This is a genomic window from Actinokineospora sp. NPDC004072, from assembly GCF_053604195.1.
In genome coordinates, this window is the sequence record NZ_JBSGHB010000006.1 from 257,333 (window position 1) to 357,460 (window position 100,128).

General features: G+C 73.9%; 84 protein-coding genes and 1 tRNA gene. 38 read left to right on the forward strand and 47 right to left on the reverse strand.

Annotation, left to right across the window (positions count from 1 at the left end):
* The first annotated feature begins 288 nt into the window (after positions 1-288).
* From ACWEPX_RS11955 to ACWEPX_RS11965, 3 genes are read left to right on the forward strand one after another with little or no spacing between them, the layout of a single operon-like run.
* Entirely contained in the window at positions 289-1,890 is a 1,602-nt protein-coding gene (locus tag ACWEPX_RS11955; RefSeq protein ID WP_451897118.1) for a hypothetical protein, read from the forward strand.
* Positions 1,887-2,420, forward strand: coding sequence for a hypothetical protein (locus tag ACWEPX_RS11960; RefSeq protein ID WP_451897119.1), 534 nt, complete (start codon positions 1,887-1,889; stop codon positions 2,418-2,420). The genes ACWEPX_RS11955 and ACWEPX_RS11960 overlap by 4 nt, the downstream gene beginning before the upstream one ends.
* A complete protein-coding gene (locus tag ACWEPX_RS11965) occupies positions 2,417-3,724 on the forward strand; it encodes an AMP-binding protein (protein WP_451897120.1) in 1,308 nt (435 codons plus the stop codon). The genes ACWEPX_RS11960 and ACWEPX_RS11965 overlap by 4 nt, the downstream gene beginning before the upstream one ends.
* Here ACWEPX_RS11965 and ACWEPX_RS11970 read toward each other — a convergent pair.
* The 5 genes from ACWEPX_RS11970 to ACWEPX_RS11990 all read right to left on the reverse strand — a co-directional run bounded on the left by ACWEPX_RS11970 (position 3,717) and on the right by ACWEPX_RS11990 (position 9,307).
* Complete coding sequence (locus ACWEPX_RS11970; protein WP_451897121.1) at positions 3,717-4,079, reverse strand: ribonuclease domain-containing protein; 363 nt, start codon at positions 4,077-4,079, stop codon at positions 3,717-3,719. The genes ACWEPX_RS11965 and ACWEPX_RS11970 overlap by 8 nt on opposite strands.
* Before the next feature lie 106 nt (positions 4,080-4,185).
* Positions 4,186-4,335 carry a hypothetical protein gene (locus ACWEPX_RS11975; RefSeq protein WP_451897122.1) on the reverse strand — a complete coding sequence of 50 codons (150 nt, stop codon included), beginning with the start codon at positions 4,333-4,335 and terminating at the stop codon, positions 4,186-4,188.
* Between the two features lie 25 nt (positions 4,336-4,360).
* Complete coding sequence (locus ACWEPX_RS11980) at positions 4,361-5,350, reverse strand: helix-turn-helix domain-containing protein (RefSeq protein ID WP_451897123.1); 990 nt, start codon at positions 5,348-5,350, stop codon at positions 4,361-4,363.
* Between the two features lie 560 nt (positions 5,351-5,910).
* Positions 5,911-8,067 (reverse strand): excinuclease ABC subunit UvrB, encoded by a 2,157-nt coding sequence (gene uvrB / locus ACWEPX_RS11985; RefSeq protein WP_451897124.1) that lies wholly within the window; start codon positions 8,065-8,067, stop codon positions 5,911-5,913.
* Between the two features lie 31 nt (positions 8,068-8,098).
* Positions 8,099-9,307 (reverse strand): DUF5685 family protein, encoded by a 1,209-nt coding sequence (locus ACWEPX_RS11990; protein WP_451897125.1) that lies wholly within the window; start codon positions 9,305-9,307, stop codon positions 8,099-8,101.
* 120 nt (positions 9,308-9,427) lie between these two features.
* Here ACWEPX_RS11990 and ACWEPX_RS11995 point away from each other — a divergent pair, with 120 nt between their 5' ends.
* Positions 9,428-9,997 carry a DUF402 domain-containing protein gene (locus tag ACWEPX_RS11995; RefSeq protein WP_451897126.1) on the forward strand — a complete coding sequence of 190 codons (570 nt, stop codon included), beginning with the start codon at positions 9,428-9,430 and terminating at the stop codon, positions 9,995-9,997.
* Positions 9,998-10,133: 136 nt separating this feature from the next.
* Complete coding sequence (locus ACWEPX_RS12000) at positions 10,134-10,652, forward strand: DUF402 domain-containing protein (protein WP_451897127.1); 519 nt, start codon at positions 10,134-10,136, stop codon at positions 10,650-10,652.
* On the opposite strand, the gene coaE is transcribed toward ACWEPX_RS12000, so the two are convergent.
* The 3 genes from coaE to rpsA all read right to left on the reverse strand — a co-directional run bounded on the left by coaE (position 10,649) and on the right by rpsA (position 14,020).
* Positions 10,649-11,812: a dephospho-CoA kinase gene (gene coaE, locus ACWEPX_RS12005; protein WP_451897128.1), complete on the reverse strand. Its 1,164-nt coding sequence runs from the start codon at positions 11,810-11,812 to the stop codon at positions 10,649-10,651. The genes ACWEPX_RS12000 and coaE overlap by 4 nt on opposite strands.
* A 5-nt stretch (positions 11,813-11,817) precedes the next feature.
* The gene (locus tag ACWEPX_RS12010; protein ID WP_451897129.1) at positions 11,818-12,396 is read right to left on the reverse strand and encodes a hypothetical protein; all 579 of its coding nucleotides are present in this window, start codon (positions 12,394-12,396) and stop codon (positions 11,818-11,820) included.
* Between the two features lie 121 nt (positions 12,397-12,517).
* Positions 12,518-14,020: a 30S ribosomal protein S1 gene (gene rpsA, locus ACWEPX_RS12015; RefSeq protein WP_451897130.1), complete on the reverse strand. Its 1,503-nt coding sequence runs from the start codon at positions 14,018-14,020 to the stop codon at positions 12,518-12,520.
* A gap of 190 nt (positions 14,021-14,210) precedes the next feature.
* Here rpsA and ACWEPX_RS12020 point away from each other — a divergent pair, with 190 nt between their 5' ends.
* The 5 genes from ACWEPX_RS12020 (at position 14,211) to ACWEPX_RS12040 (ending at position 19,125) form a co-directional block, all read left to right on the forward strand.
* Complete coding sequence (locus tag ACWEPX_RS12020; RefSeq protein ID WP_451897131.1) at positions 14,211-15,041, forward strand: class I SAM-dependent methyltransferase; 831 nt, start codon at positions 14,211-14,213, stop codon at positions 15,039-15,041.
* Positions 15,029-15,949, forward strand: coding sequence for an N-acetyltransferase family protein (locus ACWEPX_RS12025; RefSeq protein ID WP_451897132.1), 921 nt, complete (start codon positions 15,029-15,031; stop codon positions 15,947-15,949). The genes ACWEPX_RS12020 and ACWEPX_RS12025 overlap by 13 nt, the downstream gene beginning before the upstream one ends.
* Positions 15,950-16,034: 85 nt before the next feature.
* On the forward strand, positions 16,035-16,616 hold the full coding sequence (locus ACWEPX_RS12030) for an ABC transporter ATP-binding protein (protein WP_451897133.1): 582 nt from the start codon (positions 16,035-16,037) through the stop codon (positions 16,614-16,616).
* Positions 16,613-18,541 (forward strand): YhgE/Pip family protein, encoded by a 1,929-nt coding sequence (locus ACWEPX_RS12035; RefSeq protein ID WP_451897134.1) that lies wholly within the window; start codon positions 16,613-16,615, stop codon positions 18,539-18,541. Before ACWEPX_RS12030 ends, ACWEPX_RS12035 begins: the two co-directional genes overlap by 4 nt.
* Complete coding sequence (locus ACWEPX_RS12040) at positions 18,538-19,125, forward strand: TetR/AcrR family transcriptional regulator (RefSeq protein WP_451897135.1); 588 nt, start codon at positions 18,538-18,540, stop codon at positions 19,123-19,125. The genes ACWEPX_RS12035 and ACWEPX_RS12040 overlap by 4 nt, the downstream gene beginning before the upstream one ends.
* A 2-nt stretch (positions 19,126-19,127) precedes the next feature.
* Here ACWEPX_RS12040 and ACWEPX_RS12045 read toward each other — a convergent pair whose 3' ends face one another.
* Positions 19,128-19,457 carry a hypothetical protein gene (locus tag ACWEPX_RS12045; protein ID WP_451897136.1) on the reverse strand — a complete coding sequence of 110 codons (330 nt, stop codon included), beginning with the start codon at positions 19,455-19,457 and terminating at the stop codon, positions 19,128-19,130.
* Positions 19,457-19,882, reverse strand: a complete 426-nt coding sequence (locus ACWEPX_RS12050) for a hotdog fold thioesterase (protein ID WP_451897137.1) — start codon at positions 19,880-19,882, stop codon at positions 19,457-19,459. Before ACWEPX_RS12050 ends, ACWEPX_RS12045 begins: the two co-directional genes overlap by 1 nt.
* 56 nt (positions 19,883-19,938) lie before the next feature.
* Here ACWEPX_RS12050 and polA point away from each other — a divergent pair, with 56 nt between their 5' ends.
* The 3 genes from polA (at position 19,939) to ACWEPX_RS12065 (ending at position 23,884) form a co-directional block, all read left to right on the forward strand.
* Positions 19,939-22,674: a DNA polymerase I gene (gene polA / locus ACWEPX_RS12055; protein WP_451897138.1), complete on the forward strand. Its 2,736-nt coding sequence runs from the start codon at positions 19,939-19,941 to the stop codon at positions 22,672-22,674.
* Positions 22,675-23,313, forward strand: coding sequence for a 5,6-dimethylbenzimidazole synthase (bluB, locus tag ACWEPX_RS12060; protein ID WP_451897139.1), 639 nt, complete (start codon positions 22,675-22,677; stop codon positions 23,311-23,313).
* Positions 23,314-23,380: 67 nt separating this feature from the next.
* Positions 23,381-23,884, forward strand: coding sequence for a hypothetical protein (locus tag ACWEPX_RS12065; protein WP_451897140.1), 504 nt, complete (start codon positions 23,381-23,383; stop codon positions 23,882-23,884).
* A gap of 189 nt (positions 23,885-24,073) precedes the next feature.
* On the opposite strand, the gene ACWEPX_RS12070 is transcribed toward ACWEPX_RS12065, so the two are convergent.
* The 5 genes from ACWEPX_RS12070 to ACWEPX_RS12090 form a co-directional block, all read right to left on the reverse strand.
* Complete coding sequence (locus ACWEPX_RS12070; RefSeq protein ID WP_451897141.1) at positions 24,074-24,790, reverse strand: ABC transporter ATP-binding protein; 717 nt, start codon at positions 24,788-24,790, stop codon at positions 24,074-24,076.
* The gene (locus ACWEPX_RS12075; RefSeq protein ID WP_451897142.1) at positions 24,787-25,638 is read right to left on the reverse strand and encodes an ABC transporter ATP-binding protein; all 852 of its coding nucleotides are present in this window, start codon (positions 25,636-25,638) and stop codon (positions 24,787-24,789) included. Before ACWEPX_RS12075 ends, ACWEPX_RS12070 begins: the two co-directional genes overlap by 4 nt.
* Positions 25,635-27,332, reverse strand: a complete 1,698-nt coding sequence (locus ACWEPX_RS12080) for a branched-chain amino acid ABC transporter permease (protein ID WP_451897143.1) — start codon at positions 27,330-27,332, stop codon at positions 25,635-25,637. The genes ACWEPX_RS12075 and ACWEPX_RS12080 overlap by 4 nt, the downstream gene beginning before the upstream one ends.
* Positions 27,329-28,273, reverse strand: coding sequence for a branched-chain amino acid ABC transporter permease (locus ACWEPX_RS12085; RefSeq protein ID WP_451897144.1), 945 nt, complete (start codon positions 28,271-28,273; stop codon positions 27,329-27,331). The genes ACWEPX_RS12080 and ACWEPX_RS12085 overlap by 4 nt, the downstream gene beginning before the upstream one ends.
* Before the next feature lie 83 nt (positions 28,274-28,356).
* Positions 28,357-29,589 carry a branched-chain amino acid ABC transporter substrate-binding protein gene (locus ACWEPX_RS12090; RefSeq protein WP_451897145.1) on the reverse strand — a complete coding sequence of 411 codons (1,233 nt, stop codon included), beginning with the start codon at positions 29,587-29,589 and terminating at the stop codon, positions 28,357-28,359.
* Positions 29,590-29,851: 262 nt separating this feature from the next.
* Between ACWEPX_RS12090 and ACWEPX_RS12095 the strand changes: the two genes are divergently transcribed.
* Positions 29,852-31,639, forward strand: coding sequence for a hypothetical protein (locus tag ACWEPX_RS12095; protein ID WP_451897146.1), 1,788 nt, complete (start codon positions 29,852-29,854; stop codon positions 31,637-31,639).
* 4 nt (positions 31,640-31,643) lie between these two features.
* Here ACWEPX_RS12095 and ACWEPX_RS12100 read toward each other — a convergent pair whose 3' ends face one another.
* The 7 genes from ACWEPX_RS12100 to ACWEPX_RS12130 form a co-directional block, all read right to left on the reverse strand.
* A complete protein-coding gene (locus ACWEPX_RS12100; protein ID WP_451897147.1) occupies positions 31,644-32,246 on the reverse strand; it encodes an ANTAR domain-containing response regulator in 603 nt (200 codons plus the stop codon).
* 109 nt (positions 32,247-32,355) lie between these two features.
* Positions 32,356-32,844, reverse strand: coding sequence for an ATP-binding protein (locus tag ACWEPX_RS12105; RefSeq protein ID WP_451897148.1), 489 nt, complete (start codon positions 32,842-32,844; stop codon positions 32,356-32,358).
* 6 nt (positions 32,845-32,850) lie between these two features.
* Complete coding sequence (locus tag ACWEPX_RS12110) at positions 32,851-33,273, reverse strand: anti-sigma factor antagonist (RefSeq protein WP_451897149.1); 423 nt, start codon at positions 33,271-33,273, stop codon at positions 32,851-32,853.
* A gap of 21 nt (positions 33,274-33,294) precedes the next feature.
* Entirely contained in the window at positions 33,295-35,061 is a 1,767-nt protein-coding gene (gene ctaD, locus ACWEPX_RS12115) for an aa3-type cytochrome oxidase subunit I (RefSeq protein WP_451897150.1), read from the reverse strand.
* Between the two features lie 656 nt (positions 35,062-35,717).
* Positions 35,718-36,632, reverse strand: a complete 915-nt coding sequence (locus tag ACWEPX_RS12120; protein WP_451897151.1) for a glycosyltransferase family 9 protein — start codon at positions 36,630-36,632, stop codon at positions 35,718-35,720.
* Complete coding sequence (locus tag ACWEPX_RS12125; protein ID WP_451897152.1) at positions 36,629-37,765, reverse strand: glycosyltransferase family 9 protein; 1,137 nt, start codon at positions 37,763-37,765, stop codon at positions 36,629-36,631. The genes ACWEPX_RS12120 and ACWEPX_RS12125 overlap by 4 nt, the downstream gene beginning before the upstream one ends.
* Positions 37,766-37,822: 57 nt before the next feature.
* Complete coding sequence (locus ACWEPX_RS12130; protein ID WP_451897153.1) at positions 37,823-39,169, reverse strand: NAD(P)/FAD-dependent oxidoreductase; 1,347 nt, start codon at positions 39,167-39,169, stop codon at positions 37,823-37,825.
* 129 nt (positions 39,170-39,298) lie between these two features.
* On the opposite strand from ACWEPX_RS12130, the gene ACWEPX_RS12135 reads away from it, so the two are divergent.
* Positions 39,299-39,880: a Rho termination factor N-terminal domain-containing protein gene (locus ACWEPX_RS12135; protein ID WP_451897154.1), complete on the forward strand. Its 582-nt coding sequence runs from the start codon at positions 39,299-39,301 to the stop codon at positions 39,878-39,880.
* Entirely contained in the window at positions 39,877-40,077 is a 201-nt protein-coding gene (locus tag ACWEPX_RS12140; RefSeq protein WP_451897155.1) for a hypothetical protein, read from the forward strand. Before ACWEPX_RS12135 ends, ACWEPX_RS12140 begins: the two co-directional genes overlap by 4 nt.
* 150 nt (positions 40,078-40,227) lie before the next feature.
* Here ACWEPX_RS12140 and ACWEPX_RS12145 read toward each other — a convergent pair whose 3' ends face one another.
* Positions 40,228-41,145, reverse strand: coding sequence for a ribonuclease Z (locus ACWEPX_RS12145; RefSeq protein ID WP_451897156.1), 918 nt, complete (start codon positions 41,143-41,145; stop codon positions 40,228-40,230).
* A gap of 189 nt (positions 41,146-41,334) precedes the next feature.
* Positions 41,335-43,131 (reverse strand): S8 family peptidase, encoded by a 1,797-nt coding sequence (locus tag ACWEPX_RS12150; RefSeq protein ID WP_451897157.1) that lies wholly within the window; start codon positions 43,129-43,131, stop codon positions 41,335-41,337.
* Positions 43,132-43,258: 127 nt separating this feature from the next.
* Here ACWEPX_RS12150 and ACWEPX_RS12155 point away from each other — a divergent pair, with 127 nt between their 5' ends.
* The gene (locus ACWEPX_RS12155; RefSeq protein ID WP_451897158.1) at positions 43,259-44,230 is read left to right on the forward strand and encodes a helix-turn-helix domain-containing protein; all 972 of its coding nucleotides are present in this window, start codon (positions 43,259-43,261) and stop codon (positions 44,228-44,230) included.
* A gap of 7 nt (positions 44,231-44,237) precedes the next feature.
* Here the strand turns inward: ACWEPX_RS12155 and lexA are convergent, their stop codons facing one another.
* Positions 44,238-44,882, reverse strand: a complete 645-nt coding sequence (lexA, locus tag ACWEPX_RS12160; RefSeq protein ID WP_451897159.1) for a transcriptional repressor LexA — start codon at positions 44,880-44,882, stop codon at positions 44,238-44,240.
* A gap of 163 nt (positions 44,883-45,045) precedes the next feature.
* On the opposite strand from lexA, the gene ACWEPX_RS12165 reads away from it, so the two are divergent.
* From ACWEPX_RS12165 to ACWEPX_RS12175, 3 genes are read left to right on the forward strand one after another with little or no spacing between them, the layout of a single operon-like run.
* Positions 45,046-46,329, forward strand: coding sequence for an extracellular solute-binding protein (locus ACWEPX_RS12165; protein WP_451897160.1), 1,284 nt, complete (start codon positions 45,046-45,048; stop codon positions 46,327-46,329).
* Positions 46,323-47,207 carry a carbohydrate ABC transporter permease gene (locus ACWEPX_RS12170; protein WP_451897213.1) on the forward strand — a complete coding sequence of 295 codons (885 nt, stop codon included), beginning with the start codon at positions 46,323-46,325 and terminating at the stop codon, positions 47,205-47,207. The genes ACWEPX_RS12165 and ACWEPX_RS12170 overlap by 7 nt, the downstream gene beginning before the upstream one ends.
* A complete protein-coding gene (locus ACWEPX_RS12175) occupies positions 47,204-48,037 on the forward strand; it encodes a carbohydrate ABC transporter permease (RefSeq protein ID WP_451897161.1) in 834 nt (277 codons plus the stop codon). Before ACWEPX_RS12170 ends, ACWEPX_RS12175 begins: the two co-directional genes overlap by 4 nt.
* 25 nt (positions 48,038-48,062) lie before the next feature.
* Here the strand turns inward: ACWEPX_RS12175 and ACWEPX_RS12180 are convergent, their stop codons facing one another.
* The 3 genes from ACWEPX_RS12180 to ACWEPX_RS12190 all read right to left on the reverse strand — a co-directional run bounded on the left by ACWEPX_RS12180 (position 48,063) and on the right by ACWEPX_RS12190 (position 51,177).
* Positions 48,063-48,947, reverse strand: a complete 885-nt coding sequence (locus tag ACWEPX_RS12180) for a glutaminase (RefSeq protein ID WP_451897162.1) — start codon at positions 48,945-48,947, stop codon at positions 48,063-48,065.
* Positions 48,948-48,993: 46 nt separating this feature from the next.
* Positions 48,994-49,899, reverse strand: a complete 906-nt coding sequence (locus ACWEPX_RS12185) for a helix-turn-helix domain-containing protein (RefSeq protein ID WP_451897163.1) — start codon at positions 49,897-49,899, stop codon at positions 48,994-48,996.
* A 216-nt stretch (positions 49,900-50,115) separates the two neighbouring features.
* A complete protein-coding gene (locus ACWEPX_RS12190) occupies positions 50,116-51,177 on the reverse strand; it encodes an FAD-dependent monooxygenase (protein ID WP_451897164.1) in 1,062 nt (353 codons plus the stop codon).
* Positions 51,178-51,536: 359 nt separating this feature from the next.
* Here ACWEPX_RS12190 and ACWEPX_RS12195 point away from each other — a divergent pair, with 359 nt between their 5' ends.
* Complete coding sequence (locus tag ACWEPX_RS12195; RefSeq protein ID WP_451897165.1) at positions 51,537-57,011, forward strand: ATP-binding protein; 5,475 nt, start codon at positions 51,537-51,539, stop codon at positions 57,009-57,011.
* Positions 57,012-57,040: 29 nt separating this feature from the next.
* Entirely contained in the window at positions 57,041-59,110 is a 2,070-nt protein-coding gene (locus ACWEPX_RS12200; RefSeq protein WP_451897166.1) for an ATP-binding protein, read from the forward strand.
* Positions 59,111-59,171: 61 nt separating this feature from the next.
* Here the strand turns inward: ACWEPX_RS12200 and ACWEPX_RS12205 are convergent, their stop codons facing one another.
* Both ACWEPX_RS12205 and ACWEPX_RS12210 read right to left on the reverse strand, forming a co-directional pair.
* Positions 59,172-60,542 (reverse strand): aspartate aminotransferase family protein, encoded by a 1,371-nt coding sequence (locus ACWEPX_RS12205; RefSeq protein ID WP_451897167.1) that lies wholly within the window; start codon positions 60,540-60,542, stop codon positions 59,172-59,174.
* An 11-nt stretch (positions 60,543-60,553) separates the two neighbouring features.
* Entirely contained in the window at positions 60,554-62,050 is a 1,497-nt protein-coding gene (locus ACWEPX_RS12210) for a CoA-acylating methylmalonate-semialdehyde dehydrogenase (RefSeq protein ID WP_451897168.1), read from the reverse strand.
* Positions 62,051-62,177: 127 nt separating this feature from the next.
* Between ACWEPX_RS12210 and ACWEPX_RS12215 the strand changes: the two genes are divergently transcribed.
* The 3 genes from ACWEPX_RS12215 to ACWEPX_RS12225 all read left to right on the forward strand — a co-directional run bounded on the left by ACWEPX_RS12215 (position 62,178) and on the right by ACWEPX_RS12225 (position 66,161).
* On the forward strand, positions 62,178-63,785 hold the full coding sequence (locus ACWEPX_RS12215; protein WP_451897169.1) for a PucR family transcriptional regulator: 1,608 nt from the start codon (positions 62,178-62,180) through the stop codon (positions 63,783-63,785).
* Between the two features lie 121 nt (positions 63,786-63,906).
* On the forward strand, positions 63,907-64,719 hold the full coding sequence (locus ACWEPX_RS12220; RefSeq protein WP_451897170.1) for a carbon-nitrogen hydrolase family protein: 813 nt from the start codon (positions 63,907-63,909) through the stop codon (positions 64,717-64,719).
* Positions 64,716-66,161 (forward strand): APC family permease, encoded by a 1,446-nt coding sequence (locus ACWEPX_RS12225; RefSeq protein WP_451897171.1) that lies wholly within the window; start codon positions 64,716-64,718, stop codon positions 66,159-66,161. The genes ACWEPX_RS12220 and ACWEPX_RS12225 overlap by 4 nt, the downstream gene beginning before the upstream one ends.
* Here ACWEPX_RS12225 and ACWEPX_RS12230 read toward each other — a convergent pair.
* Positions 66,142-66,993, reverse strand: a complete 852-nt coding sequence (locus ACWEPX_RS12230; RefSeq protein WP_451897214.1) for an SDR family oxidoreductase — start codon at positions 66,991-66,993, stop codon at positions 66,142-66,144. The two genes, ACWEPX_RS12225 and ACWEPX_RS12230, sit on opposite strands and share 20 nt — an antisense overlap.
* A 108-nt stretch (positions 66,994-67,101) precedes the next feature.
* Here ACWEPX_RS12230 and ACWEPX_RS12235 point away from each other — a divergent pair, with 108 nt between their 5' ends.
* The gene (locus ACWEPX_RS12235; protein WP_451897172.1) at positions 67,102-69,075 is read left to right on the forward strand and encodes a cellulose binding domain-containing protein; all 1,974 of its coding nucleotides are present in this window, start codon (positions 67,102-67,104) and stop codon (positions 69,073-69,075) included.
* Here ACWEPX_RS12235 and ACWEPX_RS12240 read toward each other — a convergent pair.
* Both ACWEPX_RS12240 and ACWEPX_RS12245 read right to left on the reverse strand, forming a co-directional pair.
* Entirely contained in the window at positions 69,072-70,553 is a 1,482-nt protein-coding gene (locus tag ACWEPX_RS12240) for a carboxylesterase/lipase family protein (protein ID WP_451897173.1), read from the reverse strand. The genes ACWEPX_RS12235 and ACWEPX_RS12240 overlap by 4 nt on opposite strands.
* A gap of 4 nt (positions 70,554-70,557) precedes the next feature.
* Positions 70,558-71,133 carry a TetR/AcrR family transcriptional regulator gene (locus ACWEPX_RS12245; RefSeq protein WP_451897174.1) on the reverse strand — a complete coding sequence of 192 codons (576 nt, stop codon included), beginning with the start codon at positions 71,131-71,133 and terminating at the stop codon, positions 70,558-70,560.
* Between the two features lie 101 nt (positions 71,134-71,234).
* On the opposite strand from ACWEPX_RS12245, the gene ACWEPX_RS12250 reads away from it, so the two are divergent.
* Genes ACWEPX_RS12250 through ACWEPX_RS12265 form a run of 4 tightly spaced genes read left to right on the forward strand, consistent with a single transcriptional unit; the run spans position 71,235 to position 76,744 of the window.
* Positions 71,235-72,695, forward strand: coding sequence for a S1 family peptidase (locus ACWEPX_RS12250; protein ID WP_451897175.1), 1,461 nt, complete (start codon positions 71,235-71,237; stop codon positions 72,693-72,695).
* A 46-nt stretch (positions 72,696-72,741) separates the two neighbouring features.
* Positions 72,742-74,940 (forward strand): tetratricopeptide repeat protein, encoded by a 2,199-nt coding sequence (locus ACWEPX_RS12255; protein WP_451897176.1) that lies wholly within the window; start codon positions 72,742-72,744, stop codon positions 74,938-74,940.
* An 18-nt stretch (positions 74,941-74,958) separates the two neighbouring features.
* Positions 74,959-76,371, forward strand: coding sequence for a VWA domain-containing protein (locus tag ACWEPX_RS12260; RefSeq protein WP_451897177.1), 1,413 nt, complete (start codon positions 74,959-74,961; stop codon positions 76,369-76,371).
* 16 nt (positions 76,372-76,387) lie between these two features.
* On the forward strand, positions 76,388-76,744 hold the full coding sequence (locus ACWEPX_RS12265) for a CU044_2847 family protein (protein ID WP_451897178.1): 357 nt from the start codon (positions 76,388-76,390) through the stop codon (positions 76,742-76,744).
* 4 nt (positions 76,745-76,748) lie between these two features.
* Here ACWEPX_RS12265 and ACWEPX_RS12270 read toward each other — a convergent pair whose 3' ends face one another.
* Both ACWEPX_RS12270 and ACWEPX_RS12275 read right to left on the reverse strand, forming a co-directional pair.
* Complete coding sequence (locus tag ACWEPX_RS12270; RefSeq protein ID WP_451897179.1) at positions 76,749-77,828, reverse strand: transporter substrate-binding domain-containing protein; 1,080 nt, start codon at positions 77,826-77,828, stop codon at positions 76,749-76,751.
* Positions 77,825-79,096: a hypothetical protein gene (locus ACWEPX_RS12275; protein ID WP_451897180.1), complete on the reverse strand. Its 1,272-nt coding sequence runs from the start codon at positions 79,094-79,096 to the stop codon at positions 77,825-77,827. Before ACWEPX_RS12275 ends, ACWEPX_RS12270 begins: the two co-directional genes overlap by 4 nt.
* A 159-nt stretch (positions 79,097-79,255) precedes the next feature.
* Between ACWEPX_RS12275 and ACWEPX_RS12280 the strand changes: the two genes are divergently transcribed.
* Positions 79,256-79,339: transfer RNA gene (locus tag ACWEPX_RS12280), tRNA-OTHER, on the forward strand.
* Between the two features lie 6 nt (positions 79,340-79,345).
* Here the strand turns inward: ACWEPX_RS12280 and ACWEPX_RS12285 are convergent.
* The 5 genes from ACWEPX_RS12285 to ACWEPX_RS12305 form a co-directional block, all read right to left on the reverse strand.
* The gene (locus tag ACWEPX_RS12285; RefSeq protein ID WP_451897181.1) at positions 79,346-80,272 is read right to left on the reverse strand and encodes an ATP-dependent DNA ligase; all 927 of its coding nucleotides are present in this window, start codon (positions 80,270-80,272) and stop codon (positions 79,346-79,348) included.
* An 84-nt stretch (positions 80,273-80,356) separates the two neighbouring features.
* The gene (locus ACWEPX_RS12290; protein ID WP_451897182.1) at positions 80,357-80,971 is read right to left on the reverse strand and encodes a cation transporter; all 615 of its coding nucleotides are present in this window, start codon (positions 80,969-80,971) and stop codon (positions 80,357-80,359) included.
* Positions 80,968-81,288, reverse strand: coding sequence for a Cd(II)/Pb(II)-sensing metalloregulatory transcriptional regulator CmtR (cmtR, locus tag ACWEPX_RS12295; protein WP_451897183.1), 321 nt, complete (start codon positions 81,286-81,288; stop codon positions 80,968-80,970). Before cmtR ends, ACWEPX_RS12290 begins: the two co-directional genes overlap by 4 nt.
* 239 nt (positions 81,289-81,527) lie before the next feature.
* A complete protein-coding gene (locus ACWEPX_RS12300; RefSeq protein WP_451897184.1) occupies positions 81,528-82,559 on the reverse strand; it encodes a family 2 encapsulin nanocompartment cargo protein polyprenyl transferase in 1,032 nt (343 codons plus the stop codon).
* A 627-nt stretch (positions 82,560-83,186) separates the two neighbouring features.
* Positions 83,187-84,023 (reverse strand): PhzF family phenazine biosynthesis protein, encoded by an 837-nt coding sequence (locus ACWEPX_RS12305; protein ID WP_451897185.1) that lies wholly within the window; start codon positions 84,021-84,023, stop codon positions 83,187-83,189.
* A 117-nt stretch (positions 84,024-84,140) separates the two neighbouring features.
* Here ACWEPX_RS12305 and ACWEPX_RS12310 point away from each other — a divergent pair, with 117 nt between their 5' ends.
* The 3 genes from ACWEPX_RS12310 (at position 84,141) to ACWEPX_RS12320 (ending at position 86,832) form a co-directional block, all read left to right on the forward strand.
* On the forward strand, positions 84,141-85,511 hold the full coding sequence (locus ACWEPX_RS12310) for an MFS transporter (RefSeq protein ID WP_451897186.1): 1,371 nt from the start codon (positions 84,141-84,143) through the stop codon (positions 85,509-85,511).
* A 61-nt stretch (positions 85,512-85,572) separates the two neighbouring features.
* On the forward strand, positions 85,573-86,082 hold the full coding sequence (locus ACWEPX_RS12315; RefSeq protein WP_451897187.1) for a carboxymuconolactone decarboxylase family protein: 510 nt from the start codon (positions 85,573-85,575) through the stop codon (positions 86,080-86,082).
* Between the two features lie 327 nt (positions 86,083-86,409).
* The gene (locus tag ACWEPX_RS12320; protein WP_451897215.1) at positions 86,410-86,832 is read left to right on the forward strand and encodes a DUF4396 domain-containing protein; all 423 of its coding nucleotides are present in this window, start codon (positions 86,410-86,412) and stop codon (positions 86,830-86,832) included.
* Between the two features lie 3 nt (positions 86,833-86,835).
* Here ACWEPX_RS12320 and ACWEPX_RS12325 read toward each other — a convergent pair whose 3' ends face one another.
* The 6 genes from ACWEPX_RS12325 to ACWEPX_RS12350 form a co-directional block, all read right to left on the reverse strand.
* Positions 86,836-87,972 (reverse strand): helix-turn-helix domain-containing protein, encoded by a 1,137-nt coding sequence (locus ACWEPX_RS12325; RefSeq protein WP_451897188.1) that lies wholly within the window; start codon positions 87,970-87,972, stop codon positions 86,836-86,838.
* Positions 87,965-88,684, reverse strand: coding sequence for a hypothetical protein (locus ACWEPX_RS12330; RefSeq protein ID WP_451897189.1), 720 nt, complete (start codon positions 88,682-88,684; stop codon positions 87,965-87,967). The genes ACWEPX_RS12325 and ACWEPX_RS12330 overlap by 8 nt, the downstream gene beginning before the upstream one ends.
* Positions 88,685-88,762: 78 nt before the next feature.
* Positions 88,763-90,052: a hypothetical protein gene (locus ACWEPX_RS12335; protein WP_451897190.1), complete on the reverse strand. Its 1,290-nt coding sequence runs from the start codon at positions 90,050-90,052 to the stop codon at positions 88,763-88,765.
* On the reverse strand, positions 90,049-91,371 hold the full coding sequence (locus tag ACWEPX_RS12340) for a hypothetical protein (protein WP_451897191.1): 1,323 nt from the start codon (positions 91,369-91,371) through the stop codon (positions 90,049-90,051). The genes ACWEPX_RS12335 and ACWEPX_RS12340 overlap by 4 nt, the downstream gene beginning before the upstream one ends.
* Before the next feature lie 148 nt (positions 91,372-91,519).
* Entirely contained in the window at positions 91,520-92,494 is a 975-nt protein-coding gene (locus ACWEPX_RS12345; protein WP_451897192.1) for a LysR family transcriptional regulator, read from the reverse strand.
* Positions 92,495-92,685: 191 nt separating this feature from the next.
* A complete protein-coding gene (locus tag ACWEPX_RS12350) occupies positions 92,686-94,125 on the reverse strand; it encodes a S1 family peptidase (protein ID WP_451897193.1) in 1,440 nt (479 codons plus the stop codon).
* Positions 94,126-94,353: 228 nt separating this feature from the next.
* Here ACWEPX_RS12350 and ACWEPX_RS12355 point away from each other — a divergent pair, with 228 nt between their 5' ends.
* Positions 94,354-96,279, forward strand: a complete 1,926-nt coding sequence (locus ACWEPX_RS12355; RefSeq protein ID WP_451897194.1) for an FAD-dependent oxidoreductase — start codon at positions 94,354-94,356, stop codon at positions 96,277-96,279.
* Positions 96,280-96,282: 3 nt separating this feature from the next.
* Here the strand turns inward: ACWEPX_RS12355 and ACWEPX_RS12360 are convergent, their stop codons facing one another.
* Complete coding sequence (locus tag ACWEPX_RS12360; protein ID WP_451897195.1) at positions 96,283-97,968, reverse strand: GAF domain-containing protein; 1,686 nt, start codon at positions 97,966-97,968, stop codon at positions 96,283-96,285.
* 137 nt (positions 97,969-98,105) lie between these two features.
* Between ACWEPX_RS12360 and ACWEPX_RS12365 the strand changes: the two genes are divergently transcribed.
* The 3 genes from ACWEPX_RS12365 to ACWEPX_RS12375 form a co-directional block, all read left to right on the forward strand.
* Positions 98,106-99,134 carry an Acg family FMN-binding oxidoreductase gene (locus ACWEPX_RS12365; RefSeq protein WP_451897196.1) on the forward strand — a complete coding sequence of 343 codons (1,029 nt, stop codon included), beginning with the start codon at positions 98,106-98,108 and terminating at the stop codon, positions 99,132-99,134.
* Positions 99,116-99,709 (forward strand): CBS domain-containing protein, encoded by a 594-nt coding sequence (locus tag ACWEPX_RS12370; protein ID WP_451897197.1) that lies wholly within the window; start codon positions 99,116-99,118, stop codon positions 99,707-99,709. The genes ACWEPX_RS12365 and ACWEPX_RS12370 overlap by 19 nt, the downstream gene beginning before the upstream one ends.
* A gap of 30 nt (positions 99,710-99,739) precedes the next feature.
* Positions 99,740-100,128, forward strand: a 389-nt coding sequence (locus ACWEPX_RS12375) for a response regulator (RefSeq protein ID WP_451897198.1), incomplete at its 3' end; no start/stop codon positions are given.

A 100,128-nucleotide genomic window follows, 5' to 3' on the forward strand; every position in this document is an offset into this window, starting at 1 on the left:
CCCACACCCCCCGCGACGAACGAACGAGGCCAAGCCGACCTGACCACGGAAGCGGACCAGGACCGGCCCGACACACCACCCACACCCCCCGCGACGAACGAACGAGGCCAAGCCGACCTGACCACGGAAGCGGACCAGGATCGACCCGACACACCACCCACACCCCCCGCGACGAGCGAGCGGGGCCAAGCCGACCTGGCCGCGGGGCCAGGTGCGGGAGGCGGGGCGGCCGAGACGGCTGACTGGGCCGCCTTGTGGCCGGAGGCGCTGCGGGTGTGGGGGCGGTTCGTGTCGGTGCATCCGCCGCTGCTGTGCGGGACGGCCGAGGAGGCGCGGGCGGCCGGGTTGAGCGGGAGCTTCGCCATGTTCCGGCTCGATGACCGCACGGTCGTGCTCGACCTGGCCGCGATCGCCGAGCTGGGGCTGGCGGACCTGGGCCTGGAGGTGCTGGCGCACGAGGTGGGCCACCACGTGCTGTGCCCGGCCGACCTGGCGGACAACGCCCGGCTGCTGGCGCGGGTGCGGCGCGGGCTGCCCGAGCTGGAGCGGCACGCGCCGCTGGTGGCCAACCTCTACGCCGACCTGCTGGTCAACGACCGCCTGCAGCGCGGCCGGGGGCTGCGGATGGCCGAGGTGTACCGGCGGATGCGCGGGCCGAGCAGCCCGCTGTGGGCGTTCTACCTGCGCGTCTACGAGATCCTGTGGGCCCTGCCGACCGGCTCGCTGACCCCCGCGGTGCCCACCGACATCGACGCGGACGCCCAGCTCGGCGCGCGGCTGGTGCGGGTGTACGCCGCGGACTGGCTGGCGGGGGCGGGCGGGTTCGCCATGCTCTGCTACCGGTACCTGGCCGACGCCGACGCGGTGGTCGGGTTCGCGTGCCGCAGCGTCGTCGGCGGGGACGCGCAGGTGCCCGGGCTGACGCTGGACGACGACGGCCCGCTGCGGCACCCCGCGTTCGACCCGCTGGTCAACGACTTCACCGAGCCGCCGACCGAGGAGCCGGAGCCGCCGTCGGGCGGGCAGTACCGCGAGCCGTTCGAGTACGGGCAGATCCTGCGGCAGCTCGGCGTCGAGGTCTCCGACGAGGACGCGGCGACGCGGTACTACCGGGAGCGGGCCGCGCCGCACCTGGTGCCGTTCCCGGTGCGGGAGCGGCCGGTGGTGCGCGAGCCGCTGCCGGAGGGGACGACCGGGTGGGACGTCGGCGAGCCGCTGGACCGGGTGGACTGGCTGGCGACCGCGCTGCGGTCCCCGGTCGTGGTGCCCGGGGTGACCACCGAGCAGCGGATGCACGGCTGGATGGAGGGGCAGGCCGCCGACCCCGAGCCGGTGGACCTCGACCTCTACGTCGACTCGTCGGGCTCCATGCCCGACCCGCGCCGCACGGTGTCCTACCTGACGCTGGCGGGCGCGATCCTGGCACTGTCCGCGCTGCGGGTGGGCGCGCGGGTGCAGGCGACACTGTGGAGCGGGACTCGGCAGGTGCTGCGCACCGACGGGTTCGTCCGCGACGAGCAGGCGGTGCTGCGCGTGCTGACCGGCTTCTTCGGCGGCGGCACGGCCTTCCCGCTGCCCGTGCTGCGCGACACCTACCTCGAACCGCGCGGGCGGCCGACCCACATCGTGGTGATCTCCGACAACGGGGTGGACACGATGGTCAAGGCCGTCGACGAGCGCGGCAGGCCGGGCGGGGACATCGCCGCGTCGGCGCTGGCCGCGGCGGGCGCGGGCGGCACGCTGCTGCTCAACCTGTGGTCGGACGCCGAGGAGGCCCGCATCGCCGCGCTGACCCCCGGCTGGGACCTGCACCGGGTGACCGACTGGGCCGAGCTGGTCGACTTCGCCGCCGCCTTCGGCAGGCGCGCCTACGAGAGGAGCCCGCGGTGATCGCGGTGTCCACCCTGACCCGGCGGCTGGCCGACACGCCGCCGGACTTCCTGGCCGACCCGGCGACCCTGGCGCCCGCGGCGATCGTCTCCGACACGCTGGTGCGCCTGGGCGGCGCGCCGCTGACCGGGCGGCAGGCGGCGCGGTTCGCCGGTGGCGAGCCGAACTGGACCCGGCTGGTGCTGCTGACCTGCTGGCTGGCCGCCGACTCCGGCGCGGCCCCCGACCGCCTGCACGACCTGCTGGCCACCGGGCTGGACGAGCTGGCCGCGCTGGTGCCCGCCGAGCGCTTCGCCACCGACCCCGACCGCCGCGAGGAGCTGGCCAGGGTGCTGCTGCGCGGGCTGGGCGCGGTGCCGCTGGGCGAGACGGCCGAGGCCGCCGCCGACCGGCTGGCCACCGTGGACAGCGTCCGCCGCCACCGCCTGCTGGCCGACGCCAAGGCCGCCGAGGAGCGCGCCGAGGCGATCCGGCGGGCGATGGCCGAGAAGCGGGCCCGCGAGGCGGCGGCGCGGTACAGCCAGGTATGAGCGACTACCCGATCCCGGCCTACGAGCCGATGGCCGACGCCGTGCTGACCGACGCGCAGCGCTGGCCCGCGCTGACCCCGGCGGGGGCCGAGCGGCTGGCCTGGCTGCGGTCGCACCCGCGGGCGCCGCTCTACAACCACGCCTGCGGGGACCGGTTGACGGCGGCGGCGGTGGAGCGGCTGCGGAGCTATCCCCTGGCTTATGGGCCACCGGATTGGGTGCCTGCGCTGATGGAGCACGCGCGGACGCGGGTGCCGCGGTACCGGGGGTGCGAGTGGGCGTCGCTGGCCGATGTGCCGCCGATCGACCGGCACGGGCTGCTGTCGCAGGTCGAGCTGTCGGTGCCCGACGACGCCGACCTCGACGACCTCATCGTGCACACCACCTCGGGGTCGCGGGGGCCTGCGGCGACGGTGCCGATGACGCCGGAGTTCTGCGCGCTGGACCTGCCGCTGATCGAGCACGTGCTCGGGCGGGCGGGGATCCGGGTGCGCCCGGCCGGGGTGGCGCTGGTGACGGTGTACCTGATGCCGGTGACCTACCAGTTCGCCGCGGTGTCGTCCTACTGGGACGGTGCCGGGGTGGTGAAGGTGAACCTGCACCCGTCGGCGTGGCGGTCGCCTTCGGACGCGGTCGCGTTCCTGGAGGACTGCGACCCGCAGCTGTACTCGGGGAACCCGGTGTCGCTTGCGGCCCTGGCCGACCTGGGGCTGCGCACCCGCCCGTCGGCGGTGATCTCCGGCGCGATGGCGCTGGACGACCCCGCCGCGCTCTCGGCCCGGCTGGGCGCGCCGGTGTTCGACGTGTACGGCACGACCGAGACCGGCTTGATCGCCTACCGCGACGGCGACGGGCACGCGGTGCTGCCGCGGCGGATGCACGTGGAGATCCTCGACCCCGACGGCAGGCCGTGCCCGGAGGGGGTGCGCGGCGAGATCGCGGTGACCTGCGGGGAGAACCCGATGCTGCCCCTACTCCGCTACCGCACCGGCGACCACGCCGCCCTGGTCGTGCGCGACGGCGTGCCCGTGCTGCTGGGGCTGGAGGGGCGTGCGCCGGTGCGGTTCCGGGTCGCCGGGCGGTGGGTGGAGTCGATCGAGGTGACCCAGGTGCTGTCGCCGCTGGGGCTGGTGGCGTACTCGGTCCACCAGAACGGGGACGGCTCGATCGTGGTCACCGTCCCCGTCGGCACGCCGAGCGAGGTGGTGTCCGCAGCGGCGGAATCGCTGCTGGGGCCGGTGACGGTGGTGCGGGCGGACATCGCCGGGAAGGCCGCGCGCTACAGCAGCGACCTAATCAGGTGAGCAGGTAGAAGTCGCTGTAGTGGTTCGGCGAGTACCAGACGTCCCCGGTGGTCACATCCCGCACGATCCGCCGGGCGTCGCGCTGGGCGCCTTCGGGGCGGGGGTGGGTGTCGTACTCGTAGAAGGTGTGGTCGGTGGGGAGCTGGCCCTCCCGGTTGTAGAACCGCCCGCCCGCGAAGTTGTACTGCCCCTGCGGCCACGGATACCACCCGCGGGCGGTGGGGAAGCCGAGCTGCCGCCAGGTGACGTAGGCGATCCTGGCGGCGTCGCACCCCGCGACGGCGCAGGTGGGGTAGACGGTCGCGGCCGCGGGGGCGACCAGGGTGGACAGCAGGGCGCCCAACAGCGCCAACACGGCACCAGCACGACGAAACACGGCCGACCTCCCCGATCGTTTGGTCTTCCCATCCTCACCAGGGGTGCGGTGAACGAGCAACACAGAACAGATGAACCCCAACCAATCAGGGAACCCCCTCCACCCCAATCGGACCCACCTCAACCCGCGCAGGCCCCATCAACCGCACACCGACGACGATGATGCCGACCACGATCCCGAGGGCGATCACTGCGCCGAGCAGGACCCGCCACCGGCTGCAGATGCGGTAGATCAACCCGGCGACGTTGACGGGATCGGGTTCAGACCGCCGCATCGACGCGCCCCTGCAGGTACCGCCCGACGAGCGCCGCGGCCAGCAGGCGCTTCGCCTGGTCGACCTCGCGGCGCAGCAGCCGGAGGTCCCGCTTCATGTCGTGGGTGACGAACATCAGGTCGGTCGCGTTGGCCCAGTGGGCGGGCCGGGGACCGGGCGGGTCGATGCCGAGCGCGTCCATCACCAGGTGCGCCGCCTGCCCCGGCAACTCCTCCGCCGCCTGGGCGAGCGCGAGGGTGACCAGGTCGAGCCGAAGGCGGGCGGAGAAGGTCGGGTTGATGCCGCAGACCATGCTCATCGTCGGCGTGATGACGACGTCGGACCGCCGCAACCCGCGTCCTCGGCCGAGGCGCTGGAGATCGCGGTGCACCGCGGTGGTCAGGGCGTCGGCATCGGACAGCAACGCCCGACTGCCGACGACGGGCTCGTCGGGCACCGGCGCTTCCACCAGCCGAGCCCGGGCCGCCACCCACCGCCGCCGCTCCGCGGCGCTGATGCCGCAGGGCCGCAGCATGGCCTCCAGCAGCGGCGACGCGGGCGGGCTGTCCCCCTTCAGCGCTCGACCGACGGCCGAGCGGGAGAGCCCGGTCGCCTCGGCGATGCCCCGCACGCCGGTCAGCCCAGCGGTGTGCAGGAGGAGGGCGCGCAACTCGCACCCGAACTCGGCCGCGGTACCGGCCGCATCCGGATCCGCAGGATGCGCATGCCCCTCCCGCTCCGCCCTCGCCGCCCGCCACAACCGCGCCGTCGTCTCACCATCGAGGCGACAGGTCAGGGCGATGGCCTCGGCAACCTTCCAGGTCGGCACGCAGTTCCCCGAGACCGCGGCTGCGATGGTGCTGGCGGACAGCCGAGTCCGGCCGAGCACCCACCGCCGGTTGTACCGGCGGGGAACGGAGTCCAACCCGCTGCGCAACCACGCAGCCAGCTCAGCCCGCCGCGGCGCACCGCGCTGCTCGGTGGCCACCGCGCTCACCGCGCCAGGTGCTGTGCGACGGCGGTGGGGTACAGGTCAGGCATCTGCGTCACATCCCTCGTGGTCCAGGGCTTCCAGGAGCGCGTCCGCACGGTCGATCACCCCGGCGTTGCCGCGCACGGGGAGGGTCGGACGCCAACTTGGCCGCAATTCTCGCGGAGGGAAGATCAGCACCACAACAGCGCGCACAATGGCGTCGGCAGCAATTCCGTCCCACGAGGGCGGGGCCAGCCGGAATCGGTCCCGGCCGGTCCGAATTCCGTCCCAGACGGTCCAGAATCCGTCCCGTCGGGGTGTCGAGGTTCTGTCGCCGATATGGCATCGCATGGCCGACCACGATCACCGATGATGGTTGGGCGAATGATGCCTCACGCGACCTGTGGTCCAGGCGGCACTGAGGTGGGCGGAAGCCGGGGGTTGGCCGTTGCCGCGGCGGCCTTCGGGTCCAAACGCGAGCGGACCGGCGACCTGGGGTCGCCGGTCCGCCGGTCAACGCTCTGCCAACCTTGCGACGCGCTACCCGAATGCCGGAGCTCGTCACCCGTTCGGCGGTTTGCTCCCTACTTGACGCCTGCTGCGTCCATTCCGCGGAGTTCTCGTTTGAGGTCGTGGATTTCGTCGCGGAGGCGGGCGGCTAGTTCGAATTGGAGGTCGCGGGCGGCGTTCATCATCTGGTCGGTCATGGATTGGATGAGGTCGGCTAGTTCGGCGCGGGGCATCTTCGACGGGTCCTTGCCTGCGATGCCCGCGGACTTGGCTGCGCCTGGTTCGCCTGCGGCGCGCTTGCCTCGGGAGGTGTTGCGGCCGGAGCCGCCGACGGGGACGGTGTCGTCGGATTCGGCTTCGGTGTAGACGCGGTCGAGGATGTCGGCGATCTTCTTGCGCAGCGGCTGGGGGTCGATGCCGTTGGCCTCGTTGTAGGCGCGCTGCTTCTCGCGGCGGCGGTTGGTCTCGTCGATCGCGTGCCGCATCGAGTCGGTGATCTTGTCGGCGTACATGTGGACTTCGCCGGAGACGTTGCGGGCGGCGCGGCCGATGGTCTGGATGAGGGAGGTGCCGCTGCGCAGGAAGCCCTCCTTGTCCGCGTCGAGGATCGCCACCAGGGAGACCTCCGGCAGGTCGAGGCCCTCGCGCAGCAGGTTGATGCCGACCAGGACGTCGTAGTCGCCCAGGCGGAGCTGGCGCAGCAGCTCGACGCGGCGCAGGGTGTCGACCTCCGAGTGCAGGTAGCGCACCCGGATGCCCAGCTCCAGCAGGTAGTCGGTGAGGTCCTCGGCCATCTTCTTGGTCAGCGTGGTGACCAGCACGCGCTCGTCGCGGTCGGCGCGGAGGCGGATCTCGTGGACCAGGTCGTCGATCTGGCCCTCGGTGGGCTTGACCACGACCTCCGGGTCGACCAGGCCGGTCGGGCGGATGACCTGCTCGACGAACTCCCCGCCGGTCTGGCCCAGCTCGTACGGCCCGGGCGTGGCCGACAGGTACACCGTCTGCCCGATGCGGTCGGCGAACTCCTCCCAGGTCAGCGGCCGGTTGTCGACCGCGCTGGGCAGCCGGAAGCCGTGCTCGACCAGGTTGCGCTTGCGGGACATGTCGCCTTCGTACATGCCGCCGATCTGCGGCACCGTCACGTGCGACTCGTCGATGACCAGCAGGAAGTCCTCGGGGAAGTAGTCCAGCAGCGTCGCCGGGGCCGAGCCGGCCGGGCGGCCGTCGATGTGCCGGGAGTAGTTCTCGATGCCCGAGCAGAACCCGACCTGGCGCATCATCTCGATGTCGTAGGTGGTGCGCATGCGCAGCCGCTGGGCCTCCAGCAGCTTGCCCTTGCGCTCCAGCTCGGCCAGCCGCGTCTCCAGCTCGCTCTCGATGCCCTTGATGGCCCGCTCCAGCCGGTCCGGCCCCGCCACGTAGTGCGTCGCCGGGAAGATGCGCAGCTCCTGCTCCTGGCGCACCACGTCGCCGGTCAGCGGGTGCAGGTAGTACAGCGAGTCGATCTCGTCGCCGAAGAACTCGACCCGCACGGCCAGCTCCTCGTACGCCGGGATGATCTCCACGGTGTCGCCGCGGACGCGGAAGGTGCCGCGGGCGAAGGCGATGTCGTTGCGGTTGTACTGCACGTCGACCAGCGCACGCAGGAACACGTCGCGCTCGACGGTGTCGCCGACGCGCAGCGGGATGGACCGGTCCAGGTACGACTGGGGCGTGCCCAGGCCGTAGATGCAGGACACCGAGGCGACCACCACCACGTCGCGGCGGGAGAGCAGGCTCATCGTCGCCGAGTGGCGCAGCCGCTCCACGTCGTCGTTGATCGAGGAGTCCTTCTCGATGTAGGTGTCCGTCTGCGGGATGTACGCCTCGGGCTGGTAGTAGTCGTAGTAGCTGACGAAGTACTCCACCGCGTTCTCGGGGAAGAACTCGCGCAGCTCGTTGGCCAGCTGGGCGGCCAGCGTCTTGTTCGGCGCCATCAGCAGCGTGGGCCGCTGGAGGCGCTCGATCAGCCAGGCCGTGGTGGCCGACTTGCCCGTGCCGGTCGCGCCCAGCAGCACCACGTCCTGCTCGCCCGCCCGGATGCGCCGCTCCAGCTCGTCGATGGCCGCGGGCTGGTCGCCTGCGGGCTGGTAGGGGCTGCGCATGCGGAAGCGCCCGCCCGTGCGGGGGATGTCGCCGACGGGACGGTACTCGGAGTGGGCCAGGACGGGGTGCTCGGTCGCGAAAGCCACGCTGCCGAGGCTACGCCCGTCCACCGACAGTTCAGCAGTCGCAGCAGCAGCCGTCACACCCGCCGCAGTTGCAGCTGTCGCACCCGGCGGTGGTCGGCTTGCCCGACCACGGGCCCGGGAACGGGTCGCGGCAGCACATCTGGCAGCTCCCGCACTCGTAGAGGCAGGCCAGGCAGCCCAGGACGACCCCGCGCGAGGTCGGCGGGTGGGTGAGCTTGGGCCAGCGCCAGCACACGCAGCGCGACTGCGGGTGGTACTTGCCGCGGCGGCCCTTCGGCGGCGGGTTCGGGCCGTCCGGGCCGTAGGCGGCGGGCGGGCGGGCCTCCGGCGGGAGCCAGCCCGCGTGCAGCCCCTCCGGCCTGCGCCCGCCGGGCTGGTGGCCCGGCGGCTGGTGGGCGGCGAAGGCGCGGTGCACCGCCATGCCCAGCTCGTGCACCAGCAGGGCGTGGACGAGCTTCTGGTCGCGGAACTCGGCCTCGGCGAGGGCCAGGCGCACGCCGAGCACGGCGTCCTCGCAGAGCCTGCGGACCTCGGCCAGGTCGGCCCCGGTCGCGGTGATCGGGTTCCACTGGCCGCCCGCGCGGTCGGCGTCGAGGTCTTCCACGGCGTCGACGAGGTGGGCGATGCGGCCGAAGAGCCGCCCGGCCTCGGCCAGCGGCTCGGCGTTGCCGGGCCTGCCCGCCAGGACCGCGGTGTGGGCGAAGGCCGCGGCCGTCGCCGTCTCGGTGGGCTCGGTCGCGGCCAGGACGGACGAACCGGGCCCCACCGCCGCCTCGACCTCGCCCTGGCGGCCGACGGCCTCCAGCAGCACCCCGGTGCCGAAGCCGAGGTCGGCGCCGGTCTGGGCGGCCTGGCGGGCCCAGCGCCGGGCCACCGAGCGCGCCGCGCCCGCGACCGGCCTGCGGCCGAGCACGCCGTCGCGGTCGTCGATGTGGTCGCGCACCTTGGCCGCGGCCAGCACCAGGGAGACCGCGGCGGCCAGCCGGGCCCCCGCCCCCTCGGCGACCGGCGCGCGGCGCATGGCGCGCAGCGGGCACGGCCCGGCCACCCGCCGGTCGTCGCGCTCGGCCTGGGCCTCGACCAGCGCGGAGATGGCCAGGCCGTCGTAGTTGGTGACGGTGCGCGCGAGCTGGCCGTGGTCGTCGCGCAGGGCGAGGCAGAGGCCGCAGAGGTGGGCCAACCACGAGGTGGCGAGCTCGCCGGGCAGGCGGTGGCGGCAGGGCCGCAGGATTCCGAACATCGACGTTGCCCTTTCCGGCGCGGTGATCGCGCCGGAGCCTAGCCGCATTCACCCGTTCGGGTGGCGCGTTCCGGGCAGGAGGACTGTTGTGCGGCGGGTCGTTCTGGGCACGATGGCGGCATGACCGCCGAAACCTCGGTCCCGCTCGCCCGCCGGGACCACCAGGTCCACGCCCCCAAGGTCGAGGTGTTCGACCCGGCGGCGCGGACCAACATCGACCCGAAGGGCTACGTCCGCCTGGTCGACGAGTACCGGCACGTCGGCCCCGGGCTCTACATGGCCCGGCCGGTGGACGCCCACCCCCGCATCGCCTACTTCGAATCGATGCTGCTGCCGGAGATGGGCCTGCGCGTGTCGCGCTGGCGCGGCAGGCCCGGCGTCGACCTCGGCCACGACTTCTACATCGACGTCGTGGACATCTCCGTGCGCGGCTCCGCGGCCACCCACGACGAGATCTGGCAGACCGTGGACCTCTACCTGGACATCCTCGTCCGCACCGGGCGGTCGGTCTGGGTCGAGGACAACGACGAGCTGCTGGCCGCCGTGCGCGCCGGGGTCGTCGACCTGGCCGCCGCCGAGCGCGCGCTGACCAACGCCCAGCGCGCGCTCGCCGGGATCGCGCACGCCAGCCACGACGTCGACCGCTGGCTGGCGAGTCACGCGATCGTGGTGCCCTGGCACCCCTGCTAGGGACGAAGAGGTCGACAGCGCGTATCTGCTCGGGCGAAATGTTCGCTCGACCGATACCGCGCGGCGCATGACTCGTGACATAACGAATTGGACGGAGTGGTCACAGCCCGCACGCTTGCGGCTACCCTCGGGCGGCGTGGGGACGGCCATCACGCCGCAGCTGGTCGACGTTGTCGACACGGTGACCGCGGTACGCAGCTACTCGTCGGGAACCTCGCGCAGCCTGCGGGTCTGCCAGGTCGAGCGGTGGGGGCTGCGCCTGGAGTGCCCCACGCCCGAGGACCCGTTCGCCGATTCCGAGGTCACCTGGCTGCTGCCGGAGCTGAACCTGCGGCTCACCCAGCAGAAGCCCCGGTCGCGCCACGCCCGGCCCGGGCCGAGCGTGCTGTCGGCCGTGCGGGTGCGCACCGACGGCAGGCTCTGGCGCACCACGGACCTGCTGCTCGGCCTGGCCGCGCCGGGCGGGACGACGGCGCGGATCGTGCGCTCGGAGGAGTTCGCCGCCGCGGTCGCCGGGGGTGTGCTGCTGGCCGGGGACGCCGACCTGGCGCTGTGCACGGTCCACAAGGCGCTGGAGGAGCTGAGCCGCTTCCGCCACGACCTGTCGGCGTGGCTGGCCTACAAGCACATCTTCGAGGTGTGGCCGCCCTTCTAGGGCGTCCAGCCGGTCTCCTGCGCCCACGCCTCGGCCCGGTGGTGGGCCTGCTCGAACCAGGGCACCTTGGACTCGCCGTACTCCATGATGGTCGCCGCGCTGGCGGCCAGGCGGCGCTTGACGTCCTCGTACTCCTGCCGGGCCGCGGCGTCGGCGCGCAGCCAGGCGGGGAACAGCAGGCCGTAGCGCCAGTTCGGGTTGCCCTCCTGGCGGAGGTGGACGTTGACCCAGCGGCCGGGGTCGGCACCCACGTGCGTGCGCTTCCACCACCGCGCGGGGTCGTCGTCGGCCGGGTAGGGGGTGTCCGCCAACCCCGGGTAGTGCGGGAAGCCCGCGTCGCCCAGCGGCTCGGTCAGCGCCTCGGCGGTGGCGGGGTCGGCGGTGACCTGGAAGTCGAGGATGTCCTTGGCGGCCAGGCCGGGCACGGCGGTGGAGCCGATGTGGTCGACCCGGCAGCCGGTCACCGCGGCCAGCCGGGCCCGGACCCGCTCGGCCTGGGCGGGCCAGGTGGGATCGGGGTCGACCAGCCGGGGCGCGCCGCGCGGGGTGTGCCTGCGCAGCCGGACGTTGGCCTCGTACGGCGCGATGCGGTCGGCCCACAGGGCGTCGACCTGGGCGAGCACGGCCTCGGGCGCGCCGGAGTTGTCCAGCCAGACGTCGGCCAGCGCGCGGCGGGCGGCCTCGCCCGCCTGGGCGGCGATGCGGGCGCGCGCGTCGGCCTCGGCCAGGCCGCGGCCGACGAGCCGGGCCACCCGGGTCTCCACGGGGGCGTCCACCATCAGCACGAGGTGGTAGAGCGGGGCCAGGCCGTTCTCGACCAGCAGGGGCACGTCGTGCACGACGACGGCGTCGGCGGGCGCGGCGGCGATCAGCTCGGCGGTGCGGGCGGCGACGCGCGGGTGCACGATCGCATTGAGCCGCGCGCGGGCCTCGCCGTCGGAGAACACCCGGGCGGCGAGGGCGGGCCGGTCGAGCGCGCCGTCGGCGATGACCTCGGGCCCGAAGGCCGCCGCGATCTCGGCCAGGGCGTCGGTGCCGGGCTCGACCACCTCGCGGGCGACCACGTCGGCGTCGATGACCACCGCGCCGCGCTCGGCGAGCCTGCCCGCCACCGTCGACTTGCCTGATCCGATCCCGCCGGAGAGCCCGATGCGCAGCACGCGGCCTATTCTGTCAGCGCCCGGTCGGCGACCTGCGGCAGGACGCGCCGGGCTTGATCATCGGCGACCAGCCCGGCCACGGCGTCGACGACCACCGTCACCCGCCCGTACCGGGCGATCACCATCCGGCTCGCGCCCTGCACGTAGTGCCCGGTGCCAGCGCCGACCGGGACCTCGGTGACGGCCGCGCCCCGGTTCCGCTGGTCGGCGACGGTGCTGTCGATGCGCTCCTGGGCGGCCTCCGGGGTGGTGTAGGCGGCGAGGGAGACGATCACGGCGGCCTTGGAGCGCTCGCCGCGGGGGATGCCGAAGTAGCAGTCGACCCGGGCGGTGCGCCCGATGTCGGGCACCGGCACCCCGGCGATGTCGGCCGTGCCCCCGCTGAGCTTGACCTTGAGCAGGTCCGCGAGGTCCTCGCGGGTCATGACCAGCCCGCAGTCCCGCGGCACCTTGCGCTCGGTGCGCGGCGGCGGCGTGGTCACCTCGGCGGTGAAGACCGGGATCGGCGGGTACCGGGGCGCGACCGGCTCCTGCCCCGACGCGCAGCCCGCGACCACCAGAACCAGCAGCCATACCGGACGCATGGGCCCACGGTAGGCCCGCGTGCGCGGGCAGGCGAGCGGACGGCACCCACAGGTGTCCCTTGAAATGCGGGTGGCCCCGCACCGAAGTGCGGGGCCACCTGTCGAACTGGCGCTCAGGCGATCAGACGCCGCCGGAGAGCTTCTCGCGGAGGGCGGCGAGCTGCTCGTCGCTGGCCAGGGTGCCGCCGCTCTGCGCGGCCTGCTCCCCGCCACCGGAGGAGTAGTTCTGCTCCCCACCGGCCCCGCCACCGGCCGCGGCCTCGGCCGCCGCGGCGGCGTCGAGCTCGGCGGCCTTGCTGACCTGGCGCATGTGGGCCTCGTAGCGGGTGTGCGCCTCGGCGTACTGGCGCTCCCACTCCTCGCGCTGCTTCTCGAACCCGGCCTGCCACTCCTGGGTGTCCGGGTCGAAGCCCTCGGGGTAGATGTAGTTGCCCTCGGCGTCGTACTCGGCGGCCATGCCGTACTGGGTCGGGTCGAACTCCGAGTCCGGCGTGAAGCCCTCGTTGGCCTGCTTCAGCGACAGCGAGATCCGGCGGCGCTCCAGGTCGATGTCGATGACCTTGACCATGACCTCGTTGCCGACCTGCACGACCTGCTCCGGGATCTCCACGTGGCGCTCGGCCAGCTCGGAGATGTGGACCAGGCCCTCGATGCCCTCGTCCACCCGGACGAACGCGCCGAAGGGCACCAGCTTGGTGACCTTGCCCGGCACGATCTGGCCGATCGCGTGGGTGCGGGCGAACTGGCGCCACGGGTCTTCCTGGGTGGCCTTGAGCGACAGCGACACGCGCTCGCGCTCCATGTCCACGTCCAGGACCTCGACCGTGACCTCCTGGCCGACCTCGACGACCTCGGACGGGTGGTCGATGTGCTTCCAGGACAGCTCGGAGACGTGCACCAGGCCGTCGACGCCGCCGAGGTCGACGAACGCGCCGAAGTTGACGATCGAGGACACGACGCCCTTGCGGACCTGGCCCTTCTGCAGCTGGTTGAGGAACTCGCTGCGGACCTCGGACTGGGTCTGCTCCAGCCACGCCCGGCGGGACAGCACCACGTTGTTGCGGTTCTTGTCCAGCTCGATGATCTTGGCTTCGAGCTCGCGGCCGACGTAGGGCTGCAGGTCGCGCACGCGGCGCATCTCGACCAGCGACGCGGGGAGGAAGCCCCGCAGGCCGATGTCGAGGATCAGGCCGCCCTTGACGACCTCGATGACCGTGCCACGAACCGGCTCGTCCGCCTCCTTGAGGGCCTCGATCGTGCCCCACGCCCGCTCGTACTGCGCGCGCTTCTTGGACAGGATGAGGCGGCCCTCCTTGTCCTCCTTCTGGAGGACCAGGGCCTCGACCTCGTCGCCGACCGAAACAACCTCGGCGGGGTCGACATCATGCTTGATCGACAACTCACGAGAGGGGATGACACCCTCGGTCTTGTAGCCGATGTCGAGCAGGACCTCGTCCCGGTCGACCTTGACGATCGTGCCCTCGACGATGTCGCCATCGTTGAAGTACTTGATCGTCGCGTCGATCGCGGCGAGGAACTCCTCCTCAGTCCCGAAGTCGTTGATGGCGACCTGCGGCTTGTTCGCCTGCGCGGCAGTCGGGACGGTGGTGGTGTCGGTGGACATCAGGTAGGTGGCTCCGCTACGGATTTGGGGTCGTTGTGGACAATGTGCGGTGCGCGGCGGACTGCACGTCGCCGACGGACACCCAAATACGTGGAGATAGGCAGGCCAGCACGAAATCCACTGCGCGGGCGATATCCTACGCGGCTGGCCGCTGCCTGGGCAAACCTGGGGTGGCTGCGAAGATGGGCCGGTGTCCAGCGACAGCCACGTCAGCGCCGAGAAGGCGCTCGGCACCGCCGGGATCGCCCGGCGCCAGGTCGGGTCCGCGGAGTCCCAGGCGGCGAACATCGCCTGGTGGGACGCCGATGCCGACGACTACCACGCCGAGCACGGCGAGTTCATCGGCCCCCTGGAGTTCCGCTGGTGCCCGGAGGGGCTGACCGAGGCCGACGTCGGCCTCCTCGGCGAGGTCGCCGGGCGGCGCGTCCTGGAGGTCGGCTGCGGGTCGGCCCCCTGCGCGCGCTGGCTGACCGCCCAGGGCGCCTACGCCGTCGGGCTCGACCTGTCGGCCGGGATGCTGGCCCACGCGCGCCGGGCGAACGCGGCCACCGGCGTGCACGTGCCGCTGGTGCAGGCCAACGGCGAGCGGCTGCCGTTCGCCGACGGCGCCTTCGACCTGGTCTGCTCGGCCTTCGGCGCGGTGCCGTTCGTGCCCGACGTCGGGGCGGTCTTCGCCGAGGTCGCACGGGTGGTGCGGCCGGGCGGGACGTGGACGTTCGCGGTCACCCACCCGATGCGCTGGATCTTCCCCGACGACCCCGGGCCGGACGGGCTGACCGCCCGGACCTCGTACTTCGACCGCACGCCGTACGTCGAGGTGGACGCCGAGGGCCGCGCGACCTACGTCGAGCACCACCGCACCCTGGGCGACTACATCGCCGCGCTGGACGACGCCGGGTTCCACCTGTTCGACCTGGTGGAGCCGGAGTGGCCGGAGGGGCACACCCGGGAGTGGGGCCAGTGGAGCCCGCTGCGGGGGCGGCTGTTCCCGGGCACGGCCATCTTCCGGTGCGTCCGGTGATCCTCGACGCCCTGCTGCGCGCCCAGGCGGCCCGCTTCGCCGGGCTCGACCCGCTGCTGCCCGAGCCCGCTCCCCCGCCGGACGGCGGGGTGCTGACCGCGGCGCTGCCCGGGGGCGAGCGGGTGGCCGGGGTGGTCGTGCGGACGCTGCACCAGCCCGGGGCGGCGCAGACGCTGTGGTCGGCGCGCGACGTGCGCGAGCTGCACCCGATCCTCGGCGGCAGCGGCGGGGCGGGGATGGACGCGCTGCTGAGCCGGTGGCGGCAGCGGCTGGAGCCCGCGGGCCCGGACTCCTCGTGCGTGGTGACCTGGCCGTCGCGGGACGCCGAGGCGACCGCCCCGCTGCTCGCGCACGGGTTCGTGCCGCTGACCGTGCTGGCCGTGCGCACCGGGCGGGCGCCGACGGGGGCGGGCGCGTGCGCGGTGCGCCTGGCCGGGCGCGCCGACCTCGACGCGCTGGTCGAGCTGGCGATGGCCGAGGTGGAGTACGCGGCGCTGGTCGGCGGCGGGGTCGTGCGCCCGGACGCGCGGGCGATCAAGCGCGCGACGGTCTCCGGGCACCTCGACCGGGGTGATCCGACGTGGATCGCCGAGCTGGACGGCGTGGCGGTCGGCATGGTGGAGGCGTGGGAGACCGACGCGCAGCCGGGCAGCTGGGCCCGCACCCGGGTGCGGGCAGGCCGCTGGGCGTTCGTGAACTGCCTGTCCGTGCTGCCGCAGGCGCGCGGGCTGGGCGTGGGCCGCACCCTGATGGACACCGCGCACGCCGCGCTGCTCGGGCCGCGCTCGGCCGGGGCGTTCCTGTACTACAACCCGCCGAACCCGCTGTCGCCGACGTTCTGGGCCCGCCAGGGCTACCGACCGCTGTGGACCGTGTGGGAGCTGCGCCCGGCCGACGCCCTGCGCTGAACATCACCCGTCGTCAACTTGCCGCCCGGCCGGCCTCGCCGCACAATCTGAACTGACCGGTCAGTCTAAATCCGGGGGTTCGGACATGGAGATGCGCGCCGAGGCGGTGGCCGTCGCGGGAATGCTGGCGGCCACGTCGCTGCGGGTGGCCTCGGGCCAGCTCGCCGTCGTGGCCGGGGAGCCCGACGACGGGCACACCGCCTTCGGGCTGGCGATCACCGGCAGGCTGCGCCCCTCGACGGGCACGGTGAGCGGCATCGAGCCGCGCCGGTCCGCGGTGGTGGACGCGCCCGGGGTCAGCGAGCCGGAGGCCAAGCTGCGCGCCGCCGACGTGGTGGCCGAGGCGCTGGCGCTGCTCGGCGGCCGGGGGAACCCGAACGAGATCGCCCGCCGCCACGGCATCGACCCGCGGGACGTGTTCGAGACCGTGCCCGCCGCGGCGCGCACCGCGCTGCTGGCCGACCTGGCCGCGACCGACCTGCTCGTCCTCGACACCCCGGACCGGCACAGCGGCGACCCGGAGACCTGGTGGCCGACCGCCCTGCGCCACGCCAGGAAGGGCCGCGCCGTCGTCGTCCTCTGCGGCAGCGCGACGGCCCGCCTGCTGCCCATCACCCCCGCCCGGCTCGGCGAGACCGACCAGCCCGACCCCTTGGAGACCCGGTGAGCGTCGTCCGCCTAGCCCGAACGGAACTGCGCCGGATCACCGCGGGGACGCTGCCGCGGCTGGCGGTGTTGGCCCTGGTGCTGGTCCCCCTGCTGTACGGGTCGCTGTACCTCTACGCCAACGCCGACCCCTACAACCGGCTCGACCACATCCCGGCCGCCCTGGTCGTGGAGGACACCGGCGACTCCGGCCACAAGGTCGCCGAGAGCCTGCGCGAGTCCGGGGCCTTCGAGTGGCACGAGGTGGGCGCGCCCGAGGCCGAGGACGGCGTGCGCCAGGGCCGCTACACCTTCTCGCTGACCCTGCCCGCCGACTTCACCGCCGCGCTGACCTCCGCCGAGGGCGACTCGCCCCGGCAGGGCCTGATCACGGTGACCACCAACGACGCCAACAACTACCTCGTCGGCACGATCGCCGACCGGGTGGTGGCCGAGGTGCGCCGGTCGGTGGCGACCGAGGTGGGCACGCAGGCGGCGGAGAAGTTCCTGGTCGGCTTCGGCACCATCTACGACCGCACCCGCGAGGCCGCCGACGGGGCCACCAAGCTGACCGACGGGGCGAACCAGGCCAGCAAGGGCGCGGGCGACCTGGCCAAGGGCCAGCGGCAGCTGCTCGACGGCGCCACGCAGCTCGCCACAGGCGCGGACAAGGCCGCCAACGGCGCGGCGACGCTCTCCCAGGGCTTGAACACCCTGCGCGCGAACACCAAGCAGCTGCCCGCCCAGACCCGCCAGCTCGCCGACGGCGCGGCGCAGGTCGCCGCGGGCAACGAGCGGGTGGCCGTCGCGGGCGAGACGGCCGCGGCCGGGGTCAACCGGGTCGTCACGACCGTGGAGACCGAGGTCGAGAAGCACCTGCGCGCCGCGGGCGTGCCCGAGAACGTCATCAAGCAGACCGTGGGCGAGCTGCGCGCCCCGCTGGACCGGGCCAACGCCGACGTCCAGAAGGCCGCGGGCGACCTGCGCAAGCTCGCCGACGGCGCGCAGAAGGTCGCCGCGGGGGCCGACACCCTCGCCGACGCCACCCCCGCGCTGACCCAGGGCATCGCCCAGGCGGCCGACGGCGGCGCCGCGCTGGCCAAGGGCACCGCCGACCTGCGCGACGGGGCGGTGAAGCTGCGCGACGGCGAGCGCACCGCCGTCGACGGGACCAACCGGCTCGCCGACGGCACCCGGCAGGTCGCGGGCGGGGCCAAGGAGCTGCGCGACGGCCTGGCGTCGGGCCTGGGCGACATCCCGCACCAGGACGCCGAGACCCGCGAGGCGGCCGCCCGCGCGATCGGCGACCCGGTCGCGGTGCGCACCATCGGGGAGAACGCCGCGGGCAGCTACGGCGCGGGCCTGGCCCCGTTCTTCCTGGGGCTGGCGACGTGGATCGGCGCGTTCGTGCTGTTCCTGCTGCTGCGGCCGCTGTCCTCGCGCGCGCTGGCCGCGGGCCACAGCGCCGTGCGCACCGCGCTGGGCGGCTGGCTGCCCGCCGCGGCGCTGGGGGTGGCGCAGGTGGTGGTGATGTTCGGCGCGGTGTCGTTCCTGGTCGACATCCAGCGCCCGCTGGGCACCCTGGCGTTCCTGGCGCTGACCACGCTGGCGTTCACCGCGATCGTGCACGCGCTCAACGCGCTGCTGGGCGCGGTCGGCAAGTTCATCGCCCTGGTGGTGCTGATCCTCCAGCTGATCAGCGCGGGCGGCACGTTCCCGTGGCAGACCCTGCCCGAGGCGCTGTACCCGCTGCACATGGGGCTGCCGATGGGGTACGTCGTGGACGGGCTGCGGCACTTGATCTACGGTGGCTCGCTGTCGGGGCTGGGCGTCGACATCGGCGTGCTGTGCGCCTACCTGATCGGAGGGCTCGTGGTGTCCACCTTGGCCGCCCGCAAGCAGCGGGTGTGGACGCCGTCGCGGCTGCGCCCGGAGCTGGTCCTGTGAGCCGCGCCGACGCGACCAGGCGCAAGCTGTTCGAGGCGACGCTGCGGCTGGTCGGCACGCGCGGGGTCGTCGGGCTGACCGTGGACGAGATCGCCGCCGAGGCCGGGGTCGCCAAGGGCACGGTGTACTACAACTTCGGCAGCAAGGACGGGCTGATCGACGCCCTGCTGCGCTACGGGGTGGACGTGCTGGCCTTCCGGCTGTCCGACGCGGGTGACGGCGCAGACGGCGGCGACGTGCAGAGCACGCTGTCGCGGCTGGTCGACGGGCTGCTCGACTTCTTCGCCGAGTACCCGACCTTCGCCCAGCTGCTGGTCAGCGAGCTGTGGCGGACGCCGAGCCAGTGGCAGGCCACGCTGACGCTGCTGCGCGAGCGGATCACCGCGTTGATCCGCGACCAGTTCCAGCGGCTGGCCGACGCGGGCGGGCTGCCGGCGGGCGTGCGGGTGCCCACGGCGGCGTCGGCGCTGTTCGGCACGGTGCTGGTGCTCGCGCTGGACTGGCAGGTGTTCTCCCCCGAGCAGACCCGCGACGAGGTCCGCGACAGCGTGCTCGGCCTCGTCCGCGGGCTGCGGGCGGGCTGAGCTCAGGGCCAGCCGGGCTCCGGCGACTCGGCCGCCTCGGCGGCGACCACCTCCCGGCACAGCTCGGTCGCCCGGCGGTCGAGCCAGCCCGGGGGCGGCGCGGCCATCGCCTCGGCCTCGTCGAGCAGCCGGTAGAACGCCTTGAGCTGGTCGCCGGTCAGGCCCATCGCCTGGTACTCGAACTCCGTGTTGCCCTTGAGGCGCTCCCCCACCCAGTAGGCGAGCCCGCCTGCGCACACCGCGACCGGGTCCGGCGGCGGGGGCGCGGGCGGCGGGGCGGGCGCGGCGGAGCAGCCCGCCACGACCAGCAGCGCCCCCGCCGCCCAGCGCATCACCGCGCGCCCGGGGCCCGGTCCAGGACCATGCAGGTCAGCCGCGCGGTGCAGGTGCGCCTGCCCGCCTCGTCGTAGATGGCGATCTCGAAGGTGGAGGAGCTGCGGCCCACGTGCAGCGGGGTGCAGATGCCGGTGACCTCGCCCTCGCGCACCGCGCGGTGGTGGGTGCAGGACAGCTCCAGGCCGACGACGGCCTTGCCCTCGGGGGCGTTGAGCGCGGCGGCGACCGAGCCCAGCGACTCGGCGAGCACGCCGTTGGCCCCGCCGTGCAGCAGGCCGTAGGGCTGCAGGTTCCCGGCCACGGGCATGGTCCCCACCAGGCGGTCCTTGTCCCACTCGGTGATCTTGATGCCCATCCGGTCCTCGAGCAGCTGACCGGTCAGCTCCTCGCGCATCGGGAACCGATCAGCTGTGCCGCTCATGTAGCCCTCCATCGGGTGACGAGATGACTGTCGGTGCCTCACCCTAGACTCGGCCCGTGCCTGCGAAGACCGAGCCTGCCACGCCACCGCCCGCCGCGTCCGAGCCCGCCGAGGCGCGCCGCCTGCTGCTCATCGACGGCCACTCGATGGCGTACCGGGCCTTCTTCGCGCTGCCCAAGGAGAACTTCTCCACCGGCACCGGCCAGCACACCAACGCGGTGTACGGCTTCACGTCCATGCTGATCAATCTGCTGCGCGACGAGGCCCCCACGCATCTCGCGGTGTGCTTCGACCTGTCCCGGCAGACGTTCCGCTCGGCGGCCTTCGCCGACTACAAGGCCAACCGCACCACCTCCCCGGACGAGTTCAAGGGCCAGGTCAGCCTCATCCAGGAGGTGCTGACCGCGCTGCAGATCCCGATGCTGTCCAAGGAGAACTACGAGGCCGACGACTGCATCGCCACGCTGACCACGCAGGCCACCGCGCAGGGCTTCCAGGTGGCGATCTGCACCGGCGACCGCGACGCGCTGCAGCTGGTCACCGACCAGGTGACGGTGCTCTACCCGGTCAAGGGCGTCTCCGAGCTGGCCCGGTTCACCCCGGAGCTGGTGCTGGAGAAGTACGGCGTCAGCCCGGCCCAGTACCCCGACTTCGCCGCGCTGCGCGGGGACCCGAGCGACAACCTGCCGAAGATCCCCGGCGTCGGCGAGAAGACCATCACCAAGTGGATGCAGCAGTTCGGCTCGCTGGACGCCATCATCGACCGGGTCGACGAGGTGAAGGGCAAGGTCGGCGACGCGCTGCGCGCCAACCTGTCCAACGTGGTGCTCAACCGCCAGCTCACCGAGCTGGTGCGGGACGTGCCGCTGGGCGTGGAGCCCGACGAGCTGGCGGTGCGCCCCTGGGACCGCGACGCGGTGCACCGGCTGTTCGACGAGCTGGAGTTCCGCGTCCTGCGCGACCGGCTGTTCGAGACGCTGTCGACCGCCGAGCCCGAGGCCGAGGAGGGCTTCGAGGTCAGCGGCGGCGCGCTGGCCCCCGGCGAGCTGCCGGGCTGGCTGGCCGAGCACGCCGGGCCGGGGCGGCGGCTGGGCCTGTCCTTCCGCTACCTGCCGGTGGGGGTGTCCGGGCAGGCGGTGGAGCTGCGGTCGGTGGCGCTGTCGGGCGCCGACGGCGCGGGGACCTACTTCGACGTGCGGGAGCTGACCGAGGCCGACGAGACGGCGTTGCGGGCCTGGCTGGCCGACCCGGAGCGGCCGAAGCTGGCCCACGACGTCAAGCGCGCCCTGCACGCGCTGCGCCACCGCGGCTGGGAGATGCACGGGCTGGTCATGGACACCGCCCTGGCCGCCTACCTGGTCCGGCCCGGGCAGCGCACGTTCAGCCTGGACGACCTCGTGCTGCGCTACCTCCAGCGCGAGCTGCGGGTCGAGCAGGCCGACGGCGAGCAGCAGCTCTCCCTGCTGGACGAGGAGGGCGAGGACGAGCGCAGGCAGGCCGCTGGCGAGATCCTGCGCGCCCGGGCCATCGCCGAGCTGGCCGACGCGCTGGACGCGGCGCTGGTCGAGCTGGGGCAGGACCGGCTGCTGGCCGAGATCGAGCTGCCGCTGCTGCTGGTCCTGGCCGAGCTGGAGGCCGACGGCATCGCCGTGGACGTGCCCCGGCTGGCCGAGCTGGAGTCGCACTTCGGCGCGCGGGTGCGCGAGGCCGAGCGGGCCGCCTTCGACGTCATCGGCAAGGAGATCAACCTCGGCTCGCCCAAGCAGCTGCAGGTCGTGCTGTTCGACGAGCTGCAGATGCCCAAGACGAAGAAGACCAAGACCGGCTACACCACCGACGCCGACGCGCTGACCACGCTCTACGAGCAGACCGAGCACCCGTTCCTGCGCCACCTGCTCGAGCACCGGGACGCGATGCGCATGAAGATCACCGTCGACGGCCTGCTCAAGTCCGTCGGCGACGACGAGCGCATCCACACCACGTTCAACCAGACGATCGCGGCCACCGGCAGGCTCTCGTCGACGGACCCGAACCTGCAGAACATCCCGATCCGCACGACCGAGGGCCGGATGATCCGGGAGGCGTTCATCGTCGGGCCCGGCTACGGCGAGCTGATGTCGGCCGACTACAGCCAGATCGAGATGCGGATCATGGCCCACCTCTCCGAGGACGAAGGCCTGATCTCGGCGTTCCGCTCCGGCCACGACTTCCACGCCGCGACCGCGGCCCGGGTGTTCTCGACCGAGCCGTCCGCGGTCACCGGCGAGCAGCGGGCCAAGATCAAGGCGATGAACTACGGCCTGGCCTACGGGCTCTCGGCGTTCGGGCTGTCCCAGCAGCTGCGCATCTCCACCGAGGAGGCGCGCGGGCTGATGGAGGAGTACTTCGCAACCTTCGGCGGCATCCGCGACTACCTGAACGAGGTGGTCGCCCGGGCGCGCAAGGACGGCTACACCGAGACGATCTTCGGGCGGCGCCGCTACCTGCCGGACCTGACCAGCGACAACCGCCAGCGCCGGGAGATGGCCGAGCGGATGGCGCTCAACGCGCCCATCCAGGGCAGCGCGGCCGACATCATCAAGGTGGCGATGCTGCGGGTGCAGAAGGCGCTGCGCGGCACGGCCAGCCGGATGCTGCTCCAGGTGCACGACGAACTGGTGTTCGAGGTGGCCGCCGACGAGCGCGAGTCCGCCGAGGCGCTGGTCCGCGCGGAGATGGCGGGCGCGTTCGACCTGCGCGTGCCGCTGGACGTCTCGGTGGGCCACGGCCGCTCGTGGCACGCGGCCCACTAGATGGACCTCTACGAGGCCATCACCCGCCGCCGCGACGTCCGCGCCGAGTTCACCGACACGCCGCTGGACGACGAGGTCCTGACCCGGGTGCTGGGGGCGGCCCACGCGGCCCCCAGCGTCGGCCTGTCGCAGCCGTGGGACTTCATCGTCATCCGCTCGGCGTCGACCAAGGCGGCCTTCCACGCGCACGTGCAGACCGAGCGGGCCGCGTTCGCCGCGTCGCTGCCCGGCGAGCGCCGGGCGGCCTTCGAGCGCATCAAGATCGACGGCGTGCTGGAGTCGGCGGTGTCGATCGCGGTCACCTACGACCCCGACCGCGGCTCCCCCGCCGTCCTCGGCCGCCACGCCATCGCCGACGCGGGCCTGTACTCGGTCTGCCTGGCCATCCAGAACCTCTGGCTGGCCGCGACGGCCGAGGGCCTGGGCGTGGGCTGGGTGAGCTTCTACCGCGAGGACTTCGTCCGCGACCTGCTGGGCATCCCGGCCCCGGTGCGGCCGGTGGCGTGGCTGTGCGTGGGGCCGGTGTCCGCGCTGCACACGGTTCCCGACCTCGAACGCCACCAGTGGCGTCGGCGGCTGCCGCTGGACGCGGTGGTCCACCGGGAGCGCTACCCGAGCCGCAGCGCCCGCTCGCTCTGACCCCCGACGGCTGATGCCTGCGGTTTCCCGGCGGTTGGGGCGGCTGGCCGGGGGTACATTCCCCAACGTGACCAGTCGACGAGGGCTCATTTTGGGTGGGACCGGGATGCTGGCGGGGGTGTCCACCGCGCTGGTGGGCGCGGGCTGGCACGTCGTGCTGCCCAGCAGGCGCTACGCGCCCCTCGCCGTCGACGGCACCGGCCGCGCCCGCTGGGTCCGCGCCGACTGGACCCGCCCCAACGACCTGGCCTGCCAGGCCGCCCGCGTGCTCGGCGGGCAGGCGGACCTGCTCGTCGCCTGGGTCGCCGACACCGTCCGCACACCGGTCCTGCGCGCCGTGGGCCCGCTGCTGCGCCCCGAAGCCCCCGTCGTGGAGATCCACGCCGCCCGCGCGGAACCACCGGTCCTGGCCGACCACACCACCCACCAGGTCGTCCTAGGCGAAGTCGGCTACGCAGGCCGCACCCGCTGGCTCAGCGACGACGAGATCACCGACGGCGTACTCACCGTCATCGACCGCGCCCTCGCAGGCCTCCCCCCGACCGCCCACCGCCTGGCCGAGCGCGTCTGACGGTGCAGAGCCCGCGACCGGGAGCGCCGACGCCGTAACCGCCCCTGACCGGTTCGCTTCCGGCCGCCCGGAGCCGGGCGCGGCTGAGAGCCCGGGCGGTCGCAGCGTGCTGCTCCCTCCGGCCAAGCGCGTTCAACGAGGAAGGGCCCGCGACCGGGTGGTCGCGGGCCCTGCTCGTGGTGCTGGCGGTCAGCCCTCGCCGAGGTAGGCGGCGCGGACGCGCTGGTCGGCCAGGAGTTCGTGGCCGGGGCCTTCCAGCGTGGTGCGGCCCAGGTCGACCACGTAGCCGCGGTCGGAGAGGGCCAGGGCTGCCAGGGCGTTCTGCTCGACCAGGAGGATGGTCGTGCCCTGGGCCTTCAGGTCCGAGATGGTGTCGAAGATCTTCTGGGTCATGATCGGCGACAGGCCCATCGACGGCTCGTCGAGCATCAGCAGGCGGGGGCGGGACATCATGGCCCGGCCGATGGCCAGCATCTGCTGCTCGCCGCCGGAGAACAGGCCCGCCTTCTGGGTGCGGCGCTGGCCCAGCACCGGGAACAGCTCGTAGACCCGCTGCATGTCCTTCTCGACCCCGGCGGGGTCGCGGCGGACGTAGGCGCCCAGCTGCAGGTTCTCCTCGACCGTCATCCGGCCGAACAGGCGCCTGCCCTCCGGGCAGTGGGCGATGCCCTTCTCCAGGATCGTGTGCGCCTGCCAGCTGTCGATGGCCGCGCCGTCGAAGAGGATCTTGCCCGACTTGGGCCGCAGCAGGCCGGAGATCGTGCGCAGCGTGGTCGTCTTGCCCGCGCCGTTGCTGCCGATGAGGGAGACGATCTGCCCCTCCCCCACGCTGAAGGACACGTCGCGCACGGCTTCGATCGCGCCGTAGGCGACGCTGAGGTTCTGCACTTCCAGCAACGCGCTCATGCCTGTCCTCCCTCGCGGTCGGCGCGGGTCTCCTCGGCGTAGCCGCGGACCTCGGCCTCGACCTCCTCCGGCGGCTTGCCCAGGTACGCCTCGATCACCCGGGGGTCCTCGCGGACGGTCTCCGGCGAGCCCTCCACCAGCAGCTCGCCCTGCACGAGCACCGACACATGGTCGCACAGGGAGAAGATGAACTTGGTGTCGTGCTCGATGACCACCACCGCGACGCCGAGCTCGCGGATCGCCAGGATCAGCTGGCGCGAGGCCTCGGTCTCCTGGGGGTTCATGCCCGCGGTCGGCTCGTCCAGCAGCAGCACCGCCGGGTCGGTGGCCAGCGCGCGGGCGATCTCCAGCCTGCGCTGGTCGCCGTAGGGCAGGTTGCGCGCCAGCTCGTCCTCCACACCGGACAGCCCGACGAACTCCAGCAGCTCCAGGCTGCGCTCGCGCGCGGCCCGCTCGCCCTTGCGGAAGGACGGGCCGTGGAACAACGAGGCCAGCGGGCCCTGCTTCATCCGCGGGTGCCGCCCGACCAGGACGTTCTCCAGCGCGGTCATGCTGGGGAACAGCCGGATGTTCTGGAAGGTCCGGGCGATCCCGGCCATGGTCACCCGGGCCGGGTCGTTGGGCAGCCGCACGCCCTTGAGCTGCACGGTGCCCCGGGTCGGGGTGTAGAGCCCGGTCAGGCAGTTGAAGAACGTGGTCTTGCCCGCACCGTTGGGCCCGATCAGGCCGAGGATCTGGCCCTCGTGCAGGGTCAGGCTGACCTCCCGCAGCGCGGTGAGGCCGCCGAACACCATGGTGACGCCGCTGGCGGTGAGCACCGGCGCGCCGATCTTCGTCGTGGTCGTCATCCCGCCACCCCCGCCTGCGCCGTCTTGGGCTGCTCATCGGTCGCATCCGGTTGCTTGGCCAACTCCGCGCGCCGGTGCGCGTCGGGGACCAGGCCCTGCGGCCGGAACCGCATGATGATCACCAGCGCGAGGCCGAAGAGCATCAGCCGGTACTCGTCGAACTCGCGCAGCTTCTCCGGCAGGATCAGCAGCAGCGACGCGCCGAGCACCGCGCCGGGGATCGACCCCATGCCGCCGAGGATGACCGCGGCGAGCAGGGTGACCGACTCGATGAACTGGAAGCTCTCGAAGGTCACCGTCGAGGTCTTGTGGGCGAACACCGCGCCCGCGATGCCCGCGAGCATCGCGCCGATGAGGAAGGCGAGGATCTTGGTCTGCCCGGTCTTGATGCCCATCGCCCGCGCGGCGTCCTCGTCCTCGCGGATGGCGATCCACGCGCGGCCGATGCGGGAGTTCTTCAGGTTGGCGAACACCAGCATGATCAGCGCGACCATCACCACGATGAGCACGTAGTACAGCACCCCGGTCGGCAGCTTGATGCCGCCGATCTCCAGCTCGGCGTTGAACGGCTGGCCGAACCACTCGATCGGCGGGACGTTCGGGATGGCGTTCGCGCCGCCGGTCCAGCCGCCGATGTCGTTCTGCGCGGACTTCTTGAAGATCTCGCCGAAGGCGAGGGTCACGATGGCCAGGTAGTCCCCGCGCACCCGCAGCGTCGGCGAGCCGACCACCGCGCCGAAGATCCCCGCGATGACGGCGGCGATGACGACGACCAGCACGAACGGGAGCTGGATGTCGTACTTGGCCGCCGCGGCGCCGGACAGGTTGGCCGCCACGTAGGCGCCGATGCCCAGGAAGGCGACGTAGCCCAGGTCGAGCAGGCCCGCGAGGCCGACGACGATGTTCAGGCCGATCGCCACCGCGGCGTAGATGCCGACGTTGGCCGCGACGTTCATCCAGTAGGACGTGCCCGCGTCGGTCAGCGGCAGGGCCAGCGCGCAGACCAGCAGCACCACGACGCTGAAGACGCGGTGCTGGTCGGAAAGCCGGGAGATGAACCCGCCGACCCCGGTGGCGTGCAGGACGCCGAAGATGCCCGCGACGAAGGCCAGCACCGACAGGAACATCGCCCCGCCGTAGGTGGAGCCGCCGCCCGCGGTCAGCAGCCAGGCCACGACGAACAGCAGCCCGACGAAGGACAGGACCAGCGCCAGGTAGGCGACCGGGCGCGGCACGCCCGCCTGCCAGGTCGGCACCGGCTCGGGCCCGGCCGCGGTGGCCGCCGCGATCATCAGCGCGCCCGCGACGAGACCGACCACGCTGCCGTAGGCGAAGGCGCCGTCGGCGAGGGTGATGGCACCGAGGCCGCCGCCGTGCCCGACGATGAACAGCGCGTTCACCAGGGCGATGCCGACCGTGCTCCAGCCCAGCGCCCGGATCGAGCGGAACCGGGCGGGCAGCGGCGCGAAGGCGAACACCAGCACCGCGACGCCGAGCAGCAGCATGTGCAGCCGGTACTCGCTGACGCCGAAGGGCGCGTCGAAGAACTGGAGGGTGGCCTGGGCCGGGTAGAGACCGTCGTTGAGCTGGAAGGTCACCCACGGGAGCAGGGCGGCGATGATGGCGAGCACGCCGCCCGCCGCGGCGACCGGTTTGGCCAGGTGCGGCTTGATGATGTCCTTGATCCCGCTCATGCGCGCACCCTTTCCGGCTCACCGAACAGGCCCTGCGGGCGGAACACGAGGACCACGATCAGCAGGACGAAGATCCACACGATGTCGTAGGCGATGCCGCCCCACATGTACTGGCCGGACAGCGACTTGATCAGGCCGATGATGAACCCGCCGATGACCGCGCCCTTGATCGACCCGATGCCGCCGAGCACCGCGGCGGTGAAGGCGAAGATGCCGAACAGGAACCCGATCTCGGTGTCGATGTTGGTCAGGTGCACGCCGTAGAGCGTCCCCGCCAGCGCCGCGAGGGCGGCGCCGAGCACGAAGGTCACCACGATGGTGCGGTTGGGGTTGACGCCCATCAGCCGCGCGGTGTCGGGGTCCTGCGCGGTGGCGCGCATGGCCCGGCCCATCCGGGTGCGGTCGATGTAGAGCTGCAGCGCGATGGCGCCCACGATCGACACGACGACCATCAGGATCGCGGTGGACCCGATCACGACCGTCTGCTCGCCGATGTGGATCTCGATGCGCGCGTCGAGGAACACCCGCGGGAAGGGCACCGCGGCGGTGGCGCCGGGGTACCACACCCGGACCGCCTCCTTGAGGATCACCGACACGCCGAGCGCGGTGATCAGCGGCGCCAGCCGTGGTGCGTTGCGCAGCGGTCTATAGGCGAACCGCTCCATGACGACCGCGAGGATGATCGCGATCAGCGCGCCGAAGATGATCATCAGCGGCAGCGACAGCCACCACCACTCGTCGATGGTCTCCTGGGAGAGCACCAGCGGCAGCAGGTACCCGTGCGCCGCGAGGGCGGCGAAGCCGCCCACCATGAACACCTCGCCGTGGGCGAAGTTGATGAGCTGGATGATGCCGTACACCATCGTGTAGCCCAGTGCGATCAGCGCGATCACGGCGCCGAACACCAGACCATTGATCAGCTGCTGTAGCAGCGTGGCCACGTTCTACCTCCATACGCGGCGGGGGCAGGCTGGTTCGCCTGCCCCCGCCGTAGTCACCGACCCGGGGACCGGGGTTGGGTCGCTCAGCCTGCGAAGGTGCCGGTCTTGTCCGCCGCCCACTTGCCGCCGGAGACCTTGTAGACGGTCAGCAGCTTGTTGGTGCTGTCGCCGAACTCGTCGAACTTCACCTCGCCGGTCGCGCCCTGGGCGCTGTAGCCCTGCACGTTCTTGATCAGGGCGTCGCGCTGGTCCGGGCTCCAGGTGCCGTCGCCGATGGTCGCGGCCAGGGAGGTGATGATGACGTTGGCCGCGTCGTAGGAGAAGGCGCCGTAGGCGGAGAAGCCGTCCTTGTAGCCCTTGGCGTTGTAGGCCTCGACGAACGCCTTGGCGCTGTCGAGGGTCTCGGTCGGGGCGCCGACGGAGGTGGCCAGGTCGCCCTCCTTGCCGCCCAGGTCGATGAAGTCGGGGTCGTAGATGCCGTCGCCGCCCATGACCGGGACGTTGAGGCCCTTGTCGACCATCTGCTTCGACAGCGGGCCCGCCTGCGGGTACTGGCCGCCGTAGTAGACCGCCTCCGGCTTGGCGCCGCTGATCGCGGTGATGGCGGCGCTGAAGTCGGTCTCGCGGTCGTTGACGCGCGCGGTCGCCACGATCTGGGCGCCGTTGGCCTCGGCGCGCTTCTTGAACTCGGCCGCCAGGCCCTCGCCGTAGGTCAGGCCGTCGGTGACGATGGCGATCTTCTTCTTGCCCGCGTCCTTGACCAGGTAGTCCGCGGCGAACGGGCCCTGCATGTCGTCGGTGGCGCAGACGCGGAAGTAGTTCTCGAACTGGCGCTTGGGGGCGGTGGCGTACTCCTCGCCCCGGCTCAGGGTCGGGCTGGTGTTGGCCGGGGAGACCATGAGGATCTTCTGCCCGGCCAGGATCGGCTGCACGCTCTGGGCGACGCCGGAGTTCAGCGTGCCGATGACGGCGACGATGTTCTCCGTGGAGGCGAGCCGGGAGGCGGCCTGGCCGCCGACCTGCGGGGTGGCCTGGTCGTCCTCGGTCTGGACCTTGATCTGGTAGCCCTTGACCGTGCACTTCTCGTTCGCCTGGTCGGCGGCGAGCTCGGCGGAGTTCTTGATGCCGAGGCCGAGCGCCGACAGACCACCGGACTGCGGCGCGATCACGCCGATGACCAGGGTGCCCTTGCTCGTGTCACACGCCTGCCCCCCGCCGGCGCCTGCGCCGGGCTCCTCGGTCTTGTTGGTGCCACAGGCTGCGAGCAACAACGCGCCGGTGACCAGCACCGCGGCCTTCACCGTCTGGTTACGCACGTGATGTCCCTTCTCCGCTTGCGTTCGGCAATGCGGGTAGAGCATGCCGAACCCCGCCCTCATACCTGTTGGAGGGTTGGGGCGGAACGTAATCACAGAACGCGGTGTAGTCACGCCCCTGCGCTCCTCGTGACCAGACTGCAACGAAATCCCCCGATCGTGTCCGGCCGCCGAACAGCGTGACCAGGGTGGTCGATGCGTTGCCATTTTCCCCGTTAACACAAGTGGTGACCTGGGCATGAGTGCGTTCTAGGCTGATCGAATGCCAGACCGCGCGCGCCTGCTCGCCGGGGTGGGGGTGGCCGCCCTGCTCGCCGGCGCGGTGGTGCTCATGCGTACTCCCAGTGACGACACCGCCAGCCGGGTGGACGAACGCCCATCGCCTGCTCAGGTGGTCCGCTATGCGGCGGATTCGGTCGTCCTCCCCGCCCCGGACGAGCCGCCGCCCGCCCCGGAGGGGGTGCGGGTGACCCCCGGGCCGTCGTGGCAGACGATCAGCTGGACCGGCTCGGCGCCGGGATACGAGGTGCGCTGGCCCGGTGGTGCGCGATTGGTGACCGAGCCCGAGATCCGACTGGACCAAATGGGTGAAGGCATTCCGGTCTCGGTACGCGCGGTGAGCGCATTCGGCCGGTATTCGCCAGCGGTGTCGGTGGCGGGCGCGGCGTTCGACCCGGATTTCCCGTGGCGTTCGGGACTGACCGGCCTGTTCGACGATTTCTCCGATGATAGGACGTTTAATCCGGCGATCCTCGGCTCCCGGTGGCATTTGTCCGGCTATCGCGGGTGCGTGGATCTGGGCAAGCCGCGGGTCGGGTTGGCGGTCGAGTTGAGCTGCGGATCGGATATCGCGGTGCTGCGCGCCCGGGCCCCGATGCGGCTGGTCGGCGGGGCGGGGCGGGTGGCGGTGCTGACCGACGCCGCCGGTCCTGGCGGGCTGCTGACGGTCGACCTGGTGCCCGGCCCGGCCGACCGGATCGGGGCGGGCGCGGTCGGGGCGGTGCGCGCCGAGCTGGGCGACCAGGCGCGGGTGCTGCCGGGCGGGGAGCCCGCGCGCCCGCCCAGCCGCGGGGTCGGCGTGCTGCACCTGGTCGAGGTGGTGGTGGCGGCGGACGGGGTGCGCCTGCTGGTCGACGGCCGCATCGCCGCGTTCTCGCCGGTCGCGCCGACCTGGTCGCAGGCGCACGTCCTGGTGGGCCTGCGCGGGCCCGTCGGCAGGCAGGCGCGGGTGCACGTGGCCGCCGCGGGGTTCAGCGGACCGGCCGTGCCGGTGCCGCCGGTCGTCGAGGTGCCGGTGAACGTGGCCACCCGCCAGGTGCTCGACCCGGCCGCGCACGCGCCCGCCCTGGGCATCGCCCGCGGGCCGCTGGCCGCGGCCAAGGCGGCGCGGGTGGTGGTGACGGTGGGCGCGCCCGCGGGCATCGATCTGGCGCGGGCGGTGGTGCAGCTCGGCGGCGCCCGGCTGCCCGCCCGGCTCGCGGCCCCGGTGCGGCCGGGCCGGGGCGCGGTCGCCACGGTCATCGCCGACGTGCCCAGCGAGCTGCTGGGGCCGGGCGGGCCGGACTCGCTGTCGCCGCTGGCGGTGCGCGCCCCGGGCGCGGGGCCGGGGGCGACGGTGCTGGAGTCCTACCTGGAGATCGAGCCCGCCACCGCGGCGGCCTTCCCCGACCAGCCGCTGCGCGGGGTGGGCGGCGCGCAGCCGGACGCGCTCCCGCAGACCCGCGTCGTGCTGGGCGACTCCGCGGGCACGCCGCTGGCCGAGCCGAGCGTGCGCGCGGGCAGCAGGCTGGTCCTGGGCATCACGCTGGACGGGCGGGCCGCCCAGTGGGACTCCGGCAGCCTCGCGGGCGTGGCGGGGTTCGAGGTCCGGGTGGACGGGCGGCTGGTCGCCGCGGTGCCGACCGCGATCGACGGCCCGGCCCCCGGTGGCCGCTACACCGTCGCGCTCGCCCTCGGCGGCATGCAGGCGGGCGAGCACGTGCTGGAGACCAAGGTGCTGGGCGCGGACGGGTCCAGCTCCTCCACGCTCACCCGCTTCACCATCACGTGAAGCGTCAGGTGATGTGCTCCAGCACGGCCTCGGCGACGGCCTTCATCGTGGTCCGGCGGTCCATCGCGGTGCGCTGGATCCAGCGGAACGCCTCGGGCTCGCTCAGGCCCTGCTTGCTCATCAGCAGGCCCTTGGCGCGCTCGATGACCTTGCGCGTCTCCAGCCGCTCGGTCAGGCCCGCGACCTCGTTCTCCAGCGCGTGCAGCTCGGCGAAGCGGCTGACGGCCAGCTCGATGGCGGGCACCAGGTCGTGCTTGGCGAAGGGCTTGACCAGGTAGGCCATCGCCCCGGCGTCGCGGGCGCGCTCGACCAGCTCCCGCTGGCTGAACGCGGTCAGCATGACCACCGGCGCGATGCGCTCCCTGGCGATCATCGTGGCCGCGTCGATGCCGTCCATCTTGGGCATCTTCACGTCCATGATCACCAGGTCCGGGCGCAGCTCCCCGGCCAGCTGCACGGCCTGCTCGCCGTCCGCGGCCTCGCCCGCGACCTCGTACCCCTCCTCGCGGAGCATCTCGACCAGGTCGAGGCGGATCAGCGCCTCGTCCTCGGCGACGAGCACGCGGCGGGCGGCGGGGGCCTGCGCGTCGGCGGCCAACTCGGTCACCGGGGTCCTCCTGTTGCGTGTGGTGCGAGATCGCGGGGTTGCAGCCTACCGCCGCCGTGTTGCGGGCAGGGGTCAAGTCGTGAGCAGGCCGACACCGTCCCGCTTCGCCTCAGCGGGGTCCGACGGCGGGCGGGATCGGGCGGCTGAGGACGGTGACCGTGGTCCCCTCGTCGTCGTGGACCAGCTCCATGCGCTCGCTGCACGCCCGCATCAGGCTCAGGCCCTTGCCGCGGTTGCCCGGCTCGGTCGGCGGGCGCCAGCGGCCGCGGTCGCGGACGGTCATCTCCACCTGGCGGTCGCCCGTCGCGTCCACCCGGATCCGGCAGGCCACCTCGATGGCCGCGGGCGGGCGGGCGCGCTCGGCCGAGGCGCCGTAGCCGTGCTCGACGCTGTTGGTCACCGCCTCGTTCACCACCAGCACCAGGTCATCGATCTGGGCGGGCGACCAGCGGTGCCGCCGCAGCCAAGCCTTGAGCCGCTCGCGGGCCAGCGAGGGCGAGACCCAGTCCACCGGCAGGCAGAAGCGCAGCTCCGGCTCGGCGTCGGCGTCGGCCTGCGCGCCCGCCGGGCGCCGTTCCTGGTCGGAGCTGGGCGGCACGGCCGATCACCGCGGCTCGGGGGCGAGGGCGTCGGCGACCGAGTGGAACAGCAGCAGGACCTGGTCGAGGCCGACGATCTCGATGGGCCGGATCACCGGCCTGGCGTGGTCGACGACCACGCGCAGCTGGGCCAGGCCGCGGCGCTCCACAGCCTCGGTCGCGCTTTCCCGCAGGACGCGCAGCCCGGTGGAGCCCATGAAGCCCACCTGCGAGAGGTCGATCACCAGCAGCCGCTCGCCGAGGCGGTCGAAGGCCGTGGAGACCGCCGCCGCCAGCCGCGGCGCGGTGAGCACATCGATGTCGCCGGAGACGGAGAGCACGATGGCGTCGGGGCGGTCGGTCCCGCGCACCGCGAGCAGCTGCTCCCGGTCGGGGACGGCGTGGCTCTCACCCCCGTCGGGTGTGCGCTCGTCACTGGCTGGCTTCACAGGCGGCACAGTACCGGGCGATCACTTGCCACGCGGGTCCTCCCGGTCGTCCTGCTCGTCGGGCTGGGTGCCCGCCGCGGCCATCTCCGAGGGCGCGGGCACCCGGCTGCCGGATTTGCCCGACATCGCTTCGGCGCGGAAGCGCTCCACCATGTGCGGGTAGTGCAGCTCGAAGGCGGGCCGCTCGGAGCGGATCGGCGGCAGCTCGGTGAAGTTGTGCCGCGGCGGGGGCGAGCTGGTGGCCCACTCCAGCGAGTTGCCGTAGCCCCAGGGGTCGTCGGCCTCGGCGAGCTGGCCGAAGCGGTAGCTGCGGAAGACGTTCCAGATGAACGGCACCACCGAGGCGCCCAGCAGGAACGCGCCGATCGTGGAGACCAGGTGCATGCCGGTGAAGCCGTCGGTGGGCAGGTAGTCGGCGTAGCGGCGGGGCATGCCCGCGTTGCCGAGCCAGTGCTGGACGAGGAAGGTCGTGTGGAAGCCGATGAACGTCGTCCAGAAGTGCAGCTTGCCCAGCCGCTCGTCGAGGTAGCGGCCGGTCATCTTGGGGAACCAGAAGTACAGGCCCGCGAACGTGGCGAACACGATCGTGCCGAACAGGACGTAGTGGAAGTGCGCCACCACGAAGTAGGTGTCGGTGACGTGGAAGTCCGCCGACGGCGCGGCCAGCAGCACCCCGGTCAGCCCGCCGAGCAGGAACGTCACCAGGAAGCCGACGGCGAAGAGCATCGGCGTCTCGAACGTGAGCTGCCCTTTCCACATCGTGCCCGACCAGTTGAAGAACTTGATGCCCGTCGGCACGGCGATGAGGAAGGACATGATGGCGAAGAAGGGCAGCAGCACCGCGCCGGTGGCGTACATGTGGTGCGCCCACACCGTCATCGACAGGCCGGTGATGGCGACGGTGGCGAAGACCATGCCCTTGTAGCCGAACAGCGGCTTGCGGCTGAACACCGGGATGATCTCGCTGATGATGCCGAAGTAGGGCAGGGCGACGATGTAGACCTCGGGGTGGCCGAAGAACCAGAACAGGTGCTGCCACAGGATGGCCCCGCCGTTGGCCGGGTCGAACACGTGCGCCCCGATGAGCCGGTCGGCGAGCAGGCCGCACAGGGCCGCGGTCAGGATCGGGAAGGCCAGCAGGACCAGGATGCTGGTGAAGAAGATGTTCCAGGTGAAGATGGGCATCCGCCACATCGTCATGCCGGGGCCGCGCAGGCAGACCACGGTCGTGAGCATGTTGACCGCGCCGAGGATCGTGCCCAGGCCGCTGATGATGAGCCCGGCCGCCCACAGGTCGCCGCCCGGGCCGGGGGCGAAGGTCTCGGTGGACAGCGGGGTGTAGGCGAACCACCCGAAGTCGGCGGCGCCCCCGGGGGTGGCGAAGCCGAACATGGCCACGACCCCGCCGAAGAGGTACAGCCAGTACGACAGCGCGTTCAACCGCGGAAACGCCACATCCGGCGAGCCGATCTGCAGCGGCAGGATGAAGTTGGCGAACCCGAAGACGTTGGGGGTCGCGTAGAAGAGCATCATCACCGTGCCGTGCATGGTGAACAGCTGGTTGTACTGCTCGTGGGACAGGAAGTGCATCCCCGGCAGCCCCAGCTCGGCCCGCATCAGCAACGCCATCAGACCGCCGACGAGGAAGAAGGCGAAGCTGGTGGTCAGGTACAGCAGCCCGATCTGCTTGTGGTCGGTCGTCCGGACCAACGACAGGAACACCGACCCCCGACTGCGCTTAGTCGACGGGTAGGGCCGGACCGGAACGGGCTTCTCGATCAGGGTCACGGGGTTCTCCCCCCGGTGCAGAGGGGTGGGCGCTGGCCGGAGTACCCCACCCCCGCGAAGCGCATGCCCCCTTTCCCCAACCGGGTGGCCCGGGTTCAAGCGCGGAGTGCGCGGCACGGGGGCGCTCGGTCGCGTGGCGGACACGCGAGTCGGGCCGGGTGGGCGGGCCGCTGGGTCAGCTGCGCACGGGTGGGCAGGAGGAACTGGGCTTCGGCGAGGGAGCGCGGCGGAGGGGCGGCGGGACGGGTGGGGTGGGCGGGGTCAAGCTGCGCGCGGGGTGGGCAGGGGGAACTGGCTGCGGCCAGGGACCACGGCGCAGGAGGCAGCGAGGCGGGACGGGTGGGATGGGGTGGGGGCTGGGTCAAGCTGCGCGCGGGGTGCGCAGGAGGAACTGGCTGCGGCCAGGGACCACGGCGCAGGAGGCAGCGAGGCGGGACGGATGGGGTAGGGCCTGGGTCAAGCTGCGCACGGGGTGCGCGGGAGGAACTCGGCTGCGGCGAGGAAGCGCGGAGGAGGCGGCGAGGCGGGACGGGTGGACGGGTGGAATGGGGTGGGGGCTGGGTCAAGCTGCGCACGGGGTGGGCAGGGGAACTCGGCTGCGGCCAGGGACCTCGGCGGAGGAGCCGGCCAGGCGGGACGGGTGGGGTGGGGCTGGGTCAGGCGGCTCGGGGGGTGGAGAGGAGGGTTTCGGCTGCGGTGAGGACTTCGGTGGGGGTTATGGCGAGGAGGGCGGGGTCGGGGTCGTTGGTGAAGGGGGTGCCTCGGCGGAGGGTGGGGTGGGTGAGGGTGCGGTGGGGGCCGGTGGGGGGTGGGCCCCACTGCTCGGGGCCGACGGGGCCGAACAGGACTACGGAGGGGGTGCGGTAGGCGGTGGCCAGGTGGGCGACGCCGGTGTCGCCGCTGATCAGCAGGCGGGCGTCGGCGACCAGGGCGGCCAGGGTGTCCAGCGGGGTGCGGCCTGCCAGGCAGTCCGCGCCCGCCTCGGCCGCCACGTGCTCGGCCAGCTCGCGTTCGCGCTCCACCCCCGTGACCACCACATGGTGGCCCGCGGCGCGCAGGGTGCGGGCGACGGTGGCGAAGCGGTCGGGGGGCCAGCGCTTGCTGCCGTAGGCGGCGCCCGGGTGGACCAGGACCGCGCCCGGAGCCGGGGAGGCGACGCCGGGGTGGTCGAGGGTGAAGGCGGTGGGGTCGGCGGGGATGCCGTGGGCGGTGAGGAGCCTGCACCAGCGGTCGCGCTCGTGCAGGTCGTCGCGCCAGGGTGGGCCGGGCCAGGCGGGGGCGTGGCCGATGCGCCGCACGGGGTCCAGCGCGTCGAGGATCTCGGTGCTGGTGGGGCCCGCGCCGTGCAGGTTGACGGCCACGTCGACCCCGCGCAGGCGCTCGGGCAGGGGTTCCAGGCCGTGGACGGGGAGCAGTTCGTCGACGCTGCCGGTCAGCCGCAGGACGGGCTCCAGCCAGGGCTGGCAGGCGTAGAGCACCCGCTCCCCCGGCCAGTGCGCCCGCAGCGCGCGCAGGGCCGGGACGGCTACCAGCAGGTCGCCGAGCTTGAGGGCGCGCAGGACGAGGATCATGCCGCGGGCTCGTCAGCGGTGTCGGCGCGGTCCAGCAGGTCGACGGTGTCGGCGAGCACCCCGTCGACGGGGACGTCGGCGACGAACGAGACCTGGTGCGGGCAGCGCTCCAGGTCCTGGCGGGTGCAGTCGACCCCGCACACCGGGCAGCGGGAGGTCCACGAGATGTGCAGGCGGTGGCGCAGCCTGCCCGGGGGTCCGGCGTTGATGACGTTGCCCATCCAGTAGACCGAGACGGTCGGGGTGCCGGCGGCCTCGGCCAGGTGGCGCGGCCCGCTGTCGTTGGCCACGACGGCGCGGGCGGTGGCCAGGACGCCGACCAGGGCGCGCGGGTCGAGCCTGCCCGCCAGCGACCGCACCGACGCGCGGGCCGCGGGCGCGAGCCGCTCGTGCGCGGCGGCGACCACGGACGCGGCCAGGTCGGCCTCGTCGGCGGTGCCGATCACCACCACGTCGGCGGCGCCCGCGACGGCGGCGGCGACCTCGCCGAAGCGCTCGGCTGGCCACCGCCTGCGCGGGTCGGTCGCCCCGGGGTGCACCACCACGCGCGGGCGGGCGACCTCGCCGACGGCGTGGGCCGCGGCGGCGATGTCGGCCTCGGTCACCGCCAGCGCGGGGACCAGCGCGGCGGGCGGCGCGCCCGCCAGGCCCACGACCTCCAGGGCGCGCATGATCTCGTGCTGGTAGTAGGTGAACGGCAGGCAGCGGGTCAGCTCGGCGGCGTCGGGGGTGCGGCAGCCGACCGTCCACGTGGGCCGCAGCCGCAGCAGGAACGGGTTGGACCAGCGGCCGCCGCCGTGCACCTGCACGCCGAGGTCGAAGTGGCCTGCCCGCTCGGCGAAGCGCTCGACGGCGACCTCGTCGGTGCCGAGCCCCTGGGGGTCGTGCACGCCGTGCGCGCGCGGCAGCGGCAGCACCGCGGACACCGGCCCGGGCCGGTCGGCCAGCAGGTCCCGGTGGAAGGCCGTGCCGAGCAGCACGATCTCCGCGTCAGGGTAGGCGGCGGCGAGCGAGTCGATGGCGGGCACGGCGAACAGCAGGTCGCCGAGCCCGCCGCCGCGCAGCACGGCGATCCTGGCGACGTCCGGGAACCGCGGCTGCGCCGGACCGATGGCGGTGGTGGGCTGGTGCACGCCCCGGAGCTACCCGGCCGCCGGGCGGGCAAACCCGGCCCCACCCGGTCGGCGGGGCTAGCTGGACGACTTGGCGCGCTCGGCCCGCGGCCGGGGGACCGGGCGCGGGGCCTGGTCGGCCTCGGCGAGGCTGACGCCGCTGCCGGGGATCAGGCCGAACTGCACGACCTGGCGGCGGGCCACCAGGTCGGTGAACCAGTCGGCGGCGACGCGGAGGCGGTTGGCCGGGAGGGCGAGGAGGTGGTAGCCGCGGGCGACGGCCTTGGCAGGCAGGCCGCGCAGCGGGATCCGCAGCGGGTTGGCCACGGCGTCGGGGCCCGCGAGGTCGACGACGAAGCCGAGGTCGCGGTGGCGGTACTCGCGGGCGTGGCCGTGGCCGAGGTCGGCGGCGATGTTCAGGGCGGCGACGCGGCCGTGGCGCTGGGCGTGCTGGGCGGTCATCGGGGTCGCCTTGCCCGGGTGGTAGACGTCGGGCACGGCGGCGACGTCGCCTGCGGCGTAGACGCCGGGGTGGTCGGGCACGCGCAGGCGGGTGTCGACGGTGATGCGGCCCTTCTCGGTGGGCAGGCCGACGGCCTCCACCAGCGGGTCCGGCCGCACGCCCACGCACCAGACGACCGTGCGGGTCGGGATCTGGCTGCCGTCGCTGAGCTTGGCGCAGTCGGCGGTGACCTCGCTGACGCTGGTGCCCAGCCGCACGTCCACCCCGCGCTCGCGGAGCACCCGCTCGGCGGGCCCGCCCAGCCGCTCGTCCAGACCGGGCAGCACCCGCGGGGCGAGGTCGAGCAGCAGCCAGCGGACGTCGTCCTCGGTCAGCCTGCCGGAGCGGTTGCGCAGCGCTTGGCGGGTCAGCTCCTGGCCCTGGGCGACCAGCTCGGTGCCGGTGTAGCCCGCGCCGACGACGACGAAGGTGGCGCGGGCGGCCCGCTCGGCCGGGTCGTCGGCCTGCTCGGCCAGCTCCAGCTGGCGCAGGACGTGGTCGCGGACGTAGATGGCCTCGGCCACCGACTTGAAGCCGATCGCGTGCTCGGCCACGCCGGGGATGGACAGCAGCCGCGTGATGCTGCCGACGGTCAGCACGAGGTAGTCCCAATCGACGGTCCGCTCGGCCCCCTCGACGTCGACCACGGTGCAGGTGCGCTCGGCGAAGTCGACGCCCGCGGCGTGCCCGAGGACCAGCTGGGTGCGCGGCAGCGTGCCGCGCAGCGGGACGGCCACCCGGCGCGGGTCGAGGCTGCCGCCCGCCACCTCGGGCAGCAGCGGCACGTAGAGCATGTAGTCGGTCGGGTTCACCACGACCAGTTCCGCGGCCTCCGGCGGCAGCACCCGTTCCAGCGTGCGCAGGCAGTGGTACCCGGCGAACCCGGCCCCGACGACCACGACCCGCGGGCGGCGGTTGTGCATGGCGATCCCCTCGACGGCATCGGTTTGGCGCGCCCGGGCTACCCGGGGCGGCAGGCCGCGAACCCCGAACGTGGGGATTGGCCCCCGGATGGGCGGGGTAGGCCAAGGCCGCGCCTTAAGGAGGATGCGATGGCCACCAAGCGGGCCCAGACCAAGGACAACCACTCCCCCGCCGCGCCGGACCTGGCGGGGATGACGGTGGCGGAGCTGCGGTCGAAGGCCAAGGAGATGCACATCAGCGGCGCGCACGGCATGCGCAAGGAGGAGCTGGTCCACGCGATCGGCGAGGCGGGCGGGCGGACCGCGCCGCGACCGCGCCGCGAGGGCGACACCGGCGGCGGCGTGCGGCGCGGCTCGGCGACCTCGGAGTCGCTGAAGTACGCCCAGGAGATCACCTCCCCCGGGGACGCGCCGGAGCGGCCGGGCCGCAGCCTGGTCACCACCAACCACGACGTGATCCGGCGGTGGGCCGAGGAGCGCGACGCCGCGCCCGCCACCGTCGAGGGCACCGAGCACGACGACCACCTCGGCGTGCTGCGCCTCGACTTCCCCGGCTACGGCGGCGGCGGCAGGCTGCGCCGCGTCGCGTGGGACGAGTGGTTCGAGACCTTCGACGAGCGCGGCCTGAACTTCATCTACCAGGAGGAGCGCTCCGACGGCACCCCAAGCAACTTCTTCCGCCTGGAGAACCCGAACCGCGAGGACGCATGACCACCCCCGAGCACGACGACGCAGCCGAGACTGACGACCCGGCCAAGACTGTGGACGCCTTGGAGGAGCGCGTCCTCGGCCACCGCCAAGACCAACAGCGCGACCAGCCAACCGGCCCGGCTCACGAACAGGACATCGACCCGGAGGAAACCACAGCGGAGCACGGCGGCCACCCGTCGGGCGAATCATCGGGCTGACGCCGCAGCAGCCACAACCTCACCAGCTTTCGGGGGCGGCTCGGGTACGCAGGGCCGCTAGCCGCCTCGCCGCGCTCCTGTTCATCAAGAATCCGACGGGCATCGCGTTCACCGTTGTCTGGTGGGTCGGCGCGATGCGGCAGGGGTGCGTCATGGGCGCCGCTTCGGGACCGGCACGCGCATGAGGTCCTCGGCGACCACGATGTGCCCGGCGAAGTGCTCGGCCGCCTCGGCGTGGAAGCGGGTGGGGTCGTCGTAGCGCTGGGAGAAGTGGGTGAGCACGAGCGTGCGGACGCCGCACTCGGCCGCGACGCGCCCGGCCTGGGCCGCGGTCAGGTGGCGGTACTCGGCGGCGAGGTCGGCCTCGGTGGACAGGAACGTGGACTCGATGACCAGCAGGTCCGCGTCCTCGGCCAGGGCGAAGACCGCGTCGCAGAGCCGGGTGTCCATGATGAAGGCGAACCGCTGGCCGCGGCGGGGCTCGCTGACGTCGGCCAGCCGCACGGTCCGCCCGTCCACGGCGATCTCCCCCGCCCGCTGCAACGCGCCCACAGCCGGGCCGGCGATGCCGTGGCGGGCCAGCAGGTCCGGCCGGATGGTGCGCCCGTCCGGTTCGACCAGCCGGTAGCCGTAGGCGGGGACGCGGTGGTCCAGCGCCCGCGCCGCCAAGGTCCCGAACGCGCCCTCGGCGATCGTGCCGTCCCGGTGCACCGGCTCCTCGCGCAGGTCGAGCACGTCGTGGAAGTCGCAGGCGTGGCGCAGCGCGTGGAAGTTGGCCTGCCCGGCGGCCGGGAAGTGCGCGGTGACCGGGTGGGCCACCCGGTCCAGCGCCAACCGCTGGACGACGCCGGGGACGCCGAGGCAGTGGTCGCCGTGGAAGTGGGTCAGGCAGATCCGGGTGATGCCGCTCGCGGCGACGCCCGCCAGCGTCAGCTGCCGCTGCGTGCCCTCCCCCGGGTCGAACAGCAGCCCCTCGCCGTCCCAGCGCAGCAGGTAGCCGTTGTGGTTGCGGCGCCGGGTGGGCACCTGGCTCGCGGTGCCGAGCACGACCAGTTCGCGGGAGGACACGACAGATCACCCTAGCGGTGGCCGTCCACAGGGGAGGCGGCCTCCCGGCTGATCTGCCGGGAGGCCGCCCGCGGGGCGCAGGTCACCGTCGATGAGGGCCGCTGCGCCCCGGCTCCCCCGCCCCGACCAGCCGCAACTCAGGGCGCCGGGTTCGGGGAGCTCGGCTGGTCGGGAAGGGGAGCCCGGCGATCACGGCGTGGAGTACCCGAAGGTGTAGTCGCCGCTGCCGCTGTAGGCGTGGACGCGGTAGCGGTAGTACCCCGCCGTGCCGGTGTAGCTGATGGTCTCCTCGGCGCCGGGCGTGATGCCCTGCGCGACGGTGGTCCAGCCGTACCCGTTGTACTTCTGCAGGTAGACGTCGAAGTCGCTGCCGCTGGGACCGCAGAGGTTCGCGCGGTGCACGCCGCCCGCCGACTGGAAGTACGACCCGTTGGGCTCGTACGCGCTCGCCCCGGTGGCGAGGCGGCCGGTCTCGGTGAACTCGTGGTCGCCGCAGTCGCCGCCACCGCCGTCGGTGACGGTCCAGGAGAACGACGCCTGGCCGGTCCTGCCGCCCGCGTCGGTCACCGTGACCACGACCTTGTTGTCCCCGGCCGTGGTCGGCGTGCCGCTGATCAGGCCCGTCGATGCGTTGATCGCCAGGCCCGCGGGCAGGCCCTCGGCCGACCAGCGGTACGGCGTGGTGCCCCCGGATGCCTGCACCTGCAGGCTCACCGGGGCGCCGACCGCCGTGGACTGGTCACCCGGGGAGGTCACCGACGGACCGGTCGGGTCCGGGTTGCCGTCGGTGATGAAGCCGGTGTAGAGCAGCACGTTGGGCGAGCCGGTGCCGATGCCGGTCAGCTTGCCGGTGCTGCCGTTGTTGACCAGCGCGTCGCGCACCTGCTGCGGGGTCGCGCTGCGGTTGGCCGACAGGTACAGCGCCGCCGCGCCCGCGACGTGCGGGGAGGCCATCGACGTGCCGGTGATGGTGTTGGTCGCGGTGTCGCTGGTGTACCAGGCGGACAGGATGCTGGTGCCCGGGGCCCAGATGTCCAGGCAGCGGCCGTAGTTGCTGGTGCCGGACTTGGCGTCGGAGCTGGTGCTGTTGCCGACGGTGATCGCCTCCGGCGTGCGGGCCGGGGAGAAGGTGCAGGCGTCGCCGTTGTTGTTGCCGCCCGCCAGCGCGTAGGTCACGCCCGAGGCGATCGACCGGCGCACGGCGCTCTCCAGCGCGGTCTGGGTGCCCGCGCCGCCGAGGCTCATGTTGGCCACGGCGGGCTTGGCCGCGTTCGCGGTCACCCAGTCGACGGCCTCGATGATGGTGTCCCACGGGCCGCTGCCCGCGCAGTCGAGCACGCGGACCGGGACGATGCGCGCCTTCTTGGCCACGCCGTAGGTCGTGCCCGCGGCCGACCCGGCGACGTGGCTGCCGTGGCCGTTGCAGTCGCTGGGGTTGTTGTCGCCGTCGATGAAGTCCGGACCCGCGGTGATCCGCCCCGCGAAGTCGCGGTGGGTCATGCGCGCGCCGGTGTCGAGGATGTAGACGGTGACGCCGCTGCCGCCGCTGGACGGGTAGGTGTAGGTGGTGCTCAGCGGCCGGTCGCGCTGGTCGATGCGGTCCAGGCCCCACGGCGGGTTGGACTGGGTGTCGGCGATGCGGGCCATCGTGACCTGCTCGACGTACTCCACGCGCGGGTCGGCGGCCAGCCGCCGCGCCCCGCGGGAGCCGATGACGAGCGAGAAGCCGCGCAGCGCGTGCTCGTAGGTGTGCTTGACCTGGCCGCCGTAGGCGGCGGCGAGGTCGTTGGCGCTCGCGGAGACGGCCGCGGCCTCGTCCTTGAGCTTGACGATGTAGCGGTCGGCGACGGCGCCGGGACCGCCTTCGCCGAGGATGGCGCCTTCCGCGATCGCGGGCGAGGCGGTTGTGGTCAGTCCGGCGAGGGTGACCACGGCAACGGCGACGCCATAAATCTTGCTGCGCCGTCGGAACTTTGCAGGGTGCATATCTGTGTTCTCCGTTGAAAGGTGGAAAACGTCCGATGGGGAACATAACCCGAATCAGGGCTTCCGCCGTGGCGGGTTTCCGCCAGTAGCGGGAACTGGCCAGCAGCCGGTGCTAGCCTGCGCCCGCATGGACGCCATGCTGGAACCCGTCGGGCTCGGCCCGGCCGAGAGCGCGGTGTACGTCGCGCTGATCGACCACCCGCACACGACCGTCGCCGAGCTGGCCGCCCGCACCGACCACACCGCCGCGCAGCTGCGCCGCCCGCTGGCGCGGCTGATGGACTGCGGGCTGGTCACCCGGCTCGCGGGCAGCCCGGCCCGCTACGTGCCCGCCCCGCCGGACGTGGCCATCGACGCGCTCGTGGTGCGCCGCAGGCAGGAGCTGGAGAACCTGCGCGTCACCGCCCGCGACCTCGGCCGCCGCCTCGACGCCGCGCCGTCGGGCCGGGCCGCCGGGCTCATCGAGCTGGTGGAGGGCGAGCAGGCGGTGCGCCAGCAGCTCGCCCGCATCCAGCTCGGCGCGCAGCACGAGGTGTGCATTGTGGACTGCCCGCCGTACATGACGGGCAAGCCGATGGACAACCCGCCGGAGTGGCAGGGGCTCAGCCGCGGGGTGGCCTACCGCTCGATCTACCACACCCCGGCCATCGCCGACCACCAGCGGATCGCGGAGATCCACCGCTACATGGCCGCGGGCGAGCAGGCCAGGGCGCTGCCCGACGTCCACATGAAGATGACCATCGTGGATGCCCGGATCGCGTTGATCCCGCTGAGCTTCGAGGCCGCCGAGACCGGCGTGCGCATCATCGTCCACCAGTCGCCGCTGCTGAGCGCGCTGGTCGCCTGCTTCGACATGCTGTGGGAGCGGGCGACGCCCCTGGGCCCGCAGCCGGGCAAGGCGCCGGAGCGCGGGCCGAGCGAGACCGACCGGGAGATCCTGACGATGCTGGCGGCGGGGATGAAGGACAAGGCGATCGCCCGCGCGCTCAACATCGCCGAGCGCACGGTCACCCGGCGGCTGACGGAGCTGATGAACACCTTGGACGCGACCACCCGGTTCCAGGCTGCCTTGCAGGCGAGCCGCCGGGGATGGCTCTAGCGGGCGGTCAGATGCTGCGCAGGACCGAGACCACGATCCCCAGGATCACCGCGTCGGCGCCGTCGATGGGCGCGTAGGCGGGGTTGCGGGGCTCCAGGAGCACCTGGCCGCCGCGGCGGCGGAAGACCTTGACCGTGGCCTCGCCGTCGATCATCGCCGCGACGATCTGGCCGGTGTGCGCCTCGGGCTGGCTGCGCACGACGACGATGTCGCCGTCGCAGATCGCGGCGTCGACCATCGAGTCCCCGCGCACGCGCAGGCCGAACACCGCGCCGCGGCCGGTCAGCTCGCCCGGCAGCCGCAGGACCTCGTCGACGTGCTCGTCGGCGGCGATCGGCGCGCCCGCGGCGATGTCGCCGACCACCGGCACCGCCACCGATCCGCTGTCCTCGGCGGCCGGGCGCAGGAACAGGCGCACGTCGATCGGCCGCGTCACCGCGCGCCCGCGGCGGATGAAGCCCAGGTCCTCCAGCCGGGCCAGGTGCCGCGACACCGCCGAGGCCGACCGCAGCCCCACGGCGTCGGCGATCTCCCGGGTGCTCGGGGAGTAGCCGTGCTCGACCACCCAGTCCCGCACCGCGGCGAGGATCTGCCGCTGCCGGGGCGGCAGGGCCGAGGTGTCGAGGTGGTCGAGGTCGCCGTCGAAGGTCACCGCCGGATCGTATCGGCCGCGGGTGGACGGTCGCCCGGCGCGATCGCCGCGCTCAATTGGTACAGACCCTTGCCGCGCGACGGCGGCGCTCATAACATCAACTCCTCGCGTTGCTCTGCATAAAACGCTAGTTGCGTTCGACGCAACGGAATGGGGGTTCGCGATGCGCCTCAGGCATGCGGTGGCGATGGTGGCCGCGGCGGCGGTGGTGGGCTGCGCCCCGGTCCAGTCGGGTCCGTCCGAAGTGGGCGGCGACGAGCGGACCGGGCAGCTGCGGGTGTGGCTGTTCGACGAGGTGAACCGCCCGGCCAAGGAGGCCGTGGTGCGCGCGGCGGTGGCCGAGTTCGAGGCCGCCAACGCCGGGGTCACCGTGGACGTGCAGTACATCCAGGTGCAGACCAGGGCCGAGCGGTTCAAGGCCGCGTTCAGCGACCCGAAGAGCGCCCCGGACGTCGCCGAGTTCGGCAACACCGACCTGGCCGGGTACGTCGCGGCGGGCGGGTTCGCCGACATCACCGCCGACGTGGGCGGCTGGGCCGAAGGCGCGGACCTGCTGCCGTCGGTGCTGGACACGGCCAAGGTCGACGGCAAGCTCTACGGCGTGCCCTGGTACGTGGGCGTGCGGGCGCTGTACTACCGGACCGACGTGTTCAAGGAGCTCAACCTCAAGCCCCCGGCCACGCTGGCCGAGATCGCGCCGCTGGCCCGCAAGATCCGCAAGGCCAAGCCGGACCTGCTCGGCATCTCCGTGGGCGGCAAGTACGTCTACGGCGCGCTGCCCTTCGTCTGGGCCAACGGCGGCGACATCGCCAAGCGCGACGGCGCGGCCTACACCGCCACTGTGGACAGCGCGGAGGCCAAGGCGGGCTGGGCCCAGTACACCGAGCTGCTCAGCGACGACATCTGCCCGCCGCAGTCCTGCGCGGGCAACGGCGGCGACGCCAGCGTCGAGGCGTTCCGCGCAGGCAAGGCGGCCATGACCATCGGCGGCGACTTCAACCGCAAGTCCGTCGACGCGAGCGCGGCGGCGGGCAAGTACGCCGTCGTCCCGCTGCCGGGCACGACCGCGGGCTCCATCGCCCCCGCCTTCGCGGGCGGCAACCTGCTCGGCGTGCTGGCCGGGACCGAGCGGCGCAGCCTGGCCGCGGACTTCCTCAAGGTGCTGGCCGGCAAGAAGTACCAGCGCCAGATGTACGACGCGATGGGCAACCTGCCGACCTTCTCCGACGTGCAGCGCGAGGTGGCGCAGGCCGACGAGTTCCTCGCGCCGTTCATCGCCACGCTGGAGAACGGCACCCGGTTCGTGCCGGTCACCCCGGCGTGGGCGAAGATCGACGCCCAGGCCGTGCTGCCGACGCTGCTGCAGCAGGTGGCCACCGGCGAGCAGGACGTCGACGCCGCGGCGGCGGCCGCGGCCGAAGCGATGAACGCCGCGTTCGCATCGTGAGGGCCGGGCACGGGCGCACCGCCTTTGCCTACCTCGCCCCCGCCCTGCTGGTCCTGGTCGGCCTGCTCGGCTACCCGGTCTACCAGCTCGTCCTGATCTCGCTGCACGACTACGGCCAGGAGCAGGTCAGCGGCGGCGCGCCGCTGGAGTTCCTCGGTCTGGGCAACTACGCGGCGCTGGTGGAGAGCGGCCAGTTCTGGGCCGTGCTGGCGCAGACGGTGGGCTTCGCCGCCGTCTGCGTCGCGGGCACCCTGCTGGTCGGCGCCGCGCTGGCGGTGCTGGCCACCCGGGTGCGGACGTGGGCGCGCACGGTGCTGTTCCTGGCCGCGCTCGGGGCGTGGGCGACCCCGGCGGTGGCCGGGTCGACCATCTGGCTGTTCCTGTTCGACGCCAACTTCGGCTACGTCAACGAGGTGCTGGGGACGACCGGGTTCTCCTGGACCTACGGCCGGTGGACGGCGTTCGCGCTGGTCGCCGCCCAGGTGATCTGGTGCTCGTTCCCGTTCGTCATGATCACCCTGTACGCGGGCATCCGGGCGATCCCGACCGAGGTGCTGGAGGCCGCCGCGCTGGACGGGGCCTCCACCCGGCGGATCGCGCTGAGCGTGATGCTGCCGCTGCTGCGGCCCATCCTGCTGGTGGTGACCATCCAGTCGGTGATCTGGGACTTCAAGGTGTTCACCCAGATCTACATCATGACCGGCGGCGGCGGGATCGCCGGTCGCAACCTGGTGCTCAACGTCTACGCCTACCAACAGGCGTTCGCCGCCAGCGAGTACGGCCTCGGGGCGGCGATCGGGGTGGTGATGACGGCGTTGCTGCTGCTGTTCACGATCGGGTACCTGCGCGCGCTGCGCCGGTCGGGGGAGGTGCTGTGAGGCGGGGCGTCGCGGATGCGGTGACGGTGGTGATCGCCGCGGTGGTGGCGTTCCCGCTGTACTGGATGGTGCTGAGCGCGTTCAAGCCCGAGGACGAGGTGATCTCGGCCGAGCCGCGGCCGTGGACGCTGCGCCCGACGCTGGACAGCTTCGTGCGCGCGCTGACCGTGGAGAACTTCGGGCGGTACCTGGCCAACAGCGTGGTCGTCGCGGTCGCGGTGGTGGCGCTGAGCATGCTCATGGCGTTCCTGGCGGCCACGGCGCTGACCCGCTTCCGGTTCCGCGGGCGCACCACGATGCTGATCATGCTGCTGGTCGTGCAGATGGTCCCGGTCGAGGCGCTGACCGTGCCGCTGTTCTTCCTGATGCGCTCGGTCGGCGACACGGTGCCCGCGCTGGGGCTCAACCACCTCGGCTCGCTGGTGCTGGTGCACCTGGCGTTCAGCCTGCCGTTCGCCATCTGGATGCTGCGCGGGTTCGTCGCCGCGGTGCCCGACGAGTTGGAGGAGGCGGCGACCCTGGACGGGGCCAGCCGCTTCCGCTTCCTCTGGCGGGTGCTGTTCCCGCTGGTGGCCCCGGGCCTGGTGGCGACGAGCGTGCTGTCGTTCATCCACGCCTGGAACGACTTCCTGTTCGCCAAGACCTTCATCATCTCCGACGCCGACAACCAGACGCTTCCCCTGGCGCTGCAGGTCTTCCTCAAGCCCGACCAGAACGACTGGGGGGCGATCATGGCCGGGTCGACGCTCATGACGATCCCGGTCCTGGTGTTCTTCATCCTCGTCCAGCGGCACCTGGCGGCCGGGTTGGGCGGTGCGGTGAAATCCTGACCGGGCCGGGGCGGCGCCGTGCGGGTCAGAACACCGACCAGCCGGTCGCGCTGGTGAAGGCTTCCAGGGCGGCCACACCGGCGATGGAGTTGCCGCAGCGGTCCAGGCCGGGGCTCCACACGCACACCACGCAGCGGTTGGGGACCACGGCCAGGACACCGCCGCCGATGCCGCTCTTGGCAGGCAGCCCCACGCGGTAGGCGAATTCGCCTGCGCCGTCGTACATCCCGCACACCAGCATCGTCGCGTTCAGCCGCTTGACGTCGGCCGCGGCCAGCACCCGGCCGGTGGTCCCCGCGCCGCCGCGGGCCAGGAACAGCGCGGCCCGCGCCAGGTCGCGGCAGGACATGGCGATGGCGCAGCCGTGCGCGTAGTGGCGCAGGACGTCGTCGACGGGGTTGTCGAGGTTGCCGTACCCGGCGACCAGGTGGGCCAGGGCGGCGTTGCGGTGGTTGGCGCCCAGCTCGGACTCCGCCACCGCCGCGTCCACCGCCACCGGGGAGCCGGACTCGGCGGCCAGGAACGCGCGCAGCGCGCCCACCGCGTCGCCGGTCCTGCTCAGCAGCCGGTCGGTGGTGACCAGCGCGCCCGCGTTGAGGAACGGGTTGCGGGGGCGACCCCGGTCCTGCTCCAGCTGCACGGGCGAGTCGAACGCCAGCGTCGACGGCTCCCGGCCCACCCGGTCCCACACGTCCCCGGCCAGGGCGAGGGTGAACACCTTCGACAAGCTCTGCACCGAGAACGGCGCGTCGCAGTCGCCGACCCCGAACGCCCGGCCGTCGACGTCGACCACGGCCATCCCGAACCGGTCCACCGGCACGTCCAGCAGCGCCGGGATGGACCCGGCCTGCCGCCCCTGCCCGACCAGCGGCGCCACCTCGGCGGCGATCTGCTCCAGCACCGACTGCACGCGGCCAGGATCGCCGCGGCCACCCGGGTCGGGGAAGGATCAACTGTTAACTCGGGCCACCCCAGCGGATCCCGAAGCAGCCCGGCCCGAAGTTCAGCGCGACGCCGTGCACCGAACCCGCGGAGTCCGGGGTGATCGGCCTGCTGTCCTCGACGCCGCGGTCGTCGCGGGTGTACTGCTCGCAGAAGGCGGGCAGGGCGGCCGGGTCGAAGCAGACCTCCAGCACGAACTCGCGCACCGGCAGGCGGAACTTGCGCTCGTAGTGGTCGTCCACGGGGCCGGGCGGGACGTGGACCAGCTCGTGCTCGGTGATCACCGTCTCGCCGCGGGCCAGCGGGCGGTCGAAGAGCAGCTCGGCCACGACCAAGCCGCCGTCGCGGTCCTCGGCGACGCGGCCCAGCGCGCAGCCGCGCAGCGGGCGCACCAGCGGGGGCGGGTGGCCGGGCTCGTCGGTGTGCATGATCACGACCCACCGGTCCGGCCCGTCGGCCTCGGCCCGCAGCACCTGCCGCGACAGGAACGACCCCGCCGCCCCGCCCGGCCCGACGTGCACCCGGTCGTGCTGGCTCAGCCGGGTCAGCCGCTCGTCCCACCGGGTGTCCACCCGGCCGAGCGCGTCCTCCACCGGGGCGGGATCGGGCCACAGCGCGCCGATGGCGGGCAGCCCGCCTGCGGTGTAGCGCCACCGCCCGCGCGGCTTGGTCGGCCCGAGCAGCCCGGCGAGCGCGCCCTCGGGCACCTCCAGCACCTCCTCCAGGTGCCGCAGCGCCACCATCGACTCCCGCCGCTCCGGACGGCTGCGACCGGACTGCCAATAGCTCAGCGTCGCCACGCTCACCCGAACCCCGCGCTGCCGCAGCCGGTCGCGCAGCCGCTCCAACCCGAGCCCGCGAGCGGCGATCGCCGCACGCAACGCCACCGGGAAGGTGGGCGAACCCTGTTCGACCGCCATGCGCGCTCCCGGACCACCGTTGACCAACGAGAGACAGGCAGCCTAACCCCCCGGTCAACGACCGCCCACCGACCGAGCGCGAGCGCCGGAGCACCCGCCCCACCGGGACCGCGAACGCACGGCGCAGGAGCAGGCAGACCCGCAACGCCTTGCCGTATCAGGAGCCCTGCCGAAGTGCTTCCGGTGGGCAAACCTGACGCGCAATGCCTCGCAGGCTCAGACATCCGGGAAGGAGCCGTCGCCGAAGAGGATGCGGTGGGCGGCGGCGCGGCCGGGTGGGGTGCGGAGGAGGGTGAAGGCCGCTTCGGTCGCGCCGGGGCCGCGCAGGGTGGAGAGGGCGTCGCGCTGGAGGAGGCGGAGGCGGAAGCGGGTGCGCAGCGCTGTGCCGTCGTAGCGGCGCAGGGCGGCTGGGTCGCCGGTGGTGAGGTAGTCGGCGGTGACGGTGGCGGCCAGGTCGGCCATGCGCAGGCAGGGGTCGAGGCCGCCTGCGGTCAGCGGGCTCACCGCGCCTGCGGCGTCGCCGACGAGCAGGCCGTCCGGGCAGGCGATGCGGGGCAGGACGCCGCCGACCGGGATGGGGCCGCCGCGGCGGCGGACCGGGCCCGCGGGTTCGGGGATGGCCGGGAAGCGGTCGCGGAAGCGGCGCAGGAGCTCGGGCAGCGGGGCGGCCAGGCGGTCGGGCCGCCCGGCGAGGCCGATGTGGGCGTGCTCGCCGTCGTCGACGACCCAGGCCAGGTAGCCCGGGGCGAGCCGGGGGTCGACCACGCAGTGGAAGGTCGGCTGGCCGCCCCCGGCGACCGGGTACACCTCCTCCACCCCGACGATCAGCCGCCGGTTGACGTCCAGGCCGATGCGGCGCGCGACCGTCGAGCGGGCGCCGTCCGCGCCGATGGTGAACCGCGCCGCCAAGCCAGCCACCGGATACGCCGTGCCGAGACGCACTTGGGCGCCCGCCGCCGTCGCCTCGGCCAGCGCGTGGGCGTAGATCCCGGCCATGTCGCCGACCCGGTACTCCTCGCGCGGGCTGACCAGCTCGACCGGGGCGCGCAGCGACGGCGGGTGGAGCACGACTCGGCGCACCGGCGGGCCGAGGTGGCGGTCCGGCAGTGCGTAGTCGGCCAGCGTGCGCCGCACGAAGATGCCGGTCGTCCTGATCCCCGCGTCCAGCCTGCCGCGCCGCTCGCACACCACGACGGCCAGCCCCCTGGCCGCGAGCAGCCGGGCGGTCCGCAACCCCGCGAGCCCGGCGCCGACGACGAGCACATCCACCTTCTCCATGCCGCCGGAACGTATTGCCGCGCCGCCGCGATCAGCGGCCTCGGCACAACACCCCCACCAGACCCCCACCGGACCTCCACAGCACATCCGCACGGGTGGTCGCGCGTCGTTCCACCGGTGGTCACCCGCCCGTAGCACGACCGTGCCGAGTTGTCGCAAACAGTGCGAGAAACGGCGGCCGGATGGTGTGGCCAAGCTCGCGTTTTGTAGGGTCTCCACAACTTGGCAGCCTCGGCATGCGCGATGTGGACCATTGGTGTACTCGCCGGTAATCGAGCAGGGTCTTGGCAGTGCGCAGGCGACGCCCGCAGGACCCGGGCGTCGCCCTTCTGCGCGTGGTACTTGGGAGGGACCAACCGGTGTTCAGTCGTGTCGCCATCGTCAACCGGGGTGAGGCCGCGATGCGGCTCATCCACGCCGTCCGCGATCTCGCCGCCGAGACCGGGGCGCGGATCGAGACGGTGGCGCTGCACACCGACGCCGACCGCGGCGCGACCTTCGTGCGCGAGGCGGACCTGGCCTACGACCTGGGCCCGGCCGCGGCCCGCCCCTACCTCGACCACGCCGCCCTCGAACGCGCGCTGCTGGCCACCGGGGCCGACGCGGCGTGGGTCGGCTGGGGCTTCGTCGCCGAGGACCCGGCCTTCGCCGAGCTGTGCGACCGGATCGGGGTGACCTTCATCGGCCCGAGCGCGGAGGCCATGCGCAAGCTCGGGGACAAGATCGGCGCGAAGCTGATCGCCGAGGAGGTCGGCGTGCCGGTCGCGCCGTGGAGCCGCGGCGAGGTCGCCACCCTGGAGGAGGCGCTGGCCGCGGGCGAGCGGATCGGCTACCCGCTGATGCTCAAGGCGACCGCGGGCGGCGGCGGGCGCGGCATCCGCAAGGTCTCCTCGGCCGACGAGCTGGCCGAGGCCTACGAGCGCACCAGCCAGGAGGCGCTGCGCGCCTTCGGCTCCGGCGTGGTCTTCCTCGAACGGCTGGTCACCGGGGCGCGGCACGTCGAGGTGCAGGTGATCGCCGACGGCCAGGGCACGGCGTGGGCGCTGGGCGTGCGCGACTGCTCGGTGCAGCGGCGCAACCAGAAGATCATCGAGGAGTCGGCATCGCCGGTGCTCTCCGCCGAGCAGACCGCCGAGCTCAAGGCCGCGGCCGAGCGGCTGGCGCTGGCGGTGGACTACCGCGGCGCGGGCACCGTGGAGTTCCTGTACCACCCCGGGGAGAAGCTGTTCGCCTTCCTGGAGGTCAACACCCGGCTCCAGGTCGAGCACCCGATCACCGAGATCACCACCGGCACCGACCTGGTGAAGCTCCAGCTGCACGTGGCCGCAGGCGGCAGGCTGGAGGGCCTGCAGCCGGTCGAGATCGGCCACGCCGTGGAGGCCCGGCTCAACGCCGAGGACCCCGACCGCGACTTCGCCCCCGCCCCCGGCCGGATCACCCGCCTGGCCCTGCCCGCCGGGCCCGGCATCCGGGTGGACACCGGGGTCAGCGAGGGCGACACCATCCCCGCCGACTTCGACTCGATGATCGCCAAGATCATCGCCGCAGGCCGCGACCGCACCGAGGCGCTGGCCCGGCTGCGCCGGGCGATGGCCGAGACCACGGTGATCATCGAGGGCGGCGCGACGAACAAGAGCTTCGTGCTCGACCTGCTCGACCAGCCCGAGGTGGTCGAGGCGACCGCCGACACCGGCTGGATCGACCGCGTCCGCGCCGAGGGCAGGCTGACCAGCCACCGCCACTCCGCGGTCGCCCTGGTCGCCGCGGCCATCGAGGCGTACCAGGACGAGGAGGAGATCAACCGGCAGCGGCTGCTGTCCACCGCGCACGGCGGCCGCCCGCAGGCGCGCCACGAGAGCGGGCGCCCGCTGGACCTCAAGCTCCGCGGCGTCGGCTACCGGGTGCGGGTGGCCCGCGTCGGGCCCAAGCGCTTCCGGGTCGGGGTGGCCTGCGGCGGCGACGAGCACCTGGTCGACGCCGAGGTCGAGCGCTTCGACGCGCACAGCGGCCAGATCAGCGTCAACGGCAGGCGCTTCCGGCTGGTCTCGGCCACCCACGGCCCGATCCACCTGGTCGAGGTCGACGGCGTGACCCACCGGATCAGCCGCGACGAGGGCGGCGTGGTCCGCTCCCCCGCCCCCGCGCTGGTCGTGGCCACCCCGCTGGCCGTCGGCGACGAGGTCGACGCGGGCGCGCCCATCCTCGTGCTGGAGAGCATGAAGATGGAGACGGTGCTGCGCGCGCCGTTCCGCGCCCGGGTCCGCGAGTGCCCGGTGTCGGTGGGCAGCCAGGTCGAGACCGGCGCGCCGCTGATGCGCCTGGAGCCGCTGGCCGACGGCGGCGCCGAGGCCGAGACCGGCCAGACCGCCGAGATCGACCTGCCCGCGCCCGCGGAGCCGACCGCCGCCGAGCGGGTCGAGCGCGGCCTGCGGGACCTGCGCAGCCTGCTGCTCGGCTTCGACGTCGACCCCGACGACCGCGACCGGGTGCTGACCGACTACCTGGCCGCCCGCGCCGAGCTGGGCGCCCGGCCGATCCCGGGCGAGCTGGACCTGCTCGCGGTGTTCGCCGACCTCTCCGAGCTCAGCCGCAACAAGCCCGGCGGCGAGCTGGACGCCGAGCCCGGCAGCCCGGTGCACAGCCCGCGCGAGTACTTCCACAGCTACCTGCAGAGCCTCGACGTCGAGCGGGCGGGCCTGCCGGAGGGCTTCCAAGCCAAGCTGCGCCAGGTCCTGGCCCACTACGGGGTCACCGAGCTCGACCGCACCCCGGAGCTGGAGGCCGCGGTCTTCCGGATCTTCCTGGCCCAGCAGCGGATGGCCGCCGACGCCGGGGTCGTCTCCGCGCTGCTGCGGCACTGGCTGGCGGGCGCGCCGCCGACCGAGGCGCTGAGCCAGCGCGTCGGCCTGGCGCTGGAGCGGCTGGTCGAGGCCACCCAGGTGCGCTTCCCCGCGGTGTCGGACCTGGCCCGCGGCGTGGTGTTCCGCTGGTTCGCCCAACCGCTGCTGCGCCGCAACCGGGCCCGGGTCTACGCCGCGGTGCGCGACGGCCTGCGCTACCTCGACCGCAACCCCGACGCCCCGGACCGCGCCGAGCGCATCCAGGCGATGGTGGCCAGCGCCGAGCCGCTGGTGCGGCTGCTCGGCCAGCGGATCGGGCGGCCCGGCCGCGACCACGCGCCGCTGCTGGAGGTGCTGACCCGCCGCTACTACGGCAACCGCGGCCTGTCGGAGGTCACCGCGCGCGACGCGGCGGGCTGCCGGTTCGTCACCGCCGAGCACGCCTCGGCCGCGGGGCAGACCCGGGTGATCGCCACCGCCGTGGACATCGCGCAGCTCCCCGACGCGATCGGCGCGGTGGGCAAGCTCGCCGCCGACGCCGCCGACCGCGGCATGGTGGCCGACCTCTACGTCACCTGGGAGGGCCAGCCCGACGCCGACGGGATGGTCCAGCGGCTCGGCGAGCTGCTGGCCGAGCACCCGCTGCCCGCGGGCCTGCGCCGGATCACCACCACCGTCGCGGGCACCAGCGGCGCGGTGTTCCACCACCACTTCACCTTCCGCCCGGATGGCGCGGGCTTCGCCGAGGACCGGCTGATCCGCGGCCTGCACCCGCAGATCGCCCAGCGGCTCCAGCTGCACCGGCTGCGCGAGTTCGACCTCACCCGGCTGCCCTCGGCCGACGAGGAGATCTACCTGTTCAAGGCGGTGGCGCGCAGCAACCCGGCCGACGAGCGGCTGTTCGCGATGAGCCAGGTCCGCGACCTGACCCCGCTGCGCGAGGCCGACGGCAGGCTGGTCGCGCTGCCCGCGGTGGAGGACACCTTCGCGGGCTGCCTCGACGCGATCCGCAACATCCAGGCGCAGCGCCCGCAGAACAAGCGCTTCGACACCAACCGGATCATGATGTACGTCTGGCCCGCCACGGACGTCACCCGCGACGAGCTGAACACGCTGGTCCAGCGCATCCTGCCGACCACGGCCGGAGCCGGGCTGGAGGAGGTCCAGTTCCTGGCCCGCCAGCGCACCGAGACCGGCGAGCTGACCGAGGTCGCCGCGCGGATCACCCTGGAGCCCGGAGGGGAGTTCCGGCTCGACGTCGGCGAGCCGACGACCGACCCGGTGGAGCCGCTGGACGACTACCGGCAGAAGGTGCTGCGCGCCGCCCAGCGCGGCACCACCTACCCCTACGAGCTGACCGGGCTGCTGGCCGGTCCCGAGGGCAGCTTCGTCGAGCACGACCTCGACGTGCACGGCGTCCTCGTCCCGGTCGAGCGGCCGAAGGGGCGCAACACCGCCGCGATCATCGCGGGCGTGGTGAGCACGCCGACCGAGCGGCACCCCGAGGGCGTCACCCGGGTGGTGCTGCTGGGCGACCCGACCAAGGCGCTGGGCGCGCTGGCCGAGCCGGAGTGCACGCGGGTGATCGCCGCGCTCGACCTCGCCGAGCGGATGGGCGTGCCGCTGGAGTGGTTCGCCCTGTCGGCCGGGGCGCGCATCTCGATGTCCTCGGGCACCGAGAACATGGACTGGGTCGCCGCGGCGCTCAAGCGGATCGTGACGTTCACCCAGGACGGCGGCGAGATCAACGTCGTGGTGGCGGGCATCAACGTCGGCGCCCAGCCGTACTGGAACGCCGAGGCCACGATGCTCATGCACACCAAGGGGATCCTGGTGATGACGCCGGACTCGGCGATGGTGCTGACCGGCAAGCAGTCGCTGGACTTCTCCGGCGGGGTGTCCGCTGAGGACAACTTCGGCATCGGCGGCTACGACCGGGTGATGGGCCCCAACGGCCAGGCGCAGTACTGGGCCCCGAACCTCGCCGGGGCGCGCGACGTGCTGATGGCGCACTACGACCACACCTACGTCGTGCCCGGCGAGAAGGGCCCGCGCCGCGCGGTCACCACCGACCCGGCCGACCGCGACATCTCCGGGTTCCCGCACGCAGTGGTGGACAGCGACTTCACCACGGTCGGGGAGATCTTCTCCGCCGAGCACAACCCGGACCGCAAGAAGCCCTTCGACATCCGCACGGTGATGCGGGCGCTGTCCGACCAGGACCACCCGGTGCTGGAGCGCTGGGCGGGCATGGCCGACGCGCACACCGCGGCCGTGCAGGACGTGCACATCGGCGGCTGGCCGGTCTGCCTGGTCGGCATCGAGTCGCGCGCGGTGCCCCGCCGCGGCTTCCCGCCCACCGACGGCCCGGACACCTACACCGCGGGCACGCTGTTCCCGCAGTCGTCCAAGAAGACCGCGCGGGCGATCAACTCCGCCTCCGGCAACCGGCCGCTGGTGGTGCTGGCCAACCTGTCGGGCTTCGACGGCTCGCCGGAGTCGATGCGCAAGCTCCAGCTGGAGTACGGCGCGGAGATCGGCCGCGCGATCGTCAACTTCGACGGCCCGATCGTGTTCTGCGTGATCTCCCGCTACCACGGCGGCGCGTTCGTGGTGTTCTCCAAGGCGCTCAACCCGAACATGACGGTGCTGGCGCTGGAGGGCTCCTTCGCCTCCGTGCTCGGCGGCGCGCCCGCCGCGGCGGTGGTGTTCTCCAGCGAGGTCAACAACCGCACGGCCACCGACCCGCGGGTGACCGAGCTGCAGGCCCGGGTGTCGGCGGCCAGCGGCGCCGAGCGCGCGGCGCTGACCGCCCAGCTCGCCGAGCTCCAGTCCGCCGTCCGCGCCGAGAAGCTGGGCGAGGTCGCCGCCGAATTCGACCGCGTGCACAGCATCCAGCGCGCCGTCGAGGTCGGCTCGGTCGACGCGATCATCACCGCGGCCGAGCTGCGCCCGCGCGTCATCGCGGCGATCGAGCAGGGGATGCGGGGGTAGCCACGGGCGAGGCGCGCGGCGACGGGTCGGTGCGGAACATCCTCATCGCGGGGACCGCACCGGAGGTCGTGGTGCAGGCCCACACGGTGGTCCTGCCCGCCGAGCGGCCCGTGCCGCGCCAGCTTCCCGCCGCCCCCGCCGGGTTCGTCGGCCGGGACGCCGAGCTGGCCGAGCTGGACCGGGCGGCGGGGGCGGTGGTGATCTCGGCGCTGGCCGGGGCGGGCGGGATCGGCAAGACCTGGCTGGCGCTGCACTGGGCGCACCGGAACGCCGAGCGGTTCCCGGACGGGCAGCTGTTCGTGGACCTGCGCGGGTTCGCGCCCGGGGCCGACCCGATGCCCGCCGCCGAGGCGGTGCGCGGCTTCCTCGACGCCCTCGGCGTCGACCCGCGCCGCCTGCCGCCCGACCCGCACGCCCAGGTCGGGCTGTACCGAAGCCTGACGGCCGGGAAGCGGCTGCTGGTGGTGCTGGACAACGCCGCGTCCGCCGAGCAGGTGGTCCCGCTGCTGCCCGGCACGCCCAGGGCCACCGTGCTGGTGACCAGCAGGCGGCGGCTGACCGGCCTGGTGGCCGCGCACGGCGCGCTGCCGGTGCTGCTCGACGCCCTGCCCGACGGCGACGCCCGGCGGCTGCTGACCGCCCGCATCGGCCGGGAGCGGGTCGACGCCGAGCCCGCCGCCGCGGCCGACCTGCTCGCCGGGTGCGGCGGGTTCCCGCTGGCGCTGGCCGTCGCGTCCGGGCGGGCCCGGGTGCACCCGCGGCTGCCGCTGGCCGCGCTGGCCGCCGACCTGCGCCGCGACGGCGGCTTTGATGGGGACGATCCAGCGACCAGCCTGACCGCCGTGCTGTCGTGGTCGCACCGCGGGCTCACCGCGGAGCAGCGGCGGGTGTTCGGGCTGCTGGGGGTCGCGCCCGGGCGCGACATCGGGCTGCCTGCGGCGGCCGCGCTCACCGGGATCGCCGTCGACCGGCTGCGGCGGGTGCTGGACGGGCTGGTCGATGCGTCCCTGCTCGACGGCGACGGGCGGTACCGGATGCACGACCTGGTCCGCGCCTACGCCGCCACCACCGCCGAGGACCCGGCCCCGGCGCTGCGGCGCGTCCTGGACTTCTACGCCCACACCGCCGTCGCGGCCGACCGGCTGCTGATCCCGCACCGCAAGCCCATCCAGCTCGACCCGCCCGCCGCCGACCCGCACCCGCTGCCGGACGCCGCCGCCGCGCTGTCCTGGCTCGACGCCGAGCTGGCGAACCTGGTCGATGCGCAGCGGGTCTCCGATGACGCGACCGCGTGGCGGTTGGCATGGGGCACGTCGACGTTCCTGTTCCGCCGAGGGCAGCACGACCTCATGCGCGTGGTGTGGTCGGCCGCGGTGGCGGCGGCCGAGCACCTCGACGCGACCGCCCGCATGCTGGCCCACCGTCACCTCGGACTCGCCACCGCCCACTGCGGCGACGCGGACGCGGCCGTCGAGCACCTGCAGGTGGCCCTCGCCCTGGCCGATGGCCAGCCCGACGCCTTGGCGCCGATCCACCAATCCCTGGCCTGGGTCTGGGACCGCAGCGGCAACGCCGAACGCGCTCTGCACCACGCCCAGGCATCCCTGGACCTGCTGCGCGAGGTGGACCAGCCGGTCGCCCGAGCCGCCGCCCTCAACGCCGCGGGCTGGTACGCCGCCCGCTGCGGCAACCACGACCTGGCCCGCGAGCGCTGCCAAGCCGCCCTCGCCCTCAACCGCACCCACGACAACCCCGGCGGCGCAGCGGACGCCCTCGACAGCCTCGGCTACATCGACCACCACAGCGGCAGGCACCGCGCAGCCATCGAGCACTACGAACAGGCCCTAGCCCTACGCCGCGCGACCGGGGCAGCCAGCGGAGCCGCCGACATCCTCGACCACCTCGGCCACCCCCACACCGCCCTCGGCGACCACGACCGCGCGCGGGAGGTCTGGCAGGAAGCCCTCCGCCTGTACGAAGCCCAGGGCCGAGACACCGACGCCACCCGAGTCCGCACGCAACTAGCCGACCTGAGCCGCAAGGTCACCGCTCAGCCGTCGCAGGGATCTAAGAGCACCGCGGCGGCTGCCGAATCCTGAACCCCGACCAGAACCGGCCGGTCACCCGTGGGAACGGGGACCGGCCGGATCGGGGTGTGGGTCAGAGCAGGCTGGCTGCTTCGGTGAGGGTGTGGCGGAGGATGGACTCGATCTCGTCGAACTCGGTCTGGCCGCAGGTCAGCGGGGGTGCGACCTGCACGACCGGGTCGCCGCGGTCGTCGGGGCGGCAGTAGAGGCCGTTGTCGAAGAGGGTGCGGGGGAGGTAGCCGCGGATCAGGCGCTCGCGTTCGTCCGCGTCGAGGGTCTGCTTGGTCGACTTGTCCTTGACCAGCTCCACCGCCCAGAAGTAGCCGTCGCCGCGGACGTCGCCGACGATGGGGAGGTCGAGGAGTTTGCGCATGGTCGCGCCGAAGGCGGCTTCGTTGTCCAGCACGCGCTGGTTGAGGCCCTCGGCGTCGAAGATGTCGAGGTTGGCCAGCGCGACCGCGGCTGCGACCGGGTGGCCGCCGAAGGTGTAGCCGTGCGGGAAGGTGGTCTTGCCGTGCAGGAACGGCTCCACGACCCGGTCGGTGGTGATCATCGCGCCGATCGGGGCGTAGCCGGAGCTCATGCCCTTGGCGCAGGTGATGATGTCGGGGACGTAGCCGAACTTCTCGCAGGCGAAGGTCGTGCCGTGCCTGCCGAAGGCGCCGATCACCTCGTCGGAGACCAGCAGCACGTCGTGCTTGTCGCAGATCTCGCGGACCCGCTGGAAGTAGCCCGGCGGCGGGGTGAGGCAGCCGCCGGAGTTCTGCACCGGCTCCAGCACGACCGCGGCCACGGTCTCCGGGCCCTCGAAGAGGATCGCCTCCTCGATCCGGTCGGCCGCCCACCGGCCGAACGCGACCGGGTCGTCCATGTCCGAGCGGTAGAAGTTGGTGTTGGGCACCCGGAAGCCGCCCGGGGTCAGCGGCTCGAACAGCTGCTTCATCGCGGGCAGGCCGGTGATCGCCAGCGCGCCCTGGGGGGTGCCGTGGTAGGCCACGGCCCGGCTGATCACCTTGTGCTTGAGCGGGCGGCCGGTCAGCTTGAAGTACTGCTTGGCCACCTTCCAGGCGCTCTCGACGGCCTCGCCGCCGCCGGTGGTGAAGAACACCCGGTTCAGGTCGCCCGGGGTGGCCGCCGCCAGCCGCTCGGCCAGCCGGACCGCGGGCGGGGTCGCGTAGCCCCACACCGGGAAGTAGGCCAGCTCGGCGGCCTGGGCGGCCATCACCTCGGCCAGCTCGCGGCGGCCGTGCCCGGCCTGCACGACGAACAGGCCGGAGAGCCCGTCGAGGACGCGGCGGCCGCGGTCGTCCCAGATGTAGGCGCCCTCGCCGCGGGTGATGACCGGGCCGGGCCCGGCCGACAGGCGGGTGAAGTGCGGCCACAGGTTCCCCCAGCCCGCCTGGGCCGAGCCGGTCGCCGCGGGGTCGTGCTCGGTGAGCGTCATCTCTGCCGTCCTCAGTCGTTGCGGGGGAAGCCCAGGCTCAGGCCGCGCTGGCCGCCGTCGGGCCAGCGGGAGGTGACGACCTTGCCCCGGGTGAAGAAGTGCACGCCCTCGGCGCCGTGGGCGTGGGTGTCGCCGAACAGCGAGTCCTTCCAGCCGCCGAAGGAGTAGTAGGCGACCGGGACCGGGATCGGCACGTTGACGCCGACCATGCCGACCTCGACCTCGTTCTGGAAGCGCCGCGCGGCGCCGCCGTCGGTGGTGAAGATCGCGGTGCCGTTGCCGTAGGGGTTGGCGTTGACCAGCGCCAGGGCATCGGCGTAGGTCGCCACGCGGACCACGGACAGCACCGGGCCGAAGATCTCGTCGGTGTAGACCGACATCTGCGGTGTCACCCGGTCGAGCAGGGTCGGGCCGAGGAAGAAGCCGGAGCCGTCGGCGTCGGGCTCGACGTGCCTGCCGTCGATGACGACCTCGGCGCCCGCCCGCTCGCCCTCGCCGACGTACCCGGCGACCCGGTCGCGGTGCTCGGCGGTGACCAGCGGGCCCATGTCGCAGCCGCGCCTGCCGTCGCCGGTGCGCAGGCCGCGGGCCCGCTCGGCGATGGCGGCCACCAGCGGGTCGGCGACCGCGCCGACGGCGACGACCACGCTGATCGCCATGCACCGCTCCCCCGCCGAGCCGAACCCGGCGCTCACCGCGGCGTCGGCGGCCACGTCGAGGTCGGCGTCGGGCAGCACCACCATGTGGTTCTTGGCCCCGCCCAGCGCCTGCACCCGCTTGCCCGCCGCGCTGGCGCGCTGGTGGACGTAGCGGGCCACCGGGGTGGAGCCGACGAACGAGACGGCCTTGATCGCGGGGTGGTCGAGCAGGCCGTCGACGGCCTCCTTGTCGCCCTGCAGGACGGTGAACACCCCGTCGGGCAGGCCCGCCCGCTGCCAGAGCCGGGCCAGCAGCAGCGCCGCCGACGGGTCCTTCTCGCTGGGCTTGAGCACCACGGTGTTGCCCGCCGCGATGGCGATGGGCACGAACCACAGCGGCACCATGACCGGGAAGTTGAACGGGCTGATCACCGCGACCGGGCCGAGCGGCTGGCGGATGGAGTGCACGTCCACCGCGGTCGAGGCGTTCTCGGTGTAGCCGCCCTTGAGCATCGGCCCGATGCCGCAGGCGTACTCCACGACCTCCAGGCCGCGGGCGACCTCGCCCTGGGCGTCGGAGACCACCTTGCCGTGCTCGGCGGTGATCAGCTCGGCCAGCTCGTCCTTGGCCGCCTCCAGCAGCTCCCGGAAGGCGAACAGGATGCGCGTGCGCCGGGACAGGGAGGTGTCGCGCCAGCCGGGGAAGGCCGCCGCCGCTGCCGCCACCGCCTGCTCGACCTCGGCCGCGCCCGCCAGCGCGACCCGCCGGGCGACCTTGCCGGTGGCCGGGTCGAACACGTCGGCGGCGCGGCCGGACCCGCCGGCCAGCTCGGCGCCGTTGATCCAGTGCCCCACGATCTCCGCGGTCATCGACTGTCCCTCCTGTCGGATGCCTCAAGCGTCGGGCCGGAGGGCCGGTCGGAACCAGTTACACAATGGCGCTGATCAAGTTCGCGGGCCGACGGTGTGTAAAGCGGTGCGTGCTAGGGTCCGGCCCGTGTACCCGACCGTGGCGGACGTCCTCGCCACACCGGCAGTGCAGGCCGGTGACCCGCGGGTCCGCGCGGGCGACGACGCGCTGGACCGGCCGGTCCGCTGGGTGCACGTCAGCGAGATCGCCAACGTCGCCGGGACGCTGGAGGGCGGCGAGCTGCTGCTGTCCACCGGCATCGTCGCCGCCGACCCGGGCGTGGACCTGGCCGCCTACGTCGCCGCGCTGCGCGAGGCGGGCGCCAGCGGGCTGGTGGTCGAGCTGGGCAGGCACCTGCCCGCGCTGCCCGAGGCGATGGTGCGCACCGCCCGGCGGCTGGGGCTGCCGCTGGTCGAGCTGCGCCGGACCGTGCGGTTCGTGGAGATCACCGAGGCGGTGCACACCCGCATCCTCAACGTCCAGCACGAGCGGCTGCGGTTCACCCAGCAGGTGAACGAGGTGTTCACGACGCTGACGGTCGAGGGTGCGCAGGTGGAGGAGATCCTGGCCAAGGCCAGCGCCCTCGGCGGGCACCCGGTGGTGCTGGAGGACCTGGCCCACCACGCGGTCGCCTTCAGCGGCACCACCCGCCCGGACGAGCTGCTGCGCGACTGGGAGGCCCGCTCGCGGCTGGCCGCGGCGGGCGGGGAGACCGCGGTCGCGGGGCCGGAGCGGTGGCTGTGCACGCCGGTCGGCCCGCGCCGGGGCCGCTGGGGCAGGCTGGTCGTGCCGCTGGCGGTGGCCGACACCGACCAGCTCGCCGCGGTGCTCGAACGCGCCGCCGACACGCTGGCGATCACCCGCATGCTGCGCGGGGAGGGCCGCGACGTCTCCGCCGACGCCCACGGCGGCCTGCTGCGCGACCTGCTGGCCGGGCAGCTCACCGACGAGCGGGCGATGGGCGCGCGGCTGCGCGCGCTCGGCCTGCGCACCGGCCGCGCCTACGCCGTCCTCGTCGTCGCGGCCGACCGGGCGGCCCCCGACCGGCCCGCGCTCGACCGCACCGTGCTCGACGTCGTGACCGCCACCGCCCGCGCCCAGGGCCGGGCCGCGCTGACCGGGCGCACCGGGCCCGGCCGCTGCGCGGTGGTCTTCGCCGTCCCGGCCGAGGCCGACGAGCCCGCGGCCGTGCGGTCGTTCCTGGCCGCCGCCCGGCCGCGGCTGCCCCCGGGCACCGCGGTCGCCGCCGCCGAGCCCGCGACCCGGCTGACCGGGCTGTCGGCCGCGCTGGCCGAGGCGACCCACATCGCCGACGTGGTGGCCGCGGGCCGGGTCGACGAGCGCGAGGTCTACCGCAGCCGCGACATCGGCGCGCGGGGCCTGCTGTGGTCGCTGCGCGGCGACCCGCGGCTGCACCGCTTCGCCGAGCTCCAGCTGCAGCCGCTGCTCAGCCACCGCGCCCGCCACCACGGCGACGAGCAGCTGCTCGACCTGCTGCGCACCTACCTCGCCGCCAACGGCAACGTCGCCGTGCTCGCCCGCGCCCTGCACCTGAGCAGGCCCGCGGTGTACGCGCGGCTCAAGCGGCTGGCCGACGTGCTCGGCCGCGACATCGCCGACGCGGAGACCCGGCTGTCGCTGCACCTGGCCGTGCTCGCCTACGACCAGGCCGCGCCCGCCGAGGGGGCGCGGTGACCCACCGCAGCGGGGTCGACCGGGGATTGCCACGGCCGTTGACACTGTGTCGTCGAACACACGGCACCCTTTACGGATCGTCACTTGCCCGGCCTGCGGTCCACGATCGACAGTGCTCCGCATGACCGACCCCGAGGTAGTCCGCATCGCGGGGCTCCAGACGCCCAGCGCCCCCGCGGACGTGCCTGCCAACCTCGCCGTGCTCGACCAGGCCGCGCAGGCGGCCGCCGACTCCGGGGCGCGGCTGCTCATCACCCCCGAGATGTTCATCACCGGCTACGACATCGGCGACGCCGTGCACACCCTGGCCCACGAGGACCTGGTGGGCCCGGCCGCCGAGATCGCCGCCCGGACCGGGGTCGGGATCGTCCTGGGCGCCCCCGAGCACGACGGGGGCGCCTACTACAACAGCGCGTACTTCATCGACGACCACGGCCGGGTCACCGCCCGCTACCGCAAGACGCACATGTTCGGCGAGCTCGACCGCCGCTACTTCGCCCCCGGCGAGGACCTGGTCTGCACCACCGAGTTCCACGGCCTGACCATCGCGCTGCTCATCTGCTACGACGTGGAGTTCCCCGAGCCGGTCCGGGCCGCGGCGCTGGCCGGGGCCCACCTGGTCGCGGTGCCCACCGCGCAGATGACCCCGTTCGAGTTCACCGCCGACCACCTCGTGCGCACCCGGGCGTGGGAGAACCAGGTGTACCTGGCCTACATCAACCACGACGGCGCCGAGGGCTCGCTCGACTACGTGGGCCGCAGCAGCATCATCGCCCCCAACGGCGACGTGCTCGACCGGGTGGAGCACGGCGCCCGGCTGCTCGTCGCCGACGTGCGGCCGGAGGCGGTGCGGCAGGCCCAGCGGGACAACCCGTACCTCACCGACCGCCGCCCCGGCCTCTACGCCCCTTCCCGTGAGGACCACCGACCATGAGCACCCCCACCACCGCCTCCCCCGCCCCGGGGGACTCCACCGCACCCGACGCCGCGGCAGCCGGGCGGTCCCGGCTCTCCGGCAGGCTCGGCACCGGCGGCATCGTCTTCATGGTCATCGCGGCCGCGGCCCCGCTGACCGTCATCGGCGGCAACGTGCCGCTGGCCATCGGCTCGGGCAACGGCGCGGGCGCGCCCATCGGGTTCGTCATCGCCGCCCTGGTGCTGCTGGTCTTCTCCGTCGGCTTCGTGACCATGACCCCGCACGTCAAGGAGGCGGGGGCGTTCTACTCCTACGTCACCCGCGGCCTCGGCGGCAGGCCGGGCATGGGCACGGCGTACGTGGCGCTGGTGGCCTACACCGCCATCCAAGTAGGCATGTACGGCTACTTCGGCTGGGCCATCGGGGATCTGGTGGCCTACTACGGCGGGCCGTCGATCCCGTGGTGGGTCTTCGCCATCGCGGGCGTGGTGATCGTGGGGCTGTTCGGCTACCGGCACATCGAGCTGAGCTCGAAGGTGCTCGGCGTCGCGCTGGTGCTGGAGATCGCCATCGTCGTCGCGCTCGACACCGCGATCATCGCCACCGGCGGGGCCAACGGGATCACCGGCGAGTCGTTCACGCCGGAGGCGATCACCTCGGGGCCGCTGGGCATCGCGGTGCTGTTCGCGCTCACCGGCTTCATCGGCTTCGAGGCCACCGCGGTCTTCCGCGACGAGGCCCGCGACCCCGAGCGCACCATCCCGCGGGCGACCTACCTCGCCGTCGTCATCATCGGGGTGTTCTACGCGATCTCCTGCTGGAGCCTGATCGAAGGAATCGGCGCCGACCGCGCGAACGCGGTGGCCAACGAGGCGCTGAGCAGCGGCGGCAACCTGCTGCTGGACTCGGCGGGCACCTACCTGGGCGTGGTCCTGCGCGACGTGATGCAGGTGCTGCTGTGCACCAGCGTGTTCGCCTGCGTGCTGTCCTTCCACAACGTCATCGCGCGCTACCAGTTCGCCCTGGCCAACAGCGGGTCCTTCCCCGCGCCGCTGGGCCGGGTCCACGCCCGGCACGGCTCGCCCGCGTTCTCCTCGGTGGTGCAGACCGGGACCGCGCTGGTGCTGGTGCTGGTCTTCACCCTCGTCGGGCTCGACCCGCTGGTCGGCGTCTTCGGCTCGATGGCGGGCGTGGCGACGGTGGGCATGGTCCTGCTGATGCTGCTGACCTCGGTCTCGGTGGTCGCCTTCTTCCAGCGCACCCCCGAAGCGCGCGCCGGGCGGGTCTGGCCGACCGTGGTCGCCCCGATCGCCGCCGTCGTCGGGCTGCTGGTGAGCCTGTGGCTGGTCGTCTCCAACTTCACGCTGGTGACCGGCGGCAGCGCCGGGGTGAGCCTGGTGCTGGGCCTGATCCCGGTGGCCGCGCTCGTCGCCGGGCTGGCTATCGGCCCGCGGCGGTAGCGAGGACCCCGGCCAGCGGGGTGGCCGGGCGCCCGCTGAGGCGTTCGACGTGGTCGGTCACCGCCGCCAGCTCGCCGCGGGCGATGGCGGTGTAGGTGGAGACCCAGGCGTCGACCTCCCAGTCCGGGGCGTTGTAGGACGCCCTGGACTGGTACGCCTCCTCGACCGTCTCGGGGTGGTAGGTCGCGGGGGTGCCGGTGACCTCGGTGATGATCTCGGCGATCTGGTGCAGGGTCAGCGATTCCGGGCCGGTCAAGTCGTAGGTCTGTCCGATGTGGGCGCCGGGGTCGGTGAGGACGGCGGTGGCGCACTCGGCGATGTCGTCCTGACCGACGACCGCCGCCCGGCCGTCGCCCGCAGGCCCGCGGATCACGCCGTCGGCGCCCACCAGGCCGGGCATGAAGTCGGCGTAGAGGTTGTCGCGCAGGAAGGTGTGCGCCAGGCCGGTGGCGCGGATGTGCTCCTCGGTGGCCCAGTGGTCGCGCGCCAGGGTGAAGGCGGCGTCGGGGGCCGCGCCGTAGAACGAGATGTAGACCAGGTGCCCGACACCCGCGTCGGCTGCGGCGTCGACGAACGCGCGGTGCTGCTCGACCCGGTCCGCGGACTCGGACGCGGAGACCATGAGCACCACGTCGACGCCCGCCAGCGCCGCGCGCACGGCGGCGCGGTCGCCGAACTCGGCGCGGTGGACGGCCGCGCCGGGCAGGTCCGGGCAGCGGGACGGGTCGCGGGCGAGCATCCGCTGGGCGATGCCCGCCGCGGCCAGCCGCCGGGCCACCCGCCCGCCGAGCCTGCCGGTGACCCCCGTGACCGCGATCCGCTGCGCATCCATCACCGGGCGATCCTGCCACCCCGCCCCGACGGGCGCAGGTTGACAACCCCGGGCGTGTCCCCCCAGTCTTGAGAGCGCTCCCAGTCGCCTGGCCGAACAGGAACGCCGATGAGCCGTCGCGTCGCCCCGCTCGTCTTAGCCCTCACCGCCGCCCTCCTCACGGCGCCGCCCGCCCTCGCCGAGCCCGCCGTCGCGGTGTCGGTCGACCTGCGCGCCGGGCTGGAGCCCGTCGGCGACGTCGGGATCGGGGTCAACCACGCGATCTGGGACAGCCAGCTGGGCGCCCCGGAGGTGGCCGACCTGCTGCGCGACGCGGGTGTGCAGGCCATGCGCTACCCGGGCGGGTCGTACTCGGACATCTACCACTGGGAGGACCACACCGCCCCCGGCGGCTACGTCGCGCCGAACACCGACTTCGACACCTTCATGGCCGGGGTCCGCCGCGCGGGCGGGCAGGCCATCGTGACCGCGAACTACGGCACCGGCACGCCCGAGGAGGCCGCGGGCTGGGTGCGCTACGCCAACGTCGAGAAGGGCTACGGGGTCGAGTACTGGGAGATCGGCAACGAGCTCTACGGCAACGGCCACTACGGCGCGGAGTGGGAGGCCGACGAGCACCCCGACAAGAGCCCCGCGGGGTACGCGGGGCTGGTCCGCGACTACGCGCGGGCGATGAAGGCGGTGGACCCGACGATCAAGGTCGGCGCGGTGCTGACCACCCCGGGCGAGTGGCCCGACGGCATCACCGCCGCCGGCGACGCGGGGTCGTGGAACGAGGTCGTGCTGTCGGTGGCGGGCGCGGACATCGACTTCGTGATCCTGCACTGGTACCCGGCGGGCGCGGCGGAGATGCTGGCCAGCGTCGACCGCGTGCCGGTGATGCTGCGGCTGGCGCGCGAGCAGATCGCCCGGTACGCGGGCAAGGACCTCGAAATCGCGTTCACCGAGCTGAACACCAACTACGGGCGCAACACCCAGCCCGGCGCGCTGTTCGCCGCCGACGCCTACGCGACCATGCTCGCCCACGGCGTGTTCAACATCGACTGGTGGAACGTGCACAACGGCATCGGCAACGTCACGACGGTGGCCGGGCAGACCGACTACGAGGACTTCGGCCTGCTCTCCAGCGGGAGCTGCACCCCGGACGGCGCGGTGTGCCAGCCGCCGCTGAACACGCCGTTCGCGCCGTACCACGCGCTGGCGCTGGTGTCGCGCTTCGCCGAGCCGGGCGACCAGTTCGTCACCGCCACCTCGTCGGACCCGATGCTGCGGGCGCACGCGGTGCGCAAGCCCGACGGCGACCTGGCGGTCATGCTGGTCAACCGCGACCCGGACAACGCCAAGACCGTCGCAGTGGACCGCACCGGCCCCGCGGAGATCCTGAGCTACGGCAACGGCGACACCGCCATCACGCGCACGACGGGCGACAGCGGGTCGGTGGCCGTCGCGCCCTACTCGATCACCGTCCTGCGGCTCGACGCGGCAGCGGCCCCGGGCTCGACCGCGCCCCGCCCGGCCGCCGCCGAGGTGACCGACCGCACCGCCACCCTCACCTGGCCCGCGGCGGCGCCCGGCCTCAAGTACGAGGTGCACCGCCAGGTCGGCGCGCGCACCGAGCAGTGGGGTGAGACGACCGGCACGACCTTCACCGCCCGCAACCTGACCCCGAGCACGACCTACACCGTCAACCTCATCACCCGCGACGGCGCGGGCCGGGTCTCCTGGGCCTCTCCCCCGCTCACCTTCACCACCTCCGCGCCCGCGCGCTCGACCTGCCGGGTGGTGTTCTCCGACGCCAACGACTGGGGCAACGGGTACGTCGGCAGCATCGACATCACCAACACCGGCACGCGCCCGGTCGAGAACTGGACGCTGGCCTTCACCTGGCCCACCACGTGGCAGCGGGTCGACAGCGGGTGGAGCGCGACCTGGACGCAGACCGGCGCCGCGGTCACCGCGGCCAACCCGGGCACGATCGCCCCGGGGGCCACGGTGAACGCGGGCTTCGTCGCCGCCTACCACGGCCCGAACGTGCCGCCGAACGCCTTCACCCTCAACGGGATCCCCTGCTCGGTGGGCTAGGGGGCCAGCGGCGGCCAGAAGTCGAGCCGGTGCTCGCGCCGGTAGTCGACGCCGGTGACCGCGCCGGGGGCGAGCTGCTGGACGTGGCCGCCCTCGGCGAAGGCGGGCCAGGGCGGCAGGGCGTCGCCGTTGGGGTCGCCGGTGCGGGCGAAGGCGGTCCAGCAGCGGATCATCAGGTCGGACAGCTCCGGCGCGTCGTCGCCCTCCGGGAACAGGTACGGGATGTCGCTGCTGTGGGTCGCGCCCTCGGGGGAGGCGGCCTCGTCGGCGAACTCGAAGGCGTAGACCGGGGTGTGCCGGGACAGCAGCTCGTGCTGGCGGTGGGTGGCGCGCGCCCACACCCGGTCGGTGAGCACCTGGGCCCACGCCCGGCTCGGGCTCTCGAACGCGCTCAGCGGGTACTCCGCGGCGACCTCGGCGGCCCGGTCGCCGAACGCCGCGGTCAGCAGGCGCGGGTAGTCCTCGGCCGACACCGGCCCGCGGAACAGCTCGACGAGGCCGCGGTGCTCGTGCCGGGCGTTGCCCGCCAGCACCGGCACCCGGGCGAACTCGCCCGCCGCGAAGGCTTCGGCGGGCACGGCGGGCAGGTCGGGGCCGCCGAAGCCGTAGGGCTGGAAGATGTTCATCACCTGGGGGTGGTCGAGCAGCGCCTCGGTGGGCAGGGCGCGCAGGCAGTCGAGGTCCTGGCAGCCCAGCTGCTCCCCGATCGCCTGGCCGATGCCCGCGATCTCGGCCTGGTCGCGCCAGGCCAGCCACGGCAGCGCCTCCAGCCCGGGGTACCACGCCTCGGCGGGCAGGTCGACCAGCGCGAACCCGCTGTGCATGATGGCCTTGTCGAACAGCCCGCGCGAGGCGGGCGACACCAGGTGCGCGGCCACCGACGACGCGCCGTAGGACACCCCGAACACCGTGACGTTGCCCGGGTCGCCGCCGAACGCGGCGGCGTTGCGGCGCACCCAGTCCAGCGCGGCGCGCTGGTCGGCCAGACCGAAGGCGCCCGACCCGGCCAGGTCCGGGTAGCCGAACCCGCCGAAGACCCCGAGCCGGTAGTTGATCGTCACCACGACGACGTCCCCGCGCGTGGCCAGGGCCCGTGCGGGGAAGTGGTGGCCCGCCCCCACCGCGCCGTCGCCGTGCACCCACACCATCACCGGGCGGCTGCCGGTGGTCGACGGGGTGGTGACGTTGAGGAACAGGCAATCCTCATTGGTCGATCGAGTGTCCGAATAGGACGATCCGGCCTGGGCGCACGGGCTGCCCGGCTCGGTCGCCGCGCGCACGCCCTCCCAGGGCGCGACCCGCTCGGGGGCTGCCCACCGGCTCTGCTTGGCGTACGGGATCCCTTGGAACAAAGTGTGGTCGGCGTGGACCACACCCCGCACCTGCCCGGTGTCCGTCGTGGCGATCCCGTCGTCCCCCTTCTCCCCGCACGCGGTCAGCACCATGAGCGCTGCTGCCGCAAGACCTGCCCGACGCATGCCGTCATCCCCTCGTCGTGGCGAGCCCCACCGCGGTGACCAGCTCGCGTTCGCAGAGGTCGAGGTCGACCTCCGCGCCGTCGCCGAGCCGGGTCAGCACCCCGTCGCGCAGCGCCATGACGAACAGCGCCATGACCTCGGCGTCGAAGTCCCGGAACTCCCCGGCGCGCTGGCCCGCCCGCAGCAGGTCCGCCATCTTCCGGTGGTCCTCGTCGGCCGTGGTGCCTGCCGACACGTGCGGGCGCACGGCGTGCAGGGCCAAGGCGTGCGCGCGGTGCCCGGCCAGGAAGCGCAGGTTCGCCACGAGGAAGGCCCGCAGCTCGTCGGCCGCGGTCTCCCCCCGGTCCATCCGCTCCAGGACGAACGCGGTGAACACGGCCTTGACCTCGGCGAAGACCGCGTCGACCAGTTCCTGCTTGCCCGCGAAGTGGTAGGAGATCAGGCCGGTGCTGCTCAGCCCCGCCCGCGCCGCGATCTGCTTGAACGAGGTCGCCGCGTAGCCCTGCTCGGCCAGCACGGCGATGGCCGCCGCGACGATCTGGTTGCGCCGCGCCTGCTCGGTCACCGATTTTGCTCGCACAAGCAAAAGTTAGCACGGTCGAGCAAACCGCCGCTAGGCCGAACGGGTTCCGCCTGGTCGAACGGTGATCACCGGGGCCGCGGCCGCCCTATCGTGCGGGGATGGTCACCGGCCCCTTCGCCCACGGCGCCGAGGGCTGGCGGGTGCGGGTGCGCGGGCAGGGCGGGGTGCTCGGGGCCGGGGTCCTGGTCGACCCCGACCACGTGGTCACCTGCGCGCACGTCGTGCTCGACGCGGGCGACCTCGCCGTCGACCTCGTGGCCCTGCCCGGCGCGCCCAGCAGCGCCGCCGCCGTGCTGGCGTGCGTCCCGCCGCGGGGCGACCGCGGCGACGTCGCCGTGCTGCGGCTGGCCGCCAGCCAGCCGCCCTCGGCCGTGGCGACGCTGCGCAAGGTCGCCCTGGCCTGGGACCGGGACGTGCACACGCTGGGCTACCCGCGCGGCGAGGGGCTCGACATCGGGGTGTGGGCGCGGATGCGGCTGGCCGCGCACGCCGGGTCGGAGTGGTTGCAGATGAACCGCCGCGCCGAGGGCGAGCAGCGGGTCCGCGCCGGGTTCAGCGGCTCGGGGGTCGCCGACGACGCCACCGGGGACGTGCTGGGCATCGTCGTCAGCGAGTACACCGACGAGGGCGCGGGGCTGGCGTGGATGCTGCCGGTCGCCGCGATCGAGGCGCACCTGCCGCTGGTGTCGGAGTGGGTGGTCGGCGACGACGGCATCGACCCGCCCGCCACCGCGCCCACCGGCTCCACCGCCGCGGTCCGGCCGATCCTGGACTGGCTGGCCCGGCGGGCGGACGGGGGTGGCGTGCTCGTCGTCGCCGGGGACGCGCTGGACGCCCTGCGCCACGCCGTGGTGACCGCGGGCGCCGGGCCGGACCTCACCATCGACGTCGAGGGGCTGACCGCCGAGCAGGTGTCGCGGCGCATCGTGGACCGCGCCGGGCTGGACGTGCACGGCTCCAGCACCGAGCGCATCCAGGCGGGCACCCCGCCGATGACGATCATCGCCGACGGCGTTGACCAGGCAGGCGAACCGCAGGCCCTGCTCGACTCGGTGCTCCGGCCCCTGGTCGCCAGCGGCGCGCGGCTGGTGGTCGGCGTGCGCGGGGCCGACCCCTCCGGGGCCCACACCCTGGCCAGGGACACCGTCACCGCCCGGCTCGACGGGTTCGCCGGGCGCATCGCCGCGCTGGGGGCGGACACCACGGCGAGCAGGCTGCGGATCAGCCTCAGCGCCCTGCGCCGCGCCGCCGCGGCGGACTACGCGCTCGTCGCCGACCGCCTGCCCCGGCTGGACCGCGCCATCACCCGCGCCGAGCAGGCGCGCGAGGCCCGGCTCCAGCAGCAGGACGAGACCGCCGACCTGCGCGGCCTCCTGGCAGCCTGGCAGGCGAAGGCGACCGACGGCGGCCTGGTGGAGCACATCGGCATCGCCACCGCCCTGGCCCGGGTCCACGCCCTGCTGGCGGCCGACCCGGTCGACCTCCCCGCCGCCCACGCCGCAGCCCGCGCCTACCAGGACGCCGTGCGACAGGCCCTCGCGGAAGGGGGACGCGGATGACTGCCTGCACCGCGGTGGGCGCAACGCCTGCGGAAGGAGGATGCCCATGACGACCTGCGTGCGACCGGGGTGCGACGGGGGGATCGACGAGACCGGCTACTGCGACGCCTGCGGGCACCAAGCCCAGACGGGTGGGAGTGCGGTGGTCTCGACGCGGGTCGCTGCGGAGGTGAGCTCGCCGAGCAGCCGTCGGTCCCGGGGGGCGGACCCGCTGTCGCTGCCGGTCTTCGACTTCCCCGACCCGACCAGCCGCATCCTGACCGATCCGCAGGTGCCGGTGCGGGTCCGGCGGTGCGCGGCGGAGGGGTGCCCGGACCCGACCGCCCTGCCGCCGCAGTCCTCCGGGTACTGCCTGGCCTGCGGCGCACCCTTCTCCTTCCTGCCCAGCTTGGAGCCCGGGGACCTCGTCGCCGACCAGTACCGGGTGGTGGGCTGCTTCGCGCGCGGCGGGCTCGGCTGGATCTACCTGGCCAGGGACACCCACCTGGACGACAACCCGGTCGTCCTCAAAGGACTCATCGACGTCGCCGACGCCGATCTGGCGACCGCCGAGCGGCAGGCGCTGACCACGATCGACCACCCGAACATCGTCCGCATCTTCAACTTCGTCAGCCACCCCGACGCCCGCACCGGCGCGCCGCGCACGTACATCGTCATGGAGTACGTGGACGGGTTGGGGCTCAACGAGGTCGTGGCCCGCTCGCGCGGCGGCAACCCGCCGATGGGCGAGCCGCTGCGCACCGAGCACGTCATCGCCGCGGGGCTGCAGGTCCTGGCCGCCTTCGAGTACCTGCACGAGCGCGGGCTGCTCTACTGCGACCTCAAGCCCGACAACGTGATCCTGCGCTCGGGCAGGCACGGCGAGCGGGCCAACCGGATCAAGCTGATCGACCTCGGCGCGGTCCGGCGGGTCGGCGACCGCTCCGGCAAGGTCGTGCTCACCCGCGGCTACCAGGTGCCCGACGCCGAGATCGCCGAGCGCGGCCTCACGGTGCAGTCCGACCTGCACACCGTCGGCGAGTTGCTGCGCAGGCTCCAGCTCGCCACCATCGACCGGCCGGGGCAGGCGGGCGAGGGCGAGCTGCGGCGGATCGCGGAGGGCGTCGAGTCCTTCCAGCTGGTCTGCGCCCGGGCCCTGCACGCCGACCCGGACCGGCGCTTCGCCTCGGCCGCCGACATGGCCGACCAGCTGCGCGGGGTGCTGCGGGAGATCGCGTCCCTGCGCGACGGCGTGCCGCGGCCGGAGCCGTCGAGCCGGTTCACCCACACCGCGACGCTGCTCGACGACGGCCTCGGCGCGGTCCCCGACCTGCGCCGCTGGGCCGCGGACCGGCCCGCGGCCCCGCCGCTGGACCTGGGCATGCCCGCGCCCACCGCGGTCGCCGTCGGCCTGCCCGTGCCGCGCCCCACCGCGGACGACCCGGCGGCCGACGTGCTGGCCGCCGCCGACGCCGACGACCCGCGCAGGCTGCTCGACCGGCTGGCCGACCTGCGCACGCCGGAGACGGCGTTCCTGCGCTGCCGGGCGGGCCTGGCCGCGCTGGACCTCGACGCCGCGGCGGCGAGCCTGGCCCAGGCGCGCGAGCTGCTGGACGGGCGCGACTGGCGGCTGCGCTGGCACGACGGGCTCATCGCGCTGACCGGGGCCAAGATCGCCCTCGCCGCGGCGGCCTTCGCGGACGTGCGCGCCGAGCTGCCCGGCGAGGACGCGCCGAAGCTCGCCCTGGCCTACTGCGCCGAGTTCCACCACGACCTCGCCAAGGCCGAGTCCCGGTACCTGGCGGTGTGGCGGCGCGACGCGACGGTGGTCAGCGCGGTGTTCGGCCTGGCGCGGGTCCGGCTCGCCGACGGCGACCGCGACGGCGCGGTGGCGCTGCTGGACGAGACGCCGCCCGCCTCGCGCTACTACGACGCGGCGCGCATCGCCGCCGTCCGCGTGCTCAGCGGCGTGCTCGCCCCCTACCAGCCGCCGTCGCGGGCGCACCTGGCCGCGGCGGCCGAGCGGCTGGCCCAGCTCTACCTCGACGGCGGCGCGCCCGCGGGCCAGTCCCGGGTGCGATTGGAGACCGCCGTGCACGAGGCCGAGCTGGCCGCCGCGGTGGCCGCGGGCGGCGACGGCCAGGACGGGCTGCGGCGGCGGCTGGAGCGGTCCTACCGGGCGCTGGCCCGGCAGGCCGACACCCGCGCCGAGCGGTCCCGGCTGGTCGACCTGGCCAACCGGTACCGGCCGGTGACCTTCCGATGAGCGACGGGGGCCGATGAGATGACGGACTTCCACCTCGCGGTGAGCCAGAACCGCTACCTGTCCACAGCGGACGACGAGATGCACGCCGTCATCACGGTGACCGCCGACGGCGGGGCGGACGGGGCGCCCGCCGCCGCGCCCGCGGTGGCCCAGGTGATCGCGATCGACTGCTCCGGGTCGATGTCGGCGCCGCCGACGAAGATCGCCGCGGCGCAGCGGGCGACGTGCGCGGCCATCGACGCGCTGCGCGACGGGGCGCTGTTCGCCGTGGTCGAGGGCACCCACCTGGCCCGGTCGGTCTACCCGCCGCAGCAGGAGCTGGCGCGCGCGGGCGCGCTCACCCGGATGGAGGCGAAGCAGGCCGTGCGCAGGCTCGTCGCCAACGGCGGCACGCGGATGGGCGAGTGGCTGGAGCTGGCCCGCCGCCTGCTCGACCCGCACCCCGGGGCCATCCGGCACGTCCTGCTGCTCACCGACGGCATCAACTACCGCGACGACCGCAAGCTCGGCCTGGAGCTGGCGCTGTGCGCGCGGGTGTTCACCTGCGACGCGCGCGGCATCGGCGCGGACTGGGAGAAGCGCGAGCTGCTGCGCATCGCCGAGGCCCTGCACGGCACCGCCGACGCGGTGCGCCACCACGACGACCTCGTGGCCGACTTCGCGGCCATGACCGCGGCGGCGATGGCCAAGACCGTCCCCGAGGCGCGGATCGTGGTGCGCACGACGAACCGGGCGCGGCTGGACTTCCTGCGCCAGACCTACCCCACCGAGGCCGCGCTGGCAGGCGACGGGCTCGACGCGCGGGCCACGGCGTTCCCCACCGGGTCGTGGGGCGCGGAGAGCCGGGAGTACCACCTGCGGCTCACCGTGGACTCCACCGACGCCGAGCTGGACGCCGACGTGCGCATCGCGCGGGTGGACCTGGAGGTCCGCGCGGCGGGGGCGGCGGAGTTCGAGCGCGCCTGCCCGCCCGCGAACGTCTTCGCGCGCTGGACGGCGGACTTGAAGCTCTCCAGCGTCCTGGACCCCAAGGTCGCCCACTACACCGACCAGGCCGAGCTGGGCCAGGCGGTGCTGCGCGGCTGCGACGCCCACGACGCGGGCGACCTGGTGGGCGCGGCCCGCGAGTGGGGCCGCGCGGTCGCCATCGCCACCGCCCTGGGCAACGACAAGGTGCTCGTGCGCCTGGCGCGGCTGGTCGAGGTCGTCGGCGACCCCGCGGACGGCGTGGTCCGGCTGCGCGACGGGCTCGCCGCCGAGGACCTGCTCTCGGCCGCGATGGGCTCGGTCGTCTCCAGCATGAGCCCCGCGACCCTGCCCACCGCCCCCGCCGACCCGGACGCGCCGGACCGCACCTGCCCCACCTGCGCCCGGACGTGGCCCGCCAACGCCCTCTACTGCGGCGACTGCCGCACCCCGCTGACCGCGTGACCCCCGAGGAGCCCCGGTGACCGATTCCGAACTCGTGCGCTTCCCCCTGGCCGACGGCGGCTCGATCCTGGTGGAGGTGCGGGAACCGGCGGGCGTCGCCCGCGCGGGCCGCGCAGGCCGGGTGCTCGGCGAGGCGCGGGCGACCTTCGAGCAGGCGGTTGCAGGCGTCCGCGACGCCGCCGCGGCCGCCCTGTCCCAGTTCGCCGAGATGACCCGCGCCCCGGACGAGGTCGAGCTGAAGTTCGGCGTCAAGCTGGACGCCGAGGTCGGCGCGGTGATCGCCAGGACCGGCGTGCAGGGCCAGCTGGAGGTCAAGCTCCGCTGGCGCCGCGACGGCCTGGCCGCGGCGGAGGAGACGGTGGAGGAGCCGTGATCCCTCAGTCGACGTAGGTGATCGGCGGCAGGGTGGGCAGGGGGCCGAGGTCGGGCATGCCTGCTGCCCGCACCTCGTGGACGAACCAGCGGGTGGCGCTGGCGGTGAGGGTGCCGTCGGCGCGCATCTCGGCGAGGACGGCGTTGACGAAGCGGATCAGGTCCGGGTGCTCGCCGCTCATGACGACGCCTGCGAGGCCGCCGCCGGTGCCCAGGTCGACCAGGGTGGTGCCGGGGTCCTGGAGGCTCAGGCCCTGCAGGACCTGGGTGTCGGTGTAGATCGCGTCCACCAGGCCGCGCTGCAGCAGCATCAGGCAGTCGCTGGAGTCGGGCACCGACACCGGCAGCAGCCCGGTGCTCGACCGGGCGGCGAGCAGGTCGGCGATGCTGGTCGTGGCCGAGCCCGCGCACACCTTCCGGCCGGACAGGTCCGCCAGCTCGGTGGCGCGCTCGCCACCGGTGCGGTGCAGGATGCCCGCGGTGGTGCGCACGTACGGGGTGGAGTAGACGACGCCGTGGTTGACCACCCGGTCGCAGGTGAAGGTCACGTTCGCCACCACCATGTCGACCATCGGCACCTCGGCCAGCTTCGGGTCGCCCCGGCGCAGCGCGGCGTTCTTGGGGGTGGCCAGGGCCAGCAGCCTGCTGCCGGTGGGCATCGCCACCAGCCGCAGCCGCGGGTCGTCGGGGGCCAGCGGGCGGCCGAAGAGCTCGGCGGCGATGCGGTTGACGATGTCGATCTCCAGGCCCGCCATCCGCCCGGTCACCGGGTCGCGCTTGCTGAACAGCGGCGCGGTCGGGCTGACCCCCACCACCAGCCCCTCCCGGCGGATGCGCGCCAGCTCCGGGCCGGTGAACCGCCCCTCGGCGTCGCGGCGCAGCGCGGCCGGGTTGAGCGTGCGCCGCGGGTCGTTGCGGGCCTTGCCCTCGGCGGTCTCGCACTCGGGCACCGGGGCGGCGGCCATCCCCGGGTCGTGGTAGCCGGCGGGCAGCACGACCGGGGCCGCGCGGTCCTCCCGCTGCGCGGGCGCGGTCGCCGAGCACCCGGCCAGCGCCAGGGCGACGAGCACCAGCGCGGCCCTCACCGGTAGTACTCCGCGATCCGCGGCCACATCCCGGCCACCGCCGCGACGGCCGCCCCAGCCAGCAGCAGCGCGAACCCGACGTCCAGCCCGCCGAGCGCGGCCCGCGCGGCCGCGGTGGCCTCCGCCGACGCCCGGGTGTACCCGTCGATGGCCGCGGTCAGGTGCTCGTCCACCTGCTCGGCGGGCGACTTCGCCGCGCCGGTCGGCGGGGTCACGACGGCGACGGTCTCCGGGTAGGACAGCGGCGGGTCCGGCGGTTCGAGCAGGACCCGGTCGGCGGCCACCCACTGCTGCACCGCCTGGGCCGCCTGGTCGATGCGCCCGCGCTGGGGGCCGGGCCCGGCGATCACCCCGGCCTCGTCGACGAGGCGGCCGATGGTGGCCAGGTCGGACGCCAGCGCGGCGAGGTCGCCGACGGCCGGGTAGATCAGCATGCGGGCCTCGTTGCCGTCGGCGGAGCGGCCGACGTTGCGGGCCTCGGCCAGCGGGGTCACCACCCGCTCCCGCTGCACGATGCTGTCCTCGGCGTGCCCCGCGGCGACCGCCAGCGCGATCGGCAGCCACAGCAGGGCGCCCAGCGTGAGCGCGGTCGCCGCCAGCAGCCCGAGGTTGACCCTGCGGCGCGTGCGGCGGAACAGGAACCGCTGCGCCCAGAGGAGGAAGGCGAGCAGCGCGGCGCCCAGCAGGTAGACGACCCAGGCGTGCCCGGTCGCGTCGCGCTGGGCCGCGGTGAGCGCCCCGACCTGCTCGGTATGCAGCCCGTCGGCGTCCTCCAGGATCGTGCGCCGCAGCAGGTGCGAGGCCTGGGAGAGGTAGGACGTGCTGACCGGGTGCCCGACCCGGGCGGCGCTCCAGCCGGTCTCGACCAGGTGGACGTACTCGGGCACGAGGTCGGTCAGCGCGCGCACCCGGTCGGCCGAATCCCCGCCCCCGCCGCGGGTCGCGGCCACCCGCAGGGCGTCCACGGCGTCGAAGATGCTCTCCCGGAACTCCCGCTGCAACGCGGGCGAGCGCTGCTCGTCGACCAGCACGGCGTCGAGGGAGGTGGCGTCGGCGTCGGCGAAGGCGCGGTAGGTGTCGAGCGCGGCGGAGGTGAGCACGCCCCGCCGGTCGAGCGCGTCGTCCAGCAGCGCCTGCCTGGACTGCACGGCGGCGGTCCCGACCAGGCCGACCACGGCGGCCATCCCGGCGACGAGCGCCGCCACCAGCGCGAACCTCCCCTCGGTCCGCCGCAGGTACGCGCCGAACCCCGTCCGCCCCCACGCCACCGGTCACCACCTCCGCGGCCCTCGGTTGATCAAGTCAAGCACAGGGGGCCGACCGCGGGCGGCGAAACGGCGAACGTCGTTGCCGGAAGGGGTTTCCAACGGGTCAGCGGTTTGTCAGCGCGGCCTGCGATAGTGGTTCCAGCAAGGCGAGGAAGACCAGGAGAGGTGCCCGGAGCGGCTTATCGGGTTCCTGTTCGCAGGAAGGGCCTCTGGCCCGCGCAGGTTCGAATCCTGCCCTCTCCGCCCGTTTCAGACGTCCTCGGCCGCCAGGTCGACCCGCAGCCTGCGCACGGCGGGCCGCAGGCGGTTGGTGAAGAACTGCGCCGACGCCTCGGCCTCCACCTCGACGACCAGCGTCGGCGCGACCGGCTGGTAGCGGGTGCGCGAGCGGCCGAAGCCGCCGCCGGAGACCCACTCCGCCGCCGAGCCGGTGACCGCCACCTGCCTGCCCACCTCGTCGCGCAGCTGCGCGGGCAGGGGCAGCGACAGGCCGATCCCGCGCAGTCCGCCGCGCTCGTCCCGACGGGCCAGCACGACCTCCTCCGGCCGCGCCGGGCGCCCGGTCACCCCGATCACCACCGCGTCGAGCACCGCGGTGTGCCGGACCTTCACCCAGTCGCCGGTGCGGCCCGCGCGGTAGGGCCGGTCGACGGCCTTCACCACGACGCCTTCGATGCCGATGCGGGCGCCTGCCGGGTCCATCCACCGGCGCAGGGCGATGGCGCGGTCGCCGGTGTTGGGCATCAGCTGCAACGGCGGGCCGATGTCGGCGAAGACCTCCTCCAGCCACCGCCTGCGCTCGCTGTAGGGCTGCGGGCGCACGTCCTGGTCGCCGTCGGCCAGCACGTCGAACACCACGAAGTACACGGCGACGCCCGCGCCCGGGCGGGTGCGGGGTGCGGAGGTCAGCGCGCCGAAGTCCAGCCTGCCCTCGCGCAGGGCGACGAGTTCGCCGTCGACCACCGCGTCGCCGAGCGCCCGGCCTGCGGCGACGATCTCGGGGAAGCGCGCGGCGAGGTCGTTGGTCCGGCGGGACTGCACGAAGCCCGCGGTGGTGAACAGCAGCGCCCGCCAGCCGTCGAACTTGGGCTCGTAGACCCACCGCGGGTCGGCCTGGGGCACGAGGCGCTCCGGTCGCGCCAGCGCAGGCTCGACTGGTGGACGCAGCACGCTCACGGCGCTCCCCGCATCGGGGAAGCCTAACCAGCGCGTTGCGAAGATCGCATGTTTTCGCTGGTCAAAGCGATCTCTAGTGGACAGTCAGCAGCAGTGCTCGCCCCGCCACGCGGTGCGCCCCTCCTTGACCGCGACGGCGGCGATGACCAGGGCGACGGCCGGATCGGCCCACGACCAGCCGAACAGCGAGTTGAGCAGGAGGCCGAGGAGGAGCACGCCGGAGAGGCAGGTGCACAGCAGCGTCTGCTTGGAGTCGGCGACCGCGCTGGCCGACCCCAACTCCCGCCCGGCGCGGCGCTGCGCCGCGGACAGGAACGGCATGACCACCAGCGAGACCGCCGCCAGCACGATGCCCACCGTCGAGTGTTCCGCGGCCGCACCCCCGACCAGCGCCCGCACCGACTCGACCGAGACGTAGGCGGCCAAGGCGAAGAACGACACCGCGATGACCCGCAACGCCGCCCGCTCCCGCGCCTGGGGATCCACCCCCGAGAACTGCCACGCGACCGCCGCCGCCGACGCCACCTCGATCACCGAATCCAGCCCGAAGCCGATCAACGCGGTCGAGGACGCCACCGTGCCTGCCGCTATGGCGATGACGGCTTCGATGACGTTGTAGGTGATGGTCGCGGCGACCAGGAGCCGAACGCGCCGGGTGAGGACGGTGCGGCGGTCGTCGGCGGCATCGACGGTGCTCATCGGCCGTCCAGGCAGGGTTCGTCGGTGTTGACGGCGAGCACGACCTTGGCGAGCTCCTCCAACGCCCGCGCCAGGTGCTCATCGGCGAGGGCGTAGCGCACCTGCCTGCCCTCGTAGGCCGCCACCACCAACCCGCACCCCCGCAAACACGCGAGATGGTTGGACACCTTCGACCGACCAACCCCCAACCGCTCCGCCAGCCGAGCCGGATAACTCACGCCGTCGAGCAGGGCCACCAGGATGCGGCACCGGGTGGGATCAGCCAACGCCCGCCCCAACCGAGCCAGCGCATCCTCCCGCGTCTCACACTTCAGCACGGGCGGAACTATACAGGGTTCGCTGAACTGTTTGGTGGGGTGAAGGGAGGAAGGGGCTTGAGGGGGGAAGCGGTCCCCCGACGGCGGCCAGCCGCGACCGTCGGGTGCGTGGCGACACGTGGGGATGGACGCGGCGGCCGCGGGTTGCAGCCGTCGCGTCCGTCGAGCGGTTATCGAAGCGAGGCCGATGCCTCGGCTGTCAGAACCTTCCTATTAGGACATCGAGCCCGTGATCAGGGTCAGTGGTCGCGGTGGGTGGCTAGGCGGGCGATTGTTTCCAGTTCTTGGGCGGCTGGGTCTACTGGGCTGGCGGCGCGGAGTTGGACTCGGGCTTGGGTTAGGAGGGCTTCGGCTTGGGAGTGGCTCCATTCGCGGGCGCCGCAACGTTCGATGAGGTCGGCGGCGTGGGTGAGGTCCAGGGGGGCGTCGGCGTGGTAGAGCAGGCGCAGGGCTCGGGCGGTGGGGGTGCCGGAGGTGAGGGCGGCGACCACCGGCAGGGACTTCTTGCGGCTGTCCAAGTCGGAGTGGATGGGTTTGCCGGTGATCGCGGAGTCGCCCCAGACGCCGAGGACGTCGTCGACGAACTGGAAGGCCAGGCCGAGCTTCTCGCCGAACCAGCGCAGGTGCAGGACCTGCTGGGAGGAGCCGCCGCCGAACAGGGCGCCCAGGGCGCAGGAGGCGCCGAAGAGCGCGCCGGTCTTGCCCTCCACCATCCGCAGGCACTCGGCGAGGTCGACCTTCTCGCGCGTCTCGAAGGACACGTCGGCGCTCTGGCCCGCGGTCAGCCGCTGCACCGCCTCGCCCAGCAGCTTCACCGCGCGCTGCGCGGCCGGGTGCCCGCTGTCGGCCAGCACCTCCATCGCCAGGGTGAGCAGGGCGTCGCCCGCCAGGATCGCCTGGTTGACGCCGAAGACGCGCCACGCCGTCGGCCGGTGCCTGCGCACGGTGTCGCCGTCCATCACGTCGTCGTGCAGCAGGGAGAAGTCGTGCACCAGCTGCACGGCCACCGCGGCGGGCAGGGCCGCCTCCGCGGTGCCGCCGACCGCGCGGGCGGCCAGCAGGGCGAGCGTGGGCCGCAGCGCCTTGCCCGCGTCCGCCCCGGTCGGCAGGCCGTGCTCGTCCCACCACCCGAAGTGGTAGCCCGCGATGACGCGCATCGAATCCGGCAGGCGGTCGACCGCGGCGCGCAGCGCGGGGTCGACCGCGGCCCGGCTCCACTCCAGCACCTCCGACGCCGACCGCCGGGGCGTGCTCACGTCCACTTCGGTCATCTTCTGCTCCTGCTCATTCGCGGTGGATCTCGACGGGGAAGCACCGGGCGGGAGGGCCGAGAGCATGGTTTCCGCGCGACCGGGGTTTCGCGGTTCATCGACTGGGCCGACGCTACTCACGCAGGCGTCCGCGCGAAATTGACCGATATGGCGACAGGCCACCGGGCTATGCCTGCGCTCCGCAGTGCCACGGACGGTGGGGACGACCGCATTCGCGGGCTCTCGACGGTGAACGGGCAAGCCCTTCGGATGAAGCGGGGTTGGACGCGAACAGAACGAGGAACCCGGAGATCCGACGGGCGCGGGCGAAGGCGCACCCGGCGATTCAGGCATGGTTCCACCCAGCCACGACGCACCCTCGACCGCGCCTCGACCGCGGTTCGAGAATCGCCCTCCCCGAGGCAACCGGCCACCGGCGGGATGCGACGGTTCCCCGCGATCCGCGGAACTGTCGCAGACAGCCGGGCCGCCCCCGGCGACAGCTCGGCACCGCGGCGACCACCCGGGCCGCCCCCGGCGACAGCTCGGCACCGCGGCGACCACCCGGGCCGCCCCCGGTGGCAGCATGGGCACCGCGGCGGCCACCCGGGCCGCCGCTGCGCCCGTTGACCGCAGCCGGGACGGGCGCTACCCGATGGGGACGGCCGTGCCCGAGACCTCGATGCCGGTGTCGGCGCCCGCGGGCACGCGCACCCCGATCACGCCGGGCCTGCCCATGTCCTCGCCCTGGTGGACGGTGAATTCCGCGGGCACGTCGATCAGCCCCAGCTCGCGCAGGTAGCCGCCGAGGGCGGCCGCCGCCGCGCCGGTCGCCGGGTCCTCCACGACGCCGCCCGGCGGGAACGGGTTGCGGGCGTGGAACACCGCGGCGGACTCCCGCCACACCAGGTCGACCGTGGTCCACCCGCGATCGGCCATGAGGGCGGCGAGGGCGGGCATGTCGTAGCTGAGGTCGGCCAGGCGGGCGCGGGTGCGGGCGGCGAGCACCGGGTGCCACGCGCCCGCGTAGGCCACGCGGGGCGGCAGGGCGGGGTCGAGGTCGGCCCGGTCCCAGCCCAGCGCGGCCAGCAGGGCCGCGAGGTCGGCGTCGGCCAGGTCGGCGGTGCGGGGCGCGACGCTGGTCAGGGTGGCGGTGATCACGCCGTCCGCCGCCGCCGTGGTCACCGCGACCGGCCCGGCCGCGGTCAGCAGGTCCAACGCCCCGGGGCCGTGGCGGCGCGCGTGGGCGACGGCGGTGGCGATCGTGGCGTGGCCGCAGAACGGAACCTCGGCCAGCGGACTGAAGTAGCGGACCCGCAGCCGCCCGTCGGCCTGCGGGAACGCGAACGCGGTCTCGGAGTAGCCCAGGTCGCGCGCGACGGCCAGCATCGCGGCGTCGTCGGCCCCCGCGGCGTCGAGCACGACGCCTGCGGGGTTGCCCCCGCCGGGGGTGGAGCTGAACGCGGTGTACCGGAGGACGTCCATGCCCGCAACGTAGCGAACCGCGCGGCGACGCCACCCCGCCGGATACCCCCTTGCGGTATCCGATCACCGCTGCTAGCTTCGCCGCTGTCAGATACCCCCTACCGGTATGGAGTAGTCATGTCGACCGTGGAAGCGCGGACCGCGCGCAGGTGGTGGGCCCTGGGCCTGATCGCCGCAGCGCAGTTCGTGGTGATCATGGACACCTCGATCATCGGGGTGGCCCTGCCGCAGATCCAGGCGGACCTCGGCTTCACCCAGGAGGGCCTGTCCTGGGTGTTCAACGCCTACGTCGTCGCGTTCGGCGGGCTGCTGCTGCTCGGCGGCAGGCTCTCCGACCTGCTCGGGGCCCGGCGGGTGTTCGCCGCGGGCTGGGCGGTGCTGCTGGTCGGCTCGGTGCTGGCGGGCGCGGCGGGCGCGGTGTGGGTCGAACTGACCGGGCGCGCCGTGCAGGGCGTCGGCGCGGCGCTGATCGCGCCGTCGGCGCTGACGCTGCTGATGACGCTGTTCGGCGGCCAGCCGAAGGAGCTGGGCAAGGCGCTGGCGCTCTACGGCGCGGCGGCGCCCGCGGGCGGCACGGCCGGGGTGTTCCTCGGCGGCGTCATCACCGAGTACGTCAGCTGGCCCTGGGTGTTCTACATCAACGTGCCCATCGCGCTGCTCGCCCTGGCCGTGACCCCCGCCCTCATGCCCGCAGGCTCGGCCAAGCGCGGCTCGATCGACCTGCTCGGGACGGTCACCGCGACCCTGGGCCTGGGCATCGCGGTCTACGCCGTGGTCCGCGCGCCCGAGGTGGGCTGGGGGTCGGCCGAGACGGTCATCGCCCTGGTCGCCGCGGTCGCCCTGCTGGGCGTGTTCTTGGCCGCGCAGGCGCGCAAGCGCGAGCCGCTGGTGCGTCTGGGCATCTTCGCCACCCCGAACCTGGGCGGGGCCAACCTGGCGCAGCTGCTGCTGGGCGGGGCGTGGATCCCGATGTGGTTCTTCCTGAACCTCTACCTGCAGCAGGTCCTCGACCTCGGGGCGTTCGCCAGCGGCGCGGCGCTGCTGCCGATGACGGCCATGATCATGCTGATGATGATCGCCGTCGCCCCCCGGCTCACCGCGCGGTTCGGGCCGAAGGCGATGACGGTCACCGGGCTGGTCGTGCTCGCGCTGGGGCTGGTGTGGCTGGCCCAGGCCGACGGCTCGTACTGGGCCGAGGTGCTGCCCGCGTCGCTGGTGGCCGCGGTCGGCATGGGGATGGCGTTCATCCCGTCGCTGGGCACCGCGATCTCCAGCGCCCGGCCCGAGGAGGGCGGGCTGGCCTCGGGCATCGTCAACACCAGCTACCAGATCGGCTCCGCGCTGGGCCTGGCCGCCATGACCGCCATCGCGGCAGCCCAGCCCGCCCTCACCGACGGGCTGTCCAGCGCCTTCATCGGCGCCGCGGGCATCGCCGCCGCGGGCGCGCTGCTGGCCGCGGCCACGCTGCGCAGGCCCGCCGCCGCTTGACCGCCCCCCGACCACCGCGCACGCAGCACGTGCGCGGTGGTCCGATGACCAGGAGGACCGCATGACCCGCATCCAGCCGCCCGCCGAACCGCCCGCGCGCTCGCAGGAGCTGCTCGCCGAACTCCGCGGCCAGCCCGGGCCGATGGTGGCCACGATGGCCCACTCCCCCGCCCTGCTCCAGGGCTACCTCGACCTCTCCCGCGCGGTGAAGCGGGTGAAGCTGCCGCGGGCGCTGAGCGAGAAGATCTCCCTCGCCGTCCAGGAGTGGCTGGGCTGCGCGCTGTGCCTGCAGGCCCACACCGCCGCCGCCCGCAGCGCGGGCCTGGGTGACCACGACATCGCCCTGGCCCGGCAGGGCGTCTCCACCGACGCCCGGGAGACCGCCCTGATCGACCTGGCCGTCCGCATCCTCGCCGAACCCGCCTCGATCACCGACGACGACCTGGCCGCCGTCCGCGCCCACGGCTGGCCGGACCGGGTCCTGGCCGACGTCGTCGCCCTCGTCAGCCTCAACCACCTGACCGGCGCGTTCAACCTCGTCGCGGGCTTGGAGCCGACGGACTCGCTCTGATACCCGCTACCGGTATAGGGTGCACCGGCAGATCAACCGGAGGGAACCATGTCCACACCCGACGAACCCGGCCACGACCACACGGCCCACGCAGCGCACAACCCCCAGGCGCCCGACCACACCGCCCACGACCACACGGGGCACAACCACGCCGGGCACGACCACTCAGCGCACGAGCACGGCGGGCAGGACCACGCTGGGCACGACCACGCCGGGCACCAGCACGCCGGGCAGGACCAAGCAGCGCACGGTCACTCGGGGCACGAGCACGCGAGCAACGATCACTCGGGGCACGAGCACGGCGGGCACGGGTCGGCGTCGTGGAAGGTGGCCGCTTCGGCGACGCTGCACTGCCTCACCGGCTGCGCCATCGGCGAGGTGCTCGGCATGGTGATCGGCACCGCGCTCGGGTGGGGCAACGTCGCCACCATCGTCCTGGCGGTCATCCTGGCCTTCTTCTTCGGCTACGCCCTGACCATGTGGGGCGTGCTCAAGGCGGGCGTCGGGTTCAAGCAGGCGCTGAAGATCGCGCTGGCCGCCGACACGGTCTCCATCGCCGTCATGGAGATCATCGACAACGGCGTCATGGTGGTCGTCCCCGGCGCGATGGACGCGGGCCTGGCCACGTGGCTGTTCTGGGGCGCGCTCGCCTTCGCGTTCCTGGTCGCCTTCCTGGTCACCTGGCCGGTCAACAAGTGGCTGATCGGCCGCGGCACCGGGCACGCCGTGGTGCACGCCTACCACCACTGACCATCACGGCAGCAGGCGCAGGGCGGGGCGCTGGGCGTCGATGCCGAGGAGTTCGCGCACGCGCGGGCGGTGCCAGGCCAGCTCGTCGGCCAGCGCGGGCAGGGTGAGGCCGCTGGTGCGGGTGGCCAGGTCGAAGGCGGCGCGCAGCAGGGCGGGCTGCTCGCCGGGGTAGTCGGTGACGGGCTCGGGGCGGAAGCCGGGCTCGCCGCGCAGGGCGTTCAGCCGCTGGTAGGCGCGGGCCGCGGCGGCGTCGGAGATGCGGCCGGTCTCCCGGCAGCGGTAGACCAGCGATTGCACCGACACCCCCCACTCGCGCTGCAACTCCACGAGTTCACGCAGGTCGACGCGGGCGGGCAGGCGCGGGAGGATGGCATCGCGCGGGGTCAGGAACTCCGCGGCGAAGGCGTCGGCCTGCTTCTCCTGGCGGGCGTCGCCGGAGGCGATGTCGTGGTGCAGGATCAGGTGGCCGAGCTCGTGGGCCGCGGTGAACCGGTAGCGGTGGACGTCGTCGGCGCGATTGGTGGTCAGCACGACGATCGGCCGGTGCAGCTTCGAGGTGGAGAAGGCGTCGACGCTGGCGGAGTCGGGGTCCGGCGGCGGCCAGACCACGATGATCCCGTGCGCCTCCATCCGCCGGACCAGGTGGCTGACCGGCCCGGTTCCCAGGCCCCAGTGGGCGCGCAGGGCGCGGGCGGCCTCGACCGGGTCGCGGGGGAATGCGGCGCTGATGTCGCCGTCGGCGAAGCCGGGCAGGTCGACGACGGGCAGGTCGACGCGCTTCTCCAGGGCGTGGCACAGCTCCCACACCTGCTCGACCAGCGCGGCCGCCTTGCACCGCTGCGCCACGCGGGTGGCGCGCAGGCTGCGGAAGTGGGCCATCGAGGCGTCCAGCCTGCCGTGCGGGCGGCCCGCGCGGAAGAACGCGACGGGCACCCGCAGGGCGCGGGCCAGCTTCTCGACGTGGTCGGGGCGGGGCCGGTGGGCGCCGAGCTCGTACTGGCTGATCGCCGCCGCGGTCACCCCCACCTGGTCGGCGAGGTCCTTCTTGGTGACCGCCGCGAGGTGGCGGGCCTGGGTGAGGCGGGCGGGGTCGAACCCCTGCCGGACGGGGTCGGCAGGCAGGGACAGCTGGTCAGTCATGGGTGCGGCGCGCGGCTACCTGTCGTTCGGCCGGGTGCGGGGCGAACAGGCCGGGCAGCTCGCCGCCTGCGAAGCCGCCGGTCGCCTGCTGCGCGGGGATGGGCAGCTTCGGCCCGCCCAGCGGGATCTGGTCGAGGTGGGTCCAGGAGACCGCGCCGGTGTCGTAGACGGTGCCGGTGCCCCACCACAGGGCCAGCAGGCCGTCCGAGCCCGGGTTGGCCACGAACGGGACCAGCACCGCCGACATGCCCGACGCCAGCCGGGTGATGTTGCGGGCGCTGGGCGGGGCCAGCTCGGGGTGCTCGTCGAACAGCGTGGGCGACGGCGGCGTCAGCGCCTCCAGGCTGTGCAGCAGGTCGAGCAGGTGCTTGCTGGTGATCTTCGCCCCGGTGATGGCCTCGCCCAGGGTGGTGGCGTGGCGGAACGGGACGATGATGGCGTCGTTGACCACCGGCAGGTCGTAGGAGGCCCCGAACGGCTTGATGAACCGGACGTCGAGGTCGGCCGCGGCGCGGAAGCGGGCGGCGAGCTTGGTGAAGACCGCGGGCCACGCGCCGCCGTAGGCGTGGTCGGTGCGGATGCCCGCCGCCTCCTGGGAGAGCTGCCTGCTGACCTGCGCCTCGGTGAGCCCGTCCACGATGCACTCGCGGACCAGGTCGACCCGGCCCCCGAAGCGCTCCACGAGCCACCGCGCCTGCCGGTCCACGCCCACCTGCGGCCTCCCCCGTGATCACGACCCGTCGGGGCGAGCATACCCACCGGACCTCGGGTTTCCCCCGCGCGACTCGCGCTAGGGACGCCCCTGCACCAGCACCGCGGCGGTCGAGCCGCCTTGGGCGATGTTCACCACGTCGATGGCGCTCATCCGGCTGAAGTAGCCGATCACCTCGCCGTCGACCACCGGCGCGGTCAGGTCGCGGTAGAGCGGCCCGCGCTCGGTCGCCAGCGGCCGCGTGGTGACCCGCCGCTGGATGAGCCAGCCTGCCCGCTCCCGCACCGCGTCCGCCCACTCGTCCGGCGCGGCGCCCGCGCCGATCACGACGCTGCGGCCTTCCGCGTCGTAGGGCGACTTCAGCACCAATCGCGCGCGCTCGGCGATCGCCTCGGCGGCGCTGATGCCGTCGCCGAGCTTGCGGCTGTAGGGGATCAGCGCGTCGAGGGCCCGGCACTGCTCGTGGGTGAACAGCCAGCGGAACCGCGGGTCGGACAGCACGGCCAGGCACAGCTTGTTCTCCGCGACCCAGCGGGTGGCGGGCAGGTTGGGGACGACCAGGTCCCCGTCGGCGACCCGGCCGCAGAAGACGTCCCACGCGGCGATCTCGTCGAGGTCCCTGGGGATGTGCTTGAAGTAGCCCAGCCGCAGCTCCTTGGCATCGTCCACATCGGAGGGTTGGAGCACGACCGGCGTCCGGCCCAGCGCCCGCAGCTGCTCGGCGATCAGGTCGAAGCCGCCGCGGCTGCTGACCGCGGGGTGGAACAGCCCGACCCGCAGGGTGTCGGCGTGGGCGAGCCCGCGCCGCGCGCCGTGGTCGAGCAGCCAGTCGGCGAACCAGCCGGGCCGCTCGAAGGGCGCGGCGACCGCGCCTGCCCGCGCCAGCCGCGCGCCGAGGTCGGACTCCCACCAGAACCGGTTGATCATGCCGGTGGCGATGAGGCCGCCCGGGCTGCTGGCGTTGAACTCCAGCGCCCGGACCTCGTCGAGGGTGTCGCCCAGCAGGTCGACCCGGCAGCAGTCCACCCGCAGCCGCCACGGCTCGGGCTGGGCCAGCACCCAGCGGCGCAGCTGCGGGGGCACGGCGAGGAAGTCCTGCAGCTCGGCGTCGACCGGGTACCGGCGCACGACCTGCTCAAGGCAGCCCACCACGACGGCGATCCGCTCCCGCAGGACGGATTCGGCCGCCGCGTTGAGCACCGACACCGACGGCAGGAGCGGCCAGGGCCGGTCGGCGGCGCCGGTCGGGGTCAGCGTCCGCTGCCGCACGGCCTCGGCCTTCGCCCGGACCTGCTCGAACGCCCCGGCCACGGAGTCCACGCCGCCCGCGGCCAGGCCGAAGTCCACGTCGACCAGCGGTTGCGTCACAGCTCCCCCAGCGAGCCGAAGACCGCGGCCACCGCGCTGCCGCGGGCCACGTTGAGCAGCGGGCCGCTGCCCATCCGGCTGCCGTAGCCGACGACCTGCCCACCCAGGACGGGCACGATCAGGTCGCGGACCGGTTGGCCGTCGACCGCGCCGGGCTCGACGGCCTCCTGCACCAGCCAGCCCGGGCGCGACCGGACCAGCCGCGCCCAGTCGTCCCGGCCGGTCTCGCGGCCCAGGACCACCGCTTCCCCGCACCGCCCGTACGGGGCCTTCAGCACGAACCGCGCGCGGTCGGCGACGACCTCGGCCGGGTCCACGCCGTCGCCCAGCTTGCGGCTGAACGGCACGAGCGCGTCGAGCGCGGCGCGCTGGGCGCCGGTGAACAGGCGGCGGAACCGGGGGTCGGAGAGCACGGCCAGGCACAGCTTGTTCTCCGCGACCCAGCGGGCCGCGAGCGGGTTGGGCACCACCAGGCTCTTGTCGGCCAGCGCCGGGCAGAACCGCGACCAGCCCCGCACGCAGCCCGGGTTGACCGGGATGTGCTTGAGGTAGCCCAGCCGCAGGTCGCCGTCGGGGTCGAACTCGGCGGGTTCGAGGGCCACGGTCGTGCGGCCCCGGCCGCGCAGCTGCCTGCCGACCTGGGTCTCGATCTCGTTGCACGCCGGGTCGTGGAACAGCCCAACCGCGCCGTGGTGGATCCCGTGGGCGCGGCCGAAGCCGAGCAGCCAGTCGGCGAACCAGGCCCGCTCCTCGAACCGCGCGGGGGCCGCGCCCCACTCGGCCAGCAGCCCGCCCAGCGACGACTCGCGCCAGAACCGGTTGAGCAGGCCCACGGCGAGCACGCCGCCGGGGCTGCTGGCGTTGAACTCCAGGACGCGCAGCCCGGCCAGCGAGCCGCCGAGCAGGTCGAGGCGGCAGAAGTCGACGCGCAGCCGCTCGGGCTCCGGCTCGGCCGCGATCCACCCGCGCAGCACCTCGGGCACGTCGAGGAAGGCGCGCAGCTCCTCGTCGACCGGGTAGCTGCGGACCACCCGCTCCAGGCACCGCACGGCGTTGCCCACCCGCCGCCGCAGCTCGGGCTCGGCCAGCGGGTGCAGGACGGCGACGCCGGGCGCGGTGCGCAGCGGCTCGCCGTGCGCCCGCACGCCCTCGGCGGCGATCCTGGCCCGCACCTCGTCATGCGCCGCCCGTACGCGCCCGGACAGGCCGGAACCCGGGGTGGCCAGCACGTCGCGGTCGGGGTCGAACAGCGGGGCCGCCGCGGTGTCCGGCGCGCCGGGCGGCCCGTCGACCAGCTCCGCGTCCGAGTGCGCAGGCACCACCGTTGGCGACCCCCTCCCGGACCACAGCGGGTCCGCTCTGTCGGCGAGGGTGCCATCGCGGTCCGGGCCGCGGAATCCGCGGATGTCCGGCCTCACCCGATCGAGACGGGCGGGTTCGCCCCGGGTGGTGAACGGCCGCGCGCGCTCAGCCCGCGGAGGCCAGCTCGGCCCCCGAGGTCGACCACCACTCGTCGAAGGCGGGGTTGCAGCCGCGCCTGCCGCGGTAGAGGTCGAGCACCTGGGCGTGGATCTGGTCGATGTGGTCGGCCACCACGGTGTCGGCCCGGTACAGCAGGCGCAGCTCCCACCGCAGCGGGGTGCCGCGCACCGGGCGGATCACCACGTCGTGGTCGTGCTCGCGGCTGGTGGCCAGCACCGGGCCGGTGGCGGTGGAGCCGCGCAGCAGGTCCAGGACGGTGACCACGCTCATCGTGGTGTGCACGTGCGGGAAGTCGATGCCCGCCTCCCGGCAGACCTGGGCGATGTAGCGCGACCACGGGGTCACCCCCGGCGGCTCGTCCACCCAGGGGTAGCGGGTCAGCGCGGCCAGGTCCACCGCGGGCTGGTCGGCCAGCGGGTGGTCGTGGGCCATGCCGACGAACACCGGCTCGGCCGGGTGCACGACCCGGGCGCGCACGTGCGGCGGCAACGGCTGCGGGTCGGTCGGCGAGCGGTAGACCACGGCGAGGTCGACCGCGGCGATGGCGACCTTGTCCACGCTCACCCGCGGGTCGACGTCCTCGCACACCGCCACGTCGGGCACCCACGGCTGGGCGCCGAGCCACTGGCCCAGCGGCACGTGCAGGAACCCGCAGAACCCGCCCAGCCGCACCGGCTGCGCGTCGCCCGTGCGCCGCGCCCAGCGGTCGACGCGGGCGTGGATGGCGTCCATCCCGCGCAGCACGACCCGGGCCTCGTCGAGCACCTCCGCGCCCAGCGGGGTGGGCAGCGAGCCGCGCTCGGAGCGGACGAACAGCTGCCCGCCGAGGCCGCGCTCCATCCGCTGGAGCAGCCCGGTCAGCGCGGGCTGGGACATGCCCAGCCGCTTGGCCGCGCCGCTGAGGCTGCCCGCCTCCTCGATCGCGGCGAGCACGCGCAGGTGGCGGATCTCCAACCGCATCGGGCCACCTCCCCACCAGCGCGCTCGGGCGGCGCACTGGCCGAGGGTACGGGCCGGGGCGGACGGACCGGAAGACCCGCCGGACCGGTGCCCCCGCAGCACCGGTCCGGCGAGCGCGTCCCGCGGTCGACGACGCAGATGCCCACCGCGGCAGCCAGGTCAAAGCGGGAGAGGGCGGGGTCAGGGCAGGGTCAGGGCTTGGTGGCGGTGAGGGTGTAGGCCCCGGAGCCGCTGTAGGCGTTCACGCGCCAGCGGTAGTACCCAGCCCGGCCGTTGTAGGTGACCTCCTCGTCGGCGGACGGGCCGGTGCCCGAGGCCGCCGCCGCCCAGGTCGAGCCGGTCCAGCGCTCCAGGTACAGGTCGAAGTCCGCGCCTGCCGGGCCAGCCAGGCACGCCTTGTGGACGCCCGCTGCCGCCTGGTAGTAGCCGGAGGTGGGCTGCACCGCGCTCTGCCGGGCGGTGAGCGAGCCGCTGTAGCGGTCGGGGCCGCAGCCCTCCGGCGGCTCCTCCCCGCCGCCGTCGCCGGTCAGCAGGGTGACGCCGTAGCGGCTGAGGATCTCCGGCACCGGCTGGTACCAGGTGGTGGCCGCGCCGCCCTTGCAGTCGCCCGCCGCGCCCGAGGTCACGCCCTGGGCCTGGCCGCCGGAGATCGCCGAGCCGCCGGAGTCGCCGGGCTCGGCGCAGGCGGTCGTCTCGATGGCTTCGTACACCTTGCCCTGCTGGCCGTAGTCGACGGTGGCGTTGCGGGAGCGGATGGTGCCGCAGTGCCAGCCGGTCGTGCCGCCGGAGCGGCAGATCGACGCGCCGACCGGCGCCTCCTGCGACCCCTCGACGGCCACCCGGCCGCCCGCGTAGTTGTTCACCGCCGCGATGGGGGTGTTGCCCGCGGAGGTGCGCACGAACGCCATGTCGTCGACTGGGAAGCTGGAGCCCTCGAACCGCCCGGACGGCTCGGTGGTCGTCTCGCCGACGCCGCCGCAGTGCCCCGCGGTGATGAACCCGCCCTGCACCGAGAAGCCGACCGAGCACCCGTACTTGGAGGTCCAGTAGCGGTTGCCGCCGACGACGTCGATCGCCAGCCGCGGCTGCTCCCAGGTCTGCTCGAACCGCACGCCGGAGCGCACGCCCGCCGCGCGCACCCAGGCGCGGGCCGCCTCCACCGGGCCGCGGTGCTTGACGACGACGGAGTTGGTGGTCACGTCGACGTACCAGCCGGGGACAGCGGCGGGCTTGGCCGCGACGGCCGCGCCCAGATCGGCCATGATCGCGTCTAATGTGGACTCCGACTGGGCGACGACCCTGGCCTCCACGCCCAGGGAGCGCACGGTCGCCGCGGTGGCGGCGTCGGTGACCGCGACGACGAGCGCCCCGCGCCCGGCGTCGAACCAGGCGCCGCCGAGGCGGCCGGGGCCGACCCGGGTGCGCACGGCCCGCTCGGCGTCGGCGGCGCTGCGCTCGGCGGCCATCCTGGCCTCGGCCGCGGCCGCCGGTAGGCCGAGGTCGCGCTGCATGGCCGCGAGCACGGCCTGCTCCTGGGTCGGTTCGGCCTGCGCGGCTCCAGCGGTGACGGTCGCCGCGAGCACGACCGCCGCCGCCACCGCCCGGCCTGGTTTGGACAGGTCAAAGGGCATGGGGAACTCCTCGCTGTGCAGGGATCGGCCGCACCGGGGCAGGCACCGGGATGACCCGCGCGCCGGTGGGTACCTGGACGGTAGGCGCGGGCCGCTGGCGGCCGGGAGATCACAACCGGCCATAGCGGTTTCACCGGGGCGATCACCGGCATGGAGCAGCGGGGGCCGGGCGCGGCCACCCGATCCGGGGACTGCGCGCCGGGGACGCGCTGGTCGAGAATCATGCGAATGACCAGCGAATCCGCCGAACGCCCAGCCAGTGTCGCCATCGTGGGCGCGGGGATGGCCGGGCTGGCGGCGGCCCGCGCCCTGCGCGACCGCGGCCACCCGGTGACCGTGCTGGAGGCGCGCGACCGCGTCGGCGGGCGGATCTGGACCGACGCCGACGGCGTCGACCTCGGCGCGCACTGGATCCACGGCACCGACGGCAACCCGATCACCGAGCTGGTGGACGAGCTGGGCATCCCGTACAGCTACGTCGGCGGCGACAGCGCCTACACCGGCGGCTTCGACAGCCTCGACCTCTTCGGCGCGGACAACCGCAGGGCCAACCACCGCCGCAAAGCGCGCACGCTGGAGCTGGTGGACGACGTGCTGCGCAGGCTCGACCAGCTGGCCGCCACGGCGCGCCGGGACGGGCAGCCGGACATGCCGCTGGGCAGCGCGGTGCGCCGGATCCTGGCCGAGCTGGCGCTAGCCCCGGAGGACGAGCAGGCGGTCCGCTACCACCTCAACGTGCTCCTGCGCGAGGACGTCGCCGAGGACATCGACAAGCTGTCGCTGAAGTTCTGGGAGGAGGGCTACCTGCTCTACGGCCACGGCGACAGCATCCTGCACCAGGGCTACCAATCGGTGGTCGACGCGCTCGCCGAGGGCGTCGACGTGCGGCTCGGGCACGTGGTGACGCACGTCGACACGAGCACGTCGCCCGCCAGGGTCACCACCGACCGCGGCGTCTTCGAGGCCGACAAGGTGCTGGTGACCCTGCCGCTGGGGGTGCTCAAGGCGGGCGCGGTGGCCTTCGACCCGCCGCTGCCGGAGGCCAAGCGGTCGGCGATCGAGCGGCTGGGCTTCGGCACCCTCAACAAGATCGCCCTGCACTACCGCGAGCCCTTCTGGCCGACCGAGCAGTACGTCTTCGGCTACCTCTGCCGCGACACCGACCGCTACCCCACGGTCGTCATCAGCATGTGGAAGTCGCACGGGAAGCCGGTGCTGGTGATGCTGCTCGGCGCGTCGCTGGGCCGGGAGCTGGAGACCTGGACCGACGCCGAGGTCGCCGACTACGCCACGACCGTCGTCACCGACATCTTCGGCCCGGACGCGCCCGCACCCGAGCGGATCTCGCGCACGGCGTGGTCCAGCGACCCCTACGCCAGGGGCGCCTACACCTGCATCGGCGTGGACTCCTCGGCCAAGGACATCGCCACCCTCGCCGAACCGGTGGGCGACCGGCTGTTCTTCGCGGGCGAGGGCACCAACCCCTACCACTGGGCGTGCGTGCACAGCGCCTACGAGTCCGGCAGGCGCGAGGCCGCGCGGATCACCGGCGACTCGTCGCTGCACACCCCGCCCAGCGCGGGCACGCCGCGCCGCCAGTCCCGCAGCACCGACCGGATGCTGCGCTTCGTGCGGATGCGCATGACCCACATCACCGACGCCGAGCTGGCCGAGCGCGTCGACTGCCTGCGCGAGAGCGCCGACCCGCACGGGGTGCGCCTGTTCGCCGCGCTGGCCCAGTCCGAGCTGGAGACGCTGGCCTCCATGTTCGACGAGATCCCCTACACCACCGGCGACCCCATCTGCCTGGAGGACGCCGTCGCCCACGGGGTGTTCCTCGTCGCGCGCGGGCAGGTCGAGGTCGACTTCGGCGGCATCTACGAGCGCGCCGTCCTCGGCCGGGGCGCGCTGCTGGGCCACTACGACCTCTTCTTCAACGCCCGCACCACCTCCGTCACCGCGCTGACCGACGACACGGTGGTGTACTACCTGGACAACTACCGCTACCAGAGCTTCCTCTACGCCTTCCCCGACGTCCTGATGCTGATGATGTCGGACCTGGTGACGCGCTGGGAGCAGTTGGAGACCGCCCTCGGCGCGGTCACCCTCCCCGCCGCCCGCAGGCAGTCCGACAGCGCCGCGCTCCGCGAGTGAGGGCTACGGCAGGGGCACGCGCCAGGTGAGGCGGGTGCCGCCCGCCGGGCCGGGGGCGAGGGTGAACGCGCCGTCGCAGGCGGTGGCGCGGTGTTCGAGGTTGGCCAGGCCGCTGCGGGCGAAGTGGTCCGGCAGGCCGGTGCCGTCGTCCACCACGTCGATCACCAACTCCTGGTCGGCCTCGATGGTCACGGTGATCGCGGTGGGCGCGGCGTGGCGGATGGCGTTGCTGACGGCTTCTCGGACGACCGCCTCGGCGTGCTCGGCGATGGTGGGCGGGACGAGGGTGTCGATGGGGCCTGCCATGCGGACCGTCGGGAGGATGCCGCTGCCCGCGGCGGTGTCGGTGATGGCGTCCATCAGGCGCCTGCGGGGGCTCCCTGCGGGGTCGTCGCCGGTGGTGTGCAGGTCGAAGATGGTGGTGCGGATCTCGCGGACGGTCTCGTCCAACTGCTCCACCACGCGGCTGATGCGCTCGCGCACCTCGGGGGTGGTGACCCGGTTGAGGGTGCCTTGCAGGGTCATGCCGGAGGCGTAGAGGCGCTGGATCACGTGGTCGTGCAGGTCGCGGGCGATGCGGTCGCGGTCGGCGAGCACGTCGAGCAGGCGGCGGTCGCGCTGGGCCTGGGCGGCCTGCAGGGCCAGGCCCGCCTGGTCGGCGAAGGAGACCAGCATCGGCACCAGGTCCGGGTCGAAGCGGTGGCCGCCCTTGTCCCGGGTGGCCAGCAGCACGCCGGTCACCCGCTCCTCGGTGCGCAGCGGCACGGCCAGCGCGGGGCCGAACCCGTCGTCGCCGAGCACGTCGCCGAGCACCGCCGACAGGTCCGGCACCAGCTCCGCTGCGCCCGCGGCCAACACGTCGCGCAAGACCGCGGTGTCCGGGTGCACCGGGAGCCCGACCAGCGCCTCGCCGCGCTCCCCGGTGCCCGCACGCACGGTCAGCCACTCGCCGTCGGCCAGCAGCACCAGCACGCAGTCGGCGTCCGACAGCTCCAGCGCGCGGCGCACCACCAGCACCAGCGCGTCCTCGGCGCTGGCCCCGCCCAGCAGCTCGGCCCGGACCTCCGAGGACGCCTCCAGCCACCGCTGCCTGCGGCGGCCCTGCTCGAACAGCCGCGCGTTCTCCACCGCCACGCCCGCTGCGGCGGCCAGCGCCCGCAGCACCGCCTCGTCCTCGGCGGTGAACTCCCCGCCGCCGCGCTTCTCCGTCAGGTAGAGGTTGCCGAAGACCTCCTCCCGGACGCGCACGGGAGCGCCCAGGAAGCTGCGCATCGGCGGGTGGTTGGGCGGGAAGCCCACCGAGGCGGGGTGGGAGCCGAGGTCGGCCACCCGGATCACCGTGGGGTGCTTGATCAGCAGCCCGAGCAGGCCCCGACCCTCCGGCAGGTGCCCCATCCGCGCCCGCTCCTCGGGGGTGATCCCCACGTAGACGAACTCCTGCAAGCCCTCCCGGCCGCCCAGCACGCCCAACGCGCCGTAGCGGGCGTCGACGAGATCGACGGCGGCTTGGACGATGCGCTGCAAGGTCGAGTCCAGCTCCAGCCCCGCGCCCACGGCCATCACCGCGCCCAGCAGGCCGTGCATCCGGTCCCGGGTGCGCACGATCTCGCCGAAGCGGTCCTGCACCTCGGCCAGCAGCTCGTCCAGGCGCAACCCGCCCAGGCCGGGCACGTCGCCGCGGTCCGCCATCGCCCGCCTCCTCTCCCCCCGCCATTCTCGCCGGGTGCGGCCGCGGTCCCCACCCGGACGGGACCTTCGTCGCTTTCCCCGCCCCCCGGGCCGACGGATCGTGGAAGCAGACCACCCCACGACCCGAGGTGCCCACCATGATCACCGTGCCACCGGCGCTCGGCCTGACCGCGGAGCAGGTCGCCGCCGTCCTCACCGCGGCGACGATGGCCCCGTCGCTGCACAACACCCAGCCGTGGCGCTTCGCAGTGCTGCCCGACCGCATCGAGCTGCGCGCCGACCCCGCCGCCCGGTTGCCCGCCACCGACCCGGACGACCGCGAGCTGCGGCTGGGCTGCGGCGCGGCCCTGCTCAACCTGCGGCTGGCGCTGGCGGCGCGCGGGGTGCGGCCGCTGGTGACGCTGGCCCACCAGCGCTGGCCCGGCGACGACCCGGACCGGCCGCTGGCCACCGTCCGCCACGGCGGGCGCTCCCGCATGCTGCCCGCCACCGCCGCGCTGGAGCGGGCCATCCCGAAGCGGCGCACCGTCCGCACCCCGTTCACCGACGCCCCCGTGCCCGCCGCCCACCGGGCCCGGCTCGCGGGCGCGGCGGCCGACGAGCGGTGCTGGCTGCACAGCGTCGACGACCCCGCCGACCGGGCGGGCCTGCGCGACCTGGTCGCCCGGGCGCACCGCGCGCAGACGGCCGATGCGGCCACCGCGGCGGAGCTGGCCGCGTGGACCGGCCACGACGGCTCCCGGCCCGACGGCGTGCCCACCGCGGCCAGCGGGCCGCGCCCGGAGCCGCAGGACGAGTGGGCCATGCGCGACTTCGGCGCGGGCCGCGCCCGCGAGCGCGTCCCCGGCAAGGACTTCGAGCCCAGCCCGCTGATCATGGTCCTGCAGTCGTTCACCGACGGGCCTGCCGAGCAGCTGCAGGCCGGGCAGGCGTTGCAGCGGGTGCTGCTCACCGCGACCGCGCTCGGCCTGTCCGCGTCGCTGCTGTCGCAGCCCGTCGAGCTGCCGCAGTCCCGCGCCGAGCTGGGCAGGCTGCTGGGCAACCGGCTCACCCCGCAGGCCGTCCTGCGCGTCGGCTACGGCACCCCCACCCCCGCAACCCCCCGCAAGCCCCTCAGCGACGTCCTCGTCATGGAAGGAGCGACCGCATGCGCGCCGCAGACCTGATGTCGGCCCCGGCCGTCACCGTCACCCCGGGCACCTCCGCGAAGTCGGCCATCGCGCTGCTGACCGCGCACGGGTTCACCGCGCTGCCGGTGGTCGAGGACGGCGACCGGCTGGTGGGCGTGGTCACCGAGGCCGACCTGCTGCACGGCCGGGTGATCCCGGACGCCCGGGTCCGCCGCGAGCGCCCGCCGCAGCCCAAGTGGACCGTCGGGGAGGTGATGACCCCCGACCCCGACCAGGTGACCTCGGGCGCCTGCGTGGCCAAGGTGGCCAGGCTGATGCTCGACCGCGGCCGCCGCGCGCTGCCGGTGGTCGACCGCGGCCGGGTGGTGGGCATGATCACCCGCCGCGACCTGCTGCGCGTGCTGGCCCGCGACGACCTCGACATCCTCGCCGACCTGCGGCGCAAGCTCGCCGCCTACGGCGACAGCCGCCGGTGGACGGTCAGCGTCGCCGACGGCGCGGTGACGGTGCTGGACGAGCACGACGACGCCGCCGACCGGCACGTCGTGCGGGTGCTGGCCGAGTCCGTCCCGGGTGTGCAGGCCGTCACGGTCGCCGCCCGGCCCGCCTAGGCTGGGCGGGGAGCGCGAGGAGGCACCCCCATGACCCGGATCTTCCTGGTGGACGACCACGAGATCGTCCGCAGGGGCATCGCCGACCTGTTCGAGGACGTGCCCGGGTTCGAGGTCGTCGGGCAGGCGGGCTCGGTGGCCGAGGCCCTGGTCCGGGTGCCCGCCGCCGCGCCGGACGTGGCCGTGCTCGACGTCCGCCTGCCCGACGGCAGCGGCGTCGAGCTGTGCCGCGAGCTGCGCTCGCAGAACCCCGACCTGCGCTGCCTCATGCTGACCTCGTACACCGACGACGAGGCCCTCTTCGACGCGATCATGGCCGGGGCGGCGGGCTACCTGCTCAAGCAGGTCCTGGGCACCGACCTCGTCGCCGCCGTCCAGACCGTCAGCGCGGGCGGCTCCCTCCTCGACACCCGCACCAC

Coding starts and splice junctions, on each gene's coding strand:
- ACWEPX_RS11965 (WP_451897120.1), top strand. CDS start 2,417: ATGAGCGACTACCCGATCCCGGCCTACGAGCCGATGGCCGACGCCGTG.
- ACWEPX_RS11990 (WP_451897125.1), bottom strand. CDS start 9,307: ATGTTCGGAATCCTGCGGCCCTGCCGCCACCGCCTGCCCGGCGAGCTC.
- ACWEPX_RS11995 (WP_451897126.1), top strand. CDS start 9,428: ATGACCGCCGAAACCTCGGTCCCGCTCGCCCGCCGGGACCACCAGGTC.
- ACWEPX_RS12010 (WP_451897129.1), bottom strand. CDS start 12,396: ATGCGTCCGGTATGGCTGCTGGTTCTGGTGGTCGCGGGCTGCGCGTCG.
- rpsA (WP_451897130.1), bottom strand. CDS start 14,020: ATGTCCACCGACACCACCACCGTCCCGACTGCCGCGCAGGCGAACAAG.
- ACWEPX_RS12030 (WP_451897133.1), top strand. CDS start 16,035: ATGGAGATGCGCGCCGAGGCGGTGGCCGTCGCGGGAATGCTGGCGGCC.
- ACWEPX_RS12045 (WP_451897136.1), bottom strand. CDS start 19,457: ATGCGCTGGGCGGCGGGGGCGCTGCTGGTCGTGGCGGGCTGCTCCGCC.
- ACWEPX_RS12050 (WP_451897137.1), bottom strand. CDS start 19,882: ATGAGCGGCACAGCTGATCGGTTCCCGATGCGCGAGGAGCTGACCGGT.
- bluB (WP_451897139.1), top strand. CDS start 22,675: ATGGACCTCTACGAGGCCATCACCCGCCGCCGCGACGTCCGCGCCGAG.
- ACWEPX_RS12070 (WP_451897141.1), bottom strand. CDS start 24,790: ATGAGCGCGTTGCTGGAAGTGCAGAACCTCAGCGTCGCCTACGGCGCG.
- ACWEPX_RS12075 (WP_451897142.1), bottom strand. CDS start 25,638: ATGACGACCACGACGAAGATCGGCGCGCCGGTGCTCACCGCCAGCGGC.
- ACWEPX_RS12080 (WP_451897143.1), bottom strand. CDS start 27,332: ATGAGCGGGATCAAGGACATCATCAAGCCGCACCTGGCCAAACCGGTC.
- ACWEPX_RS12095 (WP_451897146.1), top strand. CDS start 29,852: ATGCCAGACCGCGCGCGCCTGCTCGCCGGGGTGGGGGTGGCCGCCCTG.
- ACWEPX_RS12120 (WP_451897151.1), bottom strand. CDS start 36,632: ATGATCCTCGTCCTGCGCGCCCTCAAGCTCGGCGACCTGCTGGTAGCC.
- ACWEPX_RS12130 (WP_451897153.1), bottom strand. CDS start 39,169: ATGCACAACCGCCGCCCGCGGGTCGTGGTCGTCGGGGCCGGGTTCGCC.
- ACWEPX_RS12135 (WP_451897154.1), top strand. CDS start 39,299: ATGGCCACCAAGCGGGCCCAGACCAAGGACAACCACTCCCCCGCCGCG.
- ACWEPX_RS12140 (WP_451897155.1), top strand. CDS start 39,877: ATGACCACCCCCGAGCACGACGACGCAGCCGAGACTGACGACCCGGCC.
- ACWEPX_RS12150 (WP_451897157.1), bottom strand. CDS start 43,131: ATGCACCCTGCAAAGTTCCGACGGCGCAGCAAGATTTATGGCGTCGCC.
- ACWEPX_RS12155 (WP_451897158.1), top strand. CDS start 43,259: ATGGACGCCATGCTGGAACCCGTCGGGCTCGGCCCGGCCGAGAGCGCG.
- ACWEPX_RS12165 (WP_451897160.1), top strand. CDS start 45,046: ATGCGCCTCAGGCATGCGGTGGCGATGGTGGCCGCGGCGGCGGTGGTG.
- ACWEPX_RS12185 (WP_451897163.1), bottom strand. CDS start 49,899: ATGGCGGTCGAACAGGGTTCGCCCACCTTCCCGGTGGCGTTGCGTGCG.
- ACWEPX_RS12190 (WP_451897164.1), bottom strand. CDS start 51,177: ATGGAGAAGGTGGATGTGCTCGTCGTCGGCGCCGGGCTCGCGGGGTTG.
- ACWEPX_RS12205 (WP_451897167.1), bottom strand. CDS start 60,542: ATGACGCTCACCGAGCACGACCCCGCGGCGACCGGCTCGGCCCAGGCG.
- ACWEPX_RS12210 (WP_451897168.1), bottom strand. CDS start 62,050: ATGACCGCGGAGATCGTGGGGCACTGGATCAACGGCGCCGAGCTGGCC.
- ACWEPX_RS12220 (WP_451897170.1), top strand. CDS start 63,907: ATGACCGACCCCGAGGTAGTCCGCATCGCGGGGCTCCAGACGCCCAGC.
- ACWEPX_RS12225 (WP_451897171.1), top strand. CDS start 64,716: ATGAGCACCCCCACCACCGCCTCCCCCGCCCCGGGGGACTCCACCGCA.
- ACWEPX_RS12230 (WP_451897214.1), bottom strand. CDS start 66,993: ATGGATGCGCAGCGGATCGCGGTCACGGGGGTCACCGGCAGGCTCGGC.
- ACWEPX_RS12235 (WP_451897172.1), top strand. CDS start 67,102: ATGAGCCGTCGCGTCGCCCCGCTCGTCTTAGCCCTCACCGCCGCCCTC.
- ACWEPX_RS12240 (WP_451897173.1), bottom strand. CDS start 70,553: ATGCGTCGGGCAGGTCTTGCGGCAGCAGCGCTCATGGTGCTGACCGCG.
- ACWEPX_RS12250 (WP_451897175.1), top strand. CDS start 71,235: ATGGTCACCGGCCCCTTCGCCCACGGCGCCGAGGGCTGGCGGGTGCGG.
- ACWEPX_RS12255 (WP_451897176.1), top strand. CDS start 72,742: ATGACGACCTGCGTGCGACCGGGGTGCGACGGGGGGATCGACGAGACC.
- ACWEPX_RS12260 (WP_451897177.1), top strand. CDS start 74,959: ATGACGGACTTCCACCTCGCGGTGAGCCAGAACCGCTACCTGTCCACA.
- ACWEPX_RS12290 (WP_451897182.1), bottom strand. CDS start 80,971: ATGAGCACCGTCGATGCCGCCGACGACCGCCGCACCGTCCTCACCCGG.
- ACWEPX_RS12300 (WP_451897184.1), bottom strand. CDS start 82,559: ATGACCGAAGTGGACGTGAGCACGCCCCGGCGGTCGGCGTCGGAGGTG.
- ACWEPX_RS12305 (WP_451897185.1), bottom strand. CDS start 84,023: ATGGACGTCCTCCGGTACACCGCGTTCAGCTCCACCCCCGGCGGGGGC.
- ACWEPX_RS12310 (WP_451897186.1), top strand. CDS start 84,141: ATGTCGACCGTGGAAGCGCGGACCGCGCGCAGGTGGTGGGCCCTGGGC.
- ACWEPX_RS12315 (WP_451897187.1), top strand. CDS start 85,573: ATGACCCGCATCCAGCCGCCCGCCGAACCGCCCGCGCGCTCGCAGGAG.
- ACWEPX_RS12325 (WP_451897188.1), bottom strand. CDS start 87,972: ATGACTGACCAGCTGTCCCTGCCTGCCGACCCCGTCCGGCAGGGGTTC.
- ACWEPX_RS12345 (WP_451897192.1), bottom strand. CDS start 92,494: ATGCGGTTGGAGATCCGCCACCTGCGCGTGCTCGCCGCGATCGAGGAG.
- ACWEPX_RS12350 (WP_451897193.1), bottom strand. CDS start 94,125: ATGCCCTTTGACCTGTCCAAACCAGGCCGGGCGGTGGCGGCGGCGGTC.
- ACWEPX_RS12355 (WP_451897194.1), top strand. CDS start 94,354: ATGACCAGCGAATCCGCCGAACGCCCAGCCAGTGTCGCCATCGTGGGC.
- ACWEPX_RS12360 (WP_451897195.1), bottom strand. CDS start 97,968: ATGGCGGACCGCGGCGACGTGCCCGGCCTGGGCGGGTTGCGCCTGGAC.
- ACWEPX_RS12365 (WP_451897196.1), top strand. CDS start 98,106: ATGATCACCGTGCCACCGGCGCTCGGCCTGACCGCGGAGCAGGTCGCC.
- ACWEPX_RS12370 (WP_451897197.1), top strand. CDS start 99,116: ATGCGCGCCGCAGACCTGATGTCGGCCCCGGCCGTCACCGTCACCCCG.